Below are 114,491 nucleotides of genomic sequence, written 5' to 3'. Positions count from 1 at the left end.
CGTCGGCCCAGGATCGCAGGTGCCGCAACGCAGCCCGCAGGACGAAACGCTGCTGACCCCGGTTGACGGGGTCGGGGCAGCCGAGGAACTCCTCGAAGTCGCCGACCTGGTGCAGGTCGGCGTGGGACGTGCCCGCCATTTCCCACACGCGTAACCGGTCGGAATCCGGTTGCCGCGCAGTGTGATAACGGAAGTTGGTCAGGACGTCGGTCTCGGTCTGCACCACGAACACCGGTGCGTCGAGGTCGGTGCGGATCGTGGTGGGCTCGCGCCCGAAGACTGTCGCCACGTCGATGGCCGAACCGACCTCGCCTGCGGGCAACCCGGCGGCCGCGCGGCTGTGGATGAGGTATCCGTCGAACGGCGCCGCATCCGGGCCGATGGCGTTCACGTAGGTCGTCAGGGCCATCGCCGACTGTGATTCGCCGATCGCGAGCACGGTGGCGACCGTCAGGCCCGCGAGGGGATGGTCGGCCCCAGCGGTGTCCCGGGCGGCGCGTCCGATCGAGCTGAAGATGTCGTAGCAGTAGGCGTCGCCCGGATGGTGGAGTCCGGCATACCGTTCCGGGTCCTTGGCGGCGAGACTCTGCGGCGCACCGGTCGCGACGCCGACCGAGCCCGTGCCGCCCTCCACTCCGACGAACTGGGCCGAGACCCCGATCCAGGCGTGCCCGGAACGGACCAGTTCAGCAGCCACATAGGAGTATTCGGGGGCGGCGTCGGCGCCACTGCTGACGTTCAGCCACTCGACGACAACGCAGCCGCTGAACGTCGCGGGCTCCGCTGGGCGTCGGACGACGACCCGGGTCGTGAACTCGGCGGCGGATGCGGGCGGGTCCCCGACGATCTTCTCGGCCACCCCCGACGCCGCGTACTCGATGTCGGTGTATCCGGCCGCGGCGAGGTCGGGGAGGGGAGAGGCGCTGAGCAACGAACACCCGTCGCCGCCCTGTAGGACTCGAAACCGCATAAGTCGACTCACTTCTTCTTCCGGTGCTGCTTGATCACCTCACCGAACATGAAGTGCATCTTGGTGCCCTGCGGCCAGCCTACGTAGTAGCAGAGGAAGAGGCTGATCTCCTCGAGCTGCTCTGGGGTGAGCTCTCCGTTCCCGAGTGCGGCACCGGCCTGGATCTCGGCGACGTCGATGTTGTTGCTCGCGGCGAGCGCGCCGAGCAGGAGCAGCCGGCGGTCACGGTTGGACAGACCCTCCCGGGCCCAGACGTTGCCGAACACCTGGTCGGCGGTGTGCGCGAAGTAGTCGCCCGGACCGTCGCTCACCTCCCAGCCGTAGACCTCCGACATCTTGGCGAGGCCGCGCCTGCGCGCCTCGTCGGGTGCGTCGTCGGAGATGTGGGAACGGGTCATGCTGGTTCTCCTTCGAGGTGGGGGACACCGAGCCCGGTGGCCAGGTTCTGCAGCGCGAGCTGCCCGAGGGGCAGGTCGACGCCGAGTTCCTCACCGAGTGCGAGTGCGAGCGTCAGGTCCTTCTCGCCCAGGGTACGGACGCCGGTGAGGATTCCGTACCAGGGATCGTCGCGCTCGACGGGAGCGGTGGTGTCGCGCAACATGATCGCCCCGGCCCCACCGGTCACGGCGTCGGAGTGCCGGACCACCTTGCCGAGCTTGGTGATGTCGATGCCGGCCGCCTCGGCCAGTCGCGCGGCCTCGGTGGTCGCGGTGAACGAGATGAAGTGGAGGAGGTTGCGCGCCAACTTCATCCGGGTACCCGCGCCGACCTCGGGCCCCGCGTGGACCAGCATGTCGGCGGTGAGCGCGAACGGTTCCTTCAGCTTCTCGTACGCGTCCCGCGGTCCACCGACCATGATCGCGAGACGGCCCGACGCCGCACCCATCGCACCGCCGGAGATCGCTGCGTCGAGCAGTGTCACCTCGCGCGCCGCGCACAGATCCGCCAGTTCGACGGCGGTCTCCGGCGCGATCGTCGAGTGGACGGTGATGACGGTGCCCGGGCGAGCTGCCGACAGCAGGCCGTCCGGACCCGCGACCACGGTTCGGACCTGCGCGTCGTCGAGCACGCAGATGCCGATGATGTCGGCCGACGCGGCGAGATCGGCGAGCGATTCCGCAGCGGTGGCGCCTTTCTCGACGACCTTCGCGACGGCGTCGGACGACAGGTCGAACACCGTCAGCCCACCCGCCCAGGCGGCCAGGCTCCCGGCCATCGGCCCACCGATGTTGCCGAGTCCGACATACCCCAGACGGATGGGGGACGACTCGCTCATGAGCGGATGACCTGGCCGCCGTCGACGTTGAAGATCTGCCCGGTGATCCACCCGGCCTCGTCGGACAGCAGGAACAGGCACATTCCGACGAGATCCTCGGGAGTGCCGAAACGCTTCAGCGGCAGCCGGTTCACGATGTCGGCGACCATCTCCTTGGGCGTCGTGCTCCGGGTCGCCTCGGTGTCGATGGGTCCCGGGGCGATCGCATTGACGCGGATGTTCTGCCCGCCGAGTTCGGTGGCGAGCTGCTGGGTCAGGCCGTTGACGCCGACCTTGGCCAGCCCGTAGAAGCCGCTGTACAGCCATGCGGCGGTCGAGGACTGGTTGACGATGGCGCCGCCGCCGTTGGTCATGTGCGGGTAGACCGCCCGGGTCACGTTGAGCGCACCGTCGAGGTTCACGCTCATGAACTTCTTGTAATAGTCCCAGGGCACGGTGATGAGGAAGTCGAGTTTCATCCCGCCGTAGATCGCGGCGTTGTTCACCAGACCGTCGATCGAACCGTAGGCTTCGACGGTGGCGGTGGCGAGCGCCTTCGCCGAATCCTCATCCGCGACATCGGTGCTGACGTACAGTCCGCCGATGTCGGCCGCGACCTGCTTGCCCTTCTCGTCGGCGAGGTCGGCGACCACGACGTTCGCGCCCTCCGCGGCGAGGGCACGCGCATAGGCCTCGCCGATCCCACCGGCGGCGCCGGTGACGATGATGGTCTTGTTCTCGAAACGCTTAGAACTCATTGTCCTGCTTTCTGTGTGGATGATGTGCTGGCCCTTCGTGGCTCGCTTCGCTCGCACCTCAGGGGGCGGGGGCAACGGCTCGGTTTGTCGCACCTCAGGGGGCGGTCGAATCTGCTCCCTGAGGTGCGAGGAGCGATAGCGCGAGGCTTCTGCTCCCTGAGGTGCGAGGAGCGATAGCGCGAGGCTTCTGCTCCCTGAGGTGCGAGGAGCGATAGCGCGAGGCTTTTGCTCCCTGAGGTGCGAGGAGCGATAGCGACGAGCCTCGAAGGGTCACGCCGGGCGGGCGACGGCCTTGGTCTCCAGGTACTCCTCGAAACCGGCGACACCCATCTCGCGGCCGATGCCCGACTGTTTGAAACCGCCGAACGGGACGTCGGCGGAATACCAGATGCCGCCGTTGACGCCCATCGTCCCGGTACGAACTCCGTTGACGACCTTGTTGATCCGGTCCTCATCGGTCCCGTAGACCATGCCCGACAACCCGTACGGCGAGTCGTTGGCGATGCGGATCGCGTCGTCGTCTCCGTCGTGGGGGATGATCACGAGCACCGGGCCGAAGATCTCTTCCTGCGCCACTCGCGCCGAGTTGTCCAGACCCGAGATCAGGGTCGGTTCGACGAAGAATCCGGCGGGCCTGTCGGCGGGACGGCCGCCGCCGATCTCGATGGTGCCGCCCTCGCTGGTGGCGAGTTCGATGTAGGACTCGATGCGCTGGCGCTGCCGGGCCGAGATGACCGGTCCGCAGATGGTGCCGCCGTCGGTCGGGTCCCCGGCGGGCAGGCCGGCCATCGCGTCGCGGGTGGCGGTGATCGCCTCATCGAGGCTGCCGCGCGGCACCACGAGACGCGTCGTGATCGCGCACCCCTGGCCGGCATGGGTGACGACGTTGAACGCGGCCATGGCGCAGGCGGATCCGATGTCGGCGTCGTCGAGGACGATGAAGGCCGACTTGCCGCCAAGCTCCAGGAACACCTTCTTCAGCGACTCGGAGGCGGCCGCCATCACCTTCTTGCCCGTCGCGGTGGAGCCGGTGAACGAGACCAGGTCGACGCGAGGGTCGGTGCTGAGCTGGGCGCCGAGCTGATGGTCGGTCGAGGTGACGATGTTGAGGACGCCCGGCGGGAAGTCCGTCTCCTCGGCGACCACCTTGCCGACGAGCGCCGCACACCACGGGGTGTCGGGTGCGGGCTTGAGCACCACGGTGCATCCGGCGGCAAGAGCGGGGCCGATCTTGGCGAAGTTGATCTGGTGCGGGAAGTTCCACGGGGTGATCGCGCCGACGACACCCACGGCCTCCGAGCGCAGTTCGCGGTGGTTCTTGAGGCCCATGGGTTTGGCGGTGCCGAGGTCGCGGGTCCATTCATAGCTCTCGGCGAGGTCGGCGAAGTAGCCCAGATCGGTGACCGGTCCCTCGAACTGCGGGCCGTGGGTGAGGAACGACGGGCACCCGACCTCGGCGATGGTGAGCTCGCGGAGCTCGTCGCCGTGGGCGAGCAGTGCGTCGCGCAGCTGACGCAGGCAGCGAGCGCGGAAGGCGTGATCGCGCGACCAGTCGGTGGTGTCGAAGGCGGTGCGCGCCGCCGCGATGGCGGCATCCATGTCGGCCGCGGTGGCGTCGGCCGCCTGCCCGATGACCTCCTCGGTCGCGGGATTGACGACGTCGAAGACGCCACCGCTCCCGGGGGTGAGCTTGCCGTCGATCAACAGATCCGACGCGGATTCGGGGCGAAGAGGCATGAGCTGGAACTCCATCTGGACAGGTGTCTGGACTCGCGTTCAAACCTAGTGTAGCGTGGCTCACATGTCCAGCCCCGTGTCTCAGGAATCCACCCGCCGCAGGCTGACCCAGCAGCAGGCGGAGACGGTCACACGCCTCACCGATGCCGCGGTCGACGTGCTGAACGCCGAGGGTTTCGACGGTCTGACCGTGCGGTCGGTGGCCAAGATCGCCGGGGTCGCGCCGGCTACCGCCTACACCTACTTCTCGTCGAAGAGTCACCTCGTCGCCGAGGTGTTCTGGCGTCGCCTCTCGGCCGGGGTGCTCGAACCGGATCCCGGTGCACCGCGGAGTGAGCGCGTCGCGCAGGTGCTCCGCGAGGTCGCGCTGGTCGTGGCCGGCGAGGGGCAGCTGGGTGGCGCGGTCACGGTGGCCCTGCTGGGCAGTGACCCTGACGTCGAACACCTGCGCGTGCGGATCGGCGCATTCATCCGGCGTCGTCTCGCCGCCGCCCTCGAAGAGGACCCGGAGAACCCGGGCCCGCTGCTCGACGCCCTGGAGATGATCTACTCCGGCGGCCTGGTCTACGCCGGTATGGGGCACATGACCTACGAGCAGACCTCCGAACGTCTTGTCGCAGCCGCACATCTACTGATGGAGAAGTGATGACCGAAACGACGGCGGTGTCGGGGATGGAGCGCGAGCTCCCCTTCGACCCGTATGCCTATGGTTTCCACGAGGATCCCTACCCGACCTATTCCCGTCTCCGCGCGGAGGCGCCGGTCTACTACCACGGCGGGATGAACTTCTGGGCGCTTGCCGGGCACGCCGACGTCCGTGCCGCATTCCGTGACACACAACGACTCTCGAACAGCTGGGGCGTGTCGATGGACCCCTCGGCGTACGGTCCCGACGCGCACAAGTCGATGTCGTTCCTCGCCATGGACGACCCCAAGCACATGCGTATCCGCAAACTCGTCTCCAAGGGCTTCACGCCTCGCCGCGTCAACGAACTCACCGGCCGGATCACCGCCCTCACCCATCAGCATTGGAGCAGATGTCTCGACAAGGGCGAGTTCGACTTCGTGCACGACTTCGCCGCCCTGCTCCCGATGGACGTCGTGTCCGAACTGCTGGGAGTGCCCGAAGCCGATCGCACCCGGCTGCGCCACCAGTCCGACCTGCTGTTGCATCGCGAGGACGGCGACCTCGACCTTCCCGAGGCGGCGGTGTACGCGTACATCGAACTGCACAAGTACTATTCGGAGCTCATCGCCGACCGTCGCAAGAACCCCGGCGAGGATCTGGTCTCGGCCCTCATCGCGGCCGAGATCGACGACGACGAGACCGGTGAGAAGACGAAGCTCACCGAGGACGAGATCGTCGGGTTCATGGTTCTGATGGTGGTGGCGGGCAACGAGACCACCACCAAACTGCTTGCCAACGCCCTGTATTGGGGCTGGCGCAATCCGGACGAGCTCGCCAAGGTCTTCGCCGACCCGGAAGTCGTCGTCCCGGACTGGACCGAGGAGACGTTGCGCTACGACAACTCGACGCAGATCGTCGTGCGGCGGGTGATCGAGGATGCCCCTTATGGCGACTTCGTGATCCCGGCGGGCGACCGTGTACTCCTGCTCGTCGGTTCGGCGAACCGCGACGTCGAGGTGTTCGGCGCCGACGCCGACCGGTACGAGATCGGCCGCGACTGCGCCCAGTCCCTGATGAGTTTCGGCCTGGGCGCCCACTTCTGCCTCGGGGCGCACCTCGCGCGCCTCGAGGCCAACATCGGCCTGACCGAGGTGATCAAGTCGATCCGGGCAGTGGAGATCGATGCCGACAAGGCGGTACGGGTCCACTCGGTAAACGTGCGCGGCTTCGCCGAGCTCCCGGTGAAGGTGACGGTGCGCTGATGGCTTTCCGTCCCCATCCCGAGCGCCGACCGGTCCTCGTCGCGGGCGCGTCGTCGGGAATCGGCGCCGCCACGGCCGAATTCCTCTCCGCCGCGGGCCATCCCGTCGCCCTGGCCGCCCGCCGGGTGGAGAAGCTACAGGAACTCGCCGACAAGATCACGGCCGCCGGCGGCGAAGCCGTCGCGGTACCGTTGGACGTCACCGACGAGCAATCGGTGTTGGATTGCGTGGCGAAGGCCGAGGCGGCGCTGGGGCCGCTGGAGATCGTCGTCGCCGGCGCCGGTGATCTCGCAGTCGGTCTCTCCTACGAGACCGGCACCGATCATTTCGCCGATCAGATCAACATCCACCTCACCGGCGCGTACCGTATCTACCGCGCCGTGATCGGCGGCATGATCGACCGTGCGCGAGGCGATTTCGTGTTCATCGGGTCCGATGTCGCCATCCACCCCCGGCCGTGGTCGTCGGCCTACGTCGCCGCGAAGTCCGGTATCGACGGACTGGTCGCGACCATCCAGCTCGAACTCGAGGGGACCGGTGTGCGGGCCGGGGTCGTCCGTCCCGGACAGACCCTCACGGGCATGGGGATGAACCTCGACCCGAAGACGACCGAGAACATGCTCAACGACTGGATCACACACGGTCTGGCCCGCCACGGCAATTTCCTCTCGCCCGAACACATCGCGCAGGCGGTCGCGGCCATGGTGACCATGCCGCGCGGAGCGCACATGCGGTCGGTCGAGGTGGAGGCCGAAGGCGCGGTCAGCGACAAGAAACGACAGGCAGTACAGGAGAAGGGGACGGATGGATGACCGCCATCACCGAATCAGGCCTGAAACAACCGAATCGCGTCTCGGGTGGCGAGGGCGAACACGGACATCTCGACGAACTCGCCACCGACCCGATCTCGCTGTTCTGGCGCGTCCGTGAGGAATGCGGTGACGTCGGCATGTTCCAGCTCGCCGACCGCGAGGTGGTGCTCGTCTCGGGATCGGCGGCGAGCGAGGAGTTCTTCCGCGCGCCCGAAGAGGACCTGGACCAGGCGGCCGCATACCCGTTCATGACACCGGTGTTCGGTGAGGGCGTCGTGTTCGACACGAGTCCCGAGGAACGGTCGAAGGCGATCCACAACTCGGCGCTCAAGGGCGCGCACATGAAGCAGCACGCGGTGACCATCCCCAACGAGGTCGAGCGGATCATCGCCGACTGGGGGGACGAGGGAGAGATCGACCTCCTCGACTTCTTCGCCGAGCTGACCCTCTACACGTCGTCGTCGTGTCTCATCGGACGGAAGTTCCGGGAACGGCTCAGCGGACACATCGCCCATCTCTTCCACGACCTGGAAAAGGGCACGGACCCGATCGCCTACGTGGATTACAAGGCCGACATCGAGAGCTTCCGCAAGCGTGACGAGGCCCGGGCAGAACTGGTCGAGTTCATCCAGGGCGTGATGGACGAGCGGATTGCGAACCCGACCGAGGACAAGGAAGATCGCGACCTGATGGACGTCCTCGTCCAGGTCGGCTTCGACGCCAACACCATCACCGGCATGTTCATCTCGATGATGTTCGCGGGCCACCACACGACGTCGGGCACCGCCGCGTGGACCCTCATCGAACTGCTGCGCAACCCCGACTACATGCGACGCGTGTACGAGGAGCTCGACGAGATCTACGGCGAGACCCCGCCCGGCGAGCGCCCGGAATACACCTTTGCGCACACCCGTCAGATGCCGCAGCTCGAGAACGCGCTCAAAGAAGCGCTGCGGCTGCACCCGCCGCTCATCATCCTCATGCGCGTGGTGCAGAACGACTTTCACGTCGAGGAATTCGAGGTGAAGGCCGGGCAGTCGATCGCCGTCTCGCCGGCGATCTCCAACCGGCTGCCCGAGGACTTCCCCGAGGCGGACACCTTCGACCCCGACCGTTACGACAAACCGCGGCAGGAGGATCTGGTCAATCGCTGGACCTGGATCCCCTTCGGTGCCGGTCGTCACCGTTGCGTCGGCGCGCAATTCGCGATCATGCAACTGAAGGCCATCTTCTCGGTGCTCTTCCAGAACTACGAGTTCGAGATGTTGCAGCCGCCGGAGAGCTACCGCAACGACCACTCGAAGATGGTCGTCCAGCTGCAGCAACCCTGCCGCGTCGCCTACCGCAAGCGTCAGGACGCGTGATGCGCGTCGAGGTGGACCTGGACCTCTGCCAGGGACATGGGATGTGTGAGCTCGAGGCGCCCGAGGTCTTCGCCGCGCACACCGATCATGTGGAGATCCTCGACGCGACCCCCGACGAATCCCAGCGCGCCGAGGTCGAGGCCGGCGTGCACTACTGCCCGACTCAGGCCCTTCGGATCATCGAGGACTGAGCTCCGACCACGTCGCCCACGCAAGACCCGAACGATCGAATAAAGGTGGAACACATGTCTTTTGACCGTGCCGAACTCGACGAGATGAAGGAGCGGTGGCTCGCCGCCAACATCGAGGCCGAAAAGGCGGGGGACTGGAAGCCCCTGGCCGATTTCTACACCGAGGATGCCACCTACGGGTGGAACTATGGCCCCAACAAGGATTTCATGGCCGTCGGCCGCGAGGAGATCCGCGAGCTCGCCCTCGGACAGGAGATGGAGGGTCTGCAGGGGTGGGAGTACCCGTACCAGGCCTGGGTCATCGATGACCAGACCGGCGACATGATCGGACTGTGGAAGCAGATCTACGAGGGCACACGCGACGACGGCAGCCACTACGCCCTCGAGGGCATCCAGGGTAGCTGGTTCAAGTACGGGGGAAACTTCCAGTTCCGTTGGCAGCGTGACTTCTTCGACTACGGCAACGTCTCGGCGCTCTTCATCGAGATGATGAAGAACAACGCGATGAGCGAGCCGATGCTCAAGCGTGTGGAGAAGTCGGCGCCGGGAAATCTGCCGGGTTGGTACGACTTCGGCAAGGCTCCGGTCGCGTTCTGGTGAACTGACATGACTTCCACAGCCCCGACCTACCAAGGTCTGAGTCAGGATCAGCTCGCCGTGCTCGTACCGGAACTGCTGCTGTCGGGTCAGATGATCGACCGCAGCGGGATGGCGCATCTCATCAGCGCCTTCGGCCGGGACGTGATGGGCAAGGTTGCCATCGAAGAGTGGATGGCCGCGAGTCCGGTCTACACGCATCGCATGCGCACCGCCCTGGGTATCGAGGGCGACGGTGTCGAGGACATGTTCAAGTGTCTGCAACTCGACATCGGTGCGCCACCCCAGTTCATGGACTTCCGATACCGCATCGACGACGAATACCACGGGTCGTTCGTGCTCGATCACTGCGGCGCGCTGCTCGACGTCGAACCCCTCGGCGACGACTACGTGACGACCATGTGCCACGACATCGAGGACCCCACCTTCGATGCGACGGCGATCGCGACCAACCGGCGCGCCCGAATCCGTCCGGTTCATCGCCCCCCGCGTCGGCCGGTCGATCGCACGCCGCACTGCGAGTGGACGGTCACGATCGAACCGGATCGAGACGAGCTGCCGCTGCCACCGGATTCGGTCGACATGTTCGAGACGCGGGCCGGTCAACTCGTCCTGTCGGCCATCGACACCACGGAGACCGATGGCTGGGTCGACTACCGCGGCCCGCTCGTCGAGGACCTGCAGTTCGCGGAGTGGTCGACGTCGGCTCTGGTGCGGGTCGCCGAAGAGGTTGCGCTGCAACACCAGTTGCTGTCGCTGGGCTTCCTCGTCAGCCTCCGCAGGTATGCCGAGAGCGAGGCGCAGACCACCGAGATCTTCCGCAAGCAGCTGATCGGCATCGCCGGACTCGCTGCCGACCGGATTCGCGTCGCGCTCGATCTGTCCGCCGACGCCGCAGGTCTCGCCCAGGTGCTCGCCCTGCATCCGTGTTTCGGTCCGACCCAGTACACGGGACTCACCGCGGAGGCCGAGGGGGACACCGTCATCGTCCGAATTCCCCGGGAGTCCGATGTGATGACCGACGGCGGTTGGACGTCGATCCTCGACGCCGACCACGTCGAACCGTTGCAGGCGGCGGCGACCGCCGTCGACCCGTACCTCGTCGTGACGGACGCGACCGAGGCCGACGACGATCTCGTCGTCCGGATCACCAAGGCGGACACGCCGCAGAAGGAGTACGGCGAGGTGGCCGTCGCACGCTTCAGCGGGGGTGCGAGTTTCGAATTCGTCGACCGCGGGCGGTCGATCCCGATCACACCGGTGGGCAGCTCGGCGTGACGTCTGGCGGCGGCTGGTCACCCGGCGGCGCGGGACTGGGGGGCCGGGTCGCCGTGGTCGCGGGCGCGACCCGCGGTATCGGACTGGCCGTCTCGTATGCGCTGGCCGGACAGGGGGTCTCGGTCGTCGTCAACGGTCGCGACGGACAGGCCGTCGATGACACCGTCGCCGAGATCCGCGGCGGCGGCGGATATGCCGTGGGCGTTCGCGGGTCCGCGGGCGACGACGGAGTGGCGCAGGCGATGGTCGAGGCGGCGCTGGCGGAGTTCGGTGCCCTCGACATCGCCATCAACTGCGCCGGCATCGCCGAACCTCCCGGTTCGACGGTGCTGACGATCGCTCCCGACGAGTTCCGCGAGCAGATCGACGCCCATCTGATGAGCGCCTTCCACCTCCTACAGGCTGCGGGGAGGGTGTTCGTCGAACAAGGGTCGGGTTCGGTCGTGCTCACCGGTTCGGCCGCCTCGCTCGGAATGTTCGGCGGCAGCGGCTATCCCGCGGCGAAGGGCGGCGTCAACGCACTCGCCCTCGCCGCGGCCGCGGACCTCCGGGATCAACACGTACGCGTCAATGTGGTGATGCCGGGAGCGAAGTCGAGGCTGTCCTCCGGCGACGACTACGTCGCCCACATCGAAGGACTCCATCGTCGCGGAATCCTCGACGACCCCACGCGCGACGCGGCGCTCGATCCCGCCCCGCCCGAGTACGTCGCCCCGCTGTACGTGTTCCTGGCCAGTGACGCGGCCGAGCACATCACCGGCGAGATCTTCAGCGCTGCCGGTGGATTCATCGGCCGGTTCGAGTCGCAGCAGGCGAGTTTCGTCGCTTACCGCGATCACAAGGGCACCTCGCCCTACAGCCTCGACGAACTCGCCGGCATCCTGGCCGGGCCTTCCGGTCCCTGAGATCGATCGCGTTCGTCCTCCCTGAGAAGCGTGCGGAGCTTGCGGAGGGCCACCCCTCTGCTCCCTGAGGTGCGAGCGAAGCGAGCCACGAAGGGCTCGCAAGGTGCCCCACCAGGCCCTTCGTGGCTCGTCGCTATCGCTCCTCGCACCTCAGGGACCAGTGCTTTTGCGGTTCTTGGGGATTGGGGAGCAGGGCGGGTTGACTCGCCCGCTGACCGACTCGTCGAGGTCACCAAGTGGCTTCGACTCGGCGCCTCGCTGCGCTCGGAGCCGGCTCAACCAGCGGGGGGCGCTCGATCAGCAGCGGTGGTTCGGTGCCGGCTAACTTAGCAGGGCGGAAGCGGCTCGGTGCCGGCTCAACCAGCGGGGGTGGAGCCGGCTCAACCAGCGCGGCGCGCGGCGCGTCGTTCGAGCCAGAAGCGGGCACCGTCGGCGATGGCCTCGGTCACCGGGCGTGGATGCCATCCGAGGTCGCGTTCGGCCTTGCCGTGGTCCATCTCGGACATGAAGTGCATCAACCGGACCGAGGGGATCGTCAACTGCACCGGCTTGCACGTCAGCGTCGCTCGGGCGGAACCCACCGCCCCGAAGGTGTACAGCGCAGCGCGGTTGAGAACGACGCGCGGGGGCTGACGACCGGCGGTCGCGGCGGCGATGGCCACGATCTCACCGGTGTCGATGGACCGCTCGGAGACGATGTAGCGTTCGCCGACCTCGCCGCGGTCCGCCGCGAGGAGCAGCGCCTGCGCGGCGTCGTCGATGCCGACCGACTCGGCGCGACAGCCGCGGACGGTGAACGGTAACTTGCCCAGCGCCGCACCGGCAACGAATGCGCCGTGGGGAGTTGGTTGCCAGTCGCCGGGTCCGTAGGTGTTGGCGACGCACATCGCGAGGGCGGGTACCGCGTCGTCCTGCGCTCGACGCAGCACCAGGTCCTCGGCGGCCACGCGACTGCGCACATAGGCGGGAGCCCGCGCGGCCCAGTTGAACACGTCGTCCTCCGTCGCCCGACGGCCGTTCACCCGCCCGATGGTCGCCGCGGTGCTGGTGAACACGAACTTCCGTAGTGGCATCCGGGCTGCGACGTCGAGCACCGAACGCAGGGCCTCGACGTTCGTCCGGTACAGCGGTGCCGGATCGCGCAACCACGCGCGCGTGTCGACCGCGCAGTGGAACACCACGTCGCAACCGGTCATCGCCCGCGCGACGGCGTCGGCGTCGAAGAGATCGCCCGTCACGTGATCGACGCCGAGACCGGCCAGGGTCCGGAGGTCACTCGTGGGCCGGGTGAACACCCGCACCTCCACGCCCGCGTCCACGAGCTGCCGAACGAGATGAGAACCGAGAAACCCGTTGCCGCCGATGACCAGTGACGGCACGGTTCACAGCCCTCCGGGTGCGAGATCGTCGATCGCGGCTGCGCTGCGGGACAGCATCGCATCGAACATCGCATTGCCGCGCTCGGTGGGTTGTGCAGCAGCGGAGCCGAACACGATGATCAGCGGCGCCTGGATCAGGTTGCCGACGTAGTCGTCCCAGCAGTCGTCGAGCGTGTAGTCGCCGACGCCCGCGGTGACCAGCGCCCGATGGTACGAGGCGACGATGCCGCGCTCGTGCCGGCGCCGGTCGTCGGTGGTCAGACTGGTACTCAGCAGGAAGGCGATGTCGCGCAGCGGGTTACCGGTGGTGATCGTCTGCCAGTCGATCACCGTGACCTCACCGGACGGGCCGAACAGGACGTTGTCGACCCGGAGGTCGCCATGGATCAGGGTGGCATTGTCCAGCGGGGCGACCAGCCACTGGCCGGCCTCACGGACGAGCCAGTCGACCGCCGCCGACGACGGACCGGCAGGGGCGAAACGTTCGCGGTAGACCTCCGCCATCGGCGCGAGGATCGACTCCATCACCTCCCGGTCGGCGTCGGTGGGCAACGGCATCTCGGCCAGCAGGGTCGGATCGTTCCACCGGGGAGCGTGGAGACCAGCAGTCGCCACGGCCACCGCCTCGGCCTGCGCGGGTGTGCAGCCGGCGATCTGATCGCCCTGCACGGCTGCGCCCATGTCCTCCAGCAAGAGTACGAACTCGGTGCCGCGATCGGAGATGGTCGCGCCGAAGCAGTCGGGCATCGGCACCGTGAACGACGCGGCGAGGTCGCGATAGAAGCGCACCTCGTTGCGGAACACCCCCGATCCGAACTCGCGCTGGTCCAGTGACCCGGTCGCGAGCTTCGCGATCATGGTGTCGGGCAACGACGCTGGGCTGTCGTGCCCGAGGTGAAGGCGGTAGGAACCGGCCATCTGACCGGTTCCCACGGGTTCGGCACCCACCGACTCGATGCTGACGTCGTGACCGTGCGAAGCGAGGAACGCGGTCAACCACGTCGGGGTGAGTTCGTCTATGCAAGTCGGGATTCCGACGGTGTCCGGCACGGGCACGCCCTTTCGATCGAGCTGCGTGGGTCGGGCCGATGTGACCGGGCTCACCCAGCCCGCTGATCGGACACTACCGAGGAAATGGACTGGTGTCCAGGGAACCGACGCGGCGGTGTGCAGCGGTGCGGGTCCGGCCGCGCAGGGCGACCTCGCGATCAGCAAATCCATTCCGCCACACGAAGGATGGCCGTCGGCTAGGCTGCGCGGAGACGCGGCGGCCGGACTCGTGGCCGCCGGGACGAGGAGAGCGCGAGTGAGTACCAGACTCGACGGGAAGGTCGCACTCGTGACGGGCGCGGCACGGGGCCAGGGACGCAGCCACGCCGTGCGGATGGCCGAGCAGGGTGCCGACATCATCGCCGTCGACATCTGCGATCAGATCACGACGGTCAATTACGCGATGAGTACCCCGGACGACCTGCAGCAGACCGCGAAGATGGTCGACGCGACGGACAGTCGGGTGATCGCGAAGATCGCCGACGTCCGAAGCCGGGACGCCCTGCAGGCCGCGATCGACGACGCGGTGGCGCAGTTCGGCAGACTCGACATCGTCGTGGCCAACGCCGGTATCAGCCCGCTCGGGCCCGAGAGTCCCTCGGTCACCTGGCTGAACACGGTGTCGGTGAATCTCGGTGGGGTGATCAACACCCTCGAGTTGTCTCTGCCGCACCTCGAAGCGGGTGCATCGATCGTCTGCATCGGTTCGATGGCCGCGTTCATGCCGTCGTTCGAGTCCGCGCAGGCCGGGCCGGGTGCAGGCGGTTACGGCCACTCGAAACGAGCGGTGGCGCGACTCGTCAACGACCTCGCCCGGCACCTGGCGCCGAAAGGTATTCGCGTCAACGCGATTCATCCCGGCAACGTCGACACCGCGATGGTGCATCACGACGAGATCTACCGGCTGTTCCGACCCGATCTCGAGAAGCCGGTCTATGACGACGTCAAGGACGTCTTCGCGTCGTTGCACGCGATGCCGGTGGACCTGCTCGCGCCGGAGGATGTCACCGAGGCGGTCCTCTACCTGGTGTCCGATGCTGCCCGGTACGTGACCGGTCAACAGCTCCGGGTCGAGGCGGGCGCGTTGCTGAACTCGGTGCCACCCGGCGTGCCCGACTGACGGTCACTGAACCGGTGGTCCCGCAACCGAACCCGGGTTCACTGGCAGAGCCGGCAAGGCGGGTCGTATCGACCGGTACGCCGTCAGCACCGACAACAGTTCCGACGGCGCGGCGCCGTGCATGATGACCGAGTCGACTCCCAGGTCGAACTGGCGCGCCACGGCGGCCGCGCACTGTTCGGCACTGCCGACCGCGCTGTCGGCGACCCACGACGCCGGGATGACCTCGGCGAGCCGGGCCAGTTCGTCGGCCGTGGCGGTGGCGTCGATGGGTCCGCGGGCGCCGGCGAAAGCCGGACTGTCTCTGATTCGTTCGAGATCATCTCCACGCCATCCGTTGGCACGCATCAGGACGTCCGGATACCCCTGGAGATAGGTCGCGAGCCGCCCGTACAGACGTCGCAACCGGTCGTCATCATCGAGATGGTCGGGCACGGTGGCCAGTACCGACCAGATGCGCACCGAAGCGGGGTCCCGACCGGCCTCGGCGGCCGCCGCTCGGACGGTCTCGACCGCGGCGATGGTGGCCTCGTCGGAGAAGAACGTGTGCAGGACGACACCGTCGGCGATGCGCCCGGCAAGACGTAAGGTGTTGGGCGACATCGTCACGAGCAGGATGGGGACCGGTGGAACCGCGACACCGAGGTTGAGGTAGTCGTAGGTGCCGAGCGGGCCGTCGTGGCCCAGGATCATCTCGCCGCGCCAGAGGGTGCGCAACACTGAGGCGGCGTCCGTGAGCTGGGCGCTCGTGACATCGGGAACCCCGAGAACCTGCCACTGTGCGGCGAATCCACGACCGAGGCCGAGCGCGAAGCGACCACCCGTCATGGTCGACAACGTGGCGGCCATGGACGCGGTGATGATGGGGTGACGGGTGTTGTGGTTGGTCGCGGCCGTGGCGACGCCCATGCGGCGGCTCGCCGCCGCGAGACCGCCCGCGAGCACGGCCGCGTCCTTCACGTTGAACCGCTCCGAGACGAAGGCGGCACCGAAGCCCGCGCGGTCGGCGAGCCGCGCCTCGTCGGCGAGTTCGGTGGGATCGACCGGATGGCGCGAGAGTGCGTAGTAGCCGATCTCCGGAAGCGTTTGCTGCGGGACGGATTCCGGTGTCGGTATGGTGGCCGCGGTCGAGGTCATGCCTGTGCGGCGACGGCTTGTCGATACACGCGGGACCGGGGCTCGCGCACCCAGAGTGTGCCCGTGCCGGGGACGGCGCCCTCGGATTTCAGGGTGCGCTTGAGGATCTTGTTCGTCGCGGTCGTGGGCAGGTCGTCCTCGATCCGGACATACATCGGCCACGCTTTCGGCGACAGGTCGGCCTGTGCGGCAAGCTGTTCGGCGAAGGACTCCGGGGTCAGCTCGACGCCGTCCTGCAGGACAACGGCGGCCATCACCGCATCGCCGACGTGGTCGTCCGGAACGGCATACACGGCAACGCGATTGATCTCGGGAACGCGCAACAGCACCCGTTCGATCGGTCCGGCGGCGAGGTTCTCGCCGTCGACGCGCATCCAGTCGCCGGTCCGGCCGGCGAGGTAGATCCAGTCGTCGGCGTCCTTGTACGCGAGGTCGCCCGACCAGTACATCCCGTGGCGGAGACGCTCGCTGGTGGCGTCGGAATCGTTGTAGTAGCCCATGAACATCCCGCCGCCCTCGATGTTCACCAGCTCGCCGATCGCGTCGTCGGCATTGATAAGCGCTCCGCTGGAATCGAATTCGGCACGCGGGCATTCGGTCAGCGTCGACGAGTTGTACACGGCGACGTTCGGGAAACCCTTGCCGATCGAACCGTGCGGCGTGCCGGGCTCACGGGTGATGATGATCGCCAGCTCGGTGGAACCGAAGCCGTCCCAGACGGTGCAACCGAACCGGCGCGAGAAATCGTCGATGTCGCGGTCGGTGGCCTCGTTGCCGAACGCCACCCGGAGCGGATTGTCGGCGTCGTCGGGCCTCTCCTCGGTGGCCAGGATGTAGGCGAGCGGTTTGCCCACGTAGTTCATGTACGTCGCGTTGTAGCGGCGGATGTCGGCCAGGAAGGTCGAGGCGGAGAACTTGGCGGGCGCGATCGCGGCACCGCCGCACAGTGCGACGCAGTAACCCCCCATGAGCGCGGCACTGTGGAACAGGGGCATCGACAGGTAGCAGACGTCGCCGGGGCCGATGTCGTATTTGTCGGCGAGCACCGGACCCGCGAACGGCATCATCATGTGCGCGAACTGGACCGGCTTGGGGTTTCCACTGGTCCCCGAGGTGAAGATCAGCATGAACGTGTCCATCGCCCCGGGTACCGAGTGCGGACTCAACTCCGCGGCGCCGGAGAGCATTTCGGCCCACTGCGGAGTGGAGGTGTCCAGCACCGTCACGCCGGGTAGCTCCAAGCCATCGAGGAGAGGGCAGTGCTCGGCGTCGGTGAGCAGGATCTGACAGTCCGCGCGCAGGATGTCGGCGGCGAGGCCCTCACCTCGGCGGGTGTTGTTGATCCCTGCCGTCACGTAACCGCCCAGCGCGCCGGCGGCCAGGGCGACCAGCATGTCCGGCGTGTTCCCGAGCAGCACGCCCACATGCAGCGGGCGCTCGGTGTCGGCGATGCCGAGAATCGCCGACGCGGCGCGTTCGGCGTCGCGAATGTACTCGCGCCACGTCCATTGCCGACCCTCGTAGGTGATCGCGAGGTTGTCGTCGTCGGCGCGTGCCTGCAGGAGCTGGGTGACTGTCTCGGCCATGCGGCAAATCTAGAACGTGTTCACCGCACGTGTATACAGATTTGCAGAATTGTCTACTGCGGTACCGGAGGGGGTCGCCGTGACCTTTGAAAGAACACTCGTGAGCGTCTGATCTCCATGCTCCCTGAGGTGCGAGCGAAGCGAGCCACGAAGGGTGTAACAACGTGTCTCGCCAGCCCTTCGAGGCAGTGAGAATGGGTGTGGTGGTTGTCCGGGGTGAGGTCTGACCTGCTTCGAGGCTGACCTTGTGTCATGGACGAGATCTGTCGACCTCATTCCGCGGGCGATCACCGCAGTAAACGACCTTGGGAGACCGGGGCGGGTGTGACCTAATAAGGGCCGTGTTCGGGCGTGAGCCCGTGACTCCTCACTGTCGTGTCCACCCGCCCCGGCGAGGTCATCCAACACCGCAGTGAAGGAGACATCGCCAGAATGACCGAGACCGCAGTGGATATGCAAGTGGTCGTACTCGGAGTCGACACCCACCAACAAACCCATCACGCAGCGATCATCGACACCCTCGGCCAGCCATTGGCCGATCAGGAATTCTCGGCCACCGCCGACGGCTACCGGCAGCTGCTGGCGTGGGCCCGCACCCACGGCCGCCTCGAGCAGGCCGGGGTCGAATCCAGTGCCTCCTACGGTGCCGGACTCGCCCGGGAGTTGACCGCGGCTGGTGTCGAGGTGATCGAGGTCAACGCTCCGGATGTGCGGGCCCGCCGAGCCCAGGGCAAGTCCGATCAACTCGATGCCTACGCCGCAGCGATGGCGGTGCTCACCGGGCGGGCCAGCGGCCACGCCAAAGACACCTCAGGTGTCACCGAATCGATCCGAATGCTTTACGTGGCAAGGAGAATGGCGGTCGATCACCGCACCCAACTCGGTGACCAGCTGCGTGATCTGTGCACCACCGCGCCCGATGAGTTCGCTGATCAACTCAAAGCCCGCACCACCACCCCGCAACGACTCGCCTTGGTCGAATCGTTGACGGCCCCGGCGTCGTTGACCGACCCGCGTGCGGCGTTCGTGTTCACCGCGAAGTCCATCACGCAGCGGTATCGGCAGACTCACCGGGAGGTCACCACGTTGACCCGGGAACTGAAGACGTTGCTGAAGTCGTTGGTGCCGACGGTGCTGGCGCTCCCTCAGGTCGGTCCGATCACTGCCGCGCGGTTGCTGATCACGATCGGGCAGAACGCGCAGCGGATGCGTACCGAAGCGACGTTCGCCAAGCTCGTCGGTGTCGCGCCGTTGCCGGCCTCCTCTGGCAAAACCGTGCGTCACCGCCTCAACCGTGGCGGTGACCGTGGCGCCAACAGCGCGCTGCACATGATCGTCGTCGGACGCATCAAATCCCACGCCCCCACCCGCGCCTACCTCACCCGCCGCGAGAACGAGAAAACGAAGAAAGAAATCATCCGATGCCTCAAACGCTACGTCGCCCGCGAACTCTACAAAGCCTTCACCACCGACCTCGGAGCGCTTGACAATCTATAGGACCATCTCGTCGCTTGCGCTCCTCACACCTCAGCCTGGATCCGTGGATGGGTGCGGGGTGTCGATGACAAGAAAATGCCCTCTGAGCTGGAATGATTGGTGGTGTTGAGACAACAAAACAAACCAGTCAAAAGGCATTTTCAGTGAAAGTATCGCACACGTTCTCCGCCGAGTCCGCGGTCTTCGACGACAACCTGGTGTCGCACGCCGGGCTGGTACCGGTCATGGCGGTGGCTGAGTCGACCGGGTTGGCGTCCCTGCTGGGCGAACGGGTCGATCTCGGCACCACCCAGGTCGCCTCCGCTGGGGCCAACCTCGAGGCGAAACTGTTGACCGTGATCGCCGGATTGTGTTGCGGCGCTGACAGTATCGACGACCTCGGAAGGGTCCGCAGTGGTGGGCACACCCGCCTGTTCGACCGCGTGTACGCCCCAGCCACGATCGGACAAACGCTGCGCGAGTTCACCCCCGGACATGCCCGGCAACTCAACGCGGTGATGACCCACACATTGCCGGCGATGTGCGCCACGGCGGGTCTGCTGCCCACCGACGGGTCCCAGGTATTTGTCGACATTGACTCACTACTACGCCCGGTCTACGGCTACCAGAAAGAAGGCGGCTCCTACGGGCACGCCAAAATCGCCGGGCGTGAACTCCTGCGCAAAGGGTTGTCCCCGCAGGTCACCACTCTGTCCGCAGCCGGGCATGCCCCGGTGATCGCCAACGCCTGGCTACGCGCCGGGCGCACCGCTTCTGGGAACGGGGCAGCGAGAATGATCGCTGAAACCCTGACCACCGCACGCCGGTGTGGGGCGAGCGGGGAGATCACCGTGCGCGGCGACGCCGCCTATGGCACCGCTGCGGTGATGCGTACCTGTCAACGCCTCGGAGCGACGTTCTCGCTGGTCTTACGCACCAATACCGCGATCACCCGCGCCATCACCGCGATCGGAGACGACGCCTGGACCCCGGTGCACTATCCCGGGGCGGTCACCGACCCCGACACCGGCGAACTGATCTCTGACGCCGAAGTCGCCGAAACCACCTACACCGTGCAACCGGACTCCGCCCAGCCGGTCACCGCGCGACTGATCGTGCGTCGGGTCACAGCCCACCACCCCGCCGGCACCGACACGTTGATGCCCGCGTGGCGGTACCACTCGTTTTTCACCAACACCACCGACGACACCGTCACCGCCGACCTCATCCACCGCCGCCACGCCATCATCGAAACCGTGTTCGCCGACCTCATCGACGGACCACTGGCGCATCTGCCCTCCGGACGGTTCGGCGCCAACGCCGCCTGGCTGGCCCTGACCGCGATCAGCCACAACCTGATGCGCACCCTCGCCGCACTCACCAACACCCCCACACTGCGAGCCGCGCGGGGCGCTACGCTGCGCCGCACCCTCATCGCGATACCCGCCCGACTAGCCCGACCAGCACGAACACCGGTGCTGCACCTACCCCGACACTGGCCCACCCAACACGCCTTCACCACCCTGTGGGCCGCGGCCAACACCACCTGACCTGACGTCGCCACCCGCCCACCCACGACCAAGGAACCCCAGTGAAAAGGCTGACACAGGTCAGCGAATACCACACGCCCACAACACAATCAGGCGATCACGCGCCCCAACCCCACCCCACCTGAACTCCTTCCACGGATCCAGGCTCAGGGAGCACGGGTTACGGGCTTCTTTCAGATCAGGGAGCAGGGTGGGTGGCTCGCGCCCTCCCGCTCAGCGGAGTGGGTGTGGTCGGCTCGGCGTCAGCGCGTGAACGATCCGCTGCCCGGGACGACCGTGAAGGTCTGGTCGCCCTGGCCGAGGATCGTCGTGGTGAACTCGACCGATCCCGCTCCGGTCGCAACGGCGACCCCGTCGGACGGACGTCCGTCCGCACATGCGGCGAAGACCTCGTCGCCGGATGCGCCGGTCGAGGTGTTCTTCCAGGTGATCCCGACGCGCGCATCCTTCAGGTTGGTGGCGCAGGACTCGGTGGGCGTCGTGTTGAGCGTGATCAGCGTGACCCCGGGTTCGGTGGCCGAGGCGAGGATGCTCGCCACGAAACCGCCCGAGATGCCGTTCGCGCCGACGGTGACTCCGGCGTTGGGGACCTGCTCCACGCTGAGGGGTCGTTCCGCGGGTGCGGCGAAGGCGGTGCCTGCTCCTACGCCGAACGCTCCCACTGCCGCAATCGCCCCGATCGTCGCCACAGTTGTGCGTCGCATCTGTCTCTCCCGTCACTTTGGACACGTACGCAGCCAGACTACGGGAGTGAGATTGGACTCTCCAATGCGAGATCGGCGGTACATCGCTGATAGAAGGGATTTCATGAGCCAGCCGCACGATCCCCTGTCCGCGTTCCACCTCGGCGACATCTCGGTGTCGGAGTCGGGGGTGCGGGCCTCGCAGCGGCTGTGCCCGCGGTTCGCCGACCATCGCGGCGTGATCGAGTTGCCGGCGTTCGCCGTGCTGTTCGATCACTGCGGTGGTATCCCGTTCCATCGCATCCACGACGACCCCGCCGCGGCGACCCTCCAGGCACGCCTGACGATGTCCACGCACGGTCGCGCAGAAGTGGGCGACCTGGTCGCCGCACGGGCCGAGGTGGTCATGCACGACGACGACTGGGGCTCGACGTCGGTCGAGATCCGCACCGGTACCGGGGACCTGTGCTGCGTCGGGACCGCGCGCAACGTCCGTGTCGGCCGTGCCCCGACCGGCGCCACCCCGTCCGCCGAGATCGGCCACGCGACACCGCAATGCAGCGACGATGGCGGGTCCGTCCTGCCCGAGCCCATACCCGCCGCGCTGTCCGGGCGGGCCGTGGTCGAGGAGATCGCGTCGAAGATGCGGGAACCCGGCCCGCTCACCGACATGCTCAACGGCCGCGTCGAGGTGATCGACGGCACCACCGACCGTGAGTCCGGCATCCGCTTTCGCAGCGCCACCGAGCCGTGGATGGGCAACATGTTCGGCACCATGCACGGCGGGGTCATCGCCACCATCGCCGGCCAGGCGGCATCGTTCGCCGGGCATCTGCATGCCGGTGCCGGGCAGGAGTACTCGATCGGGGACATGGCGATCGGTTTCTACCGTTCACCTGCTGTCGACGGCAGTGAAGTGGTGGTCGAGGTGACGCCGATCAAGCTCGGCCGCCGCATCTCGTCCTTCGAGGCGACGATGACCTCCTACGACGACGTCCTGCTGAGCCGAGCCACGGTCGACATCCACTACCGCTGACCGCAGTTGGGTCGTCAGCCGGCCGAGCTGCGTCGACCGAGCGTAGGGAGGTCGCTGCGTCCGTCGAGGTCGCTTCTTGCGGTCGGGTCGCCGAGTGGCTTCGACTCGGCGCCTCGACCTCGACGCGCTCCTTCGTCGCTTGGTCGGCCCGGCGGCTGCGCTCGGTGCCGGCTCAACCAGCGGTGGGGGCGCGGGTTGTCGAGTGGCTTCGACTCGGCGCCTCGCTGCGCTCGGTGCCGGCTCAACCAGCGGTGGGGCTCGGCCGGCTCATAGCTCCTATGTCAAGCGGCGGCGGGTGTTGGGTTGTCGGCTTTGCGGGTGCGGGCGTGGTGGTCGGTGGTGAGGTGGTTGTAGACGACGCGGGCGAGGCGGCGTTTGAGGCAGCGCATCGCCTCGCGAGGGGTCTTGTTTTCGGCCTTCTTCTTCTCGTAATAGGCGTGGCCGAGGGTGTCGGGCATGCGTGCCTGGGTCAGCGCGATGCGGTGGATCGCGGCATTGATCTGGCGGTTGCCCGACCGGGTGAGTCGATGGCGTCCGGGGTTGGCCGACCACACCGGCACTGGGGCGATTCCCGCGTGGCGGGCGAACTGGGCCTCCCCGGGGAAGCGGGTGATGTCGGCGGATTCGCCGAGGAGTTTCGCGGCGCTGAGCGCGCCACAGCCGGGCATCGCCAACAGGGTGGGCACCGCGTCGGAAACCTTCTTGGTGATCTCCTTTTCGACCTCATTGATCTCCACGGTCAGGTCGTAGATGGCGGCGACTTCCTTGCCTGCCAGGCGGGCATCGACACTGCTGTGAGGCTCCAGCCAGGTTTGCAGCGCTTTCTGATGCTTCTTCGCCGTCAACCCACCCTTTTTGATGTGGTACTCGGGATCGAGTTGATGCACCCGCCACAACACCCGGTTGATCTTCGAGGTTCGTTCGCGCACAAGGCAATCCCGATAGTCCACGAGAGCTTTCATCTCGTAGGACACGGCATCGTGAGACGCCACCGGAAGGTCGGGTTCGCGTGCAGCGGCCCGAGCCACAGCCAACGCGTCGATCGGATCGGACTTGCCGCGTTCACGTCCGGTACGCCGATGTTCGGCCATCAAGTGCGGCGCTACCCGCACCACCTTCTGATCGGCGCCCAGCAGGTCGCGTTCGAGCCGGGCCGACATGTTGCGGCAGTCCTCGATGGCCCACAACACCTCGGTACCGAAACGAGCGTGAGCCCACTGCATGGCTGTGCGGTGACCGGCCGTCGTGGCCGGCACCACCGTGGATCCGAGTTGTTTGCCGACAGCGTCGACCGCGACGAAGGTGTGCGTGCGCTTGTGCACATCGGCACCGATAACGATCATGGAAGATGCCTTCCTGTCAGAGTGGAGTGGCGACAGTCGGGCCGGTCGGCGGACACATCTCAGTCGGGGCGATGCCACGCTCCTATCAAGTCACGCCGGCCGGTCCTGACACACCAGGCATCGGCACAATGAGCCAACACCAGCCCAATACAGCCAGGGGCGGTAACCAGCGGTAGAGCCAGATGCCTGATGGTCAGAACCCAACCACCACCGAAGTGGCTAGACAACCCTGACACTGAAACCGGCGGTGTTGCTTATCAAAACAATCAAGCGCGCTTGATTCTTCTGATGCCGTGTGTGAGGGTGATCGCATGCCTGAGGGACAAGCAGCCGTGATCGCCGTCGTCGCCGACCTCGAAGCCGAATCCGCGCAGCTCGACACCCTCGTCGCGGGTCTCGACGATGCGGGCTGGGTCACCGCCACGCCGGCGCCGGGGTGGACGATCGCGCACCAGATCGCGCATCTGGCGTGGACCGACGAGGTGGCGGCGATCGCGGCCACCGACGCGGACCGGTTCGGCGCACTGCTCTCCGAAGCGGCGAACGGTGCGGCGACCTACGTCGACGACGCCGCCGAAGCGGGTTCCGCCGCGCCGGCCGACGAGATCCTGGCCGGGTGGCGGGCGGCGCGCGACCGTCTCGCCGACGCGCTGCGCGAGGTGCCGGCCGGCGTCAAGATCCCGTGGTTCGGGCCACCGATGTCCGCGGCGTCGATGGCGACCGCGCGCCTGATGGAGACATGGGCGCACGGCCTCGATGTCGCCGACGCCCTCGGTGTTCCCGTCGTGCCGACCGATCGGATCCGCAGCGTCGCCCACATCGGTGTCCGCACACGCGACTTCGCCTACATCGTCAACGGCCGTACGCCGCCGGCCGAGCCGTTCCACTACGCGCTCACCGCGCCGTCGGGCGAGATCTGGACCTGGGGCCCGGACGACGCGTCGAACAGCGTGCGCGGGCCGGCCCTCGACTTCTGCTTCCTGGTGACCCAGCGACGCGCACTCGCCGACCTCGCACTCGAGCTCATCGGACCCGACGCGGTCGAATGGTCGGGTATCGCACAGTGTTTCGCAGGTCCGCCCGGGCCGGGTCGCGAACCGCGGGCGAGCTGAGACGCCCGTCGTCGTCACCGTCCGCCGCTGACGTCCACCGCCCCCTTACGCCGCCGAATCGTCCGATCGCAGCAGCACGCAGTCGCACGCAGTCCGACAGGAGAACACGATGCCCATCGCCAGTCCGATCTGGGAGACGCCCGAACGCCTCGAATTGCGTTCCACCGTGCGCCGATTCGTCGACAAACACATCCTCCCGTTCCAGGACGACTGGGAGCGCGAGGGTGCCATCCCCCGTGAACTGCACATCGAGGCGGCCAAACTGGGTCTGTTCGGGCTCGGGGTCCCCGAGGAGGTGGGTGGCTCCGGCGGTGATCTGATCGACAGTACGATCCTCGGCGAAGAACTGCATTACGCCGGCGCGGCCGGTGGCGTCTTCGCGTCGCTGTTCACCCACGGCATCGCCCTGCCGCATCTGATCGCCGCCGGCGACCCCGACCAGATCGACCGGTGGGTGCGGCCCACGCTCGCGGGCGAGAAGATCGGGAGCCTGGCGATCACCGAACCCGGCGGCGGAAGCGACGTCGGCCACCTGACGACGAAGGCCGAGCGCGACGGGGACCACTACGTCGTCAACGGTTCCAAGACCTTCATCACCTCCGCGGTCCGCGCCGACTTCGTCGTCGTCGCCGTCCGCACCGGAGGACCGGGAGCCGCGGGCGTCTCACTGCTCGTCGTCGAAAAGGGCACACCCGGCTTCGAGGTCACGCGGAAGCTGGACAAGATGGGGTGGCGCAGTTCCGACACCGCGGAACTGTCCTTCGTCGATGCGCGGGTGCCGGTCACCAACCTGGTCGGGCCCGAGAACTCCGGATTCGCGCAGATAGCAACTGCTTTCGTCACCGAACGGTCCGGTCTGGCGGTGCAGGCGTACGCCAGTGCGCAACGCTGCCTCGATCTCACCCTGCAGTGGGCGCGCGACCGTGAGACCTTCGGCAAACCGATCATCGCCCGGCAGTCGGTGCAGGACACGCTGATCGAGATGGCGCGCCGCATCGACATCGCCCGCACCTACACGCGGGCCCTCGTCGAACGGAAGGTCAGCTCCACCGACGACCTCATCGCCGAGGTGTGCTTCGCCAAGAACACCGCGGTCGAGGCGGGGGAGTGGGTGGCCAACAAAGCCGTTCAGCTGCACGGCGGCCTCGGTTACATGACCGGCACCGAGGTCGAACGGCAATACCGCGACATGCGCATCATCGGGATCGGTGGCGGCACCACCGAGATCCTCAACGGACTGGCCGCCAAACGGCTCGGTTACCAGGCCTGACCGGCCGCCGAAACCGTCCGCCGCCGAACCACATCGAAGACCGAGACAGGGAGCATCGACATGACCGTGGACACCAATCCGTTCGTGGAGACCACCGAACGCGCCGAGCTGCGCGCGGCGGTCGCCGGACTCGCCGCGAAGTACGGACAGGAGTACTTCCGTGAGTGCGCGCGCACCGGCCGCAAGACCGACGAGTTGTGGGCCGAGGCGGGCAAGCTCGGCTTCATCGGGGTCAATCTCCCCGAGGAGTACGGCGGCGGCGGTGCCGGTATGTACGAGCTCGCCATCGTGATGGAGGAGATCGCCGCGTCGGGCACCGGACTGCTGATGCTCGTCGTCTCACCGGCCATCTGCGGCAACGTCATCGCGCGTTTCGGCACCGATGAGCAGAAGCAGCGGTGGCTGCCGGGTCTCGCCGACGGGTCGATCACGATGGCGTTCGGTATCACCGAACCCGATGCCGGCTCCAATTCCCACCAGATCACCACCACGGCCCGTCGGGACGGCTCGGACTGGTTGCTCACCGGCCAGAAGGTCTACATCTCCGGCGTCGACCAGGCGCAGGCCGTGTTGATCGTCGCCCGCACCGAAGACGCGAAGACCGGCAACCTCAAGCCCGCGCTCTTCATCGTCCCCACCGACTCCGAGAACTTCTCGTACACGATGATCGACATGGAACTGCAGAACCCCGAGAAGCAGTTCCAGCTCTTCCTCGACGATGTGCGATTGCCCGCCGACGCGCTCGTCGGCTCCGAGGACGCTGCCCTGAGTCAACTGTTCGCCGGGCTCAATCCGGAACGCATCATGGCCGCGGCGTCGGCCGTCGGGATGGGCCGGTTCGCGCTCGACAAGGCGGTGTCGTACGTGAAGGAGCGCACGGTGTGGAAGACGCCGATCGGTGCGCACCAGGCGATCGCGCACCCGCTCGCCCAGGGCAAGGTCGAGCTCGAGATGGCCAAGCTGATGATGCAGAAGGCCGCGACCCTCTACGACGCCGGCGACGACTGGGGCGCCGCCGAGCCGGCCAACATGGCGAAGTACGCGGCCGCGGAGGCCTGTGTGAAGGTCGTCGACCAGGCCGTGCACTCCCTGGGCGGCAACGGTCTGACCACCGAGTACGGACTGGCGCCGATGCTGAGCCTCGCCCGGATCGCCCGCATCGCCCCGGTGAGCCGGGAGATGATCCTCAACTTCGTCGCGCAGACCAGCCTCGGGCTGCCGAAGTCCTACTGAGGCTCGCGGTGACCACGTCGTCGGCGAACACCCGCTCCCCGCAACAGGAACGCTCGCGGTTGACCCGCGAGCGCCTGTTGCGGTCCACGGTCGACGCGCTGGCCGCGGACGGCTGGGCCGCCGCGACCGTGGCCGCGGTCGCCGAACGTGCCGGCGTGTCCCGCGGTGCGGCGCAACATCACTTCCCGACGCGCGAAGCCCTCATCACCGCGGCACTCGAGCAGGTCTTCGAGGACATGACCCGCGCTGCCGTCGGGGATCCGCACGCATCGCCGGAGGCGGCCGACGAAGTGACCCCGGACCGGGTCATCCGCGCCGTTCAGCGGGCCGTCGACGTCTACACCGGCACCGAATTCAAGGCAGCACTCCAGGTCTGGGCCGCCGCCGCGTCCGACCCGGCGCTGCGGCGGCTCATCCTGCCACTCGAAGCGAAGTTCGCCCGCGCGGCCCATCAGCGGACGATGGCCGCGATGGGGGTGGCCCCGGACGACGAGACCGGTTACCGGCTGGTGCAGGCGACTCTGGACATGGCGCGCGGACTCGGCCTGGCGGACACGCTGTCCGATGACTCCGCCCGGCGTGCGCTGGTCGTCGACACCTGGTCGGCGCAGCTCGTCGCGGCGTTCGGGAGCGCGCCCGCGGACCCGCCGGACGCGGACTAACCGCGTTCGGCGGCGGGGTGTCCGGGTTCCGGCGCATCGGGTCGCCGACCGCGGGTGCCGACCCAGTAGACGCCGAACGACATGAAGGCCATGCCGACGAACACGACCATGAGCGAGATCGTCATCGACAGATAACCCTGCCCGCGCGGATCGATGAACGGGTAGGGATACCAGTCCGCGAACGGCCCGCGGATCAAGGTGTAGACGCCGTACACGAGCGGGATCGTCAGCCAGGACAGCCACGCCCGCTCGGGGAGTCGCCGGGCGCGCACCACGATCCAGTCCAGGAGCATCACCAGCGGGATGACGCGATGCAGCACGTCGTTCACCCAGGCGTAGGTGACATCGACGTCGATGCCCTGCAGCAGAAGCGCATAGACGATCCCGGTGATGACCATGCAGGTGGTCGCCGCCCCGCGGCACCACTCCCAGGCCGGGCTTGCCGGGGCCAGCAGTCCGCCGACGAGCAGGATGAGCGCGGCGAAGATATTGCTCAGCACCGTGAAGTAGCTGAAGAAGTTCGCGAGCGTGAAGCCGGCGTCGCCGTAGCGCAGCACCGCCTGATACACGAGCGCGGTGACGCCCAGGGCGGCAAAGGCGATGCGGAGCAGTCGTATCCACCAGGTCGCGGTCACACGTGTGATTCAAGCACCTCGTGCGGGCGCGGACCGGGAAGTCCGCCCGGCGACGTGGGTGGCCGGTTCGCCCGAGGGAGACGGCACCTCGGGCGAACCGACCGGGTATTCACTCCGCGTGGATGATGACCCCGCGGATGTTCTTGCCGTCCCGCAGATCCTGGTATCCCTCGTTGACCTGGTCGAGGGTGTAGGTCTGCGTGACCAGTTCGTCGAGCTTGAGCTGCCCCGCGTCGTACAGGCGCAGCAGTTTGACGATGTCGTACTGCGGATTGGCCGAGCCGAACAGACTGCCCTTGATGGTTTTCTGGTTCAGGGTCAGATCGGTTCCGGAGACCTGCACGGTCAGCTTCGTCGGATCGGCAAGACCGGTGATGACGACCGTCCCGCCCTTGCCCACGACGGCGGTCGCGTTGGCCACGACCTCCGCGTCGACCGTGCCGACGAGGATGAGGGCCTGGTCGGCACCCTGCCCCCAGGTCAGTTCGTTGACCTTCTCCGCGGCCTCGGCGGCGTCGGCGAAGGCATGTGTTGCACCGAATTTGAGCGCCGTGTCGCGCTTGAGCGCGACCGGGTCGACCACCACGACGTATTTGGCCCCGGCCGACACCGCGCCCTGCACCGCGTTGATGCCCAGGCCGCCGATGCCGTAGATCACCACGGTGTCGCCGGCACGTACGCCGCCCGCGTACACCGAGGTGCCCCAGCCCGAGGGCACGCCGCAACCGACGAGCACTGCCTTGTCGAGCGGCAACCACTCGTCGACCTTGACGACCGAGTGCTGCGAGATCGTCGCGCGTTCGGCGAACGTGCCGAGCATGCACATGGCTCCGAAATCGTCACCGCCACCGTGGAATCGGAATGTGCCATCGGGCATCGATCCCTCGAGGATGGTGGCGCCCATGTCGCAGAGGTTCTGCCGGCCGGTGGAGCAGTAGCGGCAGGTGCCGCAGTTCGGGATGAAGCTGCAGACCACGTGGTCGCCGGGCTTGACCTTGGTGACGCCCGGGCCGACCGCCTCGATGATCCCCGAACCCTCGTGGCCGCCCACGATGGGATAGCGGGGCGGGAGGTCGCCGTCGGTCAGGTGAAGGTCGGAGTGGCACAGGCCGGCCGCGGTGTACTTGATCAGCACTTCGCCTTCGCGGGGCTCGTCGAGGTCGAGTTCGACGATCTCGAACGGCTTTCCGGGTCCGGTGAGGACAGCTGCCTTGGTGGTGAGAGACATGAAATCGTGCTCCTTGGGTGTACTCGAGGGCGGATGGGGGTCAGAGCGAGATGTTGACGGCCTTGGTCTGGGTGTAGAGCTCGATGGCCGACGAGCCGAGTTCGCGCCCCCATCCCGACTGCTTGTAACCGCCGAACGGCATGGCGGTGTCGAAGCCGTTGTACTGGTTCACCCAGACCGAGCCGGCCTTGATCTGTCGAGCTGTCCGGTGCGCCTTGGACAGATCCGTGGTCCAGATGCCTGCTGCGAGACCGTAGATGGAGTCGTTGGCCGCGGCCGCGACCCCGGTGTCGGCATCGAAGGGCATGGCGGCGACGACGGGACCGAAGATCTCCTCCTGCACGATAGAGAAACTCGGGTCGACGTCGACGAAGACGGTCGGTTCGATGAAGAATCCCTCGTCGCCCCAACGCTTTCCGCCCGTCAGCGCCCGTGCGCCGTCGGCGAGGCCCGCTGCCAGGTAACCCGAGACGCGATCGAACTGCTCTTGGCTGACCAGCGGTCCGAGTTCGGTCGACGGGTCGAGGCCGGGTCCGATCTTGGCCTGCGAGGCCGCCTCCGCGACGGCCGCGGTGAAGTCGTCGAAGATCGGCCGCTCGACGAAGAGACGTGTTCCGGCGACACAGCACTGTCCGTGGTTGAACATCCAGGCCGCGACCGACCCGGCGACCGCCTTCTCGAAGTCGGCGTCGGCGAAGACGATGTTGGGGCTCTTGCCGCCGAGTTCCAGCGACACCTTCTTGAGGTTGCCCTTCGCGGCGTCGACGATCTTCTTGCCGACCTCCGTCGAGCCGGTGAACGCGATCTTGTCGACGTCGTCGTGCGCGGCGAGCGCCGCGCCGGCCTCGCCGTAACCGGTGACGATGTTGACCACGCCCGGTGGGAAGCCGGCCTCTTGGAACACCTCGCCGAGGAGCAGGGCCGTCAGCGGGGTCTGTTCGGCCGGCTTGAGGATGACGGTGTTGCCGGCCGCCAATGCGGGGGCCAGCTTGAACGCGGCCATCAGGAGCGGGAAGTTCCACGGCACGATCAGGCCGCAGACTCCGACCGGCTCGCGCAGGGTGTACGCGTGGAACTCGCCGCCGGGCACGAACGGCATCGAGACGTCGACCGTCGAGCCGGTGATCTTGGTGGCGAGGCCCGCGTTGTAGCGAAAGATGTCGGCCGACCAGTTGGTGTCGACCGCGGCGGCGATGGTGGCCGCCTTGCCGTTGTCGAGCGCCTCCAACTGGCCGAACTCCTCGGCGCGTTCGGTGAGGATGTCGCCGACCCGCCACAGCAGGCGTTCGCGTTCATTCGGCTTCATCCGGGTCCACGGGCCGTCGTCGAAGGCCTGGCGCGCGGCGCGGACCGCGCGGTCGATGTCGGCTGCGTCGCCGTGGGCGACCGAGGTGAGCGGACGCGCCGTCGCGGGATCGATGGTCTCGAAGGTGCGGCCCGAGGCCGACCACACCCAGTCACCGCCGATCAGCATCGGGCGGTCGGAGCCGATGAAATCACGGACCTTCGGGAGCAGCTCGGTGGCGACTGCGGTCATGGGTACCTCCTGGTGAAGCGCTCGACGCGGGGAGAGGCGAGCGGGCAGAGATGAGACGGTCGGGGGTGATCTGGGTCATAGCTGTGACCTGACTCATTTCTGCCACCTATCGGGGTGGTCGCCGTGTCCAGAAACTGAACAGTCCGCTTTGTCGTGAACGAATGACGTGAACAGGAGGTCGTGAAAGGCGAGTTGCGCGGCGTCGCTAGCGTGTCCGGGGGCAGCGATGGCTGCCTGTTCACGCAGAGAGGGAACCGATGGCAGCGCGCATGGCCGATCGTTTCAGCGGTGCGCTGCAGTCGTGGGGGCCGTCGGGGGCGTCCGTGCCGACGCGCGAGTCGGTGCGTGCCGGGGTCGGCTCGGCCCTGGGTCTCGGGCTCGTCGGACTCGTCCTCGCCACGTCCGGCGTCGACCTGAACGCGGGCCTGTTCCTGATCGCGCCGTTCGGGGCGTCGGCGGTCCTGCTGTTTGCCGCACCCAACAGTCCGCTCGCCCAGCCGTGGTCGGCGGTCGTCGGCAACACCGTGTCGGCGTTCGCCGCCGTGGCGGTGACACTGCTGGTCTCGCCGAGTCAGCTGCGCGTCCCGCTCGCGGTCGGTGCGGCGGTCGTGGCCATGGTGATCTGCCGGGCGGTGCATCCGCCGGGTGGTGCGGTCGCGATGACCGCCGGGCTCAGTCCGGACCTGGTCCACGCTCTCGGATTCCGGTTCGCCCTGGCTCCCGTCGCGGTCGGGACGATCGCGCTGGTCGCGCTCGCGGCGGTGTACGCACGCCTGACCGGACGCCGGTATCCGTACCGCCGGTTCGACGACGAGTCGTCGGCCACCGCACGGATCGGGCTGGACGAGGACGAGTTGACCGACATCCTCAACCGCTACAGCCAGTCCCTCAACCTCGGGGTCGCCGACCTCGCGCGGCTCATCGGGGCCGCCGAACTCCAGGTCGCCGGCCATCGCGCCGACCCTCTCGTCACCGGTGACGTCATGTCCCGGGACCTCGTGACGGTGGGACCGGACTCGACCCTCACCGAACTGGCGCAGATGTTCGACACCCACCGGTTCACCTCGCTGCCCGTGGTGACGCGCGGAGGCCGGTTCCTGGGTGTCGTCTTCCAGATCCATCTCGTCTCCCGGCTACGCGGAGGTGCGACACGACGTGGGTCGGACCGCAGGTTCGGCCGACTGCTGCGCCGTGACGGCAGCGTGCTGACCGCTGCCGACGTGATGGACACGACCTTGCCGATCGCGTCCCCCGACGCTCCGGTGACCGCGGTGCTCCCGATGCTCGCCGGCAGTGGCTGTGGCGCCGTGCCCGTGCTCGACGGGGATCTTCTGGTCGGCATCATCACGCAAACGGATCTCATCGCCGCTCTCGCGCGGCACACGCTGGCCGATCCGCTCGTCGACTGACGTCCGGAGCGGCAACATCGCGGTGTCTCCTAGATCCCGAGGGCTCGCATCCGCGCGTACAGCGTGGTGCGGCTGATCCCGAGGTCCCGCGCGGCGTGGACCTTGTTGCCGCCGGCACGGTCGAGTGCGTCGACGATCGCCGCGCGCTCGGCCTGCTCCCGTCCGGAGAGATGCGCCGCCCGGCTCGTCGTCCGATAGCCAGACGGCAGGTCGGTCGCCTCGATCACGCGTGCCATCCGATCCCGGCACGCTGCCGCAGCCTCCCGCAGGACCGCGATCAGCTCGGCGAAGTTGCCCGGCCAGTCCTGGCTGAGCAGGGCATCGGTCGCCGGGCCGGAGAGAGTGAGTTCCGGATCGATCTGACCGAGGACGCCGCTCGCGATGGCCGCCAGCTCGGAGCTGCGGTGACGTAGAGGCGCGGGGATCGACGCGCCGCGCACACCGCCCGAGCAGGGCGGCGACCGCGGGAGACGCCTGCGCACGAGGAAAGCTGACGAGGAGCAACGGAGAGGCCGCCGGCGTCGACGCCGTGGCGTGCGTGAGCAGCGCGATCGACCGGTCGTCGAGCAGATCCACGCCGTCGATCACGAGCGGGACGCCGGACGATCGAGCTCGGGTGAGGTCGGCGGCGACGTCCACCCGCCGGCCGTTGATCAGCGCGTCCGCGACGTCGACGACCACGGCCGCGGCCTCGGTGTCGAGCGCGTCGGTCCCCAGCGCTTCGGCGGCCAGTTCGAGGGCCAGCGTCGTGCGCCCGGTGCCCGGCTCACCGGATACGGCGACGGTCGTCGACGACGGCCGGACCGGGGTCGAGCGGGTCGGTGTCGGTGTGAGGAAGGGGCGGAAGCGGAACAGCGCGGCTCCGCGGGTACCGGCCACCGGTTCGACGGCGATCTCGACCTCGGCGCCCGAGACGAGTGTCAACGGCAGCGTCGTCGAACGCAGCGCCGGGTCGGTGGCGATCGCCCGCAGCGCGCCGATGTCGGTGGGGGAGAGCAGTTCGGCGGCCAGGGCATTGGTGAGCTGCAGGTCGTCGCCGATCGCGGCCACCGCGACGTCCCGGCGAGGGGCGGCGCGCTGGAAGGCGTCGAGCACGCGGCGCTGGTGCGCACGGGACCGGTCGAGCAACCGGTCGGCGAGGCGTGGAGGTCAGTTCGGATCGAACAGCTCGCTGTAAACAGGATCCGACGCTACTGTCCGAGGAGCCGATCCATTCGGGTCGACAAATGTCATACTGTACGACAACCTCACATCCAAGGTCGGGCACACAAGTGACGCACGTTACGTGGTCGTCATTAGCCCTCGAGAGGCGCGTCGGTACCGAATGGCCATTCACACCTCCTCGCTCAACCGGGTGCCGACCCCAACGACCCCCAGGTACAAATCTGGTTCATCTGCGTCACCGCCCGAGCATCGGCAGGAGAAGCAACTGTCCAACAGATAGTTGGACAAATGGATTTACGCAACGCGCTAGATTGAATTAACGCCCGCACCTCGTGCGTCTCCCTCTGCAGGGCCGGTATATTTTCAGCTAACAACTAACAGGGGGTACGTTCCAGTTGAGGCAGTTCGACCTAGGCAATATCTCCGCCACTGCGGTTTTGACGGCCAAGATGCGAGCTCTCGAGACCGATCGGCCGACGCGCCTCTTCTCAGATCCCCATGCAGCTTTACTCGTTCAGCACTCGGGGCTGGATTTGTCGTCACTAGAACTAAACCAGGTGACCGGCCAACGGTTGTTCGAATCCAACGTCGTCCGCACGCACTTTCTCGACGAGGCATTGCAGGCCGCGACCAGCCGCGGCATACGCCAGGTCGCTATCCTTGGTTCCGGTCTCGATTCTCGATCCGCTCGACTCGGTCTACCTACGGACTGCGTCGTGTACGAGGTAGACCAACTCGAGGTGATCACGTACAAGAAGAGAGTTTTCGCCGATCACGGTGTCACGGTCGACGTCGACTGGCGGCCGCGCGGAGGTGACCTCGAGGGCAACTGGCTTAACGAGCTGACGACTGTCGGGTTCGACCCGTCGATCCCGACTGCATGGATCATCGAGGGCGTTCTTTTTACCTCACTGAAGAGGTTGTTGCACAGCTTATCGAGACTGTCACCGAGCACAGCGCCACAGGTAGCGAACTCCTCGCAGTCCATTTCGGCGCCGGCGCGCTCATCGAAGCGCAGAGCCGCGAAATGGCTGCCGCAGCGGGCGACGCTGGCTACGGGTTCAAGTCGACAGTCACAGACCCCATTGCGTGGCTCGACGGCTACGGGTGGGACACCGACGCCCAGACGTTCAGTTCAGCTGCCCAACGTCTCGGACGAACAATCCCCTACGACATCGAAGAGGGTCCGGGGCGAGAGATCGCCTGGTTGATCAGCGCAGTCAAGAGACAGAGCGACCCGTCTTGATCTGAGTGGCAGCAGCGTTGGCCGCATCGGCGATCTCGACCTCCAGGGTTGTACGCCGACACGGGGTCTTTAGTTTAGCCGCCTTCCAGCACTCCCATCCGTTTGTCGGCACTTCCGCAGAACCCGGAAGGACGAAAACTGGGTACTGTGTCCGCGCTTCGATCCACACATCAGCGGAGCGCCTGAGAACTTGAAATCGTCTCCATCGGTGTGGGATACGGACAACTGGGTAGATCAGGATCGTTCCTGTCGCCGACAGCGCAATCAGCAGTACCAGCACCAGAGAGGCCGATTTGACGTGGTTTGAGTACCAGCCATCGTCTATGTTGAAATCGGTGAGCGATAGGTCGACGATCTTGTTGACGGTGTAAAGGCACACGAGCGAGGCCGCAGTGGCCCAGCCGAGCAAAGTCATCGCGAACGGTCCCCGGCGGACAACGTAGTACGCCCGGACAGCGAGTACAGCGTTGACTGCTCCGGCGAGGCCGATCGAACCTAGAAACACGAACCAGTACCCATAGACAGCGGGTGTGAAGGGGATGTTAGCGGTGATGCATGAGCTCGGGACGCTCGCAATCGGAGAACTGAGGTACGCAGTGGCCATTGCGGCAATGATGGCCGCCTGCCCACCGATCCAAGGGCGATAACGGATTTCGTGTCCAGTCAGCGACAACATTAGAGCCACCGCTGGCACCGCCGCACAGGCTGCCAGCGTCATCCCGACAAGCGTCATCACACTCGATAAGCCAGTCGCTCGCTCGATGATGGGATTGACTACCGCATCAGTGATGTGCGGCGTGCGCGCCAATTTTGCAGCGCCGATGAGAAGGCAGACCTGCGTATAGGCCCAGTATGTCGGCGTCGGATCCACAGACCGGAGCATGAGTCCGCGAGTGTATCGGGCAGATCGTGCAAGGTGATCGGACGCTGGCGATCCAGCGAAAGCGCAGCAATTGCAGTCTCAATGCTCCATGGACGATGAAAAGAGATTCGATCGAGGGCCGTTGCGGCTACCTGCCTAGGGTCACTGCTGCTCGTCATGTGCCCGGTCGGCGAGGTCAGCAAGCTCTTGGCGCGCCCGCGCCGTCAGCGGCTTCTCCGAGGCGCGCAGCGCGACCAACCCGGTCGTGTTGTGCGCGAGAACAAGAAGACTTCCGATCTGCTGGTGGATCGGCGTGTACTCATCCGGGTCATCACTCGCGATGTACGCCGAGGAACCGCCCGAGAATCCACACACCTCGGCAATCGCTTCACGCTCTGCCTCGGTGGGGACCAACTCCCCCGCAAACCTAAACGGGCGGGTACCGATGGCCACCATCCTTAGCAAATCCCGCCGACTCGGCCGAAGCAACCGCCGATCCGCCGCGTCAGCGCCGGCTATCGTGGCGTGTCCCCCGTGAACCGGTCCGGGTGGTTCTAGAGTCCTGATTGCCCTGTTGAGGGCGGAGAAGGGACGATAGGGATCATGGCGGGACGGAAGCGTCACTCGGCTGAGGACATCGTGCGCAAGTTGCGCCGAGCCGATGAACTGGCGGCCGAGGGCAAGAACGGCGAGGAGATCGCCGCCGACCTCGAGGTGTCGGCGGCCACCTTGTACAACTGGCGCCGCCAGTACGGCGGTATGGACGCTGATGCCGCCAAGGAACTCAAGGAGCTACGCGAGCAGAACGGCCGGCTCAAGCGCCTGCTCGCCGACGCCGAGTTGGAGAAAGACGCGCTGCGGGAGATCGCCAAGGGAAAATTCTGAGCCCGACCGCCAAACGCGCCGCGATCGACATGCTCAAAGACGTGAAGAACATGTCAGAACGTATGGCGTGCAGGGTTGTTGGGCTTTCACGGTCTACCTACCGGCGTCTGCCGTTGGCTCAGACACCGGCCGACCCGGACGCTGGTATGCGTGCACAGCTACGCACCTACGCCCGCAAGCACCCGCGACACGGGTTCCGGCGGGCGTGGGCGCACCTGCGGTTCGACGACGGTATCGAGGTGAACAAGAAGAAGGTGCATCGGCTGTGGAAGGAGGAGGGCCTGCAGGTGCGCCGGGCGCCGCGGCGCAAACGAGCCGGGCAATCGTCAGTGCCGATCGTGGCGGCGGATGCGCCGAAGGTGGTGTGGGCATTGGACTTTCAGTTTGACTCGACCGTGGATGGCAAGAAGGTCAAGATCGCATCAATGGTCGATGAACACACCCGGATGTCGTTGCTCAACATCGTGGATCGCTCGATCACCGCCGACCGGTTGGTCGAGGAATTGGAGAAGACCTTCGCGATCTGGGGTGGCCCACCCATGGTGCTACGCATGGACAACGGCCCTGAGTTCATCTCAGAGGCGCTCCAGGCGTTCTGTGCAGGGTCGGTAGGCATCTCCTATATTCCGCCCGGCACGCCGTGGAACAACGGGTTCATCGAATCGTTCAACAACCGGCTTCGCGACGAGTGCCTGAACCGCAACTGCTGGCCCACCCTGCTCGAAGCTCGCGTGGTGATCGACGATTTCAAAGACGACCACAACCACCGGCACCGCCACTCGGCGCTGGGCTACCAGACCCCGGCCGAGTACGCTGCCCGATGCACCCACCAGCACCACCCTGTGGGCTGCGAGATCGACTGACCGACAGCTAGAAGAAACTGGCTCTAGAACTGCCTGGACCGGCTATCGGGGACCTGCCAATCGGCCGGGACGGGGTCAGCCGCGAGAAGATCCGGACCTGGGCACGCGCCCAAGGGTATGAGGTAGGCAACCGTGGCCGTATTGCCGCCGAGATCGCCGCCGCCTATCACCGGACTGTTGGCTAACTAACTCGTAATAGGAACGCAGTTAGTCACATCCAATAATTGCTGCTTTAGCGAATGCAGTCGTTTGGTAAACGTACGTGTAAGCCCAACGCCACGGCGGGCGGTCGTAACTACGTGGCACTGCCCGCATTATTACATCACCATCAAAGCATTGATCGAAGATGTAACGCGCGCGAGGAATGTGAAACTCCCAGGTAACAACTATCACATTCTGCCAACCTCGTTGTACTGCCAGCTCTTGAACCATAAGAGCTTCACCCTGCGTCGTAGACGGCGAGGGTACCTGGCAAATGACTTCAATCTCGTCTGTATTGGCGCCGCATACACGAGACATAAGCGCAGCATCGTCCGGTGAATACGGCCGGTAAGGATCAGATATCAGAACCGTCGATGCATAGCCCTGACCTGCAAGTTCTAACCCGTAGCCTTCTCTTCCATCGTGCTCACCACCAAGCACGATGATCGCGTCCGCACGACGCAACGGATCCTGCGGGACATCTCTGTAGATTTCGCTTGCAGTCATCCAGGATGAGATGAGCATGCACCCGACTACGAGCATTGCGACGCTGACCCAAATACGCCGCCGAGCCAGTATTGGGGAAGAATGTAGAGGTGCGTATTTCTTCATTATTCAGGTCAGAAATAAAGCGCCGGGCTGGCGCGATATTGATATCTGCCCAACAGCTTTCATGGTGAGAAGCACAGTAAGAAAACTTATCCTTTGTTTTGTTAGTCCAGGCGTAACCCCACTAATGTAGAAATTGCAGCGCACGACGCTGCAGCGGGTCTTTTTAAGACGTGGTCCTGAGATGACAGCCATCACATGAACCACGGTCAGCATTGGAGAGTCGACAGCCGTCCGGCCCACACACGACCACTCACCACGACAATGCATGTCGCACATTCTGCCCGATCCCGATGGCATGCGCGGTTCTACGGGCGGGAACGCCCCCCAGCGCCCCTTCGTAGCCCAACTACAGAGACTCGGTGCACCGCAACGAAGCGGCAGCACCGGTCGCCGAACTCGCGATGTCGAGCTGGTCGACGATGTCACACGAACAGATGAATCAGCTGCTAGAGACGTATGACACGCTGCGCGTTCGGAGTCGATCGAGAAAGTTGAACGTGCGATGTGTAACGACCCGGGGTACTGTTGCGATCTGTTAAGCGACACCACGGGTAGGTCGAAGCTGAGCGGTCAGCACTGTCGCCTTATCCCCTTCGTTAGAAAGCCAGTAGATGACCGTTCACGCCGATCGGGCGTCAGATGACGTCGTGAACCACGACGAAACGTTGCTGTCGATCTCACGTCTCGTCTCAGAGCACATTCCCGCCAACACAGAACCGCAACCATCAGGGGCTGGGTGGCTTGCACGGTACGCGCGCGATGTGGGATGGACCGACATCGCAGCCATTACGGCCGCCGTGCTGTTGGGTCAATTCGTTCGATTCGGGGTAGACCCACTTCAGCCGATTGGAAAGCTCAACGTTCCGGCTCTTTTGGTCTCGTTCGCTCTGATCGTTGCCTGGTGGGCGGCGTTGCGCATTACACAAGCCCAAGATTCGCGGATACTGGGCTCGGGCGTGGTGGAATACAACCGGGTCCTGCGTTCGTGCTTCGGCCTTTTCGGCGCGTGGGCCATTGTGGACTTGACGGCCAATCTAGCGATCGCGCGTGGGTACATCGCGATCGTCTTGCCTGTCGGCACAGTGCTGCTCATCGCGAGCCGCTGGGGATGGCGGCGGCGCGTTGTCAAGGGCCGCACTCGCGGCCGTTATCTGCGGTCGGTTCTTGTGGTCGGTTCGTTGACATCGGCGACTGCGCTGATCGCTCGTTTGACGAAGACTCCCGCTCTCGGTTATCAAGTCGCCGGCGTCTGCATCGCCGGCCCCGACCTCGGAAACTACTCGAAGACACACACCACCCTGACCTATCGTGGGGCGAACGGCGACGACACCGAAATTCCGTTGTTCGTTGGCATCGATAAAACACCGGATGTGGTGCGGATGTGCGGAGCGAACACAGTTGCTGTTACTTCGGTCGACTCCGTGGGACACGATGCGATGCGCGAACTGTCGTGGGACTTAGAGGGCATGGACGTAGAGATGTTGGTCGCACCGGGCCTGCTCGACGTTGCCGGCCCACGAATCACTATGCGTCCCGAAGCGGGGCTCCCACTACTGCATATCGACAAACCGAAGTACCAGGGCGCTACCAAAGTGTTCAAGCTTGCGTTCGACAAAGTTGCCGCAGCAACCGGTCTGCTGGTCCTGAGTCCGCTGATCTTCTTATGTGCGCTCGCGATCAAGCTAGACAGCCAGGGACCTGTGTTCTACAAGGCCGAGCGCATGGGCACAGGGAACAACCCGTTCTCAATGTGGAAGTTTCGGTCCATGGTTGTCGAGGCGGACAGTCTGCGAGCCGCGTTGCGCAGTTCCGATCAAGGAAACGGCGTGCTGTTCAAACTTCGGGACGACCCCCGGGTGACGCGGGTGGGGCGCGTGATGCGCCGCTACAGTCTGGACGAACTGCCCCAGCTCTTCAACGTCATAACTGGCACGATGAGCTTGGTAGGGCCACGGCCGCCCCTGCGTGAGGAAGTTGAAACGTACGACCACGTGATCCTACGTCGGATGCTGGTTCGACCGGGAATGACTGGCCTGTGGCAGGTGTCCGGTCGCAGCGACCTCTCCTGGGAAGAGTCGGTGCAATTGGACCTTTCATACGTCGAAAACTGGTCTATAGCAACCGACCTCATCATTCTGTGGCGCACTGCACGCGCGGTCTTTTACTCCCGCGGCGCCTACTGATTTTCTATCTTTCCGGCGGTGCATGACAGTGCGCCGTGCCTCCACGTGAACACCAAACGAAAGATTGCACCAAATGAAGAAGGCTCTGATTACCGGGATTACCGGGCAAGACGGCTCGTATCTCGCTGAGCTGCTGCTCTCCAAGGGCTACGAGGTGCATGGGCTGATACGCCGGTCATCGACCTTCAACACCTCACGCATCGACCACTTGTACCAGGATCCACACGATCCCGAGGCGCGATTGTTCCTTCACTACGGCGATCTCAGCGATGGTGCCCGGCTGGTGACACTTCTAGCGACCATCGGCCCTGACGAGGTCTACAATCTCGCCGCTCAGTCGCACGTCCGAGTCAGCTTCGACGAACCCGAACACACCGGCGACACGACAGGGATCGGTTCAATACGAATCCTGGAAGCTGTGCGACAGGCCGGAGTTCAGTGTCGCTTCTACCAGGCGTCGAGTTCAGAGATGTTTGGAGCGTCTCCGCCTCCCCAAGACGAAGACACTCTGTTCTACCCGCGCTCGCCGTACGGCGCGGCAAAGGTCTATTCATATTGGATCACCCGCAATTACCGCGAAGCTTACGGCCTGTTCGCTGTCAACGGGATTCTCTTCAATCACGAATCACCCAGGCGTGGTGAGACATTCGTGACACGAAAGATCACACGAGCGGTCGCGCGTATCAAGGCGGGACTGGAGCAGAACATCTACATGGGCAACCTCGACGCGGTCCGTGACTGGGGTTATGCCCCCGAGTACGTCGAAGGCATGTGGCGGATGCTGCAGGCAGACGAACCTGCTGACTACGTCCTGGCCACGGGTGTCCCATGCACGGTCAGGGAGTTTCTGGAAACCGCTTTCGAACACGCCGGCTTGGACTGGCGCAATCACGTGAAGTTCGACGAACGGTATCTACGACCTACGGAGGTGGATTCGCTCATTGGTGACGCCTCCCGCGCTGAGACCGCGCTGGGTTGGCGGGCCGCTGTTCACGCACCCGAGTTGGCGCGCATCATGGTCGACGCCGACATCGCAGCACTCGAATGCGAGGGCACACACTGGGTCGATAAGCCGTCAGTGCCGGCATGGACTCTCGCGTCGTGAGCAACCCTGACGGACTCAGGGCACTGGACTCAGCGGCAAAGGTCTACGTTGCTGGACATCGCGGACTTGTCGGGTCGGCGCTTGTGCGAGCTTTCCAACGGCGAGGTTTCACAGATGTTGTGGGCAAGAGCAGCGCAGAGCTCGATCTCAGGGACAGAGACGCAACCTTTGCCTACTTCGCCGAGACCAAGCCGGACGTGGTACTTCTGGCTGCCGCACGCGTCGGGGGCATTGCAGCCAACAGCTCGCGTCCGGTGGACTTCCTGTCAGACAACCTCCGAATTCAGGTTAATGTTCTCGACGCAGCGCTCGCCCACGACGTGCCCCGGCTTCTTTTCCTGGGGTCTTCGTGCATCTATCCCAAGTTCGCCGAGCAGCCAATCCGCGAGGATTCGCTACTCACTGGGCTCTTGGAGCCGACCAACGACGCATACGCGATCGCCAAAATCGCCGGGATCATGCAAGTGCAAGCGGTTCGCCGCCAGTACGGACTGCCCTGGATCTCCGCTATGCCCACCAACCTCTATGGTCCCAACGACAACTTCTCCCCCACGAACAGTCACTTGCTGCCGGCAATGATCCGGCGGTACGAAAGCGCACGCGTGGCCGGAGCCGACTCGGTAACCAACTGGGGAACCGGAACGCCCAAACGCGAACTGCTGCACGTAGACGATATGGCCGATGCAAGCTTGCACTTGCTAGAGCACTACGACGGGTACGAGCAGGTCAACATCGGCACAGGTGTGGACCATTCGATTGCGGAGATCGCCGACATCGTGGCCAATGCAGTGGGCTTCGTCGGCGGCGTGGAGTGGGATACCAGCAAGCCTGACGGCACACCCAGAAAGCTGCTCGACGTCACCCACCTTCGAGCCTTGGGCTGGAAGCCAAGCATCCCCCTTGAACGTGGCGTCGAGCAAGTGGTGCAGTGGTACCGGACGAGCACAGAGCACATCAGGGTGTGACTACCTTGACGACCTCAGAGCTCCCGATGACCTTTCCCGCTGGCACGTCGGTTTGGACAGTGGCCGCTGCACCCACCACCGCCCGCCGGCCGATCGTGGCGGGGCCGACAACAACGGCACGAAGAGCGATCCATGCACCGTCTTCCACGACGAGCTCCCGGCCGGGTTTCTTCGGCGAAACCAGACAAGCTGACTGCGATAGAACGACGTTGCTGCCGATAGATATCGGCCCGGTGTTGTCCAGATGGACGTTCTCACCGATCCACGAATCGGCGCCGATTGTCAAACGTGATGGTGAAGCAACTCTCACCCGGTGTCTGATCAGCACCCCCGGGCCAATCGAGGCCCCAAACCACCGCAGGGCGCCGATTCGAACAGCGTTCGGTATCAACACCATCTGGACCGCCCATGAAACGAGAGGCCAGACAAGTGACGCTAAGTGAGAACGAGATAGCACAATCGCCAGCCTATCTGGCCGAGCAACATAACTCGGTGGGTACTAGTTCCCTCGCTGAAGCCGATGCTCCTGGCCGACATCGGGTTGACTTCGTATCGATCAACTACGCACCAGAAGTTACCGGAATCGGCCCCTACGTCACGGATGTGGCACGCAGATTGGCCGAACGCGGCTGGAGTGTGCGAGTTATCACCGGATATCCGCACTACCCACAGTGGCGACTACGCGGCGAGATGACTGACTATCAGGAAATCTCCGAAATCGACGGTGTGACCGTGGTGCGAGTGCGGCATAGCATTCCTTCCAACGCCGCCTTGATTCCGCGCTCGAGGATGGAGTTGGAGTTCGGGCTTCGTGCGCTCATTTCCCGACGGATACGGCCCGACGCACTGGTAGTGATCACCAGCCCACCGCTCATCGCATCGGCAGCGATCTTGTTGCTTCGTAAGCTGGGACACCGAAGAGCGGTCCCTATGGGCGTCTGGGTCCATGACCTCTACAGTCAAGCCGTGAGCGAAGCAACGTCCGGGCACTGGCTCACCCGCACGGTAGTACGTGTGCTGGAGAGGGCAACGTTGCGAGGAGCAGATCAACTCGCTGTAGCGCACTCACGATTTGGCGACACCATCGTCGATCGACTCGGCGGCCGATCCGATTCTGTGACGCAGTTGCGTAACTGGAACCAGGCACGACCGAAGGCCCGCCTACCGCGCGACGAAGCTCGCGCAAAGTTGGGCATCTCAGAAGATGACATCGTCGCAGTGCACGCAGGGAACATGGGTCTGAAACAAGGCCTAGAGAACGTCGTGTCGGCAGCGCGCCTCGTACAGCAATCATCGGCGAGTTCCCAGCGCATACATTTCTACCTCGTCGGAAACGGCAACCAATACCAGAAACTGCAAGACCAAGCGCGAGGCATCGACAGCATCACGTTCATCGATTCATTGCCGGACGTCGAGTTTCACCAGATGTTGTCCGCTGCGGATGTTTTGCTTGTCAACGAAAAGCCGGGCGTGTCCGAGATGTCCATTCCGAGCAAGCTCACCACCTACTTCAGTTTCGGACTTCCGGTGGTCGCAGCTGTAGCAGAAGACGGCATCACAGCCAGCGAAATACGGCGATCCGGTGCGGGCATAGTGGTACCCGCTGGCGAGCCGACTGCGCTCGTCGAGGCGGTTCGCCGGGTCGGGACCGACCAGGCGTTGGCAAGTACACTCGGCTCCGCGGGTATGGAGTATTCCTCTCAACACTTGTCTGTAGACGCTGCGATCGACCGGTTCGAGAACTGGCTGCACAAGCTGGCTTCAAAGACCGGTGCCCGACGGTGAACCGCGGCGCGGAGTCCGCCCCCGTCGCAGCGCCAAGCAACGGAAGTGTGCTTGACCAGCCACGGAGACTGGCCGATTACGTAGTCAACAAAGAGGACCGCGGTCGCAGTCGGGTGTGGATGGTGCTGTGGCTTGCCGTGGGGCCGATCTTTCGAAGCGGACTTGGTGGTACCCGCTTACGAACAACCATCTTGCGCATGTTCGGCGCGAGTGTGCTCCCAGGATGCGTCGTCCACCGTTCCACACGGGTGCATTACCCATGGAAGCTTTCGCTCGGAGAACACGTTCATATTGCCGCCGGGGTCTGGATCATCAATCCGGAGCCGGTCAGCATCGGATCACGCACGTTAATCGACCGTGACGTTGTCATCTGCGCCGGTGGACACGACCACAGGTCACCGACGTTCACTCGGACCAGCGAGGCGGTCTCTATCGGCGATCACTGCACGCTCGGTCACGGTGCCACTGTGCTCAAGGGCGTCTCGATGCCACCAGGTAAGCAGATCCGAAGCCTTGCGGTGGTCGTGCCGGCCACCTCCGGGCCTTCTCGGTCCGATCAATGAAGATCCTCCAGGTGCTAACACTGCTGTCGCAGAACGGCGAGTTCGGCGGGCCCTCAACTGTGGCGGTCAACCAATGCCGCGCACTTGCCGAGCGCGGACACGAGGTTACGTTGATTGCTGGATCGTTACCTGCGGACACCGATGCAAGAGTCCCCGGGGTCGAGGTGCGCACGTTCAGAGTCCGCACCTTGGGACCGGCACCATCATTTTCACGGATCTGCTCCCCCTCCATGCTGCGGTGGATTCGAGCACACGCCGACAGGTTCGACGTCGCGCATGTTCATTTGAGCCGAGACTTCGTGACGATGCCGGCCGCTCGCCTGTTGCTTCATCTACACATACCCACCCATGTGCAAACACATGGGATGATCAACCCACGGCAGTCCCTCCACTACCGCATCATCGACCGCAGCCTCACCATTCCAGCGGTGACACGCGCCGCTACAGCGTTCTATCTCAACGAAGTCGAACTGACTAAGCTGCACAAAGCTGTCGGCAGTGCGCGCTACTCGCCGCTGATTAACGGCGTCCCTGCGCCGGAAACGAAGGATACCGAAGCCGCTCATTCAGAACCGAGATCCGTCGAGGTGTTGTTTCTGGCGCGCCTCCATCACCGTAAACGGCCGACAGTATTCGCTGAAGCCGCAGCGCGTCTTGCGCCGTTGTACGACAACGCCCAATTCACCTTAATAGGACCCGATGAGGGGGAGGGCAAAGCAGTAGATGAAATTCTACGCCGAACTCGAGCAGCCCATCCTGAAGCTGCTCTCCGCATGAGGCGATCAGAACCGCTACCTACAAGCGCCGTACCCGCGCGACTTGCCCGTGCGGCGATCTATGTACTGCCCTCGGTCAACGAACCACTACCGATGTCGGTCCTGGAGGCGATGGCCGCAGGGCTACCAGTTGTGGTCACCCGCACGTGCGGGTTCGCTGACCTTGTAGATGAGGTTGACGCAGGGATAGTCGTTGATGACTCCGTGGACAGTCTCGTAGCCGCGATTGCTGAACTGCTCGATGACCCACTGGGCGCAAAAGTACGTGGCCAGCGAGGCCAACGCGCAGTAATGGATCATTGGAGCATCGCGTCGGTAGCACAAGAATTGGAGAAGCACTATGTCACTTCGACGTGATCGGTGCGCACCGCACCGCGAAAGGCCAGGCCATGAATAACACAACCAACGTGCGCGTTTCAGTTCTTGTACCCTCTTTCAACCCAGGGGAGTATTTCGAACCCGCAATCCGATCCGCGCTGCACCAACTGGGCCCTGCCGACGAAATAGTGATCCAAGACGCGTGTTCCACCGATGGCACTCAAGCCGTCATTGAGGCTCTATCTGCCGAGGACACCCGGGTCAAAGCCGTCATCGAACGCGATGGTGGACAGTCAGATGCACTCAATCGTGCACTCGCTCGTGCCGCAGGAAACTGGATTCTCTGGCTCAACGCCGATGACGTTCTTCTCGACGGCGCCCTCGACGCGATCCGCTCAGCTCTTGCCGAGTCCACTGTTCCAGCTGTTCTAACTGGTGACCATCAGCTGCTACGGTCCGGCGGAGATGTCGTCGACACCTACAAAGGAAGACCAATCGAGACCCGAACCCTACTGAGAAGGTCGACGTGTGCGTCGTTTTCGGGATCGGTCGTCATGGGCACCGACTTTCTGCGCGATCTGGGTGGATTCGAAACAGACCTGCATTGCACGATGGACTATTCGCTACAGTTCCGCATCGCGGCGGCGGCCCCCAAACAACACTCGATTGACGTACCGATCGGTGCTCTTCGATTCCACGACGCCTCGAAGTCAGCAAACTTGTGGAAAACCTTTGTCACAGAGTCGTTCCGCCTCCGCGTGCGATACGCGACGTCGATGAGAGATCGTTTTCTAGGCCTGATGGGCACCGCCGAACAACTGTTGTCGTTCCTCGTCTTCCGGGTCCGGCTAACCCCCACCTACCGAAGGTTGCGTGATGTCGTCAGCAACTGATCGGCTTCGCCCCGTTGCTATAGCTGGCCCATCTCCGCCAACCAAGAACGATCTGCCGCTGGTCAACAGCCCTCGGCGAGCACTGCTGGGCAACGCAGTGCTGCGTATCGCAGCAAGGCTCGCCAGTTCAGCAATGCTCGGGGTGTTCCTCTTGCTTCTCGCCCGGCATATGACGGTCGCCGATTTCGGACAGTACATTCTTGCGTACACATTAGGGATGGCAGTCGGTCTGATCGTTGGCGTGGGTGCCCCGGTGCAAGCAATGCGGGTAAGCGCAGCCGGAGGGGAGATCGCGGCCGCGCGACTGTACGTCTTCCACACAATCGTCGTCGTGACAGTGTTCGTTTTGGTGGCCGTAGCCCTCGCCATATCCTCCGCCCCAGCGATGTTGTTCGCAGGCGGGGTGTTCGCGCTTTCGGACACTTTGCAGAACTACGCGCAAGCTCATCTCGCCGGCGTGCAAGCACACACGTCAGCAAGCAGTCTAGTTTTCGCGCAACGCGCCATTCCATTGATGGGCTGCACCGTCTCTGCCGCAGCAGGTCAGTCTCTCAACGCCGCCACGTTAATCGCCATGTTCGCGCTAACCGCGACGATAGCGGTGGTCGCTCCCGCAGTCGTTGCTAGGCGAGCAGCAGTCTATCAAGCACTACGAAGATTCCGCGGCCGACCGCCGACGAAGAGCGCACGGTACTGGGCACTGTCGGTCTCCGGCGTCCTATCTCAGCTGCAGGTCGCCACTTTCGCGTTGTTCGCCTCAGCCCTAGCTGTCGGCTACTTCTCGATGGCCACACGGGTCACCGGGCCCCTCACGCTCCTCGCGGCGGCGATGTCGACAGTGCTGATTCCTGAATTGTCCACGCGCGTCGCCAACCTCCCCGCGTTTCGGTCTCTCTACCGGCGGTACTACTTGATTACGGTCGCCTACTGCGGGACCGTAATGATTGCCGCCTGGCCTCTGTCGTGGCTGATTCTCGAGGTGGTTGGTCCGAAGTACGAACCGGCCCAAATGTTGCTCGTCGGCATGATCGTTGCCGCGGGCCTGTCCTCGATCTCACAGTCCATTAGCGCTCGCTACATCGCCGTAGGTTGGCCCAAGACGGCGACAGTGGCGATCGTCGCGGGGGGCGCTACCACCCTGGCGCTACTGGCACTGATCGGATGGTCTGGACACACTGACGCAGTATGGGTTGTCCCGATTCTCGGACAAACTGTCGTGCTGGTCTTCATGCTCTTCGGCCGGAAAGGTGGTCATCGACGATGACTGTAGTCAAGAAACATTGGCAGAAACTCCTGCTGCTTAGCGCTCTCTCGCTGCTGATTGTTCTCACCGCAACTGCGGTCGTAACAGCCCAAGAACGCGATACGCCTCACCGTGATACGGCCACCGGCGGTACCACCGACGCCGTAAAGGTCAACGAAGATGCAGACGCTGTGACGCCGACCACCATCCTCGTTATCGGTGACAGCGTTACCGAGGGGACCGACTATGGCGGCAGGGGCGCTGCCAACTGGACGGCCCTCGTGCAGAGCGACCTCAGTGAGGAATCGTCGAACTCATGTCCGATTCTACTTCGAGTGTCGGGGCGAGGTGGCTCCGGTTACGCTACAACGGGGACCCGCAAGACGACTTTTGGTTCGGAGACGGAACGTTTGCTAACTCCTGACGTGTCAGCGGTGGTCTATGTCGGTAGCGGCAACGACCTGTCCCAGCTGTCGTCGGACTACGTCAACTCGGTGGTCCAGACCGTCGACCTAGTTCATGACCACAATCCCGACGCTTCGGTGTTGATTGTGGGCCCGTCGTGGATCCATAACGGTCCCGTCCCAGCTGAATACCTGCGCGCCAATGAACTTCTCGCCAATGCGGCACGGCGAGCGGACGCCCTTTTTGTCGACCCCATCGCATCGGGATGGTTCGACGATGCACCTAAAACCGGCATTGTAGGCGCCGACGGGCGTCATCCGACTGACGCCGGACACGCCATCATCGCCAGCCGTATGCGGCCAATACTTAAAGATCTCGGTCGTTCCGGCAGGTGTCCATGACTGCCAAGAGCAGGCTTCTCCGTCTGCCGCTGTGGGCTGTAGTTGCTCTCCTATGTGTTGGGGGGATCGTCGTGATAGCGGGCCACACATATACCAACCAGCGAGACACCGTCGAAGCCACCGCCCGCGTCGTGCTGACTGCTACTCGAGCTCCGGAACGGCCTTCTCAGCAATTCAATCCGGCACCTATCCTGCTGCTCACGCGAAGTATCGAGTCGTACTCGTCGTTGGTGACCAGCGAGAACTTCATGCGCCGCGTCATCGACACTCACAACCTCGATACCACGCCGGCTCAGTTGAGGCAGGCCCTGTCCGTCACATCTCCACCAGACACCACGGTCATGAACTTCACCGTTCGGGGCGATAGTTCCCAGGAGACCATGGCCGCCGCCGAAGCCATTGGCATCGAATTCACCCGAGCATTGGCGGATTTGGAGTCGCCCACACCCATCGGGTCTGTTGTCCTGGGGCCTGTGCAGGCAGTGCACACTTTCCCTAATACATTCTTACGCACAACTGTGTTGGCAACTCTGGCATCTGTAACGGCCGTATGCGTTGCCGCCATACTGGGTCGCAGCGCCCTCAGGCGACCGCAGCCATCTGACTCGCGAACGCACGTACATCGTTTTCACGCAACAGGAGGAATTCAATGAAACGCCCCAACAAGTGGCTGAGTCTGGTGGTATGGCTGCTTCCGCCCAGCCCTTTCAAAAACTCCCTACTGCGCCGTTTGGGCAACACGATTGGAGACGAGGTTTCGCTCGGTCCCAACCTCGTGATTGCGTGCGGCCCCTTCGTAATTGGGGACAAGACGGTGATCTCACCGTTCAACATTTTCCGCCGGATGGCGAAAGTTGAAATGGAGAAGGCCAATTTCATCGGAAGAATGAATCAGTTCACCGCTGCTCCTTCGTACCAGAAGTTCAGCGACCGGGCCGGAGTGATGGTGATGGCCGAACAATCGGCCTTCACCAACCGCCACTATGTGGACTGCTCAGGTCGGATCGAGCTGGGCGCATACTGCGCTATCGGCGGGACCCGCTCCATCCTGCAGACCCACGAAATCGATATTGTCGAAGACCGGACAACGATCGGCACCATCACTATTGGCGAACGAAGCCTCACCTCCACGTCCTGCCTGATCCTGAAGAACGCCCGCGTGCCAGGATGGTCCGTTGTGGCGGCCGGTTCCGTCGTGACCGCATCTGGCTCGGGCGACGAGGCCAAGCCCGGCCTGTATGCCGGATCACCAGCGAAATGGCGCAGGGAAATGCCCGAGTGCAAGTGGTGGTACCGGGATTCCTACATGACACCAGTTCGGGAAGTCACAGATTTTTGATGGCAGCCCATGCGCAGCGGCCTGGTGGCGTAGATATCACGCCACCACGGCAGCGCCGTTTGCTTTCAGCAGTGTTAGCCGGCCTCGCGGTGGTGTTCAGCACGGCGGGATGTGGAGCTGCACCCGAGGTGCAGGGCACCCCCGACCGGCTCGCGTCGCCGGCCGGGGCAGGAATGCATATCGACTTCGGCGTCGTACCTGAGGTTCCTTCTGAATTTGCCACGATTGAACGAGGCAGAAGTTCACACCCCTTCCAGGTGACTGACGGTCGCCTCAGCCACGGTGAGCCGACCGGATCAAACGCCGCGTCGTATCTCTCGACGGATGTATCGCCTCAGCGCGTTCACCGCATTGGAACAACCGCAGACTTTGGAGACGACGCATCGGGGTCGATCGCGCTGTTGGTGAGCAACGACAGCGTCCCTACCAGCGAGTCACAACCAGCTCCCGATGCGGCGGTTCATTTCGTAGCCGATAGCAACGAATGGACATACGCCGTATGGAAGGCGGGCGGCAGCGGACAAACTGTCCTCGCGCGTGGATCGTTCACGAAACAGTTCGATCTACGCAACGCGCAGTTCGAGGTCGAGCTCACAGGCGACGCGGCGAAAATCTACCTTCCCGATTCGACCTCCGTCGTGGTCACCGACGAACGCATCGCACGTTTCGGGGGTAGCTGGGCTACCTGGGAGTTGTTCGAGAGTGACGAAGGCATGAAGCCCGCATCAATTAGAGATATCTGGGTCTCCTGATGGCATCGACGGCAGCGCTCGCGGCGGCCTTCGCGCTGTTCCTCGTGGCCGGATTCGACAGGACACTCCTCACACGACTGGACAGATATCTCTGCGTCTGGTTGGCCTCAATCACGGCGTGGCCGGTGGTCATTATCTACGGCATCGCACCAATCATCTGGGCCAGCGCGGAAGCCGCCGGCCCCCTTTTTGCCATCCTTATGTATGGTCCGGCTGCCGCCCTGAGCATCGTCGCGGCACTACGCGCTATCTCTGCGCGGAAGGTCAGCGTTGACTACTCAGCTGCGATCTTGGGACTGCTACTGCTGTACGGGGGGTCCACGATGGTCATCGACGGCTCCCAAAGAATCATCAATCTCATCACGGCCGCCGCCCTGTTTGTAGGTTTCATCTTCAGATACCGATCGTTTGAACTCCACGACGTTGCTGACGCAGCTCGTGTAGCACTCATCGTCACGGCCGCCATTCTCACCCTATCGGTCGCTTTCAACTCGTCTCGTGTTGTCGGTGCATGCCGCATCGACAAGTGCACTGAGCTGGGAGCCGCCCTGACCTCGCCGTTTGCTGGTAACGGAAATCTTGCAGGCATCATGGTCACCGCACTACTCCCCTTCGCGATGTACCGCCTCGCCCTCTGGCGCATAATCGCGGCAATACTGGGTGTCGCACTGATAGGCATGCTCGCCGGGAGCCGCACTGCATTCGGTGGAATCGCGGTGGCCGGCGCACTCGGACTACTCCTTGCCATCGGCCCACTTGCACCTCGAGTGCGCAATCTAGTCCTCGGCGTCGCCCTCATCGGTGGCCTCGCCTACTCATCGTTTCCGCTCTACATCGGCTACTCGACCTCGGACTACAGCCTGCGTGGCATCCTGTGGGACCATGCGAGGCAGATAATTCCAGACCAGTGGTTCTTCGGACATAACCCCGCTTATTGGGTCGAGTCGGGCACCACGCAACTCTTTGAGGCGAACTACTCACCACACAACGGATGGCTCGAAATACTTGTTTCCGTAGGTGTTTTCGGCGCCTTGCTGATTGTGATCGCGGCCGTGATCAAGGTCGCAACCTTGCCCGGGGCAGACGCGCAAGCATACGTACTCACCTATCTCATCACAATGCTCGTCCTTAGTTCACTTGAAGCTGTCTACGTCCCCTATTTCTTGAGTATCGCGCCGTTCGCCGCGATACTCCCCTACTTCATCTACCGAGAGCCCGCTTCGGTCGCCTACCCGAAAGCACACGCCTCGTCCGAACAGGAGTTTGCATGAATATCATGACCGCGATCGCGCGGCGTTGGATGCTCGTCGTCGCGTGTTTGCTACTGGGACTTGGCGCAGCAGTCGGATATTGCCTACTAGCGCCGCAGACCTACTCCGCGACGGTGCGTACTTACGTAGCCACCGGAACATCGGACATGCTCGAGGCATATCAGGGCAGTCAAGCTGCACAAGCAAGTATTCAGACCTTCGCCGTCTTGGCAACCGATCCCGCAGTTGCCCAACGCGCAATAGACCGATCCGGAGTAGACCTCACCGTCGCCGAGTTTCTCCCTCAAATCTCAGCGAGCGTGCCACCTCAAACGGTCGTCCTGGACATCACGGTGCGCAACAAATCGGCTCAAGACGCTCAGAAGCTGGCGCCCGCTCTCGCGCAGGAACTCGTAGGCCTGGTAGGAACTCTTCAAGAGCCTACGAGTGGCGGTCCGGGAGCACTGAAGCTGGTAGTGGTCGATCCAAGCACTCAAGGTGCCGTACGCCAGCAACTTCTCAACCCCATCGTGTTAGGACTGGGCGCAGTTGGCGGCGGGCTGGTCGGCGTTATCGCCGCACTCCTTCTAGAACGACGTCAGAAGCCACGAGAACTCGGTGCGCACACAAGCCATCATCCAGACGTCGGGGCCGGTGGCTGGTCCAGGTAGTCGCATCCCCGTAGATCTCCATATCGATCGGGCCGTCGGGTGGCCGTGACAGACCTCACGCAGCGCTGCCCACGGTCAAGTCCCAGGTAGTGGTGTAACTCGTTTCTGATCCTTCGTCGGGCTTTCAGGCAGGCAGTTCGATCAGCGGGTCGGTAGTGGCCTCCGGTGTTGTGGTGGTGTCGGTGGTCAGGGTCAGTCGACATCGGGTGAGGACCTCGAGGCCGAGGTATCGGCGGCCTTCGGCCCACTCGTCGGTCTGCTCGGCCAGGACCGCGCCGATGAGTCGGATGATGGCGTCACGGTTGGGGAAGATACCCACCACGTCAGTGCGGCGGCGGATCTCGCGGTTGAGTCGTTCGGTGGGGTTGTTAGACCAGATCTGTCGCCACACGTCATCGGGGAAGCCTGTGAAGGCCAACAGGTCCTCTCGAGCGTCACCGAGATGGTCAGCAACCTTGGGGAGTCTGCCTTCGGTGTATTCCAGGAGTCGGTCGAACTGCTCGTGCACCGCGGTGGCGGTGGGCTGGTCATAAACGCTGTGCAGCATCGCTTTGACCGCCGGCCACATGGACTTGGGGCACACCGCCATCAGGTTGGCCGCGTAGTGGGTACGGCACCGTTGCCACACGGCGCCGGGCAGGTTCGCCGCGATCGCCTCGACCAGTCCGGCATGGGCATCAGAGGTCACCAGACGCACCCCGCCCAGCCCGCGGGCGACCAGATCGGCGAAGAAGGTGTTCCAGGAGGCTTTGGTTTCGCTGGTCGCTACTTGCATGCCCAACACCTCGCGGTGGCCATCGCCGTTGACACCGGTGGCCAGCAGGACAACGGCTTTGACGACCTGCTTGTTCTCGCGGACTGAATCGCCCCGGGTTTGCTGGAGGCTCGGTTAGTTGGTTCCAGCGTTTGCGGGGACCGGGTTCTCACGGTAGCTGGTGACGGTGTGGGTCGACCAGTAGGCGCTCTCGTACTCGACGGGTGGGACGTGTCCGATCTCGCCGTGCAGGCGGCGGTGGTTGAACCATTCGACGTACTCAGCGACGGCGATCTCGACCTCGCCCACACCTGCCCAGCCGCCTCGCGGGCGCATCACGGGGTTACGGATGCATTCGGCTTTGAACAGCGAGTTGAACGCCTCAGCCATCGCGTTGTCGTATGAATCCCCTTTGGAGCCAACAGATGTCACCGCTTCGGCTTCGGCCAGTCGTTCGGTGTAGCGGATGGCTCGGTATTGCACTCCGCGGTCGGAGTGGTGGATCAGCCCGGCCACGTCGTGGCCGGCACGCGACCGTGCCCACAATCCCATGTTCAGGGCGTCGAGGGCGAGGTCGGTGTGCATGGTGGTCGAGACCTGCCAGCCGACGACCATCCGCGAGAACACGTCCAGGACGAACGCCGCGTACACCCAGCCCGAGTGGGTGCGGATGTAGGTCAGGTCCGCCACCCACAACGCGTTCGGTGCCGCCGCGGTGAACTGACGGTTGACCCGGTCAGCCGGCCGGGGTGTTTCAGCTCCCTCGCTGCGCGTGGTCTTGCGTGTCTTGAGTCTCGCTATCCCTTGCAGCCCATCGGCTTTCATCAATCGCTCGACGGTGCAGCGGGCAACACTATGGCCCTGTCTGCGCAATTGGGCATGCACCTTGCGGGCACCGTAGACGCCGAGGTTGTCGGCATGCACCGCGCGGACCTGGGTAAGGAGCTCCCGGTCACGCACCACACGAGGCGCCTCGGTCTTCTGGGGGCTCAGGTGGGCTCGTACCGTGGACGGAGCGATCTGGGCGGACGTATCGCGCAATGCCGCACAGATCGGATCGACTCCGTGTTCATCGCGGTGAGCCGCGACGAACTCCACGATCAGCGCTGTGGGCGGTCGATCTCCGCCGCAAAGAAAGCCGAAGCCTGCTTCAAGATCGTGTTCGCTCGCCGCAGTTCACGGTTCTCCCGCTCCAACGCCGCGATGCGGTCAGCGTCCTCACTCGTGGTGCCCGGGCGGACCCCGCCGTCGATCTCGGCCTGACGAACCCAATTGCGCAACGCCTCGGGATGGACTCCGAGCTGATCGGCGATCCGCTTGATCGCACCTCTCGACGAATCGGGATCTTGTCGCGCTTCACATGCCATCCGGGTGGCCCGGTCCTTGAGTTCCTCACTGTACTTGCGTGGTGCTGCCATGCTCTCCATCCTTCACAGGTTCGAGAGCCTCCGACAGACCCGGGGCGGTTCAGACTTTGATCGTCAGGGCATCTGCGGTGACGAAGGTGAACGGCCCGACCTCGTCGAGGCGACGATGGCGGAATGCTGTGACCTGTTCGTCGAGGTCGGTGGCCATGCGTGAGACCTGTGACTTCGACAGTGAGTCGATGCCGAGTGTCTTGACCAGTTTGTCCATCCGGCGGGTCGAGACTCCGGCCAGGTAGCAGTCGGCCACGACGGTGATCAGTGCTGACTCAGCCCGCTTGCGGCGTTCGAGGAGCCACTCGGGAAAGTAGCTGCCCGAACGTAGCTTCGGAATGGCGACGTCGACGGTGCCGACGCGGGTATCCAGTGGCCGGTGGCGGTAGCCGTTGCGGCGGTTGGTGCGCTCTGGTGTGCGTTGGTTCCATTCGGCTCCGCAGACCGCGTCGGCATCGGCCGACAGCAGCGCGTTGATCATGGTTTGCAGCAGCTCACGCATCAGATCTGGTGACGCGTCTGCGAGGGCTTGGCCAAGAAGGCCTGCAGGGTCGACAATGTGGGGTGCGGTCATCGCGATGAGCTTGTCAAGATGTCTGTGTAAGAACGTGACTCCTGGGTTTCGTGTGGTTGCTGGTTGGGTCTAGTTGAGGTGGGGTTCGATGCGGTCGGGGTAGGCCAGGGCTAGTTGCCCGAGGGCCTGTTTCCAGTTCGTCACGACTTGGCCCTCGACGAGCCTGCCGGGGGCTCTGCGCGTGGCGGCGGGCTTGCCGCGTTCCTTCTCGCGTTGCCGGGCCCGTTTGTCCTCGATGTCGCAGATCGCCAGCCACAGCAGTTTGCGCGCCGCGAGATCGTTGGGGAAGTGTCCCCGATTCTTGATGACCTTGCGGAGCTGGTAGTTCAGCGACTCGATCGAGTTGGTGGTGTAGATGACTTTGCGGAGCTCGGGCGGGAACGCCAAGAACGGAATGAACCGGTCCCACGCTCGATCGAAAGCTGCTGCGGCACTCGGATATTTGGTCCCCAGTTCCGAGTCTCGGAAGGCTTCCCATTCGCGGCGGGCGGTCTCGGCGTCGGGGGCGGTGTAGATCGGTTTGATCGCCCGCGCGACGTCTTTGCGGTCCTTGTAGTTCACGAACCGCATCGAGTTGCGGATCAGATGCACCACACACGTTTGCACCGTGGCCAATGGCCAGGTCGCCTCGATCGCTTCGGGGAACCCGGTCAACCCGTCGCAGCACACGATGAGCACGTCCTTGACGCCGCGGTTGGCCAGATTCGCACACACCCCGGCCCAGAACTTCGCGCCTTCCTCGGCTTGTATCCAGATGCCCAGCACATGCTTGACGCCGGCCATATCGACGCCAATAGCGATGTGGGCGTGTCTGTTTCGGACGTGACCGCCGTCTTTGACCTTCACCACCAGGGCGTCGAGGTAGATGACGGGATACAAGGCTTCCAGCGGCCGGTTCTGCCATTCATCGACCGCGTCGAGGACCTCGTCGCAGATCTTCGAGATCGTCTCATGCGACAGATCGGTGCCGATCGTCGAGGCCAGATGATGCTGAATGTCGCGCAACGTCATGCCGCCGGCATACAGCGAGATGATCATGTCATCGAGGCCGCCGAGCCGGCGGGAACCCTTCGGTACCAGGCGTGGGGTGAACGTGCCCTCACGGTCACGAGGAACGTTCAACTCGACCGGCCCGGCCGCGGAGTCCACCGTTTTCGGGCTCGACCCGTTGCGGGCGTTGGGCAGTTGCCGACCGGCCGGATCGCCCTTGGCATAGCCGAGATGATCGGTCAGCTCGGCCTTCAGGCCGCGTTCGAGAGCGAGTTTGATCAGACCCGGAATCAGGCCGCCGTCGCCGGTGATCTGGACCTGGCCGGTATCGATCTGGGCCAACAACTCATCGACCATGCCCGAGGCCTCCAGCGCCTCGGCCACCTCCGCGGTCGAACGCGGCTCAGCCAACTCAGGCAGCTGCTGACCGTCGTCGTGCTGCTTATCGTCTAACGCCATGCTCATAGATTGTCCTCTCACTGATGAGCACTGGACTTACACAGACCATCTGACACCCCCATCGCGATGACTCCTCGAGGATTCTGTGGAAGGTTGACTCGAAGGATCACGCGGTGGCCGCTCTGCATCCGTTAACGACACGACGTCGATAACGAACTCGGCCACCGAGTTACACCACTCTATGGGGCACTACTCTGCCCACCGATCACTGACGCGGCGCACCCTATCTACGAAGGGCCAAATTCGGCGTTGATCACTACCGGTTTCCACGCACGCGACAGACGTTACTGGCGCGGTCACCAGTTAAGTCAAACTATGAAAGCAAGCCCTGTAGCGCTCCGACGACGGGTTTTGGGGATCCGTCGTATCGATAGAGGCCGAAGTTAGCCTCCTGGTTAGAGCGGTCCGGGAGCAGGTCTTGGGAGTTGAAAATCACGAATGCAGCGATCCATGCAAGCCCATTGGCCCGCGTGATCGCATCCACGATGATGTCTGACTGCGTGGCTTCCGAGGATGAGGCTGGGGTTGACCCTGTCGGTTGGCCATATTCAGTGATCCACACCCCTTTGTTACCGTCCCCGTTCGCCAGCATTGTCGATCGCGTCGACGACAAGACAGCAGCACCCCCGCCGTCCCCACCACCTCGTGAGTCTGCTGTGATGGGGTACGGCATCGTATACGGGTGCACTCCGATGCCGTCGAAGTAGTTCTTGGCGCCCAATGCGTACATATCAGCGATGAAGACGGTGTCTCGTGTGTTGTCCCGCGAACTGGACAAACCTCCAGTAATGACCGGTTGGTTAGCTCCCGCAGATCGCAATGCGCTGTACGCTGCGCGAAGGAGTGGGACGTACTCCTGTGCAGTAGGTGGGAGCAGGTAGTGCGATAGGTTCGGTTCGTTCCATATCTCCCACGCGGCGACCCGGGCAGAGTATCGCTTCGCTAGTTGCTGCGCTAGACCGCCGAAGTTTGCCGGGTTAGCCGGGGCGTTGCCATTCGCGCCAGGATCTGCCCCAGGTTTCTGAGCCCACACAGGCGCAGGACCCTCGATGTTCATGAGAACTGACAGCCCGCTAGCTCGAGCAGCGGAAACCGCAGCGTCGAGGGTCGTCCAGTTGAACGAGGTACTACTTGCCGGCTGAATAAGATTCCATTTCGCAGAAATTCTGATGAAACTCGCGCCGACGGTCCTTATTCTGTAGGCTTCGATCGTAAAATCGGCCCCACCAAGTTGGGTAGAAACAGATGCAACACCCACCGGCATACGAAGTGCCGCCTGGGCCTGCGACGGGGTGCACGCCGCCGAAACACATACTAATAACGCGGTAATAGATGGAATTAGAACGCATCGCATTGCCCAGGACGCCCACGACCTGGGTCGATGCGCCTTTCCGCGATACTCACCGTCATCGATACCCCCTCCATCTGGCGAGCACTTTCCGTTGAGCAAGATCGATCTCGTTCGCAGTCTGGCCATTGCTGCCCCTTGTAGTTTTTTCGACCATAACAGGGCTTGTTGGATACTCGTAAGTAAGCATCGGTACCAAATACCTCACGGCATAATAACGCCTGCCGGCCTACGAGGTGTCGCTTGCCAGGTTGATGGGACCACCTGATTGCCAGAGGCTAGGGACCACCGTGGCGCGTTATTGAGGATGCGTGTTGTCGGTGTTTTCGTCAACTGTTCCGGGGCGGGTGCGTTGGCGGTAGGACGGTCCTTCGATGATGAGGGTGTGCGCAGTGGAGGTCAGTCGGTCGATTGCTGACTGCGCGAGGAGGGTGTCGGCGGTCATGGTCAGCCATTCGGATGGCTCGCGGTTCGAGGTGACGATCGTGGTCTTCTTTCGGTGGCGCTCGACTATCAGTTCGTAGAAGTCGCTGGTTTCGGTGGCGTCGAGTGGTCGCAGCGCGAATGGCAGGTCCCCGATAGCCGGTCCAGGCAGTTCTAGAGCCAGTTTCTTCTAGCTGTCGGTCAGTCGATCTCGCAGCCCACAGGGTGGTGCTGGTGGGTGCATCGGGCAGCGTACTCGGCCGGGGTCTGGTAGCCCAGCGCCGAGTGGCGGTGCCGGTGGTTGTGGTCGTCTTTGAAATCGTCGATCACCACGCGAGCTTCGAGCAGGGTGGGCCAGCAGTTGCGGTTCAGGCACTCGTCGCGAAGCCGGTTGTTGAACGATTCGATGAACCCGTTGTTCCACGGCGTGCCGGGCGGAATATAGGAGATGCCTACCGACCCTGCACAGAACGCCTGGAGCGCCTCTGAGATGAACTCAGGGCCGTTGTCCATGCGTAGCACCATGGGTGGGCCACCCCAGATCGCGAAGGTCTTCTCCAATTCCTCGACCAACCGGTCGGCGGTGATCGAGCGATCCACGATGTTGAGCAACGACATCCGGGTGTGTTCATCGACCATTGATGCGATCTTGACCTTCTTGCCATCCACGGTCGAGTCAAACTGAAAGTCCAATGCCCACACCACCTTCGGCGCATCCGCCGCCACGATCGGCACTGACGATTGCCCGGCTCGTTTGCGCCGCGGCGCCCGGCGCACCTGCAGGCCCTCCTCCGTCCACAGCCGATGCACCTTCTTCTTGTTCACCTCGATACCGTCGTCGAACCGCAGGTGCGCCCACGCCCGCCGGAACCCGTGTCGCGGGTGCTTGCGGGCGTAGGTGCGTAGCTGTGCACGCATACCAGCGTCCGGGTCGGCCGGTGTCTGAGCCAACGGCAGACGCCGGTAGGTAGACCGTGAAAGCCCAACAACCCTGCACGCCATACGTTCTGACATGTTCTTTACGTCTTTGAGCATGTCGATCGCGGCGCGTTTGGCGGTCGGGCTCAGAATTTTCCCTTGGCGATCTCCCGCAGCGCGTCTTTCTCCAACTCGGCGTCGGCGAGCAGGCGCTTGAGCCGGCCGTTCTGCTCGCGTAGCTCCTTGAGTTCCTTGGCGGCATCAGCGTCCATACCGCCGTACTGGCGGCGCCAGTTGTACAAGGTGGCCGCCGACACCTCGAGGTCGGCGGCGATCTCCTCGCCGTTCTTGCCCTCGGCCGCCAGTTCATCGGCTCGGCGCAACTTGCGCACGATGTCCTCAGCCGAGTGACGCTTCCGTCCCGCCATGATCCCTATCGTCCCTTCTCCGCCCTCAACAGGGCAATCAGGACTCTAGAACCACCCGGACCGGTTCACGGGGGACACGCCACGAAGTCGTCGATGATCAGAACTTCGATCGCGGTCAGTCGCCGGATTTCGGCGTCGACAGTGTTGTCGAGTCGCGCAGCTCGTAGCTTGGTGAACAGCTTGTCCGATCGAGCGAATAGCACACTGTGTCTTCTTCGGATCGCCATGTGTCCCAACGCTGTTGCCAGATGAGTCTTGCCGACCCCTACCGGACCGAGGATGATCGCGGACTGGTGAGCGTCGAGAAAGCGCAGTGAGGTCAGATCGCCGAGCAGTGTCCGGTCGTAGCTGAGATCGTCGAGTGCGTTCCAGGAATCGAACGCCATCGTCGGGTCGAGCCCTGCCTTGGTCGCCCGCAGCGTCGCCGAACGGGAGTTGCGGCGGTTGACTTCGTCGGCGAGGAGTACTTCGAGGAATCCGATGTGGCTGAGCTTGTGTTGCCGGGCCAAGGCTGCGCGTTCAGGCAGGGTGTCAGCGAGGGCGCCGAGCTTGAGGGCTTTGAGTAGTCGGACGAGGTCGGTGCCGACCGGTTCGGTGGTTCCTGCGGCGCGAGTGGTGCTCATGGGTTTGCCTCCAAAGATGCGGTGCTGCCGTCTACGACGGACAGAGATGTGGTTGCAGTAGAACGGAATTCGGTTGGATCGCGTATCGAATCGAGTCGATGATTGTCCGACTGCTTTCGGTAGATCCGGTGACGTCGATTCGGTGGCGCGTTCGAGCGTCGAGGCGATCTTGGTGACGGAGACGACGTCGAGATCGAGTGAGAGCGAGCAGGCCTGTTCGACTCGTTCGGCTCCGTAGCGGCGGACCAGTCCTTGCAGGCGGTAGACGCTGCGGATCCTCGTCCACGGGAGTGGGTCATCGAGGATCCGTTCGGCGTAGATGCCGACGTTCGGCCCGTGTGAGGTGCACTTGGCGATGAGCGAGGTGACATCCCGCAAGGCGTAGTCCGTCTTGTGTTCGGGGAGATCGGCGCGGTCGGTACTGCGGCCTCCAGGAGGCTGACGGGGGTGGATCTTGACCAGGGTGCCGCGGTGATAGAAGAGCTTGTCAAGATGTCTGTGTAAGAACGTGACTCCTGGGTTTCGTGTGGTTGCTGGTTGGGTCTAGTTGAGGTGGGGTTCGATGCGGTCGGGGTAGGCCAGGGCTAGTTGCCCGAGGGCCTGTTTCCAGTTCGTCACGACTTGGCCCTCGACGAGCCTGCCGGGGGCTCTGCGCGTGGCGGCGGGCTTGCCGCGTTCCTTCTCGCGTTGCCGGGCCCGTTTGTCCTCGATGTCGCAGATCGCCAGCCACAGCAGTTTGCGCGCCGCGAGATCGTTGGGGAAGTGTCCCCGGTTCTTGATGACCTTGCGGAGCTGGTAGTTCAGCGACTCGATCGAGTTGGTGGTGTAGATGACTTTGCGGAGCTCGGGCGGGAACGCCAAGAACGGAATGAACCGGTCCCACGCTCGATCGAAAGCTGCTGCGGCACTCGGATATTTGGTCCCCAGTTCCGAGTCTCGGAAGGCTTCCCATTCGCGGCGGGCGGTCTCGGCGTCGGGGGCGGTGTAGATCGGTTTGATCGCCCGCGCGACGTCTTTGCGGTCCTTGTAGTTCACGAACCGCATCGAGTTGCGGATCAGATGCACCACACACGTTTGCACCGTGGCCAATGGCCAGGTCGCCTCGATCGCTTCGGGGAACCCGGTCAACCCGTCGCAGCACACGATGAGCACGTCCTTGACGCCGCGGTTGGCCAGATTCGCACACACCCCGGCCCAGAACTTCGCGCCTTCCTCGGCTTGTATCCAGATGCCCAGCACATGCTTGACGCCGGCCATGTCGACGCCAATAGCGATGTGGGCGTGTCTGTTTCGGACGTGACCGCCGTCTTTGACCTTCACCACCAGGGCGTCGAGGTAGATGACGGGATACAAGGCTTCCAGCGGCCGGTTCTGCCATTCATCGACCGCGTCGAGGACCTCGTCGCAGATCTTCGAGATCGTCTCATGCGACAGATCGGTGCCGATCGTCGAGGCCAGATGATGCTGAATGTCGCGCAACGTCATGCCGCCGGCATACAGCGAGATGATCATGTCATCGAGGCCGCCGAGCCGGCGGGAACCCTTCGGTACCAGGCGTGGGGTGAACGTGCCCTCACGGTCACGAGGAACGTTCAACTCGACCGGCCCGGCCGCGGAGTCCACCGTTTTCGGGCTCGACCCGTTGCGGGCGTTGGGCAGTTGCCGACCGGCCGGATCGCCCTTGGCATAGCCGAGATGATCGGTCAGCTCGGCCTTCAGGCCGCGTTCGAGAGCGAGTTCGATCAGACCCGGGATCAGGCCGCCGTCGCCGGTGATCTGGACCTGGCCGGTATCGATCTGGGCCAACAACTCATCGACCATGCCCGAGGCCTCCAGCGCCTCGGCCACCTCCGCGGTCGAACGCGGCTCAGCCAACTCAGGCAGCTGCTGACCGTCGTCGTGCTGCTTATCGTCTAACGCCATGCTCATAGATTGTCCTCTCACTGATGAGCACTGGACTTACACAGACCATCTGACACCCCCTGATAGAACTTCACCAACTCGGTATCGGCACGCACCGACAAAGTCGATCCGATCCACTGCTGCGGCAGCGAATACAACGCCCGTGCGACTTCGGCGTGGAAGTCGCGGTGGACCTTGACGACCTTGAAGATCGGCACGTCGTACTCCGGCGGCATTGGTAGCAGTACCGACAGTTCGGAGTCGTCGAATACTTCCAGCGGCCGTGCACAGGTCGTGCCGTGAATGCGCAGGCCCGCAGTGTTGCTGCACCAACGGACCACCGCCTCCTGCGCTTGCGTGAGGCTGGTGAATCGTTCACCAGCCCAGAAGTTCCCGCGCACGTATTGCACGGTGCGTTCGACCCTTGGTTTGTCCTTCGGCGACCGGACCCGGGCTGGGTCGGTGATGAACCCGACGTGATTGGCTGTAGTCGAGCCAGCCATCGCTGAATCGCGGATTGACCCTGGCAGAATCGGGTCAAGCTGGTCCCATGCTCACGGCAGACGACATACGAGGACCCGAAGGTTACATAACATTCAGAGTTGCCAACCCGCGTGTAGCAATCCCGCGAGAAATCAGCGATATTAGGCAATCGTTGGTACGAGTAGGTGTAGAGCGCTTCAATTTGTCTAACCCGGTACGCCCTTGTGTCACGCCTGGCCGCTAGCGCAGTTTTGGTGATACCCGCAAGCTCCCGCCCACCCAGCGTTCGCGCCCCTGCGATGCACAGCCCCAGACGAGGTACGCGATCGAACGCGGCGAACCGCTCGCCAAGCACAAGGGTCCGCGAGCCCCGGTGACCGTGCTCCGATTTCCTAGTGCAGCGCCCGACCAGTCCGGGACTGGTAACAGGAGCACCTTCGAGACAAGCGACCACCACTCGTACGTGCGATACTTTAGAAGCATCGCAGGTAGTTCGAAGAGGTGAACTTGCCGACCCGAGTAGACAAGCCCGTATCGACGACCGACAATGTTGTAATTCATTCTTAGGCAGAAGTATTCGCTCGTGACCGACCTCACACTCGACGCGAAACGAGAGGGTGGTCCGAACGAGAGTTGTATCGATCGTCGTTGACCTGTCGACCGTCGGCACAGGGTGTCATCATTGCGTTCTTGACAGCACCCGTCACAAGATCGTCGCTAGCGCATGCGTGGGCGGCCCCGGCTTAAATGCCGCGAACTATAAGAAAGCCCGATGTCAACCTCTCACCATTACAAGAGCAATCTCCGCGACCTCCACTTCAACCTGTTCGAGCTCTTCCAGCTCGAAGAGGTGCTCGGTGCTGTTCACGATCACCCCGCCGCGCGTCTCCGCGGGTGTGCCGAGCGCGGTGGTCCCGACCATGTCCTCCCCGAACGGGACGCCGGGCGACGCGCCGATCGCGTCGAGCCGACGTTCGACGGTCGTTCCGAACGCCACCCGCGTCACCATGCGGCACTCGTGATCGACGAGCAGCAGGGACACGTCGGTGTCGGCGAGACGAGCCGCCGCGTCGTCGAGGACGGGGCGCGCTGCGTCGAGCAGGGGGTCGGCGGAACCGATGTCGTGCGTACGTGCGGGAGTGTTGTCCTCCGGCCGCACTCCCGACATCGCCGACCGACGCCACGAGTGCTCGATGACGGGACGCTGCGGCGTTCGATCGGGACGGGAAGGGAGAGTGTCGATGAGACCAACGTGACACACATCACCGACGAAGGAAAGCCCGGACGCCGCCTCGGATCGGCGTCGGTGTGTCGTACTACCGTGGGCCCATGCGCGTCGCGACCTGGAACGTGAACTCGGTGAAACAGCGGATTCCGCGCCTCCTCCCATGGCTCGACGAACGTCGCCCCGACGTCGTCTGCCTGCAGGAGACCAAGCTCTCCGACGACGCCTTCCACGAGGTCCTCGGCGCAGATCTCGCCGACCGCGGCTACGAGATCGCGCACGCGGGGCAGGGCCAGTGGAACGGTGTCGCGCTGCTCTCGCGGGTCGGGCTCGACGACGTGCGCGTCGGCTTCGCCGGCATGCCGGGCTATCCGACGCCGGAGACGCTCGAGGCCCGCGCGATTTCTGCGGTGTGCGGCGGCCTGCGCATCCACTCCCTCTACGTGCCGAACGGCCGCAGCCCCGACTCGGATCACTACACGTACAAGCTCGAATGGCTCGCTGCTCTCGCGAAGGCGGTCGCCGACCCGTCGACGACGCTCCTCTGCGGCGACATGAACATCGCGCCCGCCGACGCGGATCTGTTCGATCCCGACGCCTTCGCCGGGCACACGCACGTCACCCCTCCGGAACGTGCCGCGCTCGCCGAATTCGCGGCGTTGGGTCTGCGCGACGTCGTCCGCGACCGCTGGCCGAACGACCGCGTCTTCAGTTACTGGGACTACCGTGCCGGAATGTTCCACAAGGACCTGGGCATGCGGATCGATCTGATCCTGGCGGGGGAATCTGCGGCCGGTCGGGTCGAGGCGGCCTGGATCGACCGGATGGCGCGCAAGGGCAGCAAGCCCAGCGACCATGCGCCGGTCATCGTCGACCTCGACGAGGCGCCCGACGGGAACATCGGGCCGGTGGTCCCGCCGCCGTCGAACCCGGCGAAACCCGGTGGTGCGAAGGTCAAGCTGCCCCAGACTCCGGAGTGATCGCGCGCTTAGTTCGCGATTGTCCTGCGCCGCAGCGCGATTGAGCTGGCACTGAAACGGGATTGGCCTGTTGAGACGATTGCGGGAGTGTGTCTCTTCTCCGTTATGATCACCGCGGCCCGAGCACGGGCCGAAAGATCCTCGTGAGAAAGAGAATCCATACATGAAGCACCTCAGGGCAGGGATCATGGCGCTGGCCATGATGGGTGCAGTACTCATCGCCGTCCCCGTTGCGACGGCACACGCGGCACCGGCGACGGTGGCGCTCCCCGCAGCGTCCGCGGCGATAGCCGGGGACCACAAGAGCGTGATCGTCGACGTGCGCGGGGGCAGCCTCGCGGTCAGTCCGGCAGGGGCGCTGCAGATCCTCGATTCCCGCGGTCGCACCGTCTCGTCGATACCGCTCTCGGGGCAGATGGACGGGTTCACCGTTCCGCTGCGCGCCGGGGTCAGCGCGGACCGGTCGCGGGTCACCCTGACCCCGGCCGTCAGCCCGGACCACCGTGCGCTCCTCGACGGCGTGGCCAAGAAGGATGTCGCCAAGCGGATCACCAAGGCTCAGCGATACGACATCATGTGGAAGGAACTGAACAAGGGCTGGCGGGGGAACACGCCCTTGTACACGCTGATCGGTGGCCTCATCGGGTTCATCGTCTTCGGCTGGATCGGTGCCGGCGTGGGTGCGTTCATCGGCGCGTACATCGGGTACGGCGAGTCGAACAAAAAGGCATGGCCGTCGGTCGTCGCCTGGTTCAACACTCCGTAGGCGCACGGCTTTCCACGACCCGCCCCCTGCCCGGATCCCCGGACAGGGGGCGGCGTCGTACCCGGGTCATATCGTGGGCGCATGCGCGCCGACCCCATCGATCGACCGGCCGACCTCGACGCTGTCCGTGAGTCCTACGACCGTGTGGCCGACGACTACGTCCGACTGGTGGTGGACACCGGAATCGGCGACCCTCGCTGCCGTCCGTGGCTGAAGGCCGCACTCGATGCGTTCATCGATTCGGTGGCGGGCATCGGTCCCGTGCTCGACGTCGGCTGCGGACCCGGGACAGTGACCGCCTATCTCGCCGACCGCGGACTCGACGTGACCGGCGTGGACCTCTCGCCGCGCATGATCGAGAACGCGCGTCGCCTGCACCCGTCCTGCCGTTTCGAGGTCGGCTCGGCGACCCAGCTGGATCTCGCCGATTCATCGCTGGGTGGTGTCCTGGGGTGGTGGTCGTTGTTCAATCTCCCGCGGGACGTTCTCCCGCAGGTGCTGGCCTCATTTGCCCGCGCATTGATGCCGGGCGGCTGCTTCATCTCCGGTACCCACTCGGGCGACGAGGACGTGCGACGCACCGAGGCCTACGGCGGTCCTGTCGAGTGGACGACCCATCAGTGGTCGCCGGAGAAGTACGTCGGATTGATCGAGCAGGCCGGTCTGCGCCCCGTCGCCGAGCTCCGGCTGCCCGCCGACGAGCACGTCGGCCCCGGCCTGGTCGTCATGGCCGTGCGGGACTGAGACACTGATGCGCCGACGACTCCTCATCCACGTGGCTCGCGGTTACGGCCGGTTCCTCGGTGTCGTGCTGTCGCTCGCTCATCGAGTCGGAGGTGTACGTCTGCCGGCGGGACCGGCGTCGACCGCCGGAGTCCTCGTCGCCGCGCACGTCGCGATCGCCACGGTCTGGTTCGGGCCTCTGGGTCTCGTGATCGCCGGGATGGCCGGTGCCGCCGCAGGGATCGTCGCCCGCCTCAGTTTTCGGCACCGCCCCCTGTGCGATGAGGAGCGGCGGACCGCCGAGCTCGTCTTCGGGCCCGCCGGATGGCTCGACGACGTCATCCTCACCGATCTCGCCGGACGAAGGGGACGCGCGTTCACCGTGCCCGGGGTCGATGGGCGCATCCTCTGCAATCTCGGCGCGATGTTCGACGCGCCCCTCGGGGCCGGTCCCGCGGCCTATCCAGTGCCCGGCCAACTGCTGGTCCACGAACTCGTGCATGCCCGGCAGATCGTGGGCGCCCGGTCCGTCGCGTCGTTCCTGGCCGATGCGCTCGCGGTTCAGGCGCGGCACGAACTCGGCGAGAACGTCTACGGCATCCGGGGGACGGGTGATGCTCACCACGCGTGGGCCGACCACAACCTCGAACGCCAGGCGACGATCGTCGACCGGTGGTTCGGCGGCCAGAGTTCGCCGATTGGGCGGCCGATGGATCCGGACAGTCCGTTCGCGGCATCGATCGCGAAGGTCCGGGCCCAGGTCGGAGCGCCGGCGGGTACCGGTCGGGCGGCGGTTCGCCGAAGGCTCGACGCGTCGGGTTCGGGGGTGTAAGAGTGGACAAGGTAATGCCATGTCTCAGCGTCGCCGGACCCCAGCGCACACGACCTGTTCACCTGCAGGTCGCGCGGAGGATCCGTTTTTTGACCTGTGCAAACCCGATCGGTAGAGTGGATCGTCGGTGCCCGGCCCATGCTGGGCCAGTCCGCATGCCCGACCAACGGCTCTCGAGCCGGCCCTGAGATCGACCGACTCGGGGCACCGGCGGTCCGTGGGCTGACAAGCGAATCCGCTGTCGAGTGTATGACACGCCCGACCTCGGGGTAGCGAAAATGTACTGACCAGTGTGAATGCACTGGTGGGGCGAGTTGTGGAAGCACGCCGGAGGCGGCGTAGAGCCGAGATCCGCGAGCTTGCCCGGAGCACCAACCACAACTGACAACAAAGAGGAACGAACACCTAGTGCCAACCATCAATCAGCTGGTCCGCAAGGGCCGTCACGACAAGGCTGCCAAGACCAAGACCGCGGCCCTCAAGGGAAGCCCGCAGCGTCGTGGCGTGTGCACCCGCGTCTACACCACCACCCCCAAGAAGCCGAACTCGGCGCTGCGCAAGGTCGCCCGTGTGCGCCTGACCAGCTCGGTCGAGGTCACCGCCTACATCCCCGGCGAAGGCCACAACCTGCAGGAGCACTCGATGGTGCTCGTCCGCGGCGGTCGTGTGAAGGACCTCCCGGGTGTGCGCTACAAGATCATCCGCGGCTCGCTCGACACCCAGGGTGTCAAGGACCGCAAGCAGGCTCGCAGCCGCTACGGCGCCAAGAAGGGGAACTGATAAGTCATGCCACGTAAAGGACCCGCTCCCAAGCGCCCCCTCATCAACGATCCCGTCTACGGTTCGCCGCTGGTCACCCAGCTGGTCAACAAGATCCTGCTGGACGGCAAGAAGTCGACCGCCGAGCGCATCGTCTACGGCGCCCTCGAGCAGGCTCGCGACAAGACCGGCACCGATCCGGTCGTCACCCTCAAGCGCGCTCTCGACAACGTGAAGCCCACCCTCGAGGTGAAGAGCCGCCGCGTCGGTGGTGCCACCTACCAGGTGCCGATCGAGGTCAAGCCGAACCGCGCCAACACCCTCGCGCTCCGCTGGCTCGTCAGCTTCAGCCGTCAGCGTCGTGAGAAGACCATGGTCGAGCGTCTCGCCAACGAGTTGCTGGACGCGTCCAACGGTCTCGGTGCTTCGGTGAAGCGCCGCGAGGACACCCACAAGATGGCCGAGGCCAACCGGGCGTTCGCGCACTACCGCTGGTGACACCAACCGTCCGCGGCGTCGGGGAACACGACGCCGCGGACGGTTCCACCTCAGACCCAACACCTCTAGCGAAAATGCGAGGCGATTAAGTGGCACAGGAAGTGCTCAGCGACCTGAACAAGGTTCGCAACATCGGCATCATGGCCCACATCGATGCCGGCAAGACCACCGCCACCGAGCGAATCCTCTTCTACACCGGTGTGAACTACAAGATCGGTGAAACCCACGACGGTGCCTCGACCACCGACTGGATGGAGCAGGAGAAGGAGCGGGGGATCACCATCACCTCCGCGGCGGTGACGTGTTTCTGGAACAAGAACCAGATCAACATCATCGACACCCCCGGCCACGTCGACTTCACCGTCGAGGTGGAGCGCAGCCTCCGCGTGCTCGACGGCGCGGTCGCCGTGTTCGACGGCAAGGAAGGCGTCGAGCCGCAGTCCGAGCAGGTCTGGCGGCAGGCGGAGAAGTACGACGTCCCGCGTATCTGCTTCGTCAACAAGATGGACAAGCTCGGTGCGGACTTCTTCTTCACCGTGCGCACCATCGAGGAGCGCCTCGGCGCCAAGCCGCTGGTCCTGCAGCTGCCGATCGGCGCCGAGGACAACTTCGACGGCGTCGTCGACCTCATCGAGCAGAAGGCGATCACCTGGCGCGGAACCGTCGAGATCGGCGCTGCGCCGACCTTCGAGGAGATCCCCGCCGACCTGGTCGATCAGGCTGCGGAGTACCGCGAGAAGCTCCTCGAGACGGTCGCCGAGACCGACGAGGCCCTGCTCGAGAAGTACTTCGGCGGCGAAGAGCTGACCACCGAGGAGATCAAGGGCGCGATCCGCAAGCTCACGATCGCCCGTGAGTTCTACCCGGTGATCTGTGGCTCGGCGTTCAAGAACAAGGGCGTGCAGCCCATGCTCGACGCGATCATCGACTACCTGCCGTCCCCGCTGGACGTGCCGTCGGTCGAGGGTCACGCCGTGGGCGACGAGGAGGAGATCCTCTCGCGCAAGCCGTCCGCGGACGAGCCGTTCTCGGCTCTCGCGTTCAAGATCGCGGCTCACCCGTTCTTCGGCAAGCTCACCTTCGTGCGCGTGTACTCCGGCAAGATCAACGCCGGCACCCAGGTGCTCAACGCCACCAAGGGCAAGAAGGAGCGCGTCGGCAAGCTCTTCCAGATGCATGCCAACAAGGAGAACCCGGTCGAGGACGCCACCGCGGGCCACATCTACGCGATGATCGGTCTCAAGGACACCACCACCGGTGACACCCTGTGCGATTCGGCGTCGCCGATCGTGCTCGAGTCCATGAGCTTCCCGGACCCGGTCATCAACGTCTCGATCGAGCCGAAGACCAAGTCCGACCAGGAGAAGCTGGGCACCGCGATCCAGAAGCTCGCCGAAGAGGACCCGACCTTCTCGGTCCAGCTCGACGAGGAGACCGGCCAGACCGTCATCGGCGGTATGGGCGAGCTCCACCTCGACATCCTCGTCGACCGGATGAAGCGCGAGTTCAAGGTCGAGGCCAACGTCGGCAAGCCGCAGGTGGCCTACCGCGAGACCATCCGCAAGACGGTCGAGAAGCACGAGTTCACCCACAAGAAGCAGACCGGTGGATCGGGCCAGTTCGCGAAGGTCATTATCAAGCTCGAGCCCCTGGTGGACGCCGAGGACGGTGCGACCTACGAGTTCGCCAATGCGGTCACCGGTGGACGCGTCCCGCGCGAGTACATCCCGTCGGTGGACGCCGGTGCCCAGGACGCCATGCAGTACGGTGTCCTCGCCGGATACCCGCTGGTGAACCTGAAGGTCACCCTGCTCGACGGTCAGTACCACGACGTCGACTCCTCGGAGATGGCGTTCAAGATCGCCGGCTCGCAGGCCCTGAAGGAAGCTGCGCGGATGGCCGGTCCGGTCATCCTCGAGCCCCTGATGGCCGTCGAGGTCACGACTCCCGAGGACTACATGGGTGACGTGATCGGCGACCTGAACTCCCGCCGTGGCCAGATCCAGGCCATGGAGGAGCGCAGTGGTGCGCGTGTCGTGAAGGCACAGGTGCCGCTGTCGGAGATGTTCGGCTACATCGGAGACCTCCGGTCGAAGACCCAGGGCCGGGCGAACTACTCCATGGTGTTCGATTCGTACGCGGAGGTTCCCGCGAACGTGTCGAAGGAAATCATCGCGAAGGCCACCGGCGAGTAAACCCGGTCCTAGCGACATGCGCCGACCAGTTCTGCGCACCAACGTAAGAAGAAAACCCCTGCTGGGATCCGCCCAGTAGAGCAACAAGTCCAGGAGGACAATCAAGTGGCGAAGGCGAAGTTCGAGCGGACCAAGCCGCACGTGAACATCGGCACCATCGGTCACGTCGACCACGGCAAGACCACGCTGACCGCGGCCATCACCAAGGTGCTGCACGACAAGTACCCGGACCTCAACAAGAGCTTCGCGTTCGATCAGATCGACAAGGCTCCCGAGGAAAAAGCTCGCGGTATCACGATCAACATCTCGCACGTCGAGTACGAGACCGAGAAGCGTCACTACGCCCACGTCGACGCCCCCGGTCACGCCGACTACATCAAGAACATGATCACCGGTGCTGCCCAGATGGACGGCGCGATCCTCGTGGTCGCCGCCACCGACGGCCCGATGCCGCAGACCCGCGAGCACGTGCTGCTGGCCCGCCAGGTCGGTGTGCCCTACATCCTGGTCGCCCTGAACAAGGCCGACATGGTCGACGACGACGAGATCATCGAGCTCGTCGAGATGGAGGTCCGCGAACTGCTGGCCGCCCAGGAGTTCGACGAGGAAGCCCCGGTCGTCAAGGTCTCGGCTCTCAAGGCCCTCGAGGGTGACCCCGAGTGGACCAAGTCGGTCGAAGAGCTCATGGCTGCCGTCGACGAGTCGATCCCGGACCCGGTCCGCGAGACCGAGAAGCCGTTCCTCATGCCCGTCGAGGACGTCTTCACCATCACCGGCCGCGGCACCGTGGTCACCGGTCGTGTGGAGCGCGGCGAGGTCAACGTGAACGAGGAAGTCGAGATCGTCGGCATCCGCGAGAAGAGCACCAAGACCACCGTCACCGGTATCGAGATGTTCCACAAGCTCCTCGATTCGGCACAGGCAGGCGACAACGCCGGTCTGCTGCTCCGCGGCCTCAAGCGTGAGGACGTCGAGCGCGGTCAGGTCATCGTGAAGCCGGGCACCACGACCCCGCACACCGAGTTCGAGGGCCAGGCGTACATCCTGTCCAAGGACGAGGGCGGCCGTCACACCCCGTTCTTCAACAACTACCGTCCGCAGTTCTACTTCCGTACCACGGACGTGACCGGCGTCGTGACCCTCCCCGAGGGCACCGAGATGGTCATGCCGGGCGACAACACCGAGATGAGCGTCAAGCTCATCCAGCCGGTCGCCATGGACGAGGGCCTGCGTTTCGCCATCCGCGAGGGTGGCCGCACCGTCGGTGCGGGTCGAGTCACCAAGATCACCAAGTGATCTCGTTCTGACTCACTGACTCACTGAGTCGAAGGCGCCCGGTCACGAAAGTGGCCGGGCGCCTTTGTCATGCCCGGTCACCATGTGGCCGGGCACTTTTCGTGCGTCGACACCACCGCGCACGGCCTGCCGCGTTTCTTGACGCGCCGATCACTAAGATTCACGCCTCAGCGAAGGGTCTGACGACCCCGCTGGACTCTAGCGTCTCGAGGGCCGCTGCGCCCCAACTTTTTAAAGTTTCGCAGACTGCTGGACAGATCTATGTACATAGTTCACTATGATCCAGATAACACAGGTCGGGATAAAGTAACTATGATCACGTGAGGTGCTGATGGTCGAGGCGCTCGAGGTTGCGAACCTCTCCAAATCTTTCGGTGGCCAGCGGGCGCTGGCCGACGTCTCGCTCTCCCTCGGCCCCGGCGAGATACGCGCGCTGGTCGGTCAGAACGGGTGTGGCAAGTCGACTCTGATCAAGGTCCTCGCGGGTTACCACGAGCCGGATCCGGGTGCAACGATCCTCGTCTGCGGGAACGAGCTGCACCTCGGTGTGCCCGGCAGCGGTGAGACCGCCGGCCTTCGGTTCGTCCATCAGGAACTGGGTCTCGTCGGCTCCCTGGACGTGGTCGACAACATGGCCCTCGGCCACGGCTACCGGCGAACGCGTGTGGGCACCATCGATTTTCGCGCTGAGCGTCGGCACGCACGATCAGCGTTGGACGAGCTGGGCATCGACCTCGACCTCAGGAAGCGCGCGTCCGACCTGAGTATGAGTGAGCGGACGATGCTCGCGATGGCGCGCGCGGTCCAGGGCGGCAGCGGTTCGGCCAAGGTGCTGGTGCTCGACGAGCCCACCGCCAATCTCCCGGCAGCAGAGGCCATTCGGCTGTTCGACCTGGTGCGCAGAATCCGCGACTCCGGCGTGGCGGTGCTGTTCGTCTCCCATCACTTGCCGGAGGTCTTCGACCTCTGTGACACGGTCACCGTCCTGCGGGACGGCAACGTGGTGACCACGCGTCCGCTGACGGGCCTCGACGAGGACGCGCTGGTTGCGCTCATGATCGGGAGCCGAACGCCCGCAACCCCATCCGCGGCGCCGGTCAGACCGCCGACCGCGCCGCCTGCCGGCGGTGTCGAGCGGTCGGCAATGCTCGATGTGACGCAGATGTCGTGCGGGAACCTCACCGGATTCGATCTCTCTGTCGGGGCGGGTGAGGTCGTCGGGATCGCCGGGATCACCGGTTCCGGACGCGAATCGGTCGTTCCGGCACTGTTCGGCGGGATCGGCCGGGTCGGCACCGTGACAGTCGACGGTGTGATCGTGCGCGCCGACCGGCCGGACGTCTCGATGGCGGCCGGGATGGGATGTGTGCCGGCGGAACGGTTGGCGAACGCCGCGTTCGCGACGGCGTCGCTCCGGGAGAACGTTTCCGTGGCTGACCCCTGGGCCCACGCCACGGCGGGATTTCTTCGCCTGAAGCGCGAAAAGTCCGATGTGGCAACGTGGCTCGACCGGCTCGGGGTACGCCCGGCCGGCGACACCGAACGTCAGCTCGGCACCCTCAGCGGTGGCAACCAGCAGAAGGTGATGCTCGCGCGTTGGCTTCGCCGCCATCCCCGGGTTCTCCTGCTCGACGAACCGACACAGGGTGTCGATGTCGGCGCGCAAGCCGACATCCATGCGCTCATCGATGACGCCGCATCGGCCGGAGCTGCGGTGCTCGTCGTCTCCACCGACCACGCCGAGCTGACTCGTCTGTGCGACCGGGTCGTCGTCCTCGCGGCGGGACGGATCGTCGATGAACTCCGGCGGCCGAACATCGATCCCGACGAGCTGACCGCCTCGACGCTCAAGACCTCCGCTCACGTACATGCGTAAGACCTCAGAACCGAAAGGACCCGCGATGACCACACAGTCATCCGAAGAAGTGCCGACCGCGTCCCGTGGCGGTGGTGCCGACGGCGGTACGCCCGCGGGCCCGGGCGGGCTCGGCCCCGAATCGGCCCGACGTCGGCGCGTGGTGTCCCTGGGCCTTGATCGGTTCAGCGGCATCTACGTGTGGGTGGCCATCATCGTGTTGTTTGCGCTGTGGATCCCGGACACTTTCCTCACCGAGGGCAACCTCAGGATCATCGCCGGTGATCAGGCCATCACCGCGATCCTGGCGATCGGTCTGATCGTGCCGCTGGCGGCCGGGGTCTTCGACCTCTCCATCGCAGGCGTGATGGGCTTCTCGGTCGCCATGGTCTCGTATCAACTGTCCCTGGGGATCAGCGCGACGGTCGCGATACTCACCACGCTGCTGTGCGGAGCCCTCATCGGTGCCGTCAACGGCTTCGTGGTCGTCCGGCTGAAGGTGGACTCCTTCATCGCGACGCTGGGAATGTCGAGCATCATGCTGGCGGGGACGTACTGGGTCACCGACGGCAAACAGATCACCGAGGGGTTCACCGACGGTTTCCTCGGGCTCGGAAGCGGTATGTTCCTGGGTCTTCCGTTGCCGTTCTACTACATGGTCGTCGTGGCAGCCGTCATGTACGTCCTCCTCGAGAAGACGCCCCTGGGCCGGTACCTGTACGCGACCGGCGGCAATCGCCAGGCCGCACGCCTGGCAGGTCTGCGCGTCGAGCGGATCATGTTCGGCTCCCTGGTCACGTCCGCGACCGTGGCGGCGCTGGCCGGCGTCGTGCTGGCCGCCAAGCTCGGCACGGCTGCGCCCGACATCGGGCCGTCGTACTTGTTGCCGGCGTTCTCGGCGGTCTTCCTGGGCTCGACACAGATACGGGCGGGACGAGTCAACGTGCTGGGCACCCTCGTCGCCATCTACCTGCTGGCCACCGGGGTCAAGGGACTCCAGCTCGCGGGCGCGCCGAGCTTCGTCAACGACCTCTTCAACGGCCTCGCCCTCATCATCGCGGTCGCGCTGGCCGCCCGTACGGCACGACGTTCGTGACGAACGCTCGCTGCCTCCTTCTGCCGCTGCGGCGGATCCCCATCGGCCGAGAGGCCATCGTGAAAGGAAACCGAGTGAGAACCAAGTCCTGGGTGCAGACGATGATCGCGGTGGCCGCCGTCGGTGCCGTCGCCACCGCCTGCTCGAGTGCCGACGGTGGGGGTTCGGGTGAGCCCGCAGATGTCTCGGCGGCGCGTAGCGTCGCGGATCAATACGAAAGTCCCCCTGATGGATTGGTGCTCACAACTCCGCTGAGTCGCGCTCCGCAAGCGGGTAAGTACGTGATCAGCATCGAGACGCCACAACCGATCTCGAGTGCAAAGGACGACGCGATCCAACAGGCCGCGGATCTCCTGGGGTGGCGCTACCAGCGAATCCTGCAGGGTACTGACGCCGATGCCGGTCCGAAGGCGATGGACCAGGCGATCGCTCTCGGGCCGGACGCGATCCACATCTCGGGCACGCCGCTGTCGATGTTGTCGACGCAGATCGAACGCGCCTCGGACGCCGGGATTCCGGTCATCGCCGACAGTGTGGGCGACGATCCGGTGCCCGGGGTGATCTCGACCTCGCTCGACGGCACCAAGCAGGTCCAGGAATGGGGCAAGATGGTCGCGAGTCAGGTCGTCGCCGACAGCGATGGTGAGGCCAACATCGCCGTCTTCACCATCACCGACTACCCGATCCTCAATGTCTTCACCGATGCCTTCACCGCACAGATGAAGACACTCTGCCCCGGCTGTCGTGTCGAGATGATCAATCAACAGGTGACCGACCTGGGTACCAAGACGCCTCAGAGTGTGGTCAGCACGCTGCAACGTGATCCCGAGATCAACTATGCGCTCTTCTCGTTCGGGGACCTGGTGCTGGGCGTGGACGCGGCGCTTCGGGCCGCGGGGCTCCAAGATCAGGTGCGATTCGCCGGTCAGACGCCGACGCCGGCCAACCTCGCATCACTGAAAGACGGAGACGACAGTGTGTGGGTCGGCTTTCCGGTGCAGATCCTCGGCTGGCGTGTGATCGACATGCTTGCCAGGCAGTTCAACGGCGACGATCTGAAACCAGCCGATGATGCGTTCTTGCCGACGCAGTTGCTCAACAGTGACAACATCGGGACTGCGGTTCTCGATCCGCAGACGGGGTTCTACGTCGGCGTGGCCGACTATCAGGACCAGTTCGAAAAGCTCTGGCTCAAGTAGCGCGCACCAGGCGCGGTCACGTCAGGCGCTCGGTCACATGTGTGACCGAGCGCCTCGCGTGGTACGGCCAGTGAGGCGAGGCGCGCTCCCTGGTTCTCGCGACAGATTCACGCACGACGCGCCTGTCGTTCCATGGCTGGACTCAGTTCCGTAAGGGCTTCCGCCGCCGCAGGTCCGCGCATAGAGTTCGCGCATGACCATGTTCGGAGAGTCGGGGACCGGGCCACGTGTTCCCGCCCATGTGTGGAGTGCCGTGGGCACTTTCGCGTTTGTCATGCTGTGCGGGATCGTCGGTCCGATCTTCCTCGTCGCCTACTTCGTGATCGATGCACCCGACACGGAGTGGATGCTGTGGACCGGGATCGGCATCACCGTGCTCGATGTCGTTCTCGGCGTTGCCATCGCGTGGTTCAACTATCGGGGTGGCGCGAAGCTGGAACGCCTCCGGGCCGCCGGGGTGTTCGGCATCGCCGAGATCACCTCGGTCGGTCAGACGAATGTCGAGATCAACGACCAGCCGCTGATGAAGCTCGGGCTCCGGATCCACGCCGAGGGACTCGCTCCGTTCGAGGTGTCGACGAGGAAGGTCGTGCCGCATTACCAGCAGCCGCTGCTGCACGCCCGTCGGTTGGCCGTGATGGTCGATCCCGAGTCCCAGGACTTCGAGATCGACTGGCAGGCAACCGCTTTGCTCGCCGGTTCGGTGCCGGCCAGGTTCACCTCCGAAGAAGACGGCCGGACCTACGATCTCACCGGCCAGGCGGAACCGTTGGGGGAGATCCTGCAGATCCTCGGACGTCACGGGGTGGCGGGCAGTGGCGTGATCGATCTGCGGTCCAATCCCGCGGCCCGAGCGGAAGTCATGGAGGTCGTGCGCGGCTGGGCGGGAGTCCGGGCGGATTCGGCGAGCTCGTCTCGGATGGACCCCCCGTCGTTCACCAAGGCCGGTGGCGGGTCGGGCCGGGGTGGTGACCCGGGCCGTTCGCCGGCCGAACGGCTCGCGTCGCTGGACGAACTGCGCCGCACCGGCGCGGTCACCGAGGAGGAGTACGCGCGGGCGCGTCAGCGCATCGTCGACGATCTCTGAGGATGCGTGGATGGTCTGTAACAAGGTGAATCCACTGCCACATACGCCACTTGATTCACTGTAGTCACTCTGGTCACCACTCGATATCGATGTCGATGCCCTAGGGTCACAACCGTGGCATTGCTGATCGTCGTCGAATTACAGTTCGTCGGTGCAGCTTTCACTACGGCCGCGTCGGCTTGCCCGCCGACGTCGAGCCCTCGCGTTCGCCCTCGCGCTCCTCGCGGTGGTCGGCGTGGTCACCATCGGGTCGGGTAACGCGTCCGCGTCGGCCGCGTTCGGCAGGTTCCACGTGTCCGGCTGCGGCATGCCGAGCACCCCGGTCGACACCTGGACCCGGTGGGGCAACAGCAAAACCGTCATCGCTCTCGACGGTCTTCGCGCGACCGGTGACATCAGTGGCTGGCGTCGCGACACGCGTGTCCACCGCATCGCCGACTCCGGCGTCAACGTGATCCAACCGGTCGGAGGTCTCGCGAGCTTCTACACCGATTGGGAAGCGGCGAGCCCGGCCAACAAGGTCGGATATCGCTATCGGTGGACGTGCCGACTCGACACCATCGTGCGCGAACTCGACGCGCGCGGACTCGCCGTCGGCCCGCTGGGCAAATACGCGATCATGGGCATCTCCATGGGCGGTAACGCGGCGATGGTCTACGGGGCGTACCACCGCAAGCGCATCTCGCACGTCTTCTCGATGTCCGGCTACCTGAACCTGTCCGCGCCCACGATGCGAGAGGCTGTTCGGCTCGCGTTGATCGACGCCGGGGTCGGGGCGGGGGTCGGTCCGTTCAGCGCGGACGCCATGTGGGGACCGCCCTGGAGTGACCGGTGGACGCGCAACGATGCACTCGTCCAGCTGCCGCGGATGCGCGGGATGAAGATCCGCATCGGGTCCGGTTCGGCGACATGGGGTCCGCACAACGCCGACGCCGTGGCCTCGGTCAAGGGCACACCGCTGGAGGTGGTGTCGCTCGCGCAGACCCGGTCGTTCGAAGTCGCGGCCGCGTTGCAGGGCATCCCGGTCACGACGGACTTCCCGTCTGTAGGGACACACGCCTGGGGGTACTGGGAGGACATGGTGTGGCGCGCCAAGAACAGCGGCTGGTTCCGCGACCGGTGACGACGACCGGTGAGGTGCGGTCTGCGCGGACGGCCGGGTGGAGTGTGACGGCGCCCGCACGGCCGACGTTCGTAAGCTGACGGTCATGCGTGTTCTGCGTCGAAGCGGCGACCCCGACCTCGCGGTCCGGATCGCGGGGGAGGCCGACCGGGGCGTACCGGTCGTCCTCGTGCACGGGATGGCATCGGACCATTCGACCTGGCGCCGGCTCGCGACGGCACTCCGCGCCCGCGGGCGTGCGGTGATCAGCTTCGACCTCCGTGGACACGGGCGCAGCGGCCGGGCCCGTGAGGTCTACCGGCTCGACGACTTCCGCGACGACCTGGCCTATGTCCTCGACACCCTCGGGATCGCGGTCGCCGACGTGGTCGGCCATTCGCTCGGTGCCCACACCGCGCTGCGATTGGCCATGCGTGAGCCGACGAGGATCCGACGCCTGGTGCTCGAAGAGGTGCCGCCGATGCCCCGCGACGAGGCCGATCTGTCCGAGGGCATCGCCATGCGCGCCACCCTGGGCGAGCAGATTCGTGGGCTGATCGCGCTCGCGCGCAACCCCTTTCCGGTCATCCGCTACGACGGCCGGATGGGCGACCAGATCGTCGCCGAATTCGACGTCTGCGCGCCGCGCTGGTGGTCGGAGCTGCCGGATGTGCAGGCCACCGCCATGGTCATCTCGGGTGGCGAGAAGAGCTTCCTGCCCCCGCGCCACCTGCAGACCCTCAGCGACGCCCTGCCGAACTCGCGGTTCGTCACCATCGAGGCGGGGCACAGCGTTCACCGCGACCGCGCCGAGGAGTTCGTCACCCACGTCGACGGGTTCCTCGGGCACTGACGCCTGCCGGCGTCATCTCCGGTTCGGAACCAGCGAGCCAGCGTCAACTCTGCTTCCTGATCCGAGAGAACCGCGAAACCACTGGCCCACCACTGCTCCCTGAGGAGCGCCCGGAGCTTGCGGAGGGCGCGTCACGAAGGGTCTGCCACGCATGTCACCAAGACCCTTCGTGACGCTCGCAAGCTCGCTCCTCAGGGAGCGGGGGATGGCGCTAATCCGGGGCGGGATGGTGCTCCTCAGGGAGCGGGGGATCGCGCTCGTCCGGGGCGGGATGGTGCTCCTCCGGGGGGCGGGGGATGGTGCTCCTCAGCTCAGAGAGCGGAGCGGGTCAGGCGGGCTTGTTGTGCAGCGGTCGCGGGTCGATCCCGACCTTGCGCCACGCCTCGTAGGCCCAGGGGACGTAGAGGTACTTGAGCGGCAGGCGGTTGATCAACGGGTTGGCGGCCCGCATGAGGGCGGCGAACCGTTGGAAGTTCTTCTCGCGCCTGTCGTTCCACTCGAGGTCGCACACGTCCCGCATCTGCTGGGGCAGCGTTCCGACGACAACGGTGCGGATGAAGGCGTTCAACGGAAGCGACAGGATCTTCCACACGGGCGCGGGGATCTTCTTGGGGCAGGGGAGTCCCTGCCGGATGTAACCGGTGGCGTAGACGATCGTCTTGTGCGGCACGAACCGGTCGAGCATGTCTTCCCAATACTGGACGAACTCCTCGTAGGTCTGCGGCTGCCCGCGATCGCTCACCCCGTAGAGCTGATACCAGACCTTGCTCTCCTCGAAAATCTGGACCTTCTCGGCGTAACTCAGGCGTCGGATGAAGGTGTCGGTGATGTAGAGGACCTGGTCGACGAACGTCGCGTGCGCCCAGTAGAACAACTCCGGATTGAGTGCGTGGTACCGCGATCCGTCGCTGATGGTGCCCTTGATGTCGCGGTGGAAGTCGCGCACCGTGCGACCCCACTTCTCCGGCTCGGTGCTGTACACGGTCCGCATGACCGGGGGGCCGGTCCGCTTGGCCCGGCCGAGGAAGTCGCTGAAGATGATCGAGTGATCGAGCACGGCCTGGCCGAGTTGTTCGATGCAGTTCTCGGTGCCGGCCAGACGCTGGAAGCCCAGCAGTCCGCGGTTGTCGCCGTAGAACTTCCACACGAGCGAGTCGACGCCGAGACGTGGCGAGGCGGCCTCGCCCGCGGTGTCCGGAGTGTCGTCGACGATCATCGGCTCTGCCTCGCGGATACCGGCGTCGAATCCCTGGTTGACTGACATGGCGGCGAGAATATCGCACTTGGAACAAACTTGGAAGGTTGTTCCAACGACGCGGGGTGATCTGTATGCGGAGAGGGAGGACGGATGATGCGGGGCAGGCAACCGGACTGGGCGCTTCCCGACGTCGAGGACGTCCTCGCTTCCGCTGTCGCGGTTCGGCTGCCGATGCGTACGAGATTCCGCGGCCTGACCACGCGCGAGACGATGGTCTTCGCGGGGCCGGCGGGTTGGGGGGAGTTCGGTCCGTTCGTCGAGTACGACGACCCGGAGGCGGCCTCGTGGCTGCGGGCCGGCATCGAGGCCGCCTGGGTCGGTCCTCCCGCCGCGGTCCGCGACACCGTCCCGGTCAACGCGACCGTGCCCGCCATCCCCGCCGACGAGGTCGGCGCATTGCTGCAGCGATACCCCGGCGCGGGAACCGCGAAGGTCAAGGTCGCCGAGCCGGGGCAGACCCTCGACGACGACGTCGCCCGGGTTGCGGCGACGCGGGCGCTCATCGGCAGGGTGCGCATCGATGCGAACGGCGGCTGGACCGTCGACGAGGCCATCGCCGCCCTGCGCGCCATCGGTGAGGTCGAGTATGCCGAACAGCCCTGTCGCACAGTCGAAGAACTGGCGGCCGTGCGTCGGGCGGTCGAGGTGCCGATCGCTGCCGACGAATCCATCAGGAAGGCCGAGGACCCGTACCGTGTCGTCGCGGCCGACGCTGCTGACGTGGCGGTGGTCAAGGTCGCGCCGCTCGGCGGCATGCGCGCAACCCTCCAGCTCGCCGAGAACCTGGGACTCGACATCGTGGTCTCGAGTGCCCTCGACAGCGCGATCGGGATGGCCGCCGGCGTGGCTGCCGCGGCCGCGCTACCGCGCCTGGAGCTTGCGTGCGGGCTGGGCACCGGGTCGTTGCTCGCCGCGGATGTCGCCGCGTCCTTCCAGATGGTCGACGGCTCGGTGGGAACGCGATGGTTCGGCACCGACGCCTCGGTCGACGTGCGCGGACTCGCGGTCGAAGAAGAGCGTCAGCATTGGTGGCGCGAGCGTCTGCGGCGGTGTCACCGCCTGCTGACGATGGACGGGTCGCCCACGGGTCGCGGGCGAGGATAGGAACGCATTTTCCGATCTGTCTCAACGTGGTCTATCATGCGATGTGGGTCACATGCCGACCGTCCGTACCCGGGGCGGCCGTTGCGGGAGGGAGACGATCATGGCCTCGGTTCTGGCGACAGTGCCGGCAGCAGTCGATTCGGTCGGCGTCCCGTCTCCCGACCGCGACGGAACCCCGTTGCACGTCGGCCGGGGTCGCGGTGCCCGCGGACACCGGACCGCCGGGCTGTATTTTGACCAGATGGAGATCACGGAGATCAGACATCGCCGGCTGCACGAAAACCACTGGTCGGCACCCGAGGACTCGCTGCCCGCCACCCGTCGGCGGCGATGACCGTGGCAGGCACCGGAACCAAGGCCGACAGCAGGAATCGGACCTCGACGCGTAAGGTCCGCAACACCGCCAGCCCGGCCGACCAGGAAGCCGCGATCCTCGCGGCCGCCGGGGCGGAGTTCGCCGAGGTCGGTGTCCGCCGCGCGAACATCGACGAGGTCGCCGCGCGGGCTGGAGTGAGCCGCAGCACCTTGTACCGGCGCTTCCCGAACAAGGATGCGCTGCTCTACGCGGTGGCCAACGACGCCTACGAGACGGGCATGCAGAAACTCGAGGCCTCGGTGAAGGGGCTCGGACCCAAGGCCGCACTGGTGGAGGCGTTCGCCGTCGGCGCCGAGTGGGTCAACTCCGACCCGCTGCTGAGCCGGATCGTCCTCACCGACTCCGAGATCAAGAGCGTCACGGCGACGATGACATCGTTGTTCATCGAGATGGTCACCGACCGGGTCGCGGCCACACTCCGCGACGAGGGTGCGCAGATGCCCGTCGAGGATCTGCTGGAAGCCGTCGAGATCCATGTGCGACTGGTGATCTCACTGCTGGAGACGCCGCCGTCGGACCCTGCTCGCAACGAACCCCAGCGCGTTCGGGATTTCGCCGCCAAGTTCCTCGCACCGATGATCTGGTGAAACCCCACCGGAGATGACGGGCCACGCCGGCCCGGTTCCTCTCGTCTGAAGTCCGCATCCACCGAAGGAGATCCAATGAGTCTGCGTGACAAGCTGTCCCGCACACCCGACCACGACGCGATCCGCGCCGCGCTACGGGACAAGGTCGTGGTCATCACCGGCGGCGCGCGTGGCATCGGATTCGAGACCGCGACCCAGCTGTCCGAGGCGGGGGCCAGGGTCGCGATCGGTGATGTGGATTCCGAGGCGGTGGGCAAGGCCGCCGCCGACCTCGGTTGCGAGGGCATCGAGGTGGACGTGACCAAACGCGAGTCCTTCGATGCGTTCCTGACCGAGGTCGAAAACCGGCTCGGACCGATCGACGTGCTCGTGAACAACGCCGGGATCATGCCGGTCGGACCGTTCCTCTCCTACGACGACACGATCATCCGCCGGACCTACGAGATCGACGTCCTGGGCGTGATCATCGGATGCCAGGAGGCGGCCCGCCGGATGGCGCCCCGCCGGACCGGCCACATCGTGAACATCGCATCGACGGCCGGGCGCATACCCACCCCCGGCCTCACCATCTACAACGGCGCCAAGGCAGCCGTCATCGAGTTCTCCGAGGCGCTGGGCGCGGAGCTGGAGCCGCAGGGCGTCGCCGTCAGCGCGGTACTCCCCACGTTCACGCGAACCGCCCTGATCTCCGGCCTGCAGACCAACAAGTTCATCCAGACCGTCGAGCCCGGCGAGGTGGCGTCGATCGTCGTGCAGACGATCGCGCGGCCGGTGGTCCGCGTCTACGCGCCCCGGTCGATGCGGTGGGCGGAGTCGGGCGCGCTGTTCCCACAGGCGATGAAGCGGTGGTCGCGCCGGTTGACCAAGCTGGACTCGATCTTCCTGAGCCCCGACCAGCAGGCGCGCGCGGCATATTCCAGCCGGATCCGCGGTGAGAAGATCGACACCCGGGCGCCGGGCGACAGTCTGACGCAGCCCCAGGAGAGCACGCCCCTGTCGTCGTGAAGAGGGACGGCATGGGTGCTCGGTCGGGGGCGCAGGAGGTGTCCGCCGACCGGGCCGCGAGGCGCGAGCTGCGCGAGGCACTGGACGATCTGCACGCCCTCGAGGTCGAGGCCGGACTCCGTCGGCGCCTGTCGCGGCTCCGCTGGGTCGTCGCGGTCGTGGTCCTCGTCGTCGCGCTCGTGCTCGCGGGGGTGGCGGTGACCGCGTGGCAGCGAGACCGTGAGCGGTACTCCGATGCCGAACTCCAGTCCGCGGCGGCCGACCGGGTTGCGGTGCTCATCGCCCCGAACAGCCGAGACGATCGGCGCGCCCAGCGCATCCTGGCCGGCGCCACCGGCACCTTCTACGACGAGTTCGCCCAATCCGCCGACAGTTACACCGAATTCATCCGGGCCAACGGCACCGTCGCGCAGTCCTCTGTCGACGGCACGGGGATCTCCGTCCGGACCGGCGACACCGCCACGGTCCTCGTCGCGGCCACCGTCGTCTTCACCGGTGGGGCGGCGCCGGCCGAGACCGGCGACCAGGCGCGCAGATTCCGGTTGCGGGTGCTCATCACACCGGCCGACGACACGCTGAAACTGAGTGCGGTGCAGTACCTTCCATGACGCCACCGACTCACACCCCGGGCGTCGAGCCGGTCCCGGGACGCGGAACGACCCGGCCCATCGGGGTGCGAGGTGCCACCATCCGCCTCGCGATCGCGGCGGTTGTCCTGGTCGCGACGCTCGTCGTGGTGCTCACCCTGTGGAATTCGCACCGCACCGGCTCCGACGTCACGGAGAGCCGAGACCAGTTGCGAGCACAGGCGGGAACGATCGTCGCGGACGTCTTCTCGGTCGATGCGGACCGCTGGCAGCAGGACCGGACGCGGGCGCGGGAGCGGGTCGCCGACGAGTTCACCGACAGCTACGGGGCCCAGCTCGATCGGCCCCCGCCCGAGGGGACGTCGTCGGTGACCTGGCGCCCCGAGGTCGTCAGCATCGTCGCGGTCGACGCCGCGGAGGGGGAGGCGCTGCTGCGCGTCGCGGTGACAGTACGTCCGGCCACCGGGCCCGCGACGACCGTCCAACGCACGGTCCTGGCCCGCTACGCGCGGTCGGACGACACATGGCTCCTCGCGGCGGCGGATGTGATCGGATGATCGTCCACCGGAATCTGCGGGTGCGGCGATGACCGAGACCATCACCACGCGAATCGAACTCGCCCGCGCCCGGGTCGACGCGGCGACCCGACGGGCGCGCACCGCCCGGGTCGTCGCCGCGCCGGCGCTCCGGGCGCGTGCGGCACGCCGGACACAGACGGTGCGCCGGACTCTCGTCGGAGCAGCGATCGCGGTGGTCGTCCTCGTTGGCGTCGCCGGCTTTCTTGCGTGGCAGATCCGCGGCCAGCAGGCGGCGACCGAGTTGCAGGACGACGTGCTCGCATCCGCCCGCGGCGCCGTCACCGTCATGCTGACCGCCGACCCGGCCGACCCCGAAGGCTACGTGGCACGCGTGGCGGAGGTGAGCACCGGACCGCAGCTGCAACGGATCGACGCCGCCCGGGAGGCACTGGTGACAGAGGTGGGCGGGCAACGGGGTTCGAGTGTCGGGCAAGTGATCTCGGCCGGGCTCGTCACCGATCCGTCGTCCGACGACATCGGTGGCAGCGTGGACGTGCTCGTCGTCGCCGACGCGACGAACCCGGCGCTCCTGGGCGGGTCGGGGGACGGTTCGGAGATCGACACCACCGGAGAGCGGATCACGGCGCTGATCACCATGACGCGCACCGACGGCGGCTGGAAGATCGCCGAGGCGAGGCGTCCATGACCGCCGCCGACGACCGGGTCCTGCTACCGGCACAGCCGAGTCGAACCCAACGCATCCGCATGCGGCTTCTCATCGTCGCATCGGCGGTATCCCTGGTGGTCGCGGCGATCGCGGGCGCCGCGACCCTGCGCCCCGATCCCGACCCGACCGAGGCGCAACGCAGCGAGATCCTCAGCGCGGCTGCGGCTGCCGTGAGTGCGCTCCTGACCTATTCGCCCGACGACCCCGCCGACCGGCGGCAGGCGACCGACGCGTTGCTGACCGACCCGCTACGCCTGGAGTACCGGAACCGTGGCACCGACGTCGTGGTTCCCGGCGTCCGTGCATCAGCGTTGTCGGTGACCGGCGAGGTCGTCGGTGCCGGACTGCGGGAGGGCGACTCGGAACGCGCCCGGGTGCTCGTCTTCGCCGACCAGCGGGTGACAGCCGGGTCCGGTTCACCGGCACCGGGTGCCGCGAGCCGTCCACCGGCCGAGACGACCTCTATCGCCCGGTGGGCACTTATGCGTAAGGTCGACGGGAATTGGCTGCTGTCCGACCTGCAACCGGTCGGCGACGTGACCCGTTGAGACACGAGATGCCCGCCCCCGGGCGGTCCGCGCGACCGCCGGCGCAGACGGGTGCTCGCGGGTGGGATGACGAAAAGGGGACCAGAGATGAGTGCATCGAGCGCGGGTGTGGTGATAGTCGGGGCCGGACTCGGCGGGATCCGGGTCGCGGAGAACCTGCGGAACAACGGCTTCACCGATCCGATCACCCTCGTCGGAGCCGAAGCGTATCCGCCGTACGACCGTCCGCCGCTGTCGAAGTCGGTGCTGCTGGGCAAGGACGACCGCGTCGATCTCAAACCCGCGGAGTTCTACGAGGACTCCGACATCACGCTGCGACTCGGTGAAGCGGTGACCGCGGTGTCACCGACGGACCGGACGATCACACTGGCCTCCGGCGCCACCGTCGCCTACGACACCCTCGTACTGGCGACCGGGCTCGATCCGCGGCCGTTTCCCGGTCTCGCAGAGAACGTCCGTGGCGCGCACGTGCTCCGCACCTACGACGACGCGGTGGCGCTGCGTGGCGAGATCGATTCCGCGAGCACCGCAGTCGTCATCGGCGCCGGCTTCATCGGATGCGAGGTGGCGGCCGGCCTCTCGGCCCGCGGACTGGCGGTCAGCCTCGTCGAACCGGCTCCGACGCCGCTCGCCGTGGCGCTGGGGGAGCGGATCGGAGCCCTGGTGTCGCGGTTGCACGTGGCCAACGGCATCGATCTGCGGACCGGGGTCGGGGTCGCGAAGATCGACGTGTCCGACGGGCGGGTCAGCGCGGTCGAACTCACCGACGGCACCACCCTGCCCGCCGACATCGTCGTCGTCGGTATCGGTTCGACCCCGGTGACCGGGTATCTGGACGGTTCGGGCATCGAACTCGCCGCGCGCGAGGTCGGGGGTGGGATCGCCTGTGATGCAACCGGACACACCAGCGCCGAGAACGTCTTCGCACTCGGCGACGTGGCGAACTGGCTCGACGAGGACGGGAGGCCGAAACGCGTCGAGCACTGGAACCACACGGTCGAGCAGGCCTCGGTCGTCGCGCACCAGATCACCGGTGGCGACGCGGTCACCGCGTCGGTCGCGTATTTCTGGAGCGACCAGTTCGACGTCAAGATCCAGGTACTCGGCTCTCCGCGCGCCGATGACGAGGTCCACGTCGTCGACGACGACGGCAAGAAGTTCGTCGCGTACTACAGCCGGGACGGCGTGCTCACCGGCGTGGTGGGCGCCGGCAAGGTGGGTGCCGTGATGAAGACCCGGCCGAAGCTGCAGACCCCCACGCCCGTCGCGGATCTGCTGTAGTGACGCAATGACGGATACGCCCACCGCTGCGCGGGTGCGTGATGCGGCAGCCGTGGTGGCCGACCCGGAACTCGCGCTCGGCCAGGCCGCGTTCTTCCAGGCCCGACCGGGGGGATACGGGGAGGGCGATGAATTCCTCGGAATCCGTGTACCGGTACAACGGAAGCTCGCGAAGGGGTTCCGCGGCATCGCGCCGGATCAGGTCGTCGAGTTGCTCGACTCACCGATCCACGAGCATCGCCTGATCGCATTGTTCCTCCTGCGTGAGGAGTTCGACCGCGAGCTACGCCGCGGCGGCGACGGCAAGGGCTGGGTCGACCTCTACCTCGACGCGGTGCGCCGCGGCCGGGTGAACAACTGGGATCTCGTCGACTCGTCCGCCGATCCTGTCCTCGGCGAATACTGCCGGCGCAGCGGCGAACTCGATCTCGTCCTGCAACACGCACGGGACGATGATCTGTGGCGGCGCCGGGTGGGGGTGATCGCGACCTTCGCCGTCATCAAGCACGGCGACCCGGCGGCACTGCTCGCGGTGGCGCCGCTCGTCCGCGACGACCGACGGGATCTCATCCAGAAGGCATTCGGCTGGATGCTGCGGGAGGTCGGCAAACGAGTCGACGAGACCGTCCTGCTCGGCTACCTGGACGACAACGCTGCCCGGATGGGCCGCACCGCACTGTCATACGCGCTCGAGCACCGGACCCCGGAGGAGCGTGCCCACTACCGCGCCCTCCGTTGACCGGCTCCGTGCTCTCGAATCCGATGGCGCCGCTGCGCTTTCTGCTCCCTGAGGTGTGAGGAGCGTTAGCGACGAGCCTCGAAGGGTCAGCCCTCGCGTGCGACCTTCGCGGCGGCCCAGATCATCGGGAACTGGAACGGCAACCGGGCCAGGGTGACGATCTTGTAGGGCAGCGGCCGGTCCCACCACAGCCGGACCATGTTGATGTTGGCGGGATAGACGGCGAGGAACAGCAGCACGGACGCCGCGCCGGCGGCGCGTCGGGTCTTCGGAGCGAGAAGTGCCGCGCCCAAACCGATCTCGGCAACACCGGAAGCGTAGGTCAGCGTGCGGGGGTCGCCGGGGATCTCCTCCGGGATGATCTCGTCGAACGGTTTGGGTGCCACGAAGTGGAGCACTCCGATGCTGATGAGCATCGCGGCGAGGCCACGGGCGAGCTGGACGGGGTCGAGCCGGGAACCGCGGATGGTGCTCACGTCGTCGTTCTCCTTCGATGGACCGGTGACTGCACGAACTCGAACCACTCTCTCAGAATTCGACCTTCAGGGTGTCCGATGTCGGATGCGCCTGACAGCCGAGGATGTATCCGTCCTCGATGTCCTCGGGGTCGAGCGCGCCGGCGTTGTCCATGTCGACGCTGCCCTCGGTGAGAGTGCAGGCGCACGAACCGCACTCACCCTCCTGGCAGGAATACGGGGCATCGAGTCCGGCGGCGAGCATGATGTCGACGAGAGTTCGTGAGCGAGGCCAGGTCAGGGTGTGGGTCTCACCGTCGAGCTCCACCTCGACGGTGGCGGCACCCGCCTGCTCCTCCTCACTCACCTCGCCGAGTTCGACGTCGGCGAACGGGTCGCCGGACAGCGAGTTGTAAACCTCGGTGTGGACGTTGTGGTGCGGGAAGTTCGCGTCCGACAGACCCTTGTGGACGGCATCCATGAACGGGCCCGGTCCGCACATGTAGGCGACGTGCGACGTCGCGTAGGGCGCGAAAGCCGTTGCCAGAGCGGCCGCACTCGGCAGACCCTGGAGTGATTCGAGCCAGTGGACGAGGGTGAGCCGATTTGGGTGGGCGGCCAGGAGTTCTCGGAGTTCGGCGGCGAAGATCACGTCGGCGACGTCCCGGTTGGCATAGAAGAAGACGATCGGTGCGTCGCCCTTCTCGAGGGCCGCCTTGAGGATCGACATCACCGGCGTGACACCGCTGCCGGCCGCGATGAGCAGCAATGGGTTGTCATAGGACTTCGGGGTGAACACGCCCGACGGCGGCAGCACCTCGACCTGGGTGCCGGGGGAGAGGTGGTCGCACACCCAGTTGGATCCGTAGCCGTCGGCGGTGCGCTTCACGGTCACCTTGGGCCGCGGGTCGGTGAACGGCGACGACGCGAGGGAGTAGCAGCGCGCGACCGAACCGGTCTGCTCGCTCGGAATCCGTAGCGTGAGGAACTGCCCCGGTTTGTAATCGGTGAACGGCTTCGGCGAGGCCTCGGGTACGTCGAAGGCGATGGACTTGGCCTCGGCCGTCTCGTCGATCACCTCGGACACCGTGAGGATCACGCTGCGTGAACCGTGAGGGGTCAGGTCAGACATGTGCGCAGTCTCCGCCGTCGAGGACCGGCACCCCGGCCCAAATTAGAACACGTTCTACTTCAGCCTAGCGCAACGACCGGTGTTCCCACGAGGGGCTTGCGGTCGATCACTTGCGGCCGCTGTCAGCGTAGTCACGCCAGGGCCGCCACGCCGTCGGCCACGGTGCGCGCGCCGGACTCGATGAGCGTCTCCAGGTCGGCATCGGGGTCGTCGAGCCATTTCTCGTACGCGGCGAGGGCGGCACCGAGGCACAGCCACCCGATGGTCTGCGGCAGGTGATCGCGGACATCGACGCCCAGCCGGGTCGCGCAGAACTCGGCGATGACCTGACGCCAGTCGGCATAGACGATCATCGAATGTGCCTGCAGCGCAGGCACCCCGAGGAGGAGGGACATACGTCGGCGATGGTTGTCGAGTTCCTCGGCGGGCACCCGGTTGAACGAGACGAGGGCGTCGACGAGGGCCTGCGCCATCGGCGTCTCGGGCGGGATACCGGCGAGGAGGGTGCGTAGTTCGAGGAGATGGTCGTCGAACTCGCCCCAGGGGATCTCGTTCTTCGACGAGTAATACCGGAACAGTGTGCGCCGGGCTATCCCGGCCGCCTCGGCGATGTCGTCGACGCTGGTGTCCTCGAAGCCCTGGGTGGTGAAGAGGCGGATCGCGAGTGCGCTGATCTGCGCACGCGACGTGATGGGGCGCCGGCCCGGCGGGGTACGTGCGGGCTCGTCACCGCGCATCTTCGTGGTCATCGGGACCTCAGCCTATGGGACCGGTGTCGTTCGGATCGGCAGAACCGTCCACCTGGCCATTCGGGCAGTTCGCTCGCAAACGCTGGATTTCTGCACCGAGTGCCACTAAAGTCTGTCGTGATCCACATCACTAACCCACCAACCAGGAGGTATGGATCATGGCAGATCAGTCCGCTGCGACCAGTCACAGCTCGAACGACACCGAACTCCTCGCCGAGTCACTCGTCGAAGAGGTCTCGATCGACGGGATGTGCGGGGTCTACTGATGTCAGCCCCGACATCGAATCCGACCTCCGGCGACCGTTCCGCGGTCGCCGGGGTCCGGTTCGACACCCCAGCCGAGGCGCCCGGTTTCGACACGCTCGAGCCGTGGCGGCTCAATCCGAAGGTCGCTCTGCGGCCGGAACCGTTCGGCGCGCTGCTGTACCACTTCGGTACGCGCAAGCTGTCGTTCCTCAAGAACCTCACCGTCGTCGGCATCGTGCAATCGCTCGCCGACCACGACTCGGCGGAGGCCGCCCTCCTCGCCGCCGGGATCTCGCCCGCCCAACGTCCCCTGTACCTGCAGGCGCTCACCGCGCTCGCCGACAGCGGCATGATCGTGCCCCGCTCCTGAGCGATCAGGCCCGATGTCCCGGCCCGGACGTCCCAGTTCCGAACCGCCAGCCCCGAATGCAAGGACCTCAACGATGACGACCATCGAGATGCCGCCCACAGCAACCGAATTCGCGAGTGCACTCCGGGCGCCCGCGCCCACCGCAGGCGAGGTGCCGAAGGTCGGCCGGCTCGTCGACCAGTTCGAGAAGGGTCTCGACGCGCCCATCTGCCTCACCTGGGAACTGACCTATGCGTGCAACCTCGCGTGCGTGCACTGCCTGTCGTCGTCGGGCAAACGCGATCCCCGCGAGCTGTCCACCGAACAGTGCAAGGCGATCATCGACGAGCTGCAGCGGATGCAGGTCTTCTACGTCAACATCGGCGGCGGCGAACCGACCGTTCGCCCGGACTTCTGGGAGCTCGTCGACTACGCCACCAGCCATCAGGTGGGGGTGAAGTTCTCCACCAACGGCCTGCGCATCGACAAGAAGGTGGCCGCGAGACTCGCGGCGTCGGATTATGTCGACGTCCAGATCTCGCTGGACGGGGCGACCGCGAAGGTCAACGACGCGGTCCGCGGTCCGGGTTCGTTCGACATGGCCGTCCGTGCACTGGAGAACCTGGCAGAGGCGGGTTTCGCCGACGCCAAGATCAGCGTCGTCATGACACGACAGAACGTCGCGCAACTCGACGAGTTCAAGGCGCTCGCCGACCGCTACAACGCCACGCTGCGCATCACCCGGTTGCGTCCCTCCGGCCGGGGCGCCGACGTGTGGGATGACCTGCATCCGTTGCCGCACCAGCAGCGCGAACTCTACGACTGGCTTGTCGCACACGGTGATCGAGTGCTGACGGGTGACTCGTTCTTCCACCTGTCGGCGTTCGGTTCCGATTCCGGCGGCGGCCTCCCCGGCCTCAATCTGTGTGGTGCGGGACGCGTGGTCTGCCTCATCGACCCGGTCGGCGACGTGTACGCGTGCCCGTTCGCGATCCACGAGAACTTCCTCGCCGGGAACATCCTGTCCGACGGCGGTTTCCAGGAGATCTGGCAGCGGTCGGACCTGTTCACCGAATTGCGCGAACCGCAGAACGCCGGCGCCTGCACGAAGTGCGCGCATTTCGACGCCTGCCGCGGCGGGTGCATGGCCGCGAAGTTCTTCACCGGCCTACCGCTCGCCGGCCCGGACCCGGAGTGCGTGCAGGGTTACGGTGAGGAACTCCTCGCCGGCGACCGCACGAAACCGACCGCCAACAAGGACCATTCACGCGGCACGCCGCTGACCCTGATGACCCGGCGGCCCGACGGCGACCTGACCCCGGTGGCCTCGCGTCCCACCAAGTCCTGTGACGAGAACCCGCTCGCCGGGTTCACCCCCGCCGCGCGGTAGATCGCCCGCGGTACACCACGGGGCGCGCCGTCGTCAGAACCGGCGCCCCGTCTCCATGAGAGCCAACCGGTCTCCATGGATGGATCAATGAGTAGGAAGAACATGTCTGCCAACCCCTGGGCCCGTAATCCCTGGTTCGAGACCGTCACCGAGGCGCAGCGCCGGGCCAAGAAGCGGCTGCCCAAATCGGTGTACTCGTCGCTGGTCGCCGGTACGCAGGCCGGTGTCACCGCGGACGACAACGTCCGCGCGTTCTCCGAACTGGGCTGGGCGCCGCACGTCGTCGGTGCGCAGTCCGATCGCGAGGTGACGACAACGGTGATGGGAGAGGAGATCTCGTTCCCGGTGATGATCTCGCCGACCGGTGTCCAGGCCGTGGATCCGGACGGTGAGGTCGCGGTGGCCCGCGCTGCCGCGGCGCGTGGCACGGCGATGGGGCTGTCGAGCTTCGCCTCGCACGCGGTCGAGGAGGTCACCGCCGTCAACGACAAGGTCCACTTCCAGATCTACTGGCTCGGCAGTCGCGAGGAGATCCTCGCCCGAGCCGAGCGGGCAAAGGCGGCCGGTGCGAAGGGTCTCATCGTCACCACCGACTGGGTGTTCAACGTCGGGCGCGACTGGGGTAGCCCCGAGATCCCTGAAAAGGTCGACTTGAAGGCGCTGCTGCGCCTGGGGCCCGAGATCGCGGTCAAGCCGCGGTATGCGCTCGACTGGGTCAAGGGCGGCAAGATCAACATCCCCGACCTGACCGCACCCAACCTCACGCCGCAGGGTGTGCCCGGGCCGACGTTCTTCGGCGCCTACGGGTCATGGATGAACACTCCGCCGCCCACGTGGGAAGACCTGAAGTGGTTGCGCGAGCAGTGGGATGGGCCGTTCATGGTCAAGGGCATCACCCGCCTCGACGATGCCAAGCGTGCGGTGGACATCGGCGCGACCGCTCTGTCGGTGTCCAATCACGGTGGCAACAACCTCGACGGCACCCCCGCCACGATCCGCCTTCTCCCCGACATCGCGACGGCCGTGGGCAACGACATCGAGGTCCTGCTCGACGGTGGTATCCGACGCGGCAGCGATGTGGCCAAGGCGTTGGCGCTCGGAGCCCGCGCGGTCATGATCGGCCGTGCGTACCTCTGGGGGCTCGCGGCCAACGGCCAGGCCGGTGTGGAGAACGTGCTGGATCTCCTGCGCATGGGGCTCGACGGTGTGCTGATGGGTCTCGGGCACAAGAGCGTGCACGAGCTGTCGGCCGCCGACCTCGTCGTTCCCGACGGTTTCACCCGCTCGTTCGGGAGCATCTGACCCGTCTTCCGATGACGCTGGGGATGTGCCCGCGAACCCTGGGGAACCAGAACTAGAACGTGTTACAGTTCTGCCATGGGACAGTTCGACGGCAAGGTCGTCTACATCACCGGCATCGCCCGAGGTCAAGGTCGCAACCACGCGATCCGGTTCGCTCGCGAGGGGGCCGCGATCGTCGGCCTGGACATCGCTGGTCCGATCATCGACCATGCGACCTACCCCGCGGCCACCGCCGACGACCTCGCCGAGACGATCCGTCTCGTCGAGGGCGTCGGTGGGAAGATCCTTGCGCGACAGGGGGATACGCGGGACCTCGCCTTCCAGCAGCAGCTCGTGGCCGACGCCGTCGAGCAGTTCGGCCGGCTCGACCACGTGGTCGCCAACGCCGGCGTGCTGACCTGGGGCAAGGTCTGGGAGCTCAGTGAAGAACAGTTCACCGACGTCGTCGACATCAACCTCGTCGGTGCGTGGAAGACGCTGAAGGCCACCATCCCGGCAATGCTCGAGGCGGCCAACGGCGGCTCGATCACTGTGATCAGTTCGGTTGCGGGCCTGAAGGCGATGCCGATGCAGGCGTCGTACTCGGCGTCGAAGTACGGCCTCGTCGGACTGACGCAGACGACCGCCAAAGAGCTCGGGCATCACCGCATCCGGGTGAACAGCGTGCACCCCTACGCCGTCGACACCCCGATGGGCGTCGCCGACACCGAGGCCCACCGGATCTTCGGAATCCCATGGGTCAACCCGCATTTCACATCGATCCTCGACTACCATCCGGTCGCCGCGCTCGACGAGATCTCCGACGCCGTCCTCTACCTCGCGTCCGACAGTGCCAAGGGGATCACCGCGGCCGAGTTCCAGATCGACATGGGGCATTCGAAGGTCTGACGCCGCGCGGCCGCGAAAGAACCCCTGCGTTCGAGGGCGAGTGGCCGATTCATCTGCTCCCTGAGGTGCGAGCGAAGCGAGCCACGAAGGGCGACGTGAGTTGTCGCCCTTCGTGGCTCGTCGACCTCGACGCGCTCCTTCGTCGCTTGCTCGGCCCGGCGGCTTTCGCTCCTCGCACCTCGGGGAGCAATGGGCGGGTCGCCACCGCTTCTCCCGCACGGAGAAGCGGTGGCGGGACCCTCAGTCGGCCCAGAGCGTCGACGGATCGGTCGCCTCGGTGGTCGGGCCCGTGGGGGTCTCCGGCTTGGTGCGCGAGAAGCGCGGTGCCACCTGGGCCTGGGTCACGCCGTCGATGTCGACGAGGTTGGCGCGGGCGGCCATGTGGGCGTCGGCGGGTGCCTCGGCGAAGGTGAGGACCGGCGAGGTGCAGGCGTCGGTGCCCTCGAAGACCGCGGCCCATTCGTCGCGGGTACGCGACTTGAAGGTCTCGGTGAAGATCTCCTTCAGCTTCCCCCACTGGGCGATGTCGTTCTGGTCCGGCAGGTCGGCGTCGGTGAGTTCGAGGCCCTTGAGCAGCTCGGCGTAGAACTGCGGCTCGATCGCGCCGACCGCCATGTACTTGCCGTCGGAGGTCTCGTAGACCTCGTAGTACGGAGCGCCGGTGTCGAGCATGTTCACACCCCGGGTGTCGCTCCACAGTCCGGTGCCGCGGAACGCCCACATCATCTGTCCCAGAACGGAAGCGCCGTCGACCATGGCCGCGTCGACGACCTGTCCCCGGCCGGACACCCCGCGCTCGAGCAGTGCCGCGAGCACACCGACGACGAGGAACATCGAACCGCCGCCGAAGTCACCGGCCAGGTTGAGCGGGGGCACGGGACGATCGTCCTTGCGTCCGATGGCGTGCAGCATGCCCGTGAGCGAGATGTAGTTGATGTCGTGGCCGGCGAGGTTGGCACGGGGTCCGTCCTGTCCCCAGCCGGTCATGCGCCCGTAGACGAGGCCGGGATTGACCTTCTCGAGGTCGTCGGGTCCGAGTCCGAGCCGTTCCATCACGCCGGGACGGAAACCCTCGAGGATCACATCGGCCTTGGCGACGAGGCCGAGAATGGTCTCCCGGTCGTTGTCGTCCTTGAGATTGGCCTCGACGACGCGTCGGCCGCGGAGCAGAGCATCGGCATTGCGGCCGGGCTTGGGCAGCGACCCCGGACGCTGAACGCGCACGACGTCGGCGCCGAGATCGGCCAGCAGCATGGCGGCATGCGGACCGGGGCCGATACCGGCGAACTCGATGACCCGGATCGAACTCAGTGGGCCGGGCTTGCCGCTGTCGTGTGGTGTGGCACTGCTCATGGGTGTCGTCCTCCCGATCGTTGTTCGCGCACTGTGTCAGGTATCACTGGATGCTCTCAGCATTCCACAACCGATCGAACGCTCGTCAGAGTGGTGGTTCGCGACATCTGGACGCGTTTTTCGCTCCGTTTTTCGGGCGAGACCGACACACTCGCAGGCACCGTCGCTAGCATTGGTCGAATGACGGTGCCATCGGCGTTGGGGCAGTGCAACTGGCCAGACCTCGATGGGCAGGTGATCACCCTGCTGGTGCCCCTCGGTTCGGTCGAGCAGCACGGGCCCCACCTCCCGCTCGACACCGACACGCGTATCGCGGCGGCGATCGCCGAGCGCGTCTGCGGACGATCGAAGGCCTCCGGACTCCTGTGCGCACCGGACCTGAACTACGGCGCCAGCGGCGAACACGAGGGCTTCGCCGGGACCATCTCGATCGGGCACGAGGCGTTGCGCGGCCTCCTCGTCGAGTACGGCCGCAGTGCGTGCCGATGGGCGGCGCGCGTGGTGTTCGTCAACGGACACGGCGGGAACACCCGGACGCTGATCGAGGCGGTGACCCGACTCCGCTACGAGGGCCGGGACGTCGCCTGGTTCCCGTGCGCTTTCGACGGCGCCGACGCCCACGCGGGATTCACCGAAACATCTGTGCTGCTGCATGTTTCGCCGTCCGTCGTGGATCCCGACCGTGCCGTGGCGGGCAACCGGGAGCCGGTGGGGGCGCTGATGGGGGCGATGCGGTCGGGCGGTGTCGCCGCCGTGAGTCCCAACGGTGTCCTCGGCGACCCGGAGGGCGCGAGCGCCGAGACGGGGGCGGGTCTGGTCGACGGGGTGACCGACCGCCTGTGGGCCGCCCTGGAGTCGTGGCAGATCGACGATCTGGGGCGCCTGGGATGACGGCCCTCGACGACTCGGCCCCACGACGCTGGGCCGGGAACCAGGACGCGGACGACGCCTCCGCCCGGGACGACTCGGAGTCCGTCGAACCCGGAGCGCACTCGGACGCCGACGCGACTCCGGGGCCGCGCACCGATCTGCCCGACGGCTTCCAGGTGCAGATCGACCTGCGCTGTGCCAAGGCGGGCGACTTCCGGTATCTGGTCGGCGGTTCGCCGACGCGGCTGCTGCGCATGTCCGACACCGCACTCGGGATGACCTCCGAGGACGGTCGGATCGAGGTGTGCGACAACGTAACCCGACGACTGGCGCGCGCACTGCTGGACGCGGGGATCGCCAATCCCCGGCCCATGTTCGGGCCGCAGCCGCAGGACGTGACCGTGGTCGTCCCGGTCCGGGACAACCAGGCTGGCATCGATCGCCTGCTCGACGCCCTCGACGGGCTGACGGTCATCGTCGTGGACGACGGCTCCGCGACCCCGATCGTGGCGGACCGGCCCACGGCGCGGGTCCTGCGCTTCGACGACAACCGTGGTCCGTCCGCGGCGCGCAACGCGGGGGCGGAGGCCGCGACGACCGACTTCGTCGCATTCCTCGACTCCGACGTCGTGCCCGACCCGGATTGGCTCACCATCCTGCTGACGCACTTCTCCGACCCCACGGTCGGGCTCGTCGCGCCGCGCATCGTCGGATTGCAGTCCGACGCGGCGGTGGCGTCATCGCTGGCCGAGCGGTACGAGAACGGGTGGTCCTCCCTGGACATGGGACCCGAGGAGTCCGCGGTGGCGCCCTCGACCCGGACCCCGTATGTGCCCAGCGCCGCGATGGTGGTGCGGCGCAGCGCTTTCTGCGGTTTCGACGAGTCGCTGCGGGTGGCCGAGGATGTCGACGCGTGCTGGCGGATGCACGCGGAGGGGTGGCGGATCCGTTACGACCCGGTGGCTCGTGTGGCCCATGAGCACCGCGCTGACCTGCGCTCGGTGCTCTCGCGTCGCTGTTTCTACGGCACCGGCGCCGCACACCTGGCCTCCCGGCACGGTGACCGGGCGGCGCCGATGAAGATGTCGGTTCCGATGGCCGCCGCGGTGGTGGCGTTGCTGTCGCGGACGCGGTTCGGTGCCGCCCTGGCGATGATCATCCTCACCCATCTGGCGGTTCGGATGCGGCGGCGACTGGGCGACCTGCCGTCGGCCCCGCTGGTGTCGGCGCAGATGACCGGACGAGCGGCCGGGTTCGGACTGCTACAGGCCGCGGACGCCATCTGCCGTCACTATTGGCCGGTGGCGGTGTTGCTCGCCCTCGTGTCCAAGCGTTTCCGCACCCTCGCCGTGCAGGTGGCGATCGTCGAGGGGGTGGTGTCCTGGGTCCGGGATCTGCTCGCCGATCCGACCAGTCCGCCCACGCTCGGCCCGCTGCGCTACATCCTCATGCACCGGCTCGACGACCTGGCCTACGGTGCGGGCCTGTGGCAAGGCGTCATCACCCACCGAGACCCGGAAGCGTTGCGCCCGGTCATCTCTCGATGACGACGACCGACCGGTCGCTCACCGCCGACGTCGTCATCGTCGGCGCCGGCAGCGCCGGATGCGTGCTCGCCGAGCGGCTCTCGCGGAACCCCGACCGTACGGTCGTGCTGCTGGAACGCGGTCCGGGAGGCCTGCCGACCCCCGCGGACCTCGAGCTGTCTCGGCTACCGATCGACGACGCCGCCCCGCACGCGGTCCGCCACGACACGAACCTCGGGGTGTCGGCGGCCCGCGGGTCGGCTCTCGGCGGTTCGTCGGCGGTGAACGGCGGGTACTTCCTCAGGTGGCATCGCGACGACTTCGGAACGTGGCCGGCCGGGTGGGGGCTCGACGCCATCGCCGATGCGTACGACGAACTGGACGCGCCCGGCGGCACCATGGGTGTCGAACCCGTCGCCGACGACGAACTCGGAGACGCCGGAACCGCTTTCGAGCGCTACTGGACGGCGCGGGTGCCGGTCCGTCCGCTCGCGCAGCGGTGGCCGGTGGTCGGGCTCAACCGGGTGCCGATCAATCGGAGCGGGCTCGCGCGCCGCTCGGCGGCCGACGCGTACCTCGTCCCGGCGCTGTCGCGACCCAACCTCCGGGTCGTGACCGGTTGCACGGTGGACCGTGTGGCGTCGGCCGGGGGTACGACGGTGACGGGCGTGCACGCGGGCTCGCTCACGGTCGGCGCGGGCGAGGTGATCCTCGCCGCGGGCACCCTCGGCACCGCGGGGATCCTGTTGCGTTCGGAGTTGCCCGCACTCGACATCGGGGGTCGCGCAGGTGCCCGTTCGCTGGGTGCCGGGGAGCATCGAGGCCTGGCGGTGTCGTACGCCAGGCGGACACCGGCGGGGCCGGGCATGGTGTTGCCAACGGTGGTGCACACCGACAGCGGTCTCGAAATACGCTGTTATCGAGATGATTTCGCCTCGTACATACGCGGCCTGCGCGCCTGGGGTCCGATCGTCGAGGTGACCGCGATGAGGCATTCGGCGGTACGGATCGTCGCCGACGGCGCCGCTGTACGGCTGGCGTTCGACGAGCCCGACCCGGCCACCGCCGTCGCGCTGCGGACGGCGGCCGCGGAGGTCGTGGAGATGCTGCGCGCGCCCGAGTTCGCCGACGTCGTCGTCCCGGGGAGCGTGCGGATCGCCGATCGGGCGGGGTTCTCCCAGCACGCGTGGGGGACGATGCCGATGGGCGTCCGGACCGATTGGCTCGGCGGGGTGTACGGGGTTCGCGGACTCCGGATCGTCGACGGGTCCATTCTGCCCAGCAGCGGGCGCAGTGGCCCGCACGCGACGATCATGATGATGGCATGCCGGATCGGTGATGTACTCGCGCAACGGTGAGGCGGTCGAGTCCGAACACCTCGCGGTTGTGGCCAGGTCTCTCTAGGGTGAGAGGCATGTCTGCGCCCACGCTGTCCGATCCGGCCATCCGCGACTTCCTCACCAGCGGCACGAAGACCGGGCACCTCGGATACACCGCCGCCGACGGTCGGCCGCTCGTCGTCCCGGTGTGGTTCGTCCTCGACGGCGACCGGATCGCGTTCAACACCGGGGCCACGACTGCCAAAGGCCGTGCGCTGTTGCGTGATCCACGTGTCGTGATGGCAGTCGACCTGCCCGCACCGCCGTTCGGTTTCGTGCAGGTGCAAGGCATCGCGCGGGTCACCGACGACCTCGACGAGGTGCGTCGCATCGCGACGATGTGCGGGGCGCGATACATGGGTGCCGAGCGGGCCGAGGAGTTCGGAGCCCGCAACGGGGTCCCCGGCGAGCTGGGGATCTGGATCGAGCCGAGCAAGGTCATCGCGAGCCTTGATGTCACCGCATGACCGCACACATGCGTTTCTGACTCCGACGCTGCCCAAGCAGTGCTGGGGGTTCATGATCGGGTCGGCGCTGTTCGCGCTGGGGTCGGCGCCCGGGCTGGCACATGTGATGGGCGCCGGGTTCGCCAACAGCTGCTACTTCGTCGGCGCGTGGTTCTTCACCGCTGCCGGATTCATCCAACTGATCCGCAGCGGTACCGTGGCCGAACTGCGGTCGTCGGCGCCCGGCTCGGTCATCCGTGCCGAATGGCTCACTGCCGCCACGCAGTCGGTGGGTACGATCCTGTTCAACGTGTCGACCACGGGAGCCCTGGTCGCGCATACGATCTGGGGGGACCGGCACCTGGTCTGGACCCCGGACGCGGGCGGGTCCATCGCCTTCCTCATCAGTGGCGCGGTCGCCTTCGCCGGCTACACCCGCGCCACCGGACGCCGGTGGGATGTCCGCGATCGGGACTGGTGGTCGGTGCTGATCAACTGGATCGGGTGTGTCGCATTCGGGGTGTCGGCCGTCGGAGCGTTCGTGACCAAGGGTGGCGTCACCGCCGACGCGGTGGCCGCGACGGTCGGTACGTTCGTGGGAGCGATCTGCTTCTTCCTCGCCTCATTGGTCGTTCTGCCGAAGTGGCACAACGGGTCCGGCTGAGGGTTCGATCGATTCCCGGTCGGGCTGCGGCGCGTCGGCGTCGGCGCGCTCGTCGACGGCGCTCTGGTGGGCCGAGAGTTCCCGGTCCAGCGCCGTGTCGAGGGCGCGGTCGAGTGCGGCGTGGGCGTTCTCGGTTCCGACGCGGCGCATCATCCCCAGGAGGTTCACCGCCCAGGCGACGTCGTCGTCGTTCTCCGGCAGCCAGCCCGGGCCCTTGCGCCGGTCCACCTCGTCGTGCGCGGCCGCGAGCAGGATCTCGGCGGCCTCGTTGATCTTTGCGGTGAACCGTTCGTGGACATCTGCCAGCGCGGTGATCTGCACGCCCCGTCGCACGAGCCTCGCCAGGTTTCCGATGATGCGCGGGTCGATGGCCTCGTACACCCCATCGCGCGGGGTCTCGGAGATCACACCGGCCCGCACGAGAGCCGCGACCTGGGCATCGTCCAGCGGACCGAATCTCTCGTCGAGCTCGTCGCGGGTGATCTCCGGGCGCGATGTGCTCGACCAGTGTTCGTCGAGGATCTCGTTGAGCTCCAACGCATCCCCGATGCGAGCGCCGGGATTCGTCATGAAGGTGGCGATGTGCTTGAGGGTGAACCCGCTCCCGAGCAGTTTGTTGATGGCCCGGAGGTTACGCAGGTGCTTCTCGGTGTAGATCGCGACGCGTCCGCGCCGAAGCGGCTGGGGGAGCAGCCCGCGTTCCTGATAGCCGCGGATGTTCCGGGTCGTGGTTCCGGACACGCGCGCCAGGTCGTCGATCCGGTACTCGGTCATCCCCTCACTGTAACGCTGCGGTGGCCGGAGTCCGAGCGTCCTGGTGAACGAGGATCCGGTAGTCGCGCAGTTCGACGCGGCGCAGCTGATTGACGTACTGGATCGCGAAGCCGGGGTACATCGTCGCGTTGAACCCGTCGTCGGTCAGGTACCAGCTCTGGCATCCGGAGTTCCAGGTGGTCGAGGTCAGTCGACGCTGGATGTCCTGGTTGTATCGCTCCTGCGCCTCGGCGCGCACGTCGAGAGCCTTCCAGTCGTTCTCGAGCAGCTGGGTGACCGCTTCGGTGATGTAGTCGATCTGGGCCTCCATGTACACCAGCGCGGAGCTGTGGCCCGGGCCGGAGTTGGGTCCGAACGTGAAGAACAGATTGGGATAGCCGGACACGGCGACGCTGCGATACGCGAACGCGCCCCGGCCCCACTCGGACGCGAGGTCACGGCCGTCGAGGCCGGTGATCGGGATCGGCGTCCCGGTCTTGGACACGTCGAACCCGGTCGCGAACACGATGCAATCGAACTGGTGCTCAACACCTTCGACGGTGCGGATGCCGCGTTCGGCGATGCGGGCGATCGGCCAGGTCACCAGTGTGCAGTTCGGTCGCTGGAGCGCGGGGTAGTAGTCACTGGTCATGAGCAGTCGTTTGCATCCCGCGGCGAAGTCGGGAGTGAGTTGCCGGCGCAGCCATGGGTCGTCGACCTGCGACCGCAGGTGCATTTTGCTGGCCGCCTCGACGACGCGGGTCAGGGGAGTGTTCCAGACGACGCCCAGCGCCACCGTCTCGTGACCCCAGAACCAGAGTGAACGCGCCAGTCGCTGGGTGCCGGGCACCGCCCGATAGAGCCGCTTGGTTGTCGCACGGGTCCGCACGTTCGCGCGGGGCAGGACCCAGCCGGGCGTGCGCTGGAAGACCTTCACCGACGCGGCCGTCTCGACCAGCTCCGGCACGATCTGGACCGCGCTCGCCCCGGTGCCCACGACAGCGACCTTCTTGCCGGTGAAGTCGTAGTCGTGATCCCAACGTGCGCTGTGGATCTTGTGCCCTTCGTAGTCGTCGATGCCGGGGATGTCGGGGAAGGAGGCGTTCGCGAGCGGACCCGAGGCCAGGACGACGGCGCGCGCCCGTACCGGTTCGTGCCCTTCGTCGAAGGTGATGGTCCACAGACCGTCGTCGGCGCTGTACTCCATCCCGGTCACCGTGTGGCCGAACCGGATGTGCGGTCCGATCCCGGAGTCATCGACCATCGACCGGATGTAGTCGAGGATCTCGGCACTGCGCGAGTAGGTGTGCGACCAGTCCGGGTTGGGCGCGAAGCTGTAGGAGTACAGGCGCGACGGGATGTCGCACGCGGCACCCGGATAGGTGTTGTCGCGCCACGTGCCGCCGACCCGGTCGTCGCGTTCGAAGATCGCGAGGTCGTCGATTCCGCGCTCCCGGAGACGGATCGCCGCGCCGATGCCGGCGAATCCGGCTCCGATGATGGCCACCGAGATGTGCATCCCCGCCCCCTCAGGCCGTCGGCTCGTAGGTGAGTTCCTGCGACCACGTGGGTGTTCGGTGGACCAGCCCGAACGGGATGCGATCGGTGAGCTTCACCATCGAGTCGGCGAACAGGTGGTAGGGCACGTTGCCTCGATTGATCACCGCCGCACCGTGGTACGCGACCACCTGGAACATGGGCAGGCGCCGCACGTACTCACTTCGATCTCCCACCGCCCGGTAGCGCTTCATCGCGCTGTACAACCGCTCCTCGTCGACCCCCATCGCGACGATGTTGTCGCGCATCTTGTTCAGGAGCGGAACATAACTGAGAGCCCCGATCAGGAAGGTCGGCTTGACCCACCCGCCGACGAAATCGATCGTCCGTTTGCGCAACCCCGCGTGTCCGAGGATCTCCATCACCTCGAAGTCGACTGCGAGGTGGCGCGATTCATCGGAGTTGATCCGTCTGAACACCTCCTGGGCCACCGGGTCCTTGACTTCGTCGGTGATGAACTTGATCAGCGCGCCGTCGAGCGCGACCTCGAGCATGGGGATCACGGTTCCCAGAAAGGACAGGGACATGTCGTCGGAGTGTCGGTCGAGCCAGTTGATCACCAGCTGCACGTTGATATTCGGTGACGGGATCTCGTCGCCTGTTGCGTTCGGCCCGCTCGCTCCGCTCCCGGCGCCGCCGAGCATGCCCCACCTGCGCATCAGTGCCAGTTCGGCATTGGCATGCTTCTGTTCCTCGGCGTGGAAGTGTTCGTAGATGCTCTTCAGCGTCGGGGTCGGCGCCTTCTTGGCCATGGCCGCGAAGCCCCGTGCGCCGACGTTCTCGATCTACATCAGGTCACTCATGAAGGGTTTGAGCTTGGCGTGGAGGTCGGGGTCGATGAGCTCGGCGCCCGGTGCGTCCCAATCGATGTCGATCAGGGCCCATTGACGGTGCTTGATCTTCTGCAGCATGTTGTCGAGGTCGATGGCCATGAGAGTGGTCCTTTCGTGTGGTCGGTGCGCTGAGGTCGCCGGGTCAGGACGACGGCAGGAGGCGGTTGAGGAGTCCGAGTCCGCGGACGTAGGACGCCGGGAAGTGTCGTTTGAGATGCCAGATCACGCGGGCGTCCAGTTGCGGCAGGACGTAGAGACGTCCCAGATCGTGGGCGTCGAGTGTCGATGCGGCCACGCCGGCCGGGGACACCCCGGTCCAGCGCATCAGCGTCCCGGCGAGATCCTGTGCGTCCGAGGTGATCCGACCGTCGCGGGCCACGTTGGTCTTGACGAACGTGGGGCACAGAACCGTGACACCGACGCCGGCGGAGGCCAGCTCGGCGGCGAGTGTCTCGCTCAGCGAGACCACGCCGGCCTTCGACACGTTGTAGGGCGCCATCACCGGCGCCGCGGCGAAACCCGCGGCCGACGCGACGTTGATGATCCCGCCGCGGCCCGCTTCGCGCAGCATCGGTGCGAAGAGTTCGCACCCGTGCACCACACCCCAGAGGTTGATCCCGAGCGTCCAGTCCCAGTCGTCGAACCCGATGTCGCCGACCGGGCGGCCCCCGATGCCGACCCCGGCGTTGTTGACGACGAGGGTCGGTGGACCGTCGAAGGTGTCGCGGGTGAACGCCGCGAGCGAGGCCATCGCGGCCCGGTCGACGACATCGCAGGTGAACGCATGGGCCACCCGCCCGGTCCGGGAGGTGACCAGCGACGCGGTCTCGTCGGCGCGTGTCTCGTCGATGTCGGCGCAGATCACCTCGCCGCCGCGCCGGCCGAGTTCGAGCGCGAACGCACGGCCGATCCCGCTCCCGGCACCGGTGACGAGCGCGCGAGCGTTCTGCGACACCGGATTCCGGAGGAACCGGCGCCGTATTCCGTCGACCGCGGTGATCATGACGCGTCCGCCTCGGTGAGTGAGGCCGGGGCCGTCGCCGGAGACGGCCGGTCCGCCGCCCGGTCGCCCAGGAACTCGGCCACCCGGCGCAGTGCGGCGTCGGCTTCTGGGCCGAGCCGGGGGAGGGCCTGGAAGACGTGCATCAGGCCCGGCCAGATCTCCAGCCGGCTGTCACCGCCGTGCGCGCTGAGTTGCTCGTGCAGGTGGCGGGCGTCGGCGCTGAGCATCTCGGCGCCGCCCGCCTGGATGAGGAACGGTGGAAGATCCCGTGCCGCCGCGAAATCCAGCGCGAGACGCGGGTCGTCGGCGGCAACGTCGCGGGTGTAGAGCGCCACCAGGCGGGCGGCAGCCGCAGCCGTGATCGCCGGGTCGCGCCGGATGCGTTCCTGGGTGCGCGCCAGCTCGAAGGTGAGGTCGATGAGCGGGGAGAACAGGACGACCGCGGCGGGTTGGGCAGCGCCGCCGTCCGCGCGTCGGAGGGTCAGATCGCAGGCCAGATGACCGCCGGCGGAGTCGCCGGCGACCACGATGTCGGCAGGGAGGAAGCCCTGGCGGAGCAGCCAGTCGAAGCCGTCGGCGACGTCCTCGGCGGCGGTGGGGAATCGGTGCTCGGGAGCCAGACGGTAGTCGACGACGAACACCGGTATCCCGGTCGCGAAAGAGAGCCGCGCGGCCAGCGACCGATGTGTGCGAGCCGAGCAGATGCTGTACGCGCTGCCGTGGACGTAGTAGATCGCGCGGCGCCCCCGTCGGACATCCGGTCCGAGAACCCACTCGCCGCGAATGCCGTTCTCGCGGACCGGATACACGGTTGTTCCGGATGGCGTACGTCCGAGCGTGCGCATGATCGCGGCGATGAGACCGCGCGAGAGTCGGATGCCCAGCGGATTCAGTGGAATCGCGCCGGTGAACGTGCCGAGCCCCCACCTCGTCGCATGGGCGGTCGCGGTGGCCCGTGCCGACGCGCGGGTCGGCAGCGGGGTCGGAGTCGTCCTGGTGTGCATCAACTCACACCACCAGCAACCGTGCCATTTGTCAATGGCACAATGGATGCGTCAGGGGTGGGCGGTGGGTTCGGAAGCCGCACACGGCAGACCGGGCCGCGCGAGATGCTCGCGCGGCCCGGTGGTTCACCGCCCGTCAGTTCCGGGTGCTGCCCCCGGGCACGGTGGACGCGGCTTCTGTGGTCGGCGTTCCCGCGGTCTCGGGCTCCGCCGACATCACTTCGATGTCAGCGGTCATGCGAGCGAGCGCCGCGGGTCCGTAGATCAGGCGGGTCGGCACGAACTTCATCCCGAGCCAGTAGAGGAGCATGCCCATGCCCGCGCCGATGAACCACGTGAAGCTGGCCTGGTACACGGTGCCGAAGATGACGACACCGATCGGGAGGATCGACGCGATGGCGGTGGCGCCGACGGCAACCGGGTTCCAGCCGTTGCGGTACCAGTAGGCGCCCTCGGGCCTCATGGTGAAGAGCTCGTCCACCTCGATCTTCTGCTTCTTGACGAGGTAGAAATCGGCGATGAGGATGCCGAACAGCGGACCGATGACCGCGCCGAGGGTGTCCATTGTGTAGTGGATCGCGGTCGGATTGTTGAAGAGGTTCCACGGCGTGATGAGTACCGAGCCGACCGCCGCGATCATGCCGCCGGTTCGCCAGCTGATCTTGGTGGGCGCGACATTCGAGAAGTCGAACGCCGGCGAGACGAAGTTCGCGACGATGTTGATCCCGATCGTGGCGATGGCGAAGGTGAGCACGCCCAGCACCGCGGCGGTCGTGTTGTCGATGCGATCGACGATGTGCACCGGATCGGTGATGATGTTGCCGTCCTCGTCGGTACCGATGACCGTGACCGCCGCCGAGACCGTGCACACCACGAGGAGTGAGAAGAAGAGGAAGTTGACCGGCAGACCCCAGAAGTTGCCCTTCTTGACCTCGCCGAAAGTGCGCCCGTAACGCGAGAAGTCACCGAAGTTGAGCATCGGACCGGAGAAATAGGAGATCACGAGTGCGATCGCGCTGATCATCATCGTGAACGACGACCAGCCCGAGAGTCCGTCGCCGACCGACAGGTCGAGACTCACGTTGTCCCAACCGGCCTCGACGACGAGGTAGGCCGCCAGCGCGATCATGACGACGTACACTGCGGGACCGCAGAAGTCGATGAACTTCCGGATGGTCTCCATGCCGTTCCAGAACACGAACGCCTGCAGGATCCACATCAGGATGAAACCCGCCCAGCCGAGCGCGGACAAGCCGAGGAAACCATGCTGTTCGACATCGCCCCATGGTTCGAGTCCGGGCCAGAACTTCAGCGCCAGGAGCCCGAAAGCGACTGAGGCGAGATAGGTCTGGATGCCGTACCAGACGACCGCGATCACGCCGCGGATGATCGCCGGGATGTTGGCGCCCTTGACGCCGAACGAGACCCGGGTCGTCACCGGGTAGGGAACGCCCGCCATCTGGGACGGCTTCGCGACCAGGTTGCACAGGATGTTGACGGCCACGATGCCCACCACGAGCGCCACCAGCACCTGCCAGGCCGCGATGCCCAGCGCGAAGAGGCTGCCCGCGAACACGTAGCCGCCGACGCTGTGCACGTCGGACATCCAGAAGGCGAAGATGTTGTACCACGTCCACTTCTGTTCCTTCAGTGGCGCGAGATCGGTGTTGGTGAGCCGATCGTCGTAGGTGGACTTGATGACGCTCTCACCGGCGGCGCCGGTGTGGGACGTGGCCGCGGGTACCTGCGGCCCGGGCGTCCCGGAGGGTGGTGTGGACATTGGCGTTCTCCTGGTCCTGGTCAGCGGCCGGGGTCGGAAGTCATACGGGGAGCACGCTGATGGGAGAAATGTAAGAACGGATTGTTACCCCGCGATGAACGGGCAGATATATTTCGCCGGGGCTCAGTCGTGGCGGACGTCGAGGAGTGCGGCGGTCTCGATGACGGCGCTCTCGAGGCGCTGGTGGTGACGGTGTGCGACGTCGAGGACCGATGCGGTGTCTCGGTCGCCGAACGCCGCGAGGAGGTCGGCGTGGTCGGTGTTGAGTGCCTGCTGGGTCTCGGCGGTCACCGATCTCATCACCTGGAACGGCTCGGTGAGGTTCCAGGTCGCCTCGAACATGTTGAGCAGGCGCGGCATCGCGCACGGCTCGGTGAGAGCGCGATGGAACTCGCGGGAGATGTCGTGAAAAGCCTTGCCGTCGTTGTACTTCACCGCCGTGAGTAGCTCGATGTGGCGTGCGCGTGCGGTCTCCAGCGAGGACTCGTCGATCAGGCCGACGGACCGGGCGAGTGCTGCTTGTTCGAGAGTGCCTCGGACGAAGTAGATCTCGCGTAGCTCCTCGGTGGACAGCTGACTCACGCGGTACCCCACTCCGGGGCGGTGCACCACCAGGCCTTCGCCGACCAGTGTCTTCAGGGCTTCGCGGACCGGGATCGGACTCACGTCGAATGCGTCGGCGATCTCGCCCGGCGGGAGTTGGGTCCCCGGGGGCGCGCCACCGGACAGGATCAGTCGGCGTAGTTCCTCGAGCACATTCGCACGTGTGTTGGCCGAACGCGTCTCGGCGAGCTGGGCGAGCAGGCGGTCGGTCATCCGCCTGTTCATCGAGACGACCGGTTCCGGGACGGGTGACGCGCGATCCAGTCGGCGACCGCCTCGGTGAGCCGATGTTGATTGTGCCGCTTGACGATCTCGTGACCCTCGTCGTCGAACATCAGCATCTCGGCCACGGCGCCGCGTGCCTGGAGTTCGGCGACGATCTGTTGCGACTCGCTCACCGGCACGTTGGTGTCGTGCGCTCCGTGGACGACGAGCAGCGGCGCGCGCACCGCGTCGATCCGGTGGATCGGCGACAGGTCGGCGAGGAGTTCACGGTCGAACTCCGGATGTCCGTACTTGGTGTAGGCCGCCACCGCGATCCACGGTTCGGTGTTGCGGAAGAACGACTCCAGGTCGCTCATGCCGCAGATGGCGATCCCGGCGGCGAACAGTTCGGGATGGAAGGTCAGACATGCCAGGGTTAGATAACCGCCGTACGAACGGCCGGAGCAGTAGACCGCGTCGGGGTCGGCGATGCCCTGACGGCAGAGGAACACCGCGCAATCTGCTGCATCGTCGATCCCGGCGTAGCGCCCGTACCGGTCGTCGGCGTGGGCGAAGAGTCTGCCGTATCCCGACGACCCGCGGACGTTCGCGGCGAAGACCGTGATCCCGGCGTCGACGAGGGGGCCGAACAGGAACTGGTAGTCCGGGCGCGACTGTCCCTCCGGTCCGCCGTGGAAGTAGAGCAGGGTGGGGCCGGGCACGGCCGTGCCCGCGGCTCGCTTGGCGCGGAACAGGAAGCCGGACAACGGCATACCGTCGCGCGCGAAGAACTCCATCAGCTCGGGCCGGAGCAGACACGACGGCCCCTCGCCGGCGACGACGTCGTCGCGGACCGGGAACACCTGCCGGTTGGCGACATCCACGAGATGAACGAGGGGGGAGTGCTGCGGGCTCGACACCGTCACCGTCACCACCGACCCGGCGGCACTGATCGAGAGATCGGAGGCCACCTCGCCGGGCAGGTCGATGGGCGGGTGCAGGGTCTGATCGGGCAGGGTCATGATCTGCAACTCGCTGCAGCCCCGCACATTCCACAGCAGGGCGACGGTCGACTGGTCGTGGCTGACCGCGAACTCGTCGAGGCCGATGTCGACGCGCTGGGCCATCACCCGGAAGCGCACGCCGAACTTGCTGACCTCGACTCCCAGGAGCCGCGGGAACTTGGCGTCGAAATCGCTGCGCACCAGCGCCTGGACGCTGTCGAGGTCGCGGTCCGGTTCGTTCGGGGCGGGGACGAACACCAGGGAGGAGTGGTCGAAACCCTGGTCGAGGAGGTAACCCTGGTCGGTGACCGCGCCCGGATCCTGTGGCAGCAGCGGGGTCATCGTGATCTCGTCGTCACCCGACTCGGGGCGGCGGCGCAGCAGCAGCATGTCGTGATAGCCCCGCGGACCTACTCGGACGAGGGTGGCACCCTTCCACGAGTCGATCAGCACGCTGCCGACGCGCTGATCGAGGGTGAGTGTCGTCCCGGTCCCCGGATGCACGCGGAGCGCGTGGGAGGTGCCGTCCTGATCGATGGCGATGATCAGGACCCAGTCGGTGTCCCAGCCGACCAGACCCACCGTGCCGAACGATCGCCCGTCGGGTCGCGTCGCGGCGATGCGATGGGCGGTGTCGTCGTCGGGATCGGTGGTGACGACCCACACCTGGTGGTGCTCACCGCCGCTCGGCGCGATCTCGACCGCCAGCCAGCGACCGTCCGTGGAGTGCACCACCTTTCGGACCGGACCGGTGGATCGGAGCTGCACCCAGCGCAACTCGCCGACGCCGTCCCGCGAGAGCGATCGCTGCGCGGCCCGCGGATAACCGGTGCCCTCGTCGACGATGTAGGCGAAGGCACTTCCGTCGGGGGAGAGCGAGGCGCCGTAGGTCTTCCAGCCGCGGTCGTCGAAACGGAGTGTGGTCACCGTCGGGCGTTCGCTTCCATCGTCTGCAACCACATCTCCAGCAGGGCGACCTGCCACAGTTCGTTGCCGTCGAGTCTCGTGCGAATCCCGTTGGGATCGGCGAACAGTCGGTCGAGGGCCTCGGGACGGTACAGGCCGCGATCTCGGGCCGCCTTCGACCGCAGGGAGTCCGACACGAGATCGAGGACGCCGCCGGTCAGATGGCGGATTCCCGGCACCGGGAAGTACCCCTTCGTGCGATCGATGACCGCCGACGGCAGCAGCGCCCGGCTCGCCTCCTTGAGGACACCCTTGCCGCCGTGCGCCAGCTTGAGATCGGGGGGACACGTGGCGGCCAGTTCGACGAACTCGTGGTCGAGGAACGGGACGCGGGCCTCCAGACCCCAGGCCATCGTCATGGTGTCGACGCGTTTGACCGGGTCGTCGACGAGCATGACGGTCGTGTCCAGGCGGAGGGCGGCGTCGACGGCGGTGGCCGCGCCCGGTGCGGACTGGTGGGCCCAGGCGAATTCGAAGCTGGGGTCGTAACCGGCCTCGGTGAGGTAGTCGTCGGCGAGGATGCCGCGGATGTCGACATCGTCGCGGTCGAAGAACACGTCGGCGTACGCGCGCGTCGTCTTCTCCCGGGTCACGTCCAGCAGCGGGGGATACCAGCTGTACCCGCCGAGGATCTCGTCGGCGCCCTGACCGGACTGGACCACCTTGATGGACTTGCTGACCTCCTGCGACAGGAGATAAAACGCGACGCAGTCGTGGCTGACCATCGGTTCGCCCATCGCCGCGACCGTGTCCGGGATAGCGGGCAGCAACCGGTCGGTCCCGATGTGGATCTTGTGGTGGTCGGTACCGAAGGTGTCGGCGATGAGGTCGGAGTAGGCGTACTCGTCCCCCGATTCCCCGGCCGCGGAATCGAATCCGATGCTGAAGGTCGCGAGGTCGGTCTGACCCTGCTCGGCGAGCAGCGCGACGACCAGGGAGGAGTCGACGCCCCCGGACAGCAGCACGCCGACCGGGACGTCGGCGACCATGCGCCGGCGCACGGACGTCCGCAGCGAGTCGAGCAGTTCGTGCTGCCATCGCTTCTCGTCCCAGTCCCGGCGGTCGGGATGCGGTTCGAAAGCCGGTTCCCAGTAACGGCGTTCGGTGCGGCGTCCGTCGGGCTGGATCGTCATGACGGTGGCCGGCGGCAGCTTCCGGATGCCGTTGTAGATGGTGTGGGGTGCCGGGACGACGGCATGGAAGCTGAAGTAGTGGTGCAACGCCACCCGGTCGATCGAGGTGTCGACGTCGCCGGCGCGCAGGAGCGCCTGCACCGACGAGGCGAACCGGAGTCGACCGGGGGTGTCGGCGAGGTAGAGCGGTTTGATGCCGAGCCGGTCCCGTCCGAGGGTGACCACGCCGGTGTCGGTGTCGACGACGGCGAACGCGAACATGCCCATGAGGTGGTCGACGCAGTCGGGACCCCAGGCGTGGAACGCCTTGAGGATGACCTCGCTGTCGGCGTGGGAGAAGAACGTGTAGCCCTTGCCCTCGAGTTCGGCGCGCAGTTCGTGGTGGTTGTAGATGCAGCCGTTGAAGACCAACGCCAGGCCGAGTGCCGGGTCGATCATCGGCTGACTGCCCTTCTCGGTCAGGTCGATGATCTTCAGGCGCCGATGACCCAGCGCCACAGCGCCTTTCGAGAAGACGCCCGAGCCGTCAGGGCCGCGACGTGTCATCTCGCAGGTCATGGCGTCGACCGCCGAGACATCCGGAGCCGTCCCGTCGAACCGGATCTCGCCGCAGATTCCGCACATGGGTCGGGGGTCCTCCTCGTTAGCTGTCGTACTCCGGTGCCGCTGGTGCCCTGGTGCCCCGGGCGGAGGCATCCTCCCACCCTAGGAGCAGCCGGTCGGGACGGCACCCCGGGCGGGGCGACTACTTCGGCGTCACCCAGGTGGTGATGTCGCAGTGCACGACCTCGACGCCCTCGGTGTCGACGATGCTCACCGACACGGTGACGTCGGTGCCGGTGGTGATCGCGTCGAAGTCGGCGGGGTCGGCCAGTCGCGCCTCGGCGGTCAGGCGCGTCGTGGCCTTCGTCAGATAGCTGGACTGCATCGCCTTGGGAATCCAACGGTGGGTGGTGGGCGTGGTGGCCTCCATCAGCATCCCCATCGCGGCCTCGGCGAGGTTGCACGCCGCGATCGCGTGGAAGGTGCCGATGTGGTTGTGGACGCCGAACCAGTTGGGCGCGGTGACCTTGCAGTAGCCGGGCTCCATCTCCTGCACGAGAGGCAGGACGGTGCCGAAGTACGGGACCTTCGCGACCATGCCGAGGGAGAAGAGGACGTTGCCCAGCGGATTGGCGGGCAGCTTCTTGCGCAGGGCGAAGGTGGGGTTCGTGGAACTCATGGCGGTATCTTACTCATCGGTCAGGTAAGGTTCGGCCGACGGTCGCCGGCACTGATTTGATCGCGCTCCCGACCTGATGCATACTGTTCGGGTTGCCTTGACCGGCGGACGCAGGTTGTGCCATGTGCCAGACCCGCGGTCGCGATCAGGTGAATGACTCCCAGGCCCGGTCTACGGGGACTGGGCGTGTAACGCGTGCCCCGATTTCGGTTCACGGTCCCGACACGCCCGACCGCGGGTGCCGGAGCAAACCGGCTCGTACCAGGTGCGAGCCAACGTACAACGACAGATGAACAGCGTCGATTGCCGTATCTCACACGGTGGTCATGTGCTCAGCCGGCGAGAGGTCGGTCCAGATCACGCGGTGTTTGTCTGTCGAGAACAACTGACGGAAGAGGACACAGCGTGGCGGGACAAAAGATCCGCATCAGGCTCAAGGCCTACGACCACGAGGCGATCGACGCTTCGGCGCGCAAGAT

104 protein-coding genes, 9 pseudogenes and 1 other annotated feature (2 of these 114 cut by a window edge) are annotated in these 114,491 nt (G+C 65.7%); of the genes and pseudogenes, 69 read left to right on the top strand and 44 right to left on the bottom strand.

Features of this window, described 5'->3' with window-relative positions; translation table 11 throughout:
* From LEL84_RS09740 to LEL84_RS09720, 5 genes are all read right to left on the bottom strand, one after another.
* Nucleotides 1-970, bottom strand: partial view of an alpha/beta hydrolase domain-containing protein gene (locus tag LEL84_RS09740; protein WP_211538285.1) — the 5' portion only. The gene continues 359 nt to the left of window position 1, outside the view; 970 of the gene's 1,329 nt are visible here — the first part of the coding sequence; the start codon lies at nucleotides 968-970; the stop codon falls past the left edge of the window.
* Between the two features lie 8 nt (nucleotides 971-978).
* On the bottom strand, nucleotides 979-1,368 hold the full coding sequence (locus LEL84_RS09735; RefSeq protein ID WP_068972526.1) for a carboxymuconolactone decarboxylase family protein: 390 nt from the start codon (nucleotides 1,366-1,368) through the stop codon (nucleotides 979-981).
* Nucleotides 1,365-2,246, bottom strand: coding sequence for an NAD(P)-dependent oxidoreductase (locus tag LEL84_RS09730; protein WP_211538286.1), 882 nt, complete (start codon nucleotides 2,244-2,246; stop codon nucleotides 1,365-1,367). Before LEL84_RS09730 ends, LEL84_RS09735 begins: the two co-directional genes overlap by 4 nt.
* Nucleotides 2,243-2,983 (bottom strand): SDR family oxidoreductase, encoded by a 741-nt coding sequence (locus LEL84_RS09725; RefSeq protein ID WP_226513926.1) that lies wholly within the window; start codon nucleotides 2,981-2,983, stop codon nucleotides 2,243-2,245. Before LEL84_RS09725 ends, LEL84_RS09730 begins: the two co-directional genes overlap by 4 nt.
* Before the next feature lie 270 nt (nucleotides 2,984-3,253).
* Nucleotides 3,254-4,720 (bottom strand): aldehyde dehydrogenase, encoded by a 1,467-nt coding sequence (locus LEL84_RS09720; RefSeq protein ID WP_211538288.1) that lies wholly within the window; start codon nucleotides 4,718-4,720, stop codon nucleotides 3,254-3,256.
* Between the two features lie 64 nt (nucleotides 4,721-4,784).
* On the opposite strand from LEL84_RS09720, the gene LEL84_RS09715 reads away from it, so the two are divergent.
* From LEL84_RS09715 to LEL84_RS09680, 8 genes are read left to right on the top strand one after another with little or no spacing between them, the layout of a single operon-like run.
* The gene (locus tag LEL84_RS09715; protein WP_033206302.1) at nucleotides 4,785-5,366 is read left to right on the top strand and encodes a TetR/AcrR family transcriptional regulator; all 582 of its coding nucleotides are present in this window, start codon (nucleotides 4,785-4,787) and stop codon (nucleotides 5,364-5,366) included.
* Entirely contained in the window at nucleotides 5,366-6,610 is a 1,245-nt protein-coding gene (locus LEL84_RS09710; RefSeq protein ID WP_226513925.1) for a cytochrome P450, read from the top strand. Before LEL84_RS09715 ends, LEL84_RS09710 begins: the two co-directional genes overlap by 1 nt.
* A complete protein-coding gene (locus LEL84_RS09705) occupies nucleotides 6,610-7,422 on the top strand; it encodes an SDR family oxidoreductase (RefSeq protein WP_226513924.1) in 813 nt (270 codons plus the stop codon). Before LEL84_RS09710 ends, LEL84_RS09705 begins: the two co-directional genes overlap by 1 nt.
* Entirely contained in the window at nucleotides 7,419-8,786 is a 1,368-nt protein-coding gene (locus LEL84_RS09700; protein WP_226513923.1) for a cytochrome P450, read from the top strand. The genes LEL84_RS09705 and LEL84_RS09700 overlap by 4 nt, the downstream gene beginning before the upstream one ends.
* A complete protein-coding gene (locus LEL84_RS09695) occupies nucleotides 8,786-8,977 on the top strand; it encodes a ferredoxin (protein ID WP_058252397.1) in 192 nt (63 codons plus the stop codon). Before LEL84_RS09700 ends, LEL84_RS09695 begins: the two co-directional genes overlap by 1 nt.
* 54 nt (nucleotides 8,978-9,031) lie before the next feature.
* Nucleotides 9,032-9,577, top strand: a complete 546-nt coding sequence (locus LEL84_RS09690; RefSeq protein WP_078114131.1) for a hypothetical protein — start codon at nucleotides 9,032-9,034, stop codon at nucleotides 9,575-9,577.
* Between the two features lie 6 nt (nucleotides 9,578-9,583).
* Nucleotides 9,584-10,852 (top strand): hypothetical protein, encoded by a 1,269-nt coding sequence (locus LEL84_RS09685; RefSeq protein ID WP_226513922.1) that lies wholly within the window; start codon nucleotides 9,584-9,586, stop codon nucleotides 10,850-10,852.
* Entirely contained in the window at nucleotides 10,849-11,757 is a 909-nt protein-coding gene (locus tag LEL84_RS09680) for an SDR family NAD(P)-dependent oxidoreductase (protein WP_068972532.1), read from the top strand. Before LEL84_RS09685 ends, LEL84_RS09680 begins: the two co-directional genes overlap by 4 nt.
* A gap of 380 nt (nucleotides 11,758-12,137) precedes the next feature.
* Here LEL84_RS09680 and LEL84_RS09675 read toward each other — a convergent pair whose 3' ends face one another.
* Nucleotides 12,138-13,136, bottom strand: coding sequence for an NAD-dependent epimerase/dehydratase family protein (locus tag LEL84_RS09675; protein ID WP_226513921.1), 999 nt, complete (start codon nucleotides 13,134-13,136; stop codon nucleotides 12,138-12,140).
* Nucleotides 13,137-13,139: 3 nt separating this feature from the next.
* Nucleotides 13,140-14,192, bottom strand: a complete 1,053-nt coding sequence (locus tag LEL84_RS09670) for a phosphotransferase family protein (protein WP_413466956.1) — start codon at nucleotides 14,190-14,192, stop codon at nucleotides 13,140-13,142.
* 250 nt (nucleotides 14,193-14,442) lie between these two features.
* Here LEL84_RS09670 and LEL84_RS09665 point away from each other — a divergent pair, with 250 nt between their 5' ends.
* Complete coding sequence (locus LEL84_RS09665; protein ID WP_226513919.1) at nucleotides 14,443-15,306, top strand: mycofactocin-coupled SDR family oxidoreductase; 864 nt, start codon at nucleotides 14,443-14,445, stop codon at nucleotides 15,304-15,306.
* A 3-nt stretch (nucleotides 15,307-15,309) separates the two neighbouring features.
* Here the strand turns inward: LEL84_RS09665 and LEL84_RS09660 are convergent, their stop codons facing one another.
* Complete coding sequence (locus tag LEL84_RS09660; protein ID WP_226513918.1) at nucleotides 15,310-16,443, bottom strand: TIGR03857 family LLM class F420-dependent oxidoreductase; 1,134 nt, start codon at nucleotides 16,441-16,443, stop codon at nucleotides 15,310-15,312.
* Nucleotides 16,440-18,029 carry a fatty-acid--CoA ligase FadD1 gene (fadD1, locus tag LEL84_RS09655; RefSeq protein WP_226513917.1) on the bottom strand — a complete coding sequence of 530 codons (1,590 nt, stop codon included), beginning with the start codon at nucleotides 18,027-18,029 and terminating at the stop codon, nucleotides 16,440-16,442. The genes LEL84_RS09660 and fadD1 overlap by 4 nt, the downstream gene beginning before the upstream one ends.
* A gap of 432 nt (nucleotides 18,030-18,461) precedes the next feature.
* On the opposite strand from fadD1, the gene LEL84_RS09650 reads away from it, so the two are divergent.
* Both LEL84_RS09650 and LEL84_RS09645 read left to right on the top strand, forming a co-directional pair.
* A complete protein-coding gene (locus LEL84_RS09650; protein WP_212743643.1) occupies nucleotides 18,462-19,526 on the top strand; it encodes an IS110 family transposase in 1,065 nt (354 codons plus the stop codon).
* A gap of 143 nt (nucleotides 19,527-19,669) precedes the next feature.
* On the top strand, nucleotides 19,670-21,055 hold the full coding sequence (locus tag LEL84_RS09645) for an IS1380 family transposase (RefSeq protein WP_226513916.1): 1,386 nt from the start codon (nucleotides 19,670-19,672) through the stop codon (nucleotides 21,053-21,055).
* Nucleotides 21,056-21,297: 242 nt separating this feature from the next.
* Here LEL84_RS09645 and LEL84_RS09640 read toward each other — a convergent pair whose 3' ends face one another.
* Nucleotides 21,298-21,759 carry a hypothetical protein gene (locus tag LEL84_RS09640; RefSeq protein ID WP_226513915.1) on the bottom strand — a complete coding sequence of 154 codons (462 nt, stop codon included), beginning with the start codon at nucleotides 21,757-21,759 and terminating at the stop codon, nucleotides 21,298-21,300.
* Between the two features lie 103 nt (nucleotides 21,760-21,862).
* On the opposite strand from LEL84_RS09640, the gene LEL84_RS09635 reads away from it, so the two are divergent.
* A complete protein-coding gene (locus LEL84_RS09635) occupies nucleotides 21,863-22,774 on the top strand; it encodes a PaaI family thioesterase (RefSeq protein ID WP_226513914.1) in 912 nt (303 codons plus the stop codon).
* A gap of 281 nt (nucleotides 22,775-23,055) precedes the next feature.
* Here LEL84_RS09635 and LEL84_RS09630 read toward each other — a convergent pair whose 3' ends face one another.
* Nucleotides 23,056-24,117, bottom strand: coding sequence for an IS110 family transposase (locus tag LEL84_RS09630; protein ID WP_165630636.1), 1,062 nt, complete (start codon nucleotides 24,115-24,117; stop codon nucleotides 23,056-23,058).
* A gap of 311 nt (nucleotides 24,118-24,428) precedes the next feature.
* Here LEL84_RS09630 and LEL84_RS09625 point away from each other — a divergent pair, with 311 nt between their 5' ends.
* The 4 genes from LEL84_RS09625 (at nucleotide 24,429) to LEL84_RS09610 (ending at nucleotide 28,394) form a co-directional block, all read left to right on the top strand.
* Complete coding sequence (locus tag LEL84_RS09625) at nucleotides 24,429-25,229, top strand: TIGR03084 family metal-binding protein (RefSeq protein WP_226513913.1); 801 nt, start codon at nucleotides 24,429-24,431, stop codon at nucleotides 25,227-25,229.
* Between the two features lie 109 nt (nucleotides 25,230-25,338).
* On the top strand, nucleotides 25,339-26,499 hold the full coding sequence (locus LEL84_RS09620) for an acyl-CoA dehydrogenase family protein (RefSeq protein WP_226513912.1): 1,161 nt from the start codon (nucleotides 25,339-25,341) through the stop codon (nucleotides 26,497-26,499).
* A gap of 60 nt (nucleotides 26,500-26,559) precedes the next feature.
* Complete coding sequence (locus LEL84_RS09615; RefSeq protein ID WP_010840516.1) at nucleotides 26,560-27,732, top strand: acyl-CoA dehydrogenase family protein; 1,173 nt, start codon at nucleotides 26,560-26,562, stop codon at nucleotides 27,730-27,732.
* Nucleotides 27,733-27,740: 8 nt separating this feature from the next.
* Entirely contained in the window at nucleotides 27,741-28,394 is a 654-nt protein-coding gene (locus LEL84_RS09610) for a TetR/AcrR family transcriptional regulator (RefSeq protein ID WP_137810362.1), read from the top strand.
* Here the strand turns inward: LEL84_RS09610 and LEL84_RS09605 are convergent.
* From LEL84_RS09605 to LEL84_RS09595, 3 genes are all read right to left on the bottom strand, one after another.
* Nucleotides 28,391-29,029 carry a Pr6Pr family membrane protein gene (locus LEL84_RS09605; RefSeq protein WP_226513911.1) on the bottom strand — a complete coding sequence of 213 codons (639 nt, stop codon included), beginning with the start codon at nucleotides 29,027-29,029 and terminating at the stop codon, nucleotides 28,391-28,393. The two genes, LEL84_RS09610 and LEL84_RS09605, sit on opposite strands and share 4 nt — an antisense overlap.
* Nucleotides 29,030-29,138: 109 nt before the next feature.
* Nucleotides 29,139-30,257: an NDMA-dependent alcohol dehydrogenase gene (locus LEL84_RS09600; RefSeq protein ID WP_058252381.1), complete on the bottom strand. Its 1,119-nt coding sequence runs from the start codon at nucleotides 30,255-30,257 to the stop codon at nucleotides 29,139-29,141.
* Nucleotides 30,258-30,297: 40 nt separating this feature from the next.
* Nucleotides 30,298-31,794, bottom strand: coding sequence for an aldehyde dehydrogenase family protein (locus LEL84_RS09595; RefSeq protein ID WP_226513910.1), 1,497 nt, complete (start codon nucleotides 31,792-31,794; stop codon nucleotides 30,298-30,300).
* Nucleotides 31,795-32,051: 257 nt separating this feature from the next.
* Here LEL84_RS09595 and LEL84_RS09590 point away from each other — a divergent pair, with 257 nt between their 5' ends.
* Complete coding sequence (locus tag LEL84_RS09590; protein ID WP_226513909.1) at nucleotides 32,052-33,203, top strand: HPP family protein; 1,152 nt, start codon at nucleotides 32,052-32,054, stop codon at nucleotides 33,201-33,203.
* Between the two features lie 29 nt (nucleotides 33,204-33,232).
* Here the strand turns inward: LEL84_RS09590 and LEL84_RS09585 are convergent.
* Nucleotides 33,233-34,343: pseudogene (locus LEL84_RS09585) on the bottom strand (helix-turn-helix domain-containing protein); the annotation flags it as partial.
* 473 nt (nucleotides 34,344-34,816) lie between these two features.
* Between LEL84_RS09585 and LEL84_RS24915 the strand changes: the two are divergent.
* Nucleotides 34,817-35,212, top strand: a pseudogene (locus LEL84_RS24915) (class I SAM-dependent methyltransferase); the annotation flags it as partial.
* A 35-nt stretch (nucleotides 35,213-35,247) separates the two neighbouring features.
* Nucleotides 35,248-35,613, top strand: a complete 366-nt coding sequence (locus LEL84_RS09575; protein ID WP_226514409.1) for a hypothetical protein — start codon at nucleotides 35,248-35,250, stop codon at nucleotides 35,611-35,613.
* On the opposite strand, the gene LEL84_RS09570 is transcribed toward LEL84_RS09575, so the two are convergent.
* Complete coding sequence (locus LEL84_RS09570; RefSeq protein ID WP_226513908.1) at nucleotides 35,588-36,484, bottom strand: hypothetical protein; 897 nt, start codon at nucleotides 36,482-36,484, stop codon at nucleotides 35,588-35,590. The two genes, LEL84_RS09575 and LEL84_RS09570, sit on opposite strands and share 26 nt — an antisense overlap.
* 153 nt (nucleotides 36,485-36,637) lie before the next feature.
* A complete protein-coding gene (locus tag LEL84_RS09565; RefSeq protein ID WP_226513907.1) occupies nucleotides 36,638-36,928 on the bottom strand; it encodes a hypothetical protein in 291 nt (96 codons plus the stop codon).
* Nucleotides 36,929-37,078: 150 nt separating this feature from the next.
* Between LEL84_RS09565 and LEL84_RS09560 the strand changes: the two genes are divergently transcribed.
* Nucleotides 37,079-38,223, top strand: a protein-coding gene (locus tag LEL84_RS09560; RefSeq protein ID WP_226513906.1) for an IS3 family transposase whose coding sequence is annotated in 2 segments (ribosomal slippage) — nucleotides 37,079-37,346 and nucleotides 37,346-38,223 — 1,146 coding nt in all. Because the reading frame shifts where the segments join, the coding sequence is not laid out codon by codon here.
* A gap of 17 nt (nucleotides 38,224-38,240) precedes the next feature.
* Complete coding sequence (locus LEL84_RS24835) at nucleotides 38,241-38,408, top strand: histone-like nucleoid-structuring protein Lsr2 (RefSeq protein ID WP_319005275.1); 168 nt, start codon at nucleotides 38,241-38,243, stop codon at nucleotides 38,406-38,408.
* Nucleotides 38,409-38,430: 22 nt separating this feature from the next.
* On the opposite strand, the gene LEL84_RS09550 is transcribed toward LEL84_RS24835, so the two are convergent.
* Complete coding sequence (locus LEL84_RS09550; RefSeq protein ID WP_319005266.1) at nucleotides 38,431-38,931, bottom strand: YdcF family protein; 501 nt, start codon at nucleotides 38,929-38,931, stop codon at nucleotides 38,431-38,433.
* A 716-nt stretch (nucleotides 38,932-39,647) separates the two neighbouring features.
* Here LEL84_RS09550 and LEL84_RS09545 point away from each other — a divergent pair.
* The 12 genes from LEL84_RS09545 (at nucleotide 39,648) to LEL84_RS09485 (ending at nucleotide 53,685) form a co-directional block, all read left to right on the top strand.
* Complete coding sequence (locus LEL84_RS09545) at nucleotides 39,648-41,219, top strand: sugar transferase (RefSeq protein WP_226513904.1); 1,572 nt, start codon at nucleotides 39,648-39,650, stop codon at nucleotides 41,217-41,219.
* 73 nt (nucleotides 41,220-41,292) lie between these two features.
* On the top strand, nucleotides 41,293-42,324 hold the full coding sequence (gmd, locus tag LEL84_RS09540) for a GDP-mannose 4,6-dehydratase (protein ID WP_226513903.1): 1,032 nt from the start codon (nucleotides 41,293-41,295) through the stop codon (nucleotides 42,322-42,324).
* Nucleotides 42,321-43,289, top strand: coding sequence for a GDP-L-fucose synthase family protein (locus LEL84_RS09535; protein WP_226513902.1), 969 nt, complete (start codon nucleotides 42,321-42,323; stop codon nucleotides 43,287-43,289). Before gmd ends, LEL84_RS09535 begins: the two co-directional genes overlap by 4 nt.
* Nucleotides 43,290-43,697: 408 nt before the next feature.
* Entirely contained in the window at nucleotides 43,698-45,074 is a 1,377-nt protein-coding gene (locus tag LEL84_RS09525) for a glycosyltransferase family 4 protein (RefSeq protein WP_226513900.1), read from the top strand.
* Between the two features lie 559 nt (nucleotides 45,075-45,633).
* Nucleotides 45,634-46,770 carry a glycosyltransferase gene (locus LEL84_RS09520; protein WP_226513899.1) on the top strand — a complete coding sequence of 379 codons (1,137 nt, stop codon included), beginning with the start codon at nucleotides 45,634-45,636 and terminating at the stop codon, nucleotides 46,768-46,770.
* Between the two features lie 32 nt (nucleotides 46,771-46,802).
* Nucleotides 46,803-47,624, top strand: a complete 822-nt coding sequence (locus LEL84_RS09515) for a glycosyltransferase (RefSeq protein ID WP_226513898.1) — start codon at nucleotides 46,803-46,805, stop codon at nucleotides 47,622-47,624.
* A complete protein-coding gene (locus tag LEL84_RS09510; RefSeq protein ID WP_226513897.1) occupies nucleotides 47,608-48,888 on the top strand; it encodes a lipopolysaccharide biosynthesis protein in 1,281 nt (426 codons plus the stop codon). The genes LEL84_RS09515 and LEL84_RS09510 overlap by 17 nt, the downstream gene beginning before the upstream one ends.
* Nucleotides 48,885-49,673, top strand: coding sequence for an SGNH/GDSL hydrolase family protein (locus tag LEL84_RS09505; protein ID WP_226513896.1), 789 nt, complete (start codon nucleotides 48,885-48,887; stop codon nucleotides 49,671-49,673). Before LEL84_RS09510 ends, LEL84_RS09505 begins: the two co-directional genes overlap by 4 nt.
* A gap of 649 nt (nucleotides 49,674-50,322) precedes the next feature.
* A complete protein-coding gene (locus tag LEL84_RS09500) occupies nucleotides 50,323-51,012 on the top strand; it encodes an acyltransferase (protein ID WP_226513895.1) in 690 nt (229 codons plus the stop codon).
* A complete protein-coding gene (locus LEL84_RS09495; protein ID WP_226513894.1) occupies nucleotides 51,012-51,764 on the top strand; it encodes a hypothetical protein in 753 nt (250 codons plus the stop codon). Before LEL84_RS09500 ends, LEL84_RS09495 begins: the two co-directional genes overlap by 1 nt.
* Nucleotides 51,764-53,035: an O-antigen ligase family protein gene (locus tag LEL84_RS09490; protein WP_226513893.1), complete on the top strand. Its 1,272-nt coding sequence runs from the start codon at nucleotides 51,764-51,766 to the stop codon at nucleotides 53,033-53,035. Before LEL84_RS09495 ends, LEL84_RS09490 begins: the two co-directional genes overlap by 1 nt.
* Complete coding sequence (locus tag LEL84_RS09485; RefSeq protein WP_226513892.1) at nucleotides 53,032-53,685, top strand: YveK family protein; 654 nt, start codon at nucleotides 53,032-53,034, stop codon at nucleotides 53,683-53,685. Before LEL84_RS09490 ends, LEL84_RS09485 begins: the two co-directional genes overlap by 4 nt.
* 124 nt (nucleotides 53,686-53,809) lie before the next feature.
* On the opposite strand, the pseudogene LEL84_RS09480 reads toward LEL84_RS09485, so the two are convergent.
* From LEL84_RS09480 to LEL84_RS09430, 10 genes and pseudogenes are all read right to left on the bottom strand, one after another.
* A pseudogene (locus LEL84_RS09480) lies at nucleotides 53,810-54,544 on the bottom strand (IS256 family transposase); the annotation flags it as partial.
* Nucleotides 54,545-54,574: 30 nt separating this feature from the next.
* Nucleotides 54,575-55,857, bottom strand: a protein-coding gene (locus LEL84_RS09475; protein WP_226513891.1) for an IS3 family transposase whose coding sequence is annotated in 2 segments (ribosomal slippage) — nucleotides 54,575-55,569 and nucleotides 55,569-55,857 — 1,284 coding nt in all. Because the reading frame shifts where the segments join, the coding sequence is not laid out codon by codon here.
* Nucleotides 55,451-55,579: a sequence feature (AL1L pseudoknot), on the bottom strand. It overlaps the preceding gene by 129 nt.
* A gap of 52 nt (nucleotides 55,858-55,909) precedes the next feature.
* A pseudogene (locus LEL84_RS09470) lies at nucleotides 55,910-56,431 on the bottom strand (transposase); the annotation flags it as partial.
* Nucleotides 56,432-56,500: 69 nt separating this feature from the next.
* Nucleotides 56,501-57,886, bottom strand: coding sequence for an IS256 family transposase (locus LEL84_RS09465; RefSeq protein WP_165629400.1), 1,386 nt, complete (start codon nucleotides 57,884-57,886; stop codon nucleotides 56,501-56,503).
* A gap of 307 nt (nucleotides 57,887-58,193) precedes the next feature.
* A complete protein-coding gene (locus LEL84_RS09460) occupies nucleotides 58,194-59,144 on the bottom strand; it encodes a cellulase family glycosylhydrolase (RefSeq protein ID WP_226513890.1) in 951 nt (316 codons plus the stop codon).
* 382 nt (nucleotides 59,145-59,526) lie between these two features.
* Nucleotides 59,527-59,793: pseudogene (locus LEL84_RS09455) on the bottom strand (ATP-binding protein); the annotation flags it as partial.
* Nucleotides 59,794-59,852: 59 nt separating this feature from the next.
* A protein-coding gene (locus LEL84_RS09450; protein ID WP_091344253.1) for an IS3 family transposase occupies nucleotides 59,853-60,997 on the bottom strand; the annotation gives its coding sequence in 2 pieces (ribosomal slippage) (nucleotides 59,853-60,730 and nucleotides 60,730-60,997; 1,146 coding nt in all).
* Nucleotides 60,998-61,062: 65 nt separating this feature from the next.
* A complete protein-coding gene (locus tag LEL84_RS24910) occupies nucleotides 61,063-61,998 on the bottom strand; it encodes an ATP-binding protein (protein WP_413466955.1) in 936 nt (311 codons plus the stop codon).
* A 165-nt stretch (nucleotides 61,999-62,163) separates the two neighbouring features.
* The gene (locus tag LEL84_RS09435) at nucleotides 62,164-63,549 is read right to left on the bottom strand and encodes an IS256 family transposase (protein WP_226513888.1); all 1,386 of its coding nucleotides are present in this window, start codon (nucleotides 63,547-63,549) and stop codon (nucleotides 62,164-62,166) included.
* A 56-nt stretch (nucleotides 63,550-63,605) separates the two neighbouring features.
* A pseudogene (locus tag LEL84_RS09430) lies at nucleotides 63,606-64,044 on the bottom strand (Mu transposase domain-containing protein); the annotation flags it as partial.
* Nucleotides 64,045-64,777: 733 nt separating this feature from the next.
* Here LEL84_RS09430 and LEL84_RS24905 point away from each other — a divergent pair.
* A pseudogene (locus LEL84_RS24905) lies at nucleotides 64,778-64,831 on the top strand (hypothetical protein); the annotation flags it as partial.
* Between the two features lie 15 nt (nucleotides 64,832-64,846).
* On the opposite strand, the pseudogene LEL84_RS09420 reads toward LEL84_RS24905, so the two are convergent.
* Nucleotides 64,847-65,266: pseudogene (locus LEL84_RS09420) on the bottom strand (Fis family transcriptional regulator); the annotation flags it as partial.
* A gap of 68 nt (nucleotides 65,267-65,334) precedes the next feature.
* On the opposite strand from LEL84_RS09420, the gene LEL84_RS09415 reads away from it, so the two are divergent.
* From LEL84_RS09415 to LEL84_RS09350, 14 genes are all read left to right on the top strand, one after another.
* A complete protein-coding gene (locus tag LEL84_RS09415; protein ID WP_127962509.1) occupies nucleotides 65,335-66,210 on the top strand; it encodes an exodeoxyribonuclease III in 876 nt (291 codons plus the stop codon).
* A 163-nt stretch (nucleotides 66,211-66,373) separates the two neighbouring features.
* Nucleotides 66,374-66,976 carry a hypothetical protein gene (locus LEL84_RS09410; RefSeq protein WP_226513887.1) on the top strand — a complete coding sequence of 201 codons (603 nt, stop codon included), beginning with the start codon at nucleotides 66,374-66,376 and terminating at the stop codon, nucleotides 66,974-66,976.
* An 81-nt stretch (nucleotides 66,977-67,057) separates the two neighbouring features.
* Nucleotides 67,058-67,720, top strand: coding sequence for a class I SAM-dependent methyltransferase (locus LEL84_RS09405; RefSeq protein ID WP_226513886.1), 663 nt, complete (start codon nucleotides 67,058-67,060; stop codon nucleotides 67,718-67,720).
* Between the two features lie 7 nt (nucleotides 67,721-67,727).
* Nucleotides 67,728-68,531, top strand: a complete 804-nt coding sequence (locus LEL84_RS09400; protein ID WP_127962512.1) for a hypothetical protein — start codon at nucleotides 67,728-67,730, stop codon at nucleotides 68,529-68,531.
* Between the two features lie 408 nt (nucleotides 68,532-68,939).
* Nucleotides 68,940-69,311, top strand: a complete 372-nt coding sequence (rpsL, locus tag LEL84_RS09395; RefSeq protein ID WP_004020596.1) for a 30S ribosomal protein S12 — start codon at nucleotides 68,940-68,942, stop codon at nucleotides 69,309-69,311.
* Between the two features lie 6 nt (nucleotides 69,312-69,317).
* Nucleotides 69,318-69,788, top strand: coding sequence for a 30S ribosomal protein S7 (gene rpsG, locus LEL84_RS09390; protein WP_004020595.1), 471 nt, complete (start codon nucleotides 69,318-69,320; stop codon nucleotides 69,786-69,788).
* Nucleotides 69,789-69,877: 89 nt separating this feature from the next.
* A complete protein-coding gene (fusA, locus tag LEL84_RS09385; RefSeq protein WP_211538307.1) occupies nucleotides 69,878-71,983 on the top strand; it encodes an elongation factor G in 2,106 nt (701 codons plus the stop codon).
* Nucleotides 71,984-72,088: 105 nt separating this feature from the next.
* Nucleotides 72,089-73,279 (top strand): elongation factor Tu, encoded by a 1,191-nt coding sequence (gene tuf / locus LEL84_RS09380; protein ID WP_004020593.1) that lies wholly within the window; start codon nucleotides 72,089-72,091, stop codon nucleotides 73,277-73,279.
* Between the two features lie 331 nt (nucleotides 73,280-73,610).
* Nucleotides 73,611-75,155 carry a sugar ABC transporter ATP-binding protein gene (locus LEL84_RS09375; protein ID WP_226514276.1) on the top strand — a complete coding sequence of 515 codons (1,545 nt, stop codon included), beginning with the start codon at nucleotides 73,611-73,613 and terminating at the stop codon, nucleotides 75,153-75,155.
* Nucleotides 75,156-75,180: 25 nt separating this feature from the next.
* On the top strand, nucleotides 75,181-76,230 hold the full coding sequence (locus tag LEL84_RS09370; protein WP_083207263.1) for an ABC transporter permease: 1,050 nt from the start codon (nucleotides 75,181-75,183) through the stop codon (nucleotides 76,228-76,230).
* Between the two features lie 74 nt (nucleotides 76,231-76,304).
* A complete protein-coding gene (locus tag LEL84_RS09365) occupies nucleotides 76,305-77,429 on the top strand; it encodes a sugar ABC transporter substrate-binding protein (protein WP_139104543.1) in 1,125 nt (374 codons plus the stop codon).
* Nucleotides 77,430-77,622: 193 nt separating this feature from the next.
* On the top strand, nucleotides 77,623-78,516 hold the full coding sequence (locus LEL84_RS09360) for an SHOCT domain-containing protein (protein WP_226513885.1): 894 nt from the start codon (nucleotides 77,623-77,625) through the stop codon (nucleotides 78,514-78,516).
* A 226-nt stretch (nucleotides 78,517-78,742) separates the two neighbouring features.
* Nucleotides 78,743-79,639, top strand: a complete 897-nt coding sequence (locus LEL84_RS09355) for an alpha/beta hydrolase (RefSeq protein ID WP_374100833.1) — start codon at nucleotides 78,743-78,745, stop codon at nucleotides 79,637-79,639.
* An 85-nt stretch (nucleotides 79,640-79,724) separates the two neighbouring features.
* Nucleotides 79,725-80,471, top strand: coding sequence for an alpha/beta fold hydrolase (locus tag LEL84_RS09350; protein WP_226513884.1), 747 nt, complete (start codon nucleotides 79,725-79,727; stop codon nucleotides 80,469-80,471).
* 328 nt (nucleotides 80,472-80,799) lie between these two features.
* Here LEL84_RS09350 and LEL84_RS09345 read toward each other — a convergent pair whose 3' ends face one another.
* A complete protein-coding gene (locus LEL84_RS09345; RefSeq protein ID WP_226513883.1) occupies nucleotides 80,800-81,735 on the bottom strand; it encodes an oxygenase MpaB family protein in 936 nt (311 codons plus the stop codon).
* Between the two features lie 84 nt (nucleotides 81,736-81,819).
* Between LEL84_RS09345 and LEL84_RS09340 the strand changes: the two genes are divergently transcribed.
* The 10 genes from LEL84_RS09340 to LEL84_RS09295 all read left to right on the top strand — a co-directional run bounded on the left by LEL84_RS09340 (nucleotide 81,820) and on the right by LEL84_RS09295 (nucleotide 89,201).
* Entirely contained in the window at nucleotides 81,820-82,833 is a 1,014-nt protein-coding gene (locus LEL84_RS09340) for an o-succinylbenzoate synthase (RefSeq protein ID WP_226513882.1), read from the top strand.
* 100 nt (nucleotides 82,834-82,933) lie between these two features.
* Nucleotides 82,934-83,167 carry a hypothetical protein gene (locus tag LEL84_RS09335; protein WP_211538313.1) on the top strand — a complete coding sequence of 78 codons (234 nt, stop codon included), beginning with the start codon at nucleotides 82,934-82,936 and terminating at the stop codon, nucleotides 83,165-83,167.
* A complete protein-coding gene (locus LEL84_RS09330; RefSeq protein ID WP_226513881.1) occupies nucleotides 83,164-83,796 on the top strand; it encodes a TetR/AcrR family transcriptional regulator in 633 nt (210 codons plus the stop codon). The genes LEL84_RS09335 and LEL84_RS09330 overlap by 4 nt, the downstream gene beginning before the upstream one ends.
* 75 nt (nucleotides 83,797-83,871) lie before the next feature.
* Nucleotides 83,872-84,801, top strand: coding sequence for an SDR family oxidoreductase (locus LEL84_RS09325; RefSeq protein WP_211538314.1), 930 nt, complete (start codon nucleotides 83,872-83,874; stop codon nucleotides 84,799-84,801).
* Between the two features lie 11 nt (nucleotides 84,802-84,812).
* Complete coding sequence (locus tag LEL84_RS09320) at nucleotides 84,813-85,409, top strand: hypothetical protein (RefSeq protein WP_226513880.1); 597 nt, start codon at nucleotides 84,813-84,815, stop codon at nucleotides 85,407-85,409.
* Nucleotides 85,406-85,945: a hypothetical protein gene (locus LEL84_RS09315; RefSeq protein WP_083229300.1), complete on the top strand. Its 540-nt coding sequence runs from the start codon at nucleotides 85,406-85,408 to the stop codon at nucleotides 85,943-85,945. Before LEL84_RS09320 ends, LEL84_RS09315 begins: the two co-directional genes overlap by 4 nt.
* A gap of 28 nt (nucleotides 85,946-85,973) precedes the next feature.
* Nucleotides 85,974-86,612: a hypothetical protein gene (locus tag LEL84_RS09310; RefSeq protein ID WP_226513879.1), complete on the top strand. Its 639-nt coding sequence runs from the start codon at nucleotides 85,974-85,976 to the stop codon at nucleotides 86,610-86,612.
* On the top strand, nucleotides 86,609-87,181 hold the full coding sequence (locus tag LEL84_RS09305) for a hypothetical protein (protein ID WP_226513878.1): 573 nt from the start codon (nucleotides 86,609-86,611) through the stop codon (nucleotides 87,179-87,181). Before LEL84_RS09310 ends, LEL84_RS09305 begins: the two co-directional genes overlap by 4 nt.
* A gap of 87 nt (nucleotides 87,182-87,268) precedes the next feature.
* Entirely contained in the window at nucleotides 87,269-88,462 is a 1,194-nt protein-coding gene (locus LEL84_RS09300) for an NAD(P)/FAD-dependent oxidoreductase (RefSeq protein WP_226513877.1), read from the top strand.
* Between the two features lie 7 nt (nucleotides 88,463-88,469).
* Complete coding sequence (locus LEL84_RS09295; protein WP_226513876.1) at nucleotides 88,470-89,201, top strand: DNA alkylation repair protein; 732 nt, start codon at nucleotides 88,470-88,472, stop codon at nucleotides 89,199-89,201.
* Nucleotides 89,202-89,287: 86 nt separating this feature from the next.
* On the opposite strand, the gene LEL84_RS09290 is transcribed toward LEL84_RS09295, so the two are convergent.
* The 3 genes from LEL84_RS09290 to mftR form a co-directional block, all read right to left on the bottom strand.
* Nucleotides 89,288-89,677 carry a hypothetical protein gene (locus tag LEL84_RS09290; RefSeq protein ID WP_226513875.1) on the bottom strand — a complete coding sequence of 130 codons (390 nt, stop codon included), beginning with the start codon at nucleotides 89,675-89,677 and terminating at the stop codon, nucleotides 89,288-89,290.
* A 52-nt stretch (nucleotides 89,678-89,729) separates the two neighbouring features.
* On the bottom strand, nucleotides 89,730-90,788 hold the full coding sequence (locus LEL84_RS09285) for a ferredoxin--NADP reductase (RefSeq protein WP_226513874.1): 1,059 nt from the start codon (nucleotides 90,786-90,788) through the stop codon (nucleotides 89,730-89,732).
* A gap of 131 nt (nucleotides 90,789-90,919) precedes the next feature.
* A complete protein-coding gene (mftR, locus tag LEL84_RS09280) occupies nucleotides 90,920-91,537 on the bottom strand; it encodes a mycofactocin system transcriptional regulator (protein ID WP_058252363.1) in 618 nt (205 codons plus the stop codon).
* 158 nt (nucleotides 91,538-91,695) lie between these two features.
* Here mftR and mftA point away from each other — a divergent pair, with 158 nt between their 5' ends.
* The 5 genes from mftA to LEL84_RS09255 all read left to right on the top strand — a co-directional run bounded on the left by mftA (nucleotide 91,696) and on the right by LEL84_RS09255 (nucleotide 95,712).
* Nucleotides 91,696-91,803 (top strand): mycofactocin precursor MftA, encoded by a 108-nt coding sequence (mftA, locus tag LEL84_RS09275; protein WP_058252362.1) that lies wholly within the window; start codon nucleotides 91,696-91,698, stop codon nucleotides 91,801-91,803.
* Nucleotides 91,803-92,153, top strand: a complete 351-nt coding sequence (mftB, locus tag LEL84_RS09270; protein WP_068970107.1) for a mycofactocin biosynthesis chaperone MftB — start codon at nucleotides 91,803-91,805, stop codon at nucleotides 92,151-92,153. The genes mftA and mftB overlap by 1 nt, the downstream gene beginning before the upstream one ends.
* 73 nt (nucleotides 92,154-92,226) lie before the next feature.
* Nucleotides 92,227-93,522: a mycofactocin radical SAM maturase gene (mftC, locus tag LEL84_RS09265; protein WP_226513873.1), complete on the top strand. Its 1,296-nt coding sequence runs from the start codon at nucleotides 92,227-92,229 to the stop codon at nucleotides 93,520-93,522.
* A gap of 102 nt (nucleotides 93,523-93,624) precedes the next feature.
* Nucleotides 93,625-94,824, top strand: coding sequence for a pre-mycofactocin synthase MftD (mftD, locus tag LEL84_RS09260; protein WP_068970108.1), 1,200 nt, complete (start codon nucleotides 93,625-93,627; stop codon nucleotides 94,822-94,824).
* A gap of 75 nt (nucleotides 94,825-94,899) precedes the next feature.
* A complete protein-coding gene (locus LEL84_RS09255) occupies nucleotides 94,900-95,712 on the top strand; it encodes a mycofactocin-coupled SDR family oxidoreductase (protein WP_068970109.1) in 813 nt (270 codons plus the stop codon).
* A 240-nt stretch (nucleotides 95,713-95,952) separates the two neighbouring features.
* Here LEL84_RS09255 and LEL84_RS09250 read toward each other — a convergent pair whose 3' ends face one another.
* A complete protein-coding gene (locus LEL84_RS09250; protein WP_058252357.1) occupies nucleotides 95,953-97,065 on the bottom strand; it encodes a CaiB/BaiF CoA transferase family protein in 1,113 nt (370 codons plus the stop codon).
* 180 nt (nucleotides 97,066-97,245) lie between these two features.
* On the opposite strand from LEL84_RS09250, the gene mftE reads away from it, so the two are divergent.
* The 5 genes from mftE to LEL84_RS09225 are packed head-to-tail and all read left to right on the top strand — an operon-like array spanning nucleotide 97,246 to nucleotide 101,950.
* The gene (gene mftE / locus LEL84_RS09245) at nucleotides 97,246-97,956 is read left to right on the top strand and encodes a mycofactocin biosynthesis peptidyl-dipeptidase MftE (protein ID WP_226513872.1); all 711 of its coding nucleotides are present in this window, start codon (nucleotides 97,246-97,248) and stop codon (nucleotides 97,954-97,956) included.
* Nucleotides 97,953-99,482, top strand: coding sequence for a mycofactocin biosynthesis glycosyltransferase MftF (gene mftF, locus LEL84_RS09240; RefSeq protein ID WP_226513871.1), 1,530 nt, complete (start codon nucleotides 97,953-97,955; stop codon nucleotides 99,480-99,482). Before mftE ends, mftF begins: the two co-directional genes overlap by 4 nt.
* A complete protein-coding gene (gene mftG, locus LEL84_RS09235; protein ID WP_226513870.1) occupies nucleotides 99,479-100,819 on the top strand; it encodes a mycofactocin system GMC family oxidoreductase MftG in 1,341 nt (446 codons plus the stop codon). Before mftF ends, mftG begins: the two co-directional genes overlap by 4 nt.
* 56 nt (nucleotides 100,820-100,875) lie before the next feature.
* Entirely contained in the window at nucleotides 100,876-101,307 is a 432-nt protein-coding gene (locus LEL84_RS09230; RefSeq protein ID WP_226513869.1) for a PPOX class F420-dependent oxidoreductase, read from the top strand.
* On the top strand, nucleotides 101,294-101,950 hold the full coding sequence (locus tag LEL84_RS09225) for a hypothetical protein (protein WP_226513868.1): 657 nt from the start codon (nucleotides 101,294-101,296) through the stop codon (nucleotides 101,948-101,950). Before LEL84_RS09230 ends, LEL84_RS09225 begins: the two co-directional genes overlap by 14 nt.
* Here LEL84_RS09225 and LEL84_RS09220 read toward each other — a convergent pair.
* The 10 genes and pseudogenes from LEL84_RS09220 to LEL84_RS09175 form a co-directional block, all read right to left on the bottom strand.
* A complete protein-coding gene (locus tag LEL84_RS09220; protein ID WP_226513867.1) occupies nucleotides 101,909-102,724 on the bottom strand; it encodes a MerR family transcriptional regulator in 816 nt (271 codons plus the stop codon). The two genes, LEL84_RS09225 and LEL84_RS09220, sit on opposite strands and share 42 nt — an antisense overlap.
* 4 nt (nucleotides 102,725-102,728) lie before the next feature.
* Nucleotides 102,729-104,222 carry a flavin-containing monooxygenase gene (locus LEL84_RS09215; RefSeq protein WP_226513866.1) on the bottom strand — a complete coding sequence of 498 codons (1,494 nt, stop codon included), beginning with the start codon at nucleotides 104,220-104,222 and terminating at the stop codon, nucleotides 102,729-102,731.
* Nucleotides 104,223-104,232: 10 nt separating this feature from the next.
* Nucleotides 104,233-105,192, bottom strand: a pseudogene (locus LEL84_RS09210) (ferritin-like domain-containing protein).
* A gap of 43 nt (nucleotides 105,193-105,235) precedes the next feature.
* Nucleotides 105,236-106,096: an SDR family NAD(P)-dependent oxidoreductase gene (locus LEL84_RS09205; protein ID WP_226513865.1), complete on the bottom strand. Its 861-nt coding sequence runs from the start codon at nucleotides 106,094-106,096 to the stop codon at nucleotides 105,236-105,238.
* Nucleotides 106,093-107,100 carry an alpha/beta hydrolase gene (locus tag LEL84_RS09200; RefSeq protein WP_226513864.1) on the bottom strand — a complete coding sequence of 336 codons (1,008 nt, stop codon included), beginning with the start codon at nucleotides 107,098-107,100 and terminating at the stop codon, nucleotides 106,093-106,095. The genes LEL84_RS09205 and LEL84_RS09200 overlap by 4 nt, the downstream gene beginning before the upstream one ends.
* Before the next feature lie 136 nt (nucleotides 107,101-107,236).
* The gene (locus tag LEL84_RS09195) at nucleotides 107,237-108,880 is read right to left on the bottom strand and encodes an NCS1 family nucleobase:cation symporter-1 (RefSeq protein WP_065629647.1); all 1,644 of its coding nucleotides are present in this window, start codon (nucleotides 108,878-108,880) and stop codon (nucleotides 107,237-107,239) included.
* A gap of 123 nt (nucleotides 108,881-109,003) precedes the next feature.
* Nucleotides 109,004-109,696: a GntR family transcriptional regulator gene (locus tag LEL84_RS09190; protein WP_226513863.1), complete on the bottom strand. Its 693-nt coding sequence runs from the start codon at nucleotides 109,694-109,696 to the stop codon at nucleotides 109,004-109,006.
* Nucleotides 109,697-109,704: 8 nt separating this feature from the next.
* Nucleotides 109,705-111,618, bottom strand: a complete 1,914-nt coding sequence (locus tag LEL84_RS09185; RefSeq protein WP_226513862.1) for an alpha/beta hydrolase family protein — start codon at nucleotides 111,616-111,618, stop codon at nucleotides 109,705-109,707.
* Complete coding sequence (locus tag LEL84_RS09180; RefSeq protein WP_226513861.1) at nucleotides 111,615-113,414, bottom strand: N-acetylglutaminylglutamine amidotransferase; 1,800 nt, start codon at nucleotides 113,412-113,414, stop codon at nucleotides 111,615-111,617. The genes LEL84_RS09185 and LEL84_RS09180 overlap by 4 nt, the downstream gene beginning before the upstream one ends.
* Nucleotides 113,415-113,535: 121 nt before the next feature.
* A complete protein-coding gene (locus tag LEL84_RS09175; RefSeq protein ID WP_226513860.1) occupies nucleotides 113,536-114,012 on the bottom strand; it encodes a hotdog fold domain-containing protein in 477 nt (158 codons plus the stop codon).
* A gap of 405 nt (nucleotides 114,013-114,417) precedes the next feature.
* On the opposite strand from LEL84_RS09175, the gene rpsJ reads away from it, so the two are divergent.
* Nucleotides 114,418-114,491 carry the start of a 30S ribosomal protein S10 gene (gene rpsJ / locus LEL84_RS09170; protein ID WP_003938093.1) on the top strand. Its footprint extends 232 nt past the window's final position, so only the first 74 of its 306 coding nucleotides appear in the window; it begins with the start codon at nucleotides 114,418-114,420; its stop codon lies off the right edge, out of view.

It is taken from the genome of Gordonia sp. WA4-43 (assembly GCF_020520305.1).
GTDB classification, from domain to species: domain Bacteria; phylum Actinomycetota; class Actinomycetes; order Mycobacteriales; family Mycobacteriaceae; genus Gordonia; species Gordonia hongkongensis.
This window is presented reverse-complemented; position numbering and strand designations above follow the sequence as displayed.

Coding starts and splice junctions, on each gene's coding strand:
- LEL84_RS09325 (WP_211538314.1), top strand. CDS start 83,872: ATGAGTCTGCGTGACAAGCTGTCCCGCACACCCGACCACGACGCGATC.
- LEL84_RS09525 (WP_226513900.1), top strand. CDS start 43,698: ATGAAACGAGAGGCCAGACAAGTGACGCTAAGTGAGAACGAGATAGCA.
- mftE (WP_226513872.1), top strand. CDS start 97,246: ATGACGGTGCCATCGGCGTTGGGGCAGTGCAACTGGCCAGACCTCGAT.
- LEL84_RS09225 (WP_226513868.1), top strand. CDS start 101,294: ATGTCACCGCATGACCGCACACATGCGTTTCTGACTCCGACGCTGCCC.
- mftA (WP_058252362.1), top strand. CDS start 91,696: ATGGCAGATCAGTCCGCTGCGACCAGTCACAGCTCGAACGACACCGAA.
- LEL84_RS09180 (WP_226513861.1), bottom strand. CDS start 113,414: ATGTGCGGAATCTGCGGCGAGATCCGGTTCGACGGGACGGCTCCGGAT.
- LEL84_RS09200 (WP_226513864.1), bottom strand. CDS start 107,100: ATGCACACCAGGACGACTCCGACCCCGCTGCCGACCCGCGCGTCGGCA.
- LEL84_RS09620 (WP_226513912.1), top strand. CDS start 25,339: ATGCCCATCGCCAGTCCGATCTGGGAGACGCCCGAACGCCTCGAATTG.
- LEL84_RS09340 (WP_226513882.1), top strand. CDS start 81,820: ATGATGCGGGGCAGGCAACCGGACTGGGCGCTTCCCGACGTCGAGGAC.
- LEL84_RS09330 (WP_226513881.1), top strand. CDS start 83,164: ATGACCGTGGCAGGCACCGGAACCAAGGCCGACAGCAGGAATCGGACC.
- LEL84_RS09310 (WP_226513879.1), top strand. CDS start 85,974: ATGACCGAGACCATCACCACGCGAATCGAACTCGCCCGCGCCCGGGTC.
- LEL84_RS09255 (WP_068970109.1), top strand. CDS start 94,900: ATGGGACAGTTCGACGGCAAGGTCGTCTACATCACCGGCATCGCCCGA.
- LEL84_RS09690 (WP_078114131.1), top strand. CDS start 9,032: ATGTCTTTTGACCGTGCCGAACTCGACGAGATGAAGGAGCGGTGGCTC.
- LEL84_RS09205 (WP_226513865.1), bottom strand. CDS start 106,096: ATGATCACCGCGGTCGACGGAATACGGCGCCGGTTCCTCCGGAATCCG.
- LEL84_RS09195 (WP_065629647.1), bottom strand. CDS start 108,880: ATGTCCACACCACCCTCCGGGACGCCCGGGCCGCAGGTACCCGCGGCC.
- LEL84_RS09715 (WP_033206302.1), top strand. CDS start 4,785: ATGTCCAGCCCCGTGTCTCAGGAATCCACCCGCCGCAGGCTGACCCAG.
- LEL84_RS09575 (WP_226514409.1), top strand. CDS start 35,248: ATGGATCATCGAGGGCGTTCTTTTTACCTCACTGAAGAGGTTGTTGCA.
- LEL84_RS09720 (WP_211538288.1), bottom strand. CDS start 4,720: ATGCCTCTTCGCCCCGAATCCGCGTCGGATCTGTTGATCGACGGCAAG.
- LEL84_RS09640 (WP_226513915.1), bottom strand. CDS start 21,759: ATGCGACGCACAACTGTGGCGACGATCGGGGCGATTGCGGCAGTGGGA.
- LEL84_RS09320 (WP_226513880.1), top strand. CDS start 84,813: ATGGGTGCTCGGTCGGGGGCGCAGGAGGTGTCCGCCGACCGGGCCGCG.
- LEL84_RS09175 (WP_226513860.1), bottom strand. CDS start 114,012: ATGAGTTCCACGAACCCCACCTTCGCCCTGCGCAAGAAGCTGCCCGCC.
- LEL84_RS09305 (WP_226513878.1), top strand. CDS start 86,609: ATGACCGCCGCCGACGACCGGGTCCTGCTACCGGCACAGCCGAGTCGA.
- LEL84_RS09550 (WP_319005266.1), bottom strand. CDS start 38,931: ATGACTGCAAGCGAAATCTACAGAGATGTCCCGCAGGATCCGTTGCGT.
- LEL84_RS09725 (WP_226513926.1), bottom strand. CDS start 2,983: ATGAGTTCTAAGCGTTTCGAGAACAAGACCATCATCGTCACCGGCGCC.
- LEL84_RS09685 (WP_226513922.1), top strand. CDS start 9,584: ATGACTTCCACAGCCCCGACCTACCAAGGTCTGAGTCAGGATCAGCTC.
- LEL84_RS09625 (WP_226513913.1), top strand. CDS start 24,429: ATGCCTGAGGGACAAGCAGCCGTGATCGCCGTCGTCGCCGACCTCGAA.
- mftR (WP_058252363.1), bottom strand. CDS start 91,537: ATGACCACGAAGATGCGCGGTGACGAGCCCGCACGTACCCCGCCGGGC.
- LEL84_RS09360 (WP_226513885.1), top strand. CDS start 77,623: ATGACCATGTTCGGAGAGTCGGGGACCGGGCCACGTGTTCCCGCCCAT.
- LEL84_RS09700 (WP_226513923.1), top strand. CDS start 7,419: ATGACCGCCATCACCGAATCAGGCCTGAAACAACCGAATCGCGTCTCG.
- LEL84_RS09650 (WP_212743643.1), top strand. CDS start 18,462: ATGACCGAGACCGCAGTGGATATGCAAGTGGTCGTACTCGGAGTCGAC.
- LEL84_RS09730 (WP_211538286.1), bottom strand. CDS start 2,246: ATGAGCGAGTCGTCCCCCATCCGTCTGGGGTATGTCGGACTCGGCAAC.
- gmd (WP_226513903.1), top strand. CDS start 41,293: ATGAAGAAGGCTCTGATTACCGGGATTACCGGGCAAGACGGCTCGTAT.
- LEL84_RS09295 (WP_226513876.1), top strand. CDS start 88,470: ATGACGGATACGCCCACCGCTGCGCGGGTGCGTGATGCGGCAGCCGTG.
- LEL84_RS09285 (WP_226513874.1), bottom strand. CDS start 90,788: ATGTCTGACCTGACCCCTCACGGTTCACGCAGCGTGATCCTCACGGTG.
- mftF (WP_226513871.1), top strand. CDS start 97,953: ATGACGGCCCTCGACGACTCGGCCCCACGACGCTGGGCCGGGAACCAG.
- LEL84_RS09345 (WP_226513883.1), bottom strand. CDS start 81,735: ATGTCAGTCAACCAGGGATTCGACGCCGGTATCCGCGAGGCAGAGCCG.
- LEL84_RS09375 (WP_226514276.1), top strand. CDS start 73,611: ATGGTCGAGGCGCTCGAGGTTGCGAACCTCTCCAAATCTTTCGGTGGC.
- LEL84_RS09350 (WP_226513884.1), top strand. CDS start 79,725: ATGCGTGTTCTGCGTCGAAGCGGCGACCCCGACCTCGCGGTCCGGATC.
- LEL84_RS09515 (WP_226513898.1), top strand. CDS start 46,803: ATGAATAACACAACCAACGTGCGCGTTTCAGTTCTTGTACCCTCTTTC.
- LEL84_RS09660 (WP_226513918.1), bottom strand. CDS start 16,443: ATGACCTCGACCGCGGCCACCATACCGACACCGGAATCCGTCCCGCAG.
- LEL84_RS09490 (WP_226513893.1), top strand. CDS start 51,764: ATGGCATCGACGGCAGCGCTCGCGGCGGCCTTCGCGCTGTTCCTCGTG.
- mftC (WP_226513873.1), top strand. CDS start 92,227: ATGACGACCATCGAGATGCCGCCCACAGCAACCGAATTCGCGAGTGCA.
- LEL84_RS09635 (WP_226513914.1), top strand. CDS start 21,863: ATGAGCCAGCCGCACGATCCCCTGTCCGCGTTCCACCTCGGCGACATC.
- LEL84_RS09335 (WP_211538313.1), top strand. CDS start 82,934: ATGGCCTCGGTTCTGGCGACAGTGCCGGCAGCAGTCGATTCGGTCGGC.
- LEL84_RS09630 (WP_165630636.1), bottom strand. CDS start 24,117: ATGATCGTTATCGGTGCCGATGTGCACAAGCGCACGCACACCTTCGTC.
- mftG (WP_226513870.1), top strand. CDS start 99,479: ATGACGACGACCGACCGGTCGCTCACCGCCGACGTCGTCATCGTCGGC.
- LEL84_RS09545 (WP_226513904.1), top strand. CDS start 39,648: ATGACCGTTCACGCCGATCGGGCGTCAGATGACGTCGTGAACCACGAC.
- LEL84_RS09485 (WP_226513892.1), top strand. CDS start 53,032: ATGAATATCATGACCGCGATCGCGCGGCGTTGGATGCTCGTCGTCGCG.
- LEL84_RS09505 (WP_226513896.1), top strand. CDS start 48,885: ATGACTGTAGTCAAGAAACATTGGCAGAAACTCCTGCTGCTTAGCGCT.
- LEL84_RS09300 (WP_226513877.1), top strand. CDS start 87,269: ATGAGTGCATCGAGCGCGGGTGTGGTGATAGTCGGGGCCGGACTCGGC.
- LEL84_RS09250 (WP_058252357.1), bottom strand. CDS start 97,065: ATGAGCAGTGCCACACCACACGACAGCGGCAAGCCCGGCCCACTGAGT.
- LEL84_RS09600 (WP_058252381.1), bottom strand. CDS start 30,257: ATGTCTCTCACCACCAAGGCAGCTGTCCTCACCGGACCCGGAAAGCCG.
- LEL84_RS09695 (WP_058252397.1), top strand. CDS start 8,786: ATGCGCGTCGAGGTGGACCTGGACCTCTGCCAGGGACATGGGATGTGT.
- mftD (WP_068970108.1), top strand. CDS start 93,625: ATGTCTGCCAACCCCTGGGCCCGTAATCCCTGGTTCGAGACCGTCACC.
- LEL84_RS09595 (WP_226513910.1), bottom strand. CDS start 31,794: ATGACCGCAGTCGCCACCGAGCTGCTCCCGAAGGTCCGTGATTTCATC.
- LEL84_RS09520 (WP_226513899.1), top strand. CDS start 45,634: ATGAAGATCCTCCAGGTGCTAACACTGCTGTCGCAGAACGGCGAGTTC.
- fadD1 (WP_226513917.1), bottom strand. CDS start 18,029: ATGGCCGAGACAGTCACCCAGCTCCTGCAGGCACGCGCCGACGACGAC.
- LEL84_RS09315 (WP_083229300.1), top strand. CDS start 85,406: ATGACGCCACCGACTCACACCCCGGGCGTCGAGCCGGTCCCGGGACGC.
- LEL84_RS09495 (WP_226513894.1), top strand. CDS start 51,012: ATGGCAGCCCATGCGCAGCGGCCTGGTGGCGTAGATATCACGCCACCA.
- LEL84_RS09220 (WP_226513867.1), bottom strand. CDS start 102,724: ATGACCGAGTACCGGATCGACGACCTGGCGCGCGTGTCCGGAACCACG.
- LEL84_RS09230 (WP_226513869.1), top strand. CDS start 100,876: ATGTCTGCGCCCACGCTGTCCGATCCGGCCATCCGCGACTTCCTCACC.
- LEL84_RS09410 (WP_226513887.1), top strand. CDS start 66,374: ATGAAGCACCTCAGGGCAGGGATCATGGCGCTGGCCATGATGGGTGCA.
- LEL84_RS09615 (WP_010840516.1), top strand. CDS start 26,560: ATGACCGTGGACACCAATCCGTTCGTGGAGACCACCGAACGCGCCGAG.
- mftB (WP_068970107.1), top strand. CDS start 91,803: ATGTCAGCCCCGACATCGAATCCGACCTCCGGCGACCGTTCCGCGGTC.
- LEL84_RS09735 (WP_068972526.1), bottom strand. CDS start 1,368: ATGACCCGTTCCCACATCTCCGACGACGCACCCGACGAGGCGCGCAGG.
- LEL84_RS09705 (WP_226513924.1), top strand. CDS start 6,610: ATGGCTTTCCGTCCCCATCCCGAGCGCCGACCGGTCCTCGTCGCGGGC.
- LEL84_RS09370 (WP_083207263.1), top strand. CDS start 75,181: ATGACCACACAGTCATCCGAAGAAGTGCCGACCGCGTCCCGTGGCGGT.
- LEL84_RS09405 (WP_226513886.1), top strand. CDS start 67,058: ATGCGCGCCGACCCCATCGATCGACCGGCCGACCTCGACGCTGTCCGT.
- LEL84_RS09500 (WP_226513895.1), top strand. CDS start 50,323: ATGAAACGCCCCAACAAGTGGCTGAGTCTGGTGGTATGGCTGCTTCCG.
- LEL84_RS09710 (WP_226513925.1), top strand. CDS start 5,366: ATGACCGAAACGACGGCGGTGTCGGGGATGGAGCGCGAGCTCCCCTTC.
- LEL84_RS09510 (WP_226513897.1), top strand. CDS start 47,608: ATGTCGTCAGCAACTGATCGGCTTCGCCCCGTTGCTATAGCTGGCCCA.
- LEL84_RS09400 (WP_127962512.1), top strand. CDS start 67,728: ATGCGCCGACGACTCCTCATCCACGTGGCTCGCGGTTACGGCCGGTTC.
- LEL84_RS09435 (WP_226513888.1), bottom strand. CDS start 63,549: ATGAGCATGGCGTTAGACGATAAGCAGCACGACGACGGTCAGCAGCTG.
- rpsG (WP_004020595.1), top strand. CDS start 69,318: ATGCCACGTAAAGGACCCGCTCCCAAGCGCCCCCTCATCAACGATCCC.
- LEL84_RS09590 (WP_226513909.1), top strand. CDS start 32,052: ATGGCAGCGCGCATGGCCGATCGTTTCAGCGGTGCGCTGCAGTCGTGG.
- LEL84_RS09460 (WP_226513890.1), bottom strand. CDS start 59,144: ATGCCGGTGGGTGTTGCATCTGTTTCTACCCAACTTGGTGGGGCCGAT.
- LEL84_RS09215 (WP_226513866.1), bottom strand. CDS start 104,222: ATGCACATCTCGGTGGCCATCATCGGAGCCGGATTCGCCGGCATCGGC.
- LEL84_RS09190 (WP_226513863.1), bottom strand. CDS start 109,696: ATGACCGACCGCCTGCTCGCCCAGCTCGCCGAGACGCGTTCGGCCAAC.
- LEL84_RS09415 (WP_127962509.1), top strand. CDS start 65,335: ATGCGCGTCGCGACCTGGAACGTGAACTCGGTGAAACAGCGGATTCCG.
- LEL84_RS09465 (WP_165629400.1), bottom strand. CDS start 57,886: ATGAGCATGGCGTTAGACGATAAGCAGCACGACGACGGTCAGCAGCTG.